This window comes from Mesohalobacter halotolerans (assembly GCF_006120725.1).
In the GTDB taxonomy this organism is placed as follows: domain Bacteria; phylum Bacteroidota; class Bacteroidia; order Flavobacteriales; family Flavobacteriaceae; genus Psychroflexus; species Psychroflexus halotolerans.
On the sequence record NZ_SWMU01000005.1, the window covers coordinates 1 to 115343 of the forward strand.

The 115343-nt window shown below is 35.2% G+C and carries 106 protein-coding genes and 1 pseudogene (1 of these 107 running past the window's edge); 56 read left to right on the forward strand and 51 right to left on the reverse strand.

Going from position 1 to position 115343, the window contains the following annotated elements:
• Positions 1-224 (forward strand): T9SS type B sorting domain-containing protein (locus FCN74_RS11010; RefSeq protein WP_138932659.1); only part of this gene is annotated, 224 nt, incomplete at its 5' end.
• Between the two features lie 73 nt (positions 225-297).
• On the opposite strand, the gene typA is transcribed toward FCN74_RS11010, so the two are convergent.
• The 4 genes from typA to queA all read right to left on the reverse strand — a co-directional run bounded on the left by typA (position 298) and on the right by queA (position 6078).
• Positions 298-2094 carry a translational GTPase TypA gene (gene typA, locus FCN74_RS11015; protein ID WP_138932660.1) on the reverse strand — a complete coding sequence of 599 codons (1797 nt, stop codon included), beginning with the start codon at positions 2092-2094 and terminating at the stop codon, positions 298-300.
• An 88-nt stretch (positions 2095-2182) separates the two neighbouring features.
• Positions 2183-3616 carry an MltF family protein gene (locus FCN74_RS11020; protein WP_138932661.1) on the reverse strand — a complete coding sequence of 478 codons (1434 nt, stop codon included), beginning with the start codon at positions 3614-3616 and terminating at the stop codon, positions 2183-2185.
• Positions 3617-3631: 15 nt separating this feature from the next.
• Positions 3632-4804, reverse strand: coding sequence for a hypothetical protein (locus FCN74_RS11025; RefSeq protein WP_138932662.1), 1173 nt, complete (start codon positions 4802-4804; stop codon positions 3632-3634).
• Positions 4805-5028: 224 nt separating this feature from the next.
• On the reverse strand, positions 5029-6078 hold the full coding sequence (queA, locus tag FCN74_RS11030; protein WP_138932663.1) for a tRNA preQ1(34) S-adenosylmethionine ribosyltransferase-isomerase QueA: 1050 nt from the start codon (positions 6076-6078) through the stop codon (positions 5029-5031).
• A 176-nt stretch (positions 6079-6254) separates the two neighbouring features.
• Between queA and rpmB the strand changes: the two genes are divergently transcribed.
• From rpmB to FCN74_RS11070, 8 genes are all read left to right on the forward strand, one after another.
• Positions 6255-6494 (forward strand): 50S ribosomal protein L28, encoded by a 240-nt coding sequence (gene rpmB / locus FCN74_RS11035; protein ID WP_138932664.1) that lies wholly within the window; start codon positions 6255-6257, stop codon positions 6492-6494.
• A gap of 12 nt (positions 6495-6506) precedes the next feature.
• Positions 6507-6689, forward strand: coding sequence for a 50S ribosomal protein L33 (gene rpmG / locus FCN74_RS11040; RefSeq protein WP_138932665.1), 183 nt, complete (start codon positions 6507-6509; stop codon positions 6687-6689).
• A 6-nt stretch (positions 6690-6695) separates the two neighbouring features.
• A complete protein-coding gene (locus FCN74_RS11045) occupies positions 6696-6848 on the forward strand; it encodes a DUF4295 domain-containing protein (protein ID WP_138932666.1) in 153 nt (50 codons plus the stop codon).
• Between the two features lie 110 nt (positions 6849-6958).
• On the forward strand, positions 6959-7903 hold the full coding sequence (ftsY, locus tag FCN74_RS11050) for a signal recognition particle-docking protein FtsY (RefSeq protein WP_138932667.1): 945 nt from the start codon (positions 6959-6961) through the stop codon (positions 7901-7903).
• 1 nt (position 7904) lies between these two features.
• Complete coding sequence (locus FCN74_RS11055; protein ID WP_138932668.1) at positions 7905-8204, forward strand: hypothetical protein; 300 nt, start codon at positions 7905-7907, stop codon at positions 8202-8204.
• Positions 8205-8206: 2 nt separating this feature from the next.
• The gene (gene rimO, locus FCN74_RS11060; protein WP_138932669.1) at positions 8207-9508 is read left to right on the forward strand and encodes a 30S ribosomal protein S12 methylthiotransferase RimO; all 1302 of its coding nucleotides are present in this window, start codon (positions 8207-8209) and stop codon (positions 9506-9508) included.
• 69 nt (positions 9509-9577) lie between these two features.
• Positions 9578-11218, forward strand: coding sequence for a bacillithiol biosynthesis cysteine-adding enzyme BshC (gene bshC / locus FCN74_RS11065; RefSeq protein ID WP_138932670.1), 1641 nt, complete (start codon positions 9578-9580; stop codon positions 11216-11218).
• A 73-nt stretch (positions 11219-11291) separates the two neighbouring features.
• Positions 11292-12659, forward strand: coding sequence for a pyridoxal phosphate-dependent decarboxylase family protein (locus FCN74_RS11070; protein WP_171047168.1), 1368 nt, complete (start codon positions 11292-11294; stop codon positions 12657-12659).
• A 1-nt stretch (position 12660) separates the two neighbouring features.
• Here the strand turns inward: FCN74_RS11070 and FCN74_RS11075 are convergent, their stop codons facing one another.
• Positions 12661-13188: a DUF2911 domain-containing protein gene (locus FCN74_RS11075; protein WP_138932672.1), complete on the reverse strand. Its 528-nt coding sequence runs from the start codon at positions 13186-13188 to the stop codon at positions 12661-12663.
• A gap of 173 nt (positions 13189-13361) precedes the next feature.
• Between FCN74_RS11075 and gyrB the strand changes: the two genes are divergently transcribed.
• From gyrB to FCN74_RS11090, 3 genes are all read left to right on the forward strand, one after another.
• Positions 13362-15302: a DNA topoisomerase (ATP-hydrolyzing) subunit B gene (gyrB, locus tag FCN74_RS11080; RefSeq protein WP_138932673.1), complete on the forward strand. Its 1941-nt coding sequence runs from the start codon at positions 13362-13364 to the stop codon at positions 15300-15302.
• Between the two features lie 93 nt (positions 15303-15395).
• Complete coding sequence (locus FCN74_RS11085; RefSeq protein WP_138932674.1) at positions 15396-16418, forward strand: DUF6588 family protein; 1023 nt, start codon at positions 15396-15398, stop codon at positions 16416-16418.
• Between the two features lie 18 nt (positions 16419-16436).
• Positions 16437-17357 (forward strand): malate dehydrogenase, encoded by a 921-nt coding sequence (locus FCN74_RS11090; RefSeq protein WP_138932675.1) that lies wholly within the window; start codon positions 16437-16439, stop codon positions 17355-17357.
• 131 nt (positions 17358-17488) lie between these two features.
• Here the strand turns inward: FCN74_RS11090 and FCN74_RS11095 are convergent, their stop codons facing one another.
• The 3 genes from FCN74_RS11095 to FCN74_RS11105 all read right to left on the reverse strand — a co-directional run bounded on the left by FCN74_RS11095 (position 17489) and on the right by FCN74_RS11105 (position 22729).
• Complete coding sequence (locus FCN74_RS11095; protein WP_138932676.1) at positions 17489-18460, reverse strand: Gfo/Idh/MocA family protein; 972 nt, start codon at positions 18458-18460, stop codon at positions 17489-17491.
• Positions 18457-20136, reverse strand: coding sequence for a sodium:solute symporter (locus FCN74_RS11100; protein WP_138932677.1), 1680 nt, complete (start codon positions 20134-20136; stop codon positions 18457-18459). The genes FCN74_RS11095 and FCN74_RS11100 overlap by 4 nt, the downstream gene beginning before the upstream one ends.
• Before the next feature lie 103 nt (positions 20137-20239).
• Positions 20240-22729 (reverse strand): PIG-L family deacetylase, encoded by a 2490-nt coding sequence (locus FCN74_RS11105; RefSeq protein ID WP_138932678.1) that lies wholly within the window; start codon positions 22727-22729, stop codon positions 20240-20242.
• Positions 22730-22903: 174 nt separating this feature from the next.
• Here FCN74_RS11105 and pyrR point away from each other — a divergent pair, with 174 nt between their 5' ends.
• Genes pyrR through FCN74_RS11125 form a run of 4 tightly spaced genes read left to right on the forward strand, consistent with a single transcriptional unit; the run spans position 22904 to position 25648 of the window.
• Positions 22904-23452, forward strand: a complete 549-nt coding sequence (pyrR, locus tag FCN74_RS11110) for a bifunctional pyr operon transcriptional regulator/uracil phosphoribosyltransferase PyrR (RefSeq protein WP_138932679.1) — start codon at positions 22904-22906, stop codon at positions 23450-23452.
• Entirely contained in the window at positions 23445-24392 is a 948-nt protein-coding gene (locus FCN74_RS11115) for an aspartate carbamoyltransferase catalytic subunit (protein ID WP_138932680.1), read from the forward strand. The genes pyrR and FCN74_RS11115 overlap by 8 nt, the downstream gene beginning before the upstream one ends.
• 5 nt (positions 24393-24397) lie before the next feature.
• Complete coding sequence (locus tag FCN74_RS11120) at positions 24398-24730, forward strand: ribonuclease Z (protein ID WP_138932681.1); 333 nt, start codon at positions 24398-24400, stop codon at positions 24728-24730.
• Positions 24731-25648 (forward strand): ribonuclease Z, encoded by a 918-nt coding sequence (locus tag FCN74_RS11125; RefSeq protein WP_138932682.1) that lies wholly within the window; start codon positions 24731-24733, stop codon positions 25646-25648.
• Here the strand turns inward: FCN74_RS11125 and FCN74_RS11130 are convergent.
• From FCN74_RS11130 to rsfS, 9 genes are all read right to left on the reverse strand, one after another.
• Positions 25645-26391: a C40 family peptidase gene (locus FCN74_RS11130; protein ID WP_138932683.1), complete on the reverse strand. Its 747-nt coding sequence runs from the start codon at positions 26389-26391 to the stop codon at positions 25645-25647. The two genes, FCN74_RS11125 and FCN74_RS11130, sit on opposite strands and share 4 nt — an antisense overlap.
• Before the next feature lie 14 nt (positions 26392-26405).
• Complete coding sequence (locus FCN74_RS11135; protein ID WP_138932684.1) at positions 26406-27578, reverse strand: acetyl-CoA C-acyltransferase; 1173 nt, start codon at positions 27576-27578, stop codon at positions 26406-26408.
• Positions 27579-27697: 119 nt separating this feature from the next.
• Entirely contained in the window at positions 27698-28267 is a 570-nt protein-coding gene (locus tag FCN74_RS11140; RefSeq protein WP_138932685.1) for a non-canonical purine NTP diphosphatase, read from the reverse strand.
• A 2-nt stretch (positions 28268-28269) separates the two neighbouring features.
• Positions 28270-28575, reverse strand: a complete 306-nt coding sequence (locus FCN74_RS11145; protein ID WP_138932686.1) for an acyl-CoA-binding protein — start codon at positions 28573-28575, stop codon at positions 28270-28272.
• A gap of 1 nt (position 28576) precedes the next feature.
• Positions 28577-29230, reverse strand: a complete 654-nt coding sequence (locus FCN74_RS11150; protein ID WP_138932687.1) for a phosphatidylserine decarboxylase family protein — start codon at positions 29228-29230, stop codon at positions 28577-28579.
• Positions 29220-30023 (reverse strand): phosphatidate cytidylyltransferase, encoded by an 804-nt coding sequence (locus FCN74_RS11155; RefSeq protein ID WP_138932688.1) that lies wholly within the window; start codon positions 30021-30023, stop codon positions 29220-29222. The genes FCN74_RS11150 and FCN74_RS11155 overlap by 11 nt, the downstream gene beginning before the upstream one ends.
• Before the next feature lie 4 nt (positions 30024-30027).
• Positions 30028-30630 carry an LUD domain-containing protein gene (locus tag FCN74_RS11160; protein ID WP_138932689.1) on the reverse strand — a complete coding sequence of 201 codons (603 nt, stop codon included), beginning with the start codon at positions 30628-30630 and terminating at the stop codon, positions 30028-30030.
• 16 nt (positions 30631-30646) lie between these two features.
• Positions 30647-32794 (reverse strand): ATP-dependent zinc metalloprotease FtsH, encoded by a 2148-nt coding sequence (gene ftsH / locus FCN74_RS11165; protein ID WP_138932690.1) that lies wholly within the window; start codon positions 32792-32794, stop codon positions 30647-30649.
• Positions 32795-32812: 18 nt separating this feature from the next.
• Positions 32813-33175, reverse strand: a complete 363-nt coding sequence (gene rsfS, locus FCN74_RS11170) for a ribosome silencing factor (RefSeq protein WP_246062621.1) — start codon at positions 33173-33175, stop codon at positions 32813-32815.
• A gap of 128 nt (positions 33176-33303) precedes the next feature.
• Between rsfS and FCN74_RS11175 the strand changes: the two genes are divergently transcribed.
• Positions 33304-34032: a biotin--[acetyl-CoA-carboxylase] ligase gene (locus FCN74_RS11175; RefSeq protein ID WP_138932692.1), complete on the forward strand. Its 729-nt coding sequence runs from the start codon at positions 33304-33306 to the stop codon at positions 34030-34032.
• Between the two features lie 127 nt (positions 34033-34159).
• Here the strand turns inward: FCN74_RS11175 and FCN74_RS11180 are convergent, their stop codons facing one another.
• The gene (locus FCN74_RS11180) at positions 34160-34558 is read right to left on the reverse strand and encodes an SRPBCC family protein (protein WP_138932693.1); all 399 of its coding nucleotides are present in this window, start codon (positions 34556-34558) and stop codon (positions 34160-34162) included.
• Positions 34559-34572: 14 nt separating this feature from the next.
• Entirely contained in the window at positions 34573-35223 is a 651-nt protein-coding gene (gene pyrE / locus FCN74_RS11185; RefSeq protein ID WP_138932694.1) for an orotate phosphoribosyltransferase, read from the reverse strand.
• Between the two features lie 8 nt (positions 35224-35231).
• Between pyrE and FCN74_RS11190 the strand changes: the two genes are divergently transcribed.
• A complete protein-coding gene (locus FCN74_RS11190; protein ID WP_138932695.1) occupies positions 35232-35855 on the forward strand; it encodes an NUDIX hydrolase in 624 nt (207 codons plus the stop codon).
• On the opposite strand, the gene FCN74_RS11195 is transcribed toward FCN74_RS11190, so the two are convergent.
• The gene (locus FCN74_RS11195; protein ID WP_138932696.1) at positions 35823-37556 is read right to left on the reverse strand and encodes a M14 family metallopeptidase; all 1734 of its coding nucleotides are present in this window, start codon (positions 37554-37556) and stop codon (positions 35823-35825) included. The genes FCN74_RS11190 and FCN74_RS11195 overlap by 33 nt on opposite strands.
• Positions 37557-37590: 34 nt before the next feature.
• On the opposite strand from FCN74_RS11195, the gene FCN74_RS11200 reads away from it, so the two are divergent.
• From FCN74_RS11200 to FCN74_RS11230, 7 genes are all read left to right on the forward strand, one after another.
• Entirely contained in the window at positions 37591-39642 is a 2052-nt protein-coding gene (locus FCN74_RS11200) for a TonB-dependent receptor (protein WP_171047166.1), read from the forward strand.
• Between the two features lie 82 nt (positions 39643-39724).
• On the forward strand, positions 39725-39952 hold the full coding sequence (locus FCN74_RS11205; protein WP_138932698.1) for a hypothetical protein: 228 nt from the start codon (positions 39725-39727) through the stop codon (positions 39950-39952).
• A gap of 3 nt (positions 39953-39955) precedes the next feature.
• A complete protein-coding gene (locus FCN74_RS11210) occupies positions 39956-40267 on the forward strand; it encodes a type II toxin-antitoxin system RelE/ParE family toxin (protein ID WP_138932699.1) in 312 nt (103 codons plus the stop codon).
• A gap of 45 nt (positions 40268-40312) precedes the next feature.
• The gene (gene pdxH, locus FCN74_RS11215) at positions 40313-40957 is read left to right on the forward strand and encodes a pyridoxamine 5'-phosphate oxidase (RefSeq protein ID WP_138932700.1); all 645 of its coding nucleotides are present in this window, start codon (positions 40313-40315) and stop codon (positions 40955-40957) included.
• A 3-nt stretch (positions 40958-40960) separates the two neighbouring features.
• The gene (locus FCN74_RS11220; protein WP_138932701.1) at positions 40961-41449 is read left to right on the forward strand and encodes a SixA phosphatase family protein; all 489 of its coding nucleotides are present in this window, start codon (positions 40961-40963) and stop codon (positions 41447-41449) included.
• Entirely contained in the window at positions 41449-43521 is a 2073-nt protein-coding gene (ppk1, locus tag FCN74_RS11225; protein WP_138932702.1) for a polyphosphate kinase 1, read from the forward strand. Before FCN74_RS11220 ends, ppk1 begins: the two co-directional genes overlap by 1 nt.
• On the forward strand, positions 43521-44411 hold the full coding sequence (locus FCN74_RS11230; RefSeq protein WP_138932703.1) for a Ppx/GppA phosphatase family protein: 891 nt from the start codon (positions 43521-43523) through the stop codon (positions 44409-44411). Before ppk1 ends, FCN74_RS11230 begins: the two co-directional genes overlap by 1 nt.
• A 55-nt stretch (positions 44412-44466) precedes the next feature.
• Here FCN74_RS11230 and FCN74_RS11235 read toward each other — a convergent pair whose 3' ends face one another.
• Positions 44467-46989: an outer membrane beta-barrel protein gene (locus tag FCN74_RS11235; protein ID WP_138932704.1), complete on the reverse strand. Its 2523-nt coding sequence runs from the start codon at positions 46987-46989 to the stop codon at positions 44467-44469.
• 290 nt (positions 46990-47279) lie between these two features.
• On the opposite strand from FCN74_RS11235, the gene FCN74_RS11240 reads away from it, so the two are divergent.
• From FCN74_RS11240 to trpA, 7 genes are all read left to right on the forward strand, one after another.
• Positions 47280-48683 (forward strand): anthranilate synthase component I family protein, encoded by a 1404-nt coding sequence (locus tag FCN74_RS11240; RefSeq protein WP_138932705.1) that lies wholly within the window; start codon positions 47280-47282, stop codon positions 48681-48683.
• 16 nt (positions 48684-48699) lie between these two features.
• Complete coding sequence (locus FCN74_RS11245) at positions 48700-49266, forward strand: anthranilate synthase component II (protein ID WP_138932706.1); 567 nt, start codon at positions 48700-48702, stop codon at positions 49264-49266.
• A 2-nt stretch (positions 49267-49268) separates the two neighbouring features.
• The gene (gene trpD, locus FCN74_RS11250) at positions 49269-50267 is read left to right on the forward strand and encodes an anthranilate phosphoribosyltransferase (protein WP_138932707.1); all 999 of its coding nucleotides are present in this window, start codon (positions 49269-49271) and stop codon (positions 50265-50267) included.
• 2 nt (positions 50268-50269) lie between these two features.
• The gene (gene trpC / locus FCN74_RS11255) at positions 50270-51058 is read left to right on the forward strand and encodes an indole-3-glycerol phosphate synthase TrpC (RefSeq protein ID WP_138932708.1); all 789 of its coding nucleotides are present in this window, start codon (positions 50270-50272) and stop codon (positions 51056-51058) included.
• A gap of 4 nt (positions 51059-51062) precedes the next feature.
• Positions 51063-51686, forward strand: a complete 624-nt coding sequence (locus tag FCN74_RS11260; RefSeq protein WP_138932709.1) for a phosphoribosylanthranilate isomerase — start codon at positions 51063-51065, stop codon at positions 51684-51686.
• Positions 51683-52876 carry a tryptophan synthase subunit beta gene (trpB, locus tag FCN74_RS11265; protein ID WP_138932710.1) on the forward strand — a complete coding sequence of 398 codons (1194 nt, stop codon included), beginning with the start codon at positions 51683-51685 and terminating at the stop codon, positions 52874-52876. The genes FCN74_RS11260 and trpB overlap by 4 nt, the downstream gene beginning before the upstream one ends.
• Before the next feature lie 326 nt (positions 52877-53202).
• A complete protein-coding gene (gene trpA / locus FCN74_RS11270; protein WP_138932711.1) occupies positions 53203-53970 on the forward strand; it encodes a tryptophan synthase subunit alpha in 768 nt (255 codons plus the stop codon).
• On the opposite strand, the gene FCN74_RS11275 is transcribed toward trpA, so the two are convergent.
• The 15 genes from FCN74_RS11275 to galE all read right to left on the reverse strand — a co-directional run bounded on the left by FCN74_RS11275 (position 53960) and on the right by galE (position 71702).
• The gene (locus tag FCN74_RS11275) at positions 53960-54529 is read right to left on the reverse strand and encodes a pseudouridine synthase (RefSeq protein ID WP_138932712.1); all 570 of its coding nucleotides are present in this window, start codon (positions 54527-54529) and stop codon (positions 53960-53962) included. The two genes, trpA and FCN74_RS11275, sit on opposite strands and share 11 nt — an antisense overlap.
• A gap of 100 nt (positions 54530-54629) precedes the next feature.
• Complete coding sequence (locus FCN74_RS11280) at positions 54630-55394, reverse strand: TIGR02757 family protein (protein WP_138932713.1); 765 nt, start codon at positions 55392-55394, stop codon at positions 54630-54632.
• 3 nt (positions 55395-55397) lie between these two features.
• The gene (locus FCN74_RS11285) at positions 55398-56060 is read right to left on the reverse strand and encodes an ABC transporter ATP-binding protein (RefSeq protein WP_138932714.1); all 663 of its coding nucleotides are present in this window, start codon (positions 56058-56060) and stop codon (positions 55398-55400) included.
• A gap of 225 nt (positions 56061-56285) precedes the next feature.
• The gene (locus FCN74_RS11290; protein WP_138932715.1) at positions 56286-57740 is read right to left on the reverse strand and encodes a glutamate synthase subunit beta; all 1455 of its coding nucleotides are present in this window, start codon (positions 57738-57740) and stop codon (positions 56286-56288) included.
• Positions 57740-62254, reverse strand: a complete 4515-nt coding sequence (gltB, locus tag FCN74_RS11295; protein ID WP_138932716.1) for a glutamate synthase large subunit — start codon at positions 62252-62254, stop codon at positions 57740-57742. Before gltB ends, FCN74_RS11290 begins: the two co-directional genes overlap by 1 nt.
• Positions 62255-62686: 432 nt before the next feature.
• Complete coding sequence (locus tag FCN74_RS11300) at positions 62687-63217, reverse strand: nuclear transport factor 2 family protein (protein WP_138932717.1); 531 nt, start codon at positions 63215-63217, stop codon at positions 62687-62689.
• 61 nt (positions 63218-63278) lie between these two features.
• Positions 63279-65597 (reverse strand): DUF2309 domain-containing protein, encoded by a 2319-nt coding sequence (locus tag FCN74_RS11305; RefSeq protein WP_138932718.1) that lies wholly within the window; start codon positions 65595-65597, stop codon positions 63279-63281.
• 5 nt (positions 65598-65602) lie between these two features.
• Positions 65603-67075, reverse strand: coding sequence for a proton-conducting transporter transmembrane domain-containing protein (locus FCN74_RS11310; RefSeq protein ID WP_138932719.1), 1473 nt, complete (start codon positions 67073-67075; stop codon positions 65603-65605).
• 34 nt (positions 67076-67109) lie between these two features.
• On the reverse strand, positions 67110-67397 hold the full coding sequence (locus FCN74_RS11315) for a hypothetical protein (RefSeq protein ID WP_138932720.1): 288 nt from the start codon (positions 67395-67397) through the stop codon (positions 67110-67112).
• A gap of 326 nt (positions 67398-67723) precedes the next feature.
• Positions 67724-68443 carry a DUF2490 domain-containing protein gene (locus FCN74_RS11320; protein ID WP_138932721.1) on the reverse strand — a complete coding sequence of 240 codons (720 nt, stop codon included), beginning with the start codon at positions 68441-68443 and terminating at the stop codon, positions 67724-67726.
• Between the two features lie 31 nt (positions 68444-68474).
• Positions 68475-69203, reverse strand: coding sequence for a M15 family metallopeptidase (locus FCN74_RS11325; protein ID WP_246062622.1), 729 nt, complete (start codon positions 69201-69203; stop codon positions 68475-68477).
• Positions 69200-69643: a GNAT family N-acetyltransferase gene (locus FCN74_RS11330; protein ID WP_138932722.1), complete on the reverse strand. Its 444-nt coding sequence runs from the start codon at positions 69641-69643 to the stop codon at positions 69200-69202. The genes FCN74_RS11325 and FCN74_RS11330 overlap by 4 nt, the downstream gene beginning before the upstream one ends.
• A 3-nt stretch (positions 69644-69646) precedes the next feature.
• Positions 69647-70195, reverse strand: a complete 549-nt coding sequence (locus FCN74_RS11335) for a ClpP family protease (RefSeq protein WP_138932723.1) — start codon at positions 70193-70195, stop codon at positions 69647-69649.
• A gap of 65 nt (positions 70196-70260) precedes the next feature.
• Positions 70261-70677 (reverse strand): RidA family protein, encoded by a 417-nt coding sequence (locus tag FCN74_RS11340; protein WP_138932724.1) that lies wholly within the window; start codon positions 70675-70677, stop codon positions 70261-70263.
• A 2-nt stretch (positions 70678-70679) separates the two neighbouring features.
• Positions 70680-71702, reverse strand: a complete 1023-nt coding sequence (galE, locus tag FCN74_RS11345) for a UDP-glucose 4-epimerase GalE (protein ID WP_138932725.1) — start codon at positions 71700-71702, stop codon at positions 70680-70682.
• Between the two features lie 105 nt (positions 71703-71807).
• Between galE and FCN74_RS11350 the strand changes: the two genes are divergently transcribed.
• Positions 71808-72368 (forward strand): thioredoxin family protein, encoded by a 561-nt coding sequence (locus tag FCN74_RS11350; RefSeq protein WP_138932726.1) that lies wholly within the window; start codon positions 71808-71810, stop codon positions 72366-72368.
• A gap of 24 nt (positions 72369-72392) precedes the next feature.
• Here the strand turns inward: FCN74_RS11350 and FCN74_RS11355 are convergent, their stop codons facing one another.
• Complete coding sequence (locus tag FCN74_RS11355; protein ID WP_246062623.1) at positions 72393-73868, reverse strand: BCCT family transporter; 1476 nt, start codon at positions 73866-73868, stop codon at positions 72393-72395.
• Positions 73869-73871: 3 nt separating this feature from the next.
• Entirely contained in the window at positions 73872-75296 is a 1425-nt protein-coding gene (locus FCN74_RS11360) for an SDR family oxidoreductase (RefSeq protein ID WP_138932727.1), read from the reverse strand.
• A gap of 149 nt (positions 75297-75445) precedes the next feature.
• Between FCN74_RS11360 and FCN74_RS11365 the strand changes: the two genes are divergently transcribed.
• The gene (locus FCN74_RS11365) at positions 75446-75820 is read left to right on the forward strand and encodes a hypothetical protein (RefSeq protein ID WP_138932728.1); all 375 of its coding nucleotides are present in this window, start codon (positions 75446-75448) and stop codon (positions 75818-75820) included.
• Positions 75821-75951: 131 nt separating this feature from the next.
• Here the strand turns inward: FCN74_RS11365 and FCN74_RS11370 are convergent, their stop codons facing one another.
• Entirely contained in the window at positions 75952-76380 is a 429-nt protein-coding gene (locus FCN74_RS11370) for a hypothetical protein (RefSeq protein ID WP_138932729.1), read from the reverse strand.
• Positions 76381-76472: 92 nt separating this feature from the next.
• On the opposite strand from FCN74_RS11370, the gene argS reads away from it, so the two are divergent.
• Positions 76473-78242, forward strand: coding sequence for an arginine--tRNA ligase (argS, locus tag FCN74_RS11375; protein ID WP_138932730.1), 1770 nt, complete (start codon positions 76473-76475; stop codon positions 78240-78242).
• 2 nt (positions 78243-78244) lie between these two features.
• Here argS and FCN74_RS11380 read toward each other — a convergent pair whose 3' ends face one another.
• From FCN74_RS11380 to FCN74_RS11405, 6 genes are all read right to left on the reverse strand, one after another.
• Positions 78245-79738, reverse strand: a complete 1494-nt coding sequence (locus FCN74_RS11380) for a PH domain-containing protein (protein ID WP_138932731.1) — start codon at positions 79736-79738, stop codon at positions 78245-78247.
• Positions 79728-80246, reverse strand: a complete 519-nt coding sequence (locus tag FCN74_RS11385) for a PH domain-containing protein (RefSeq protein WP_138932732.1) — start codon at positions 80244-80246, stop codon at positions 79728-79730. Before FCN74_RS11385 ends, FCN74_RS11380 begins: the two co-directional genes overlap by 11 nt.
• A 108-nt stretch (positions 80247-80354) precedes the next feature.
• On the reverse strand, positions 80355-81188 hold the full coding sequence (locus tag FCN74_RS11390; RefSeq protein WP_138932733.1) for a 1,4-dihydroxy-2-naphthoyl-CoA synthase: 834 nt from the start codon (positions 81186-81188) through the stop codon (positions 80355-80357).
• Complete coding sequence (locus FCN74_RS11395; RefSeq protein WP_138932734.1) at positions 81185-82567, reverse strand: tetratricopeptide repeat protein; 1383 nt, start codon at positions 82565-82567, stop codon at positions 81185-81187. Before FCN74_RS11395 ends, FCN74_RS11390 begins: the two co-directional genes overlap by 4 nt.
• 144 nt (positions 82568-82711) lie before the next feature.
• Entirely contained in the window at positions 82712-83896 is a 1185-nt protein-coding gene (locus FCN74_RS11400; protein ID WP_138932735.1) for an aspartate aminotransferase family protein, read from the reverse strand.
• A complete protein-coding gene (locus FCN74_RS11405; protein ID WP_246062624.1) occupies positions 83889-85592 on the reverse strand; it encodes an OstA-like protein in 1704 nt (567 codons plus the stop codon). Before FCN74_RS11405 ends, FCN74_RS11400 begins: the two co-directional genes overlap by 8 nt.
• A 188-nt stretch (positions 85593-85780) precedes the next feature.
• Here FCN74_RS11405 and FCN74_RS12105 point away from each other — a divergent pair, with 188 nt between their 5' ends.
• The 16 genes and pseudogenes from FCN74_RS12105 to FCN74_RS11480 all read left to right on the forward strand — a co-directional run bounded on the left by FCN74_RS12105 (position 85781) and on the right by FCN74_RS11480 (position 101947).
• Complete coding sequence (locus FCN74_RS12105; protein WP_171047167.1) at positions 85781-85927, forward strand: hypothetical protein; 147 nt, start codon at positions 85781-85783, stop codon at positions 85925-85927.
• A 192-nt stretch (positions 85928-86119) separates the two neighbouring features.
• Positions 86120-86323 (forward strand): annotated as a pseudogene (locus FCN74_RS11410) (PIN domain-containing protein); the annotation flags it as partial.
• A gap of 138 nt (positions 86324-86461) precedes the next feature.
• Complete coding sequence (locus FCN74_RS11415; protein WP_138932737.1) at positions 86462-86854, forward strand: hypothetical protein; 393 nt, start codon at positions 86462-86464, stop codon at positions 86852-86854.
• Between the two features lie 30 nt (positions 86855-86884).
• A complete protein-coding gene (locus tag FCN74_RS11420) occupies positions 86885-91210 on the forward strand; it encodes a CusA/CzcA family heavy metal efflux RND transporter (protein ID WP_138932738.1) in 4326 nt (1441 codons plus the stop codon).
• Positions 91211-91214: 4 nt separating this feature from the next.
• Positions 91215-92342, forward strand: coding sequence for an efflux RND transporter periplasmic adaptor subunit (locus FCN74_RS11425; protein WP_138932739.1), 1128 nt, complete (start codon positions 91215-91217; stop codon positions 92340-92342).
• 144 nt (positions 92343-92486) lie between these two features.
• On the forward strand, positions 92487-92906 hold the full coding sequence (locus FCN74_RS11430) for a virulence RhuM family protein (protein WP_138932740.1): 420 nt from the start codon (positions 92487-92489) through the stop codon (positions 92904-92906).
• A gap of 102 nt (positions 92907-93008) precedes the next feature.
• Entirely contained in the window at positions 93009-93689 is a 681-nt protein-coding gene (locus tag FCN74_RS11435) for a response regulator transcription factor (RefSeq protein ID WP_138932741.1), read from the forward strand.
• Entirely contained in the window at positions 93686-95062 is a 1377-nt protein-coding gene (locus FCN74_RS11440; RefSeq protein ID WP_138932742.1) for a sensor histidine kinase, read from the forward strand. Before FCN74_RS11435 ends, FCN74_RS11440 begins: the two co-directional genes overlap by 4 nt.
• Before the next feature lie 74 nt (positions 95063-95136).
• Positions 95137-95565: a thioredoxin family protein gene (locus FCN74_RS11445; protein ID WP_138932743.1), complete on the forward strand. Its 429-nt coding sequence runs from the start codon at positions 95137-95139 to the stop codon at positions 95563-95565.
• The gene (locus FCN74_RS11450; RefSeq protein ID WP_138932744.1) at positions 95555-96541 is read left to right on the forward strand and encodes an FAD:protein FMN transferase; all 987 of its coding nucleotides are present in this window, start codon (positions 95555-95557) and stop codon (positions 96539-96541) included. Before FCN74_RS11445 ends, FCN74_RS11450 begins: the two co-directional genes overlap by 11 nt.
• A complete protein-coding gene (locus FCN74_RS11455; protein WP_138932745.1) occupies positions 96538-96750 on the forward strand; it encodes a DUF4266 domain-containing protein in 213 nt (70 codons plus the stop codon). The genes FCN74_RS11450 and FCN74_RS11455 overlap by 4 nt, the downstream gene beginning before the upstream one ends.
• 16 nt (positions 96751-96766) lie before the next feature.
• On the forward strand, positions 96767-98059 hold the full coding sequence (locus FCN74_RS11460; protein WP_138932746.1) for a DUF3570 domain-containing protein: 1293 nt from the start codon (positions 96767-96769) through the stop codon (positions 98057-98059).
• A gap of 7 nt (positions 98060-98066) precedes the next feature.
• Positions 98067-99017 (forward strand): NAD-dependent epimerase/dehydratase family protein, encoded by a 951-nt coding sequence (locus FCN74_RS11465; RefSeq protein WP_138932747.1) that lies wholly within the window; start codon positions 98067-98069, stop codon positions 99015-99017.
• Complete coding sequence (locus tag FCN74_RS11470) at positions 99014-99733, forward strand: glycosyltransferase (protein ID WP_138932778.1); 720 nt, start codon at positions 99014-99016, stop codon at positions 99731-99733. Before FCN74_RS11465 ends, FCN74_RS11470 begins: the two co-directional genes overlap by 4 nt.
• The gene (locus FCN74_RS11475; protein WP_138932779.1) at positions 99733-100359 is read left to right on the forward strand and encodes a lipid-A-disaccharide synthase N-terminal domain-containing protein; all 627 of its coding nucleotides are present in this window, start codon (positions 99733-99735) and stop codon (positions 100357-100359) included. Before FCN74_RS11470 ends, FCN74_RS11475 begins: the two co-directional genes overlap by 1 nt.
• Positions 100343-101947 (forward strand): ArnT family glycosyltransferase, encoded by a 1605-nt coding sequence (locus FCN74_RS11480; protein ID WP_138932748.1) that lies wholly within the window; start codon positions 100343-100345, stop codon positions 101945-101947. The genes FCN74_RS11475 and FCN74_RS11480 overlap by 17 nt, the downstream gene beginning before the upstream one ends.
• Positions 101948-101950: 3 nt before the next feature.
• On the opposite strand, the gene FCN74_RS11485 is transcribed toward FCN74_RS11480, so the two are convergent.
• Genes FCN74_RS11485 through FCN74_RS11495 form a run of 3 tightly spaced genes read right to left on the reverse strand, consistent with a single transcriptional unit; the run spans position 101951 to position 105923 of the window.
• Positions 101951-103222, reverse strand: coding sequence for an adenylosuccinate synthase (locus tag FCN74_RS11485; protein ID WP_138932749.1), 1272 nt, complete (start codon positions 103220-103222; stop codon positions 101951-101953).
• Entirely contained in the window at positions 103222-103689 is a 468-nt protein-coding gene (locus FCN74_RS11490) for a Fur family transcriptional regulator (protein ID WP_138932750.1), read from the reverse strand. The genes FCN74_RS11485 and FCN74_RS11490 overlap by 1 nt, the downstream gene beginning before the upstream one ends.
• Before the next feature lie 17 nt (positions 103690-103706).
• Positions 103707-105923 carry a RelA/SpoT family protein gene (locus tag FCN74_RS11495; protein ID WP_138932751.1) on the reverse strand — a complete coding sequence of 739 codons (2217 nt, stop codon included), beginning with the start codon at positions 105921-105923 and terminating at the stop codon, positions 103707-103709.
• A gap of 143 nt (positions 105924-106066) precedes the next feature.
• Between FCN74_RS11495 and FCN74_RS11500 the strand changes: the two genes are divergently transcribed.
• The 3 genes from FCN74_RS11500 (at position 106067) to FCN74_RS11510 (ending at position 108760) form a co-directional block, all read left to right on the forward strand.
• Positions 106067-106804: a Bax inhibitor-1/YccA family protein gene (locus FCN74_RS11500; protein WP_138932752.1), complete on the forward strand. Its 738-nt coding sequence runs from the start codon at positions 106067-106069 to the stop codon at positions 106802-106804.
• A 107-nt stretch (positions 106805-106911) separates the two neighbouring features.
• Complete coding sequence (locus FCN74_RS11505) at positions 106912-107349, forward strand: LexA family protein (protein ID WP_138932753.1); 438 nt, start codon at positions 106912-106914, stop codon at positions 107347-107349.
• 145 nt (positions 107350-107494) lie between these two features.
• Complete coding sequence (locus FCN74_RS11510) at positions 107495-108760, forward strand: Y-family DNA polymerase (RefSeq protein WP_138932754.1); 1266 nt, start codon at positions 107495-107497, stop codon at positions 108758-108760.
• Between the two features lie 148 nt (positions 108761-108908).
• Here the strand turns inward: FCN74_RS11510 and FCN74_RS11515 are convergent, their stop codons facing one another.
• Positions 108909-110957: a BspA family leucine-rich repeat surface protein gene (locus FCN74_RS11515; RefSeq protein WP_138932755.1), complete on the reverse strand. Its 2049-nt coding sequence runs from the start codon at positions 110955-110957 to the stop codon at positions 108909-108911.
• Positions 110958-111418: 461 nt separating this feature from the next.
• Positions 111419-111751 carry a single-stranded DNA-binding protein gene (locus FCN74_RS11520; protein WP_138932756.1) on the reverse strand — a complete coding sequence of 111 codons (333 nt, stop codon included), beginning with the start codon at positions 111749-111751 and terminating at the stop codon, positions 111419-111421.
• Between the two features lie 534 nt (positions 111752-112285).
• Here FCN74_RS11520 and FCN74_RS11525 point away from each other — a divergent pair.
• A complete protein-coding gene (locus FCN74_RS11525) occupies positions 112286-113512 on the forward strand; it encodes a BaiN/RdsA family NAD(P)/FAD-dependent oxidoreductase (protein WP_138932757.1) in 1227 nt (408 codons plus the stop codon).
• Positions 113513-113555: 43 nt separating this feature from the next.
• Here the strand turns inward: FCN74_RS11525 and FCN74_RS11530 are convergent, their stop codons facing one another.
• Positions 113556-114047, reverse strand: coding sequence for a DUF6646 family protein (locus FCN74_RS11530; RefSeq protein ID WP_138932758.1), 492 nt, complete (start codon positions 114045-114047; stop codon positions 113556-113558).
• 200 nt (positions 114048-114247) lie between these two features.
• Between FCN74_RS11530 and FCN74_RS11535 the strand changes: the two genes are divergently transcribed.
• Positions 114248-115343 carry the 5' portion of a PLP-dependent aminotransferase family protein gene (locus FCN74_RS11535; protein WP_138932759.1) on the forward strand. 758 nt of this gene lie beyond the right edge of the window, so only the first 1096 of its 1854 coding nucleotides appear in the window; its start codon is at positions 114248-114250; its stop codon lies beyond the right edge, outside the window.

Here is a 115343-nt window from a genome sequence, read left to right on the forward strand (position 1 = left end):
CTTGGAATATCACGGGATTATCCAATCAACCTAACGCAAAAATTTATATCTTTGACCGTTATGGTAAATTACTGAAACAACTCAGTCCGACAGGCGAAGGTTGGGACGGTACCTTTAACGGGAGTAACATGCCATCACAGGATTACTGGTTTAGGGTGGAGTTTATAGAACCCACAACCGGGAATCCAAGTACTTTTAAATCACATTTTACGTTGAAACGGTAGAACACATAAAAACATAAACCCATAAAAAAACCAGCTTCTTTAAGCTGGTTTTTTGTTTGAGTCATAATTGACATTAGACGATTTTATTTCGTTTTCTTTCGGTTTCTTTGAGATAGATTTTTCTCAATCTTAAATGATTGGGCGTGACTTCTACATATTCGTCTTTTTGAATATATTCCAAAGCTTCTTCTAAAGAGAATTTTTTAGCGGGTACTATTTTAGCCTTATCATCAGCACCGGAAGAACGCACGTTAGACAACTTTTTAGTTTTGGTCACATTGACGGTTAAGTCATCTTGTCTAGAATTTTCACCAATGACCTGTCCTTCATAAATATCTTCTCCGGGATCGACAAAAAACTTACCTCTGTCCTGAAGTTTATCGATAGAATAAGGAATAGCTTTACCTTTCTCCATAGAAATTAAAGAGCCATTCAGTCGTTGAGGGATATCTCCTTTAAGTGGTTGAAATTCTTTAAAGCGATGGGCCATGATAGCCTCTCCGGCTGTTGCTGTAAGCAGTTGATTTCTTAAACCAATGATACCTCGAGATGGTATCATAAATTCAATGACCATACGTTCCCCTTTGGTGACCATGCTTAACATTTCACCTTTTCTTTGGGTGACCATCTCAACAGCTTTACCTGAAAGATGCTCCGGTAGGTCGATGGTTAATTCTTCAATTGGTTCACAGGGTTCTCCGTCGATTGTTTTGATAATGACTTGAGGTTGACCAATTTGAAGCTCATAGCCTTCTCTACGCATGGTTTCTATGAGAACGGATAAATGCATCACGCCACGTCCATATACAATAAACTTATCAGCATTATCGGTTTCTTCAACTCGTAAAGCTAGGTTTTTCTCAAGTTCTTTAATCAGGCGTTCTTTGATGTGTCTAGAGGTTACAAACTTACCATCTTTTCCAAAAAAAGGTGAATCATTAATCGTGAACAACATACTCATGGTCGGCTCATCGATTTTAATTTTTGATAAAGCTTCAGGGTTTTCAACATCTGCAATGGTGTCTCCAATTTCAAAATTTTCTAAACCGACTATGGCACATATATCTCCAGCTTGTACTTCATCAACTTTTCGTTTTCCTAGACCTTCAAAGACATAAAGTTCTTTAATCTTAGTTTTTTGAATAGAATCGTCTCTTTTGACTAAAACAACAGGCATTCCAGTTTTGAGTTGTCCGCGTTGTAGTCTACCAATAGCGATTCTACCTGTATAAGATGAAAAATCTAAAGATGTAATCAGCATTTGAAGGTTGCCCTCTTTGACTCTAGGCGGTTCAATATGCTCGACAACCATATCTAATAATGGTTCTATAGAATCGGTTTTTACTTCAGGGTCTTCACTCATCCAGTTGTTGAGTGCCGAACCGTACACAGTGGGAAAATCGAGTTGCCACTCTTCAGCGCCAAGCTCAAACATCAGGTCAAAAACCTTCTCATGAACCTCTTCAGGGGTACAGTTGGGTTTATCCACTTTATTGATCACCACACAGGGTTTCAAACCTAAATCGATGGCTTTTTGTAATACAAAACGCGTTTGTGGCATAGGGCCTTCGAAGGCATCTACAAGTAGCAAAACACCATCTGCCATATTAAGTACTCGTTCTACTTCTCCACCAAAATCGGCGTGACCAGGAGTGTCTATAATATTAATTTTGGTGTCTTTATACATTACAGACACATTTTTGGAAATGATAGTAATGCCGCGTTCCCGTTCTTGATCATTACTGTCTAAAATAAGCTCACCTGTATCTTGGTTATCTCTAAAGAGTTTACAATGATGCATAATTTTGTCAACAAGTGTAGTTTTACCGTGGTCGACGTGAGCAATAATAGCAATGTTTCTTAAGTTCATAACTCAGTTTTAAAAAGTTGCAAATGTACTTCATTAAATCTGAATAGAAACCTTTTTGCAATTTATATAATTAATACTAAGCTAATGCTTATTTACCAGGAGGTGTTTTATCGATGAAAGTCTTATATTGTTCGTACCGCTTAAAAATCTCTTTCACATATTTGTAGGGCTCTTTTGCTCTGACATATCCATATTTTATAAAATCCTTTTTGTAATATTCTGGCTTGTTGAGTTTAAGAAGGGCGTCTTCTGCATTTTTATCCCATTTTAAGGGGTCTAAATCTAAGTGAGCAGCTAAACGTTGTGCATCTTTAATATGATAAAGACCAGCATTATAAGAGGCGAGCGTAAATTTTATGCGCTGTATAGAATCTGGAATGGTTTCATGGGCTTGCCACATTTGAGATAAATAACGTGTTCCACCTCGGAGACTTTGTTCAGGGTCGGTTGGATTTGTTATTTTGAGTTCTTCAGCAGTTTTAGGCATAATTTGCATCAGACCTGAAGCACCGGCCCAAGACTTGTTTGAAGGCCTAAACTGTGATTCTTGATAAACGATTGAGGCAATAAGCCGCCAATCCCAACCAATTTCAGTTGCATATTTTTGTATTAGATCATCGTAAGGACTTATTTTTTGTTCGTTTAAACTATAAAACTCACTTTTTACCCGTTTTCTAAATGACCTTCTATTTTTAAAATATTTATTGTAGATGACATGGTAATCGACTGTTTTTTTGGCTCTTTTTAGCCAATGGTTCAAGGTGTCTTTTAGTTGCTCAGAATTTTTTCTAAGCCCCCAAGCTATTCTTTGGGAGAAGCTCATTTTGGTTGAAATATCTAAAATTGGGTAGTCTGAAGCGTATATAGAAGCGACATTTTGATCGACGATACTGTATTTTATTTTGCCTTCTGCTACATTTTTAAAAATTTCGTCTGTAGTCATTTGACCCGGAATAGTGTCTATGTAAATTTTCCCACCTATTTCTTCTGATAAGTTAAGTAATCTCTGCGCATATGATGAGTTTCGTTTTACTGAGACAGTATCTCCTATTAATTCTACTGGATTTGTGATGAGTTGCTCTTTTATGTTGTGTAGCTTCATTCTTCTCCAGTTTTCTGGTTTTTTTTGAATGAGCACTTGATGGGATAGGTACAAAGGGATACTAAAGTCAATTTTCTTTTGTCGTTCTTCTGTTATAGTATAACCATAAGCAATAATATCGCCTTCATTTTTATTGAGCATTTTAATGAGGTCGTTTTCATCTTTTGCAATTACTATTTCGAGCTCAAGGTTTAAATCTTCGGCAAATTTTTTAAGGATTTCATACTCAAATCCCATTGGTCTTCCTCTGTATAAGAAATAGGTAGTACCACTATATGTGGTAATAGCCCTTATTCTTCCACTTTCAACAATATCTTTAAACTTTCGATTCTTACTGAGTTCAGTTCCATTGAAAGTATTATCATCGTTGCAGGATAACAAGATTAAAAGTATAAGGCTAAAAAAAATCTTAAGTCTCATATTGCTGTCATTGATTTATCTTATAGGATGTCTTTTTAATATAGACTTTAGTTTTATTTTGACATCCTCTGAGGCATCAAAAAGCATCTGCTCATGACTTGGAAATGGAACAGCTTTATTGTTTAGTAATAATTTTTGTTCCTCGCTTAAAGCTCTTTCGTCTCCATTAAAACTAGCAAAAGTATTCTCAAACACAAACTGGCTATCGAGCTTAAAATCATTTATTTTTTGCCCCGTATTCATATTGATGTAATCGACTTGTGCAGCTATAGAAACAGTTTTGTTTTGAGAAACTGTCGTTAAAAGACCACTAGCTTTTATGTTTTTCTCTATTGTTAGTTCATTGCCAAGGCTATCTGTTTTTATTTCACCATTTCTGTTGGTTTGAATTTCTGTGATTTTAACTGTCTTTTCTATACTTTTTTCTCTTTCTATGATACGTTCTGGAGAAAATAAAATGTTTTCAAAAATTAAATTAATTTGAAACTGGTACGGATTACCATCTTTTTTGTTGGCATGGTATACTGTCCACTGGTCATCCAGTCCATAGGTGTTAAAGTCTAAAATATCAGACTCTAAACTTTCAGGAATACTCACATCTGTGTCGTTGTAGGCTTTAACAAAAACAAAGTTTTTTCCTAAAAAACTGGCTTCATCCAATAATTGATTTGTGTTTTTGTAATCAGGTGCTATTTGATTGAGTTGATTAAGGATATCAAAAGCTGTTCTGTAAGATTGTTTTTCTCCTTTTTGCATGTAGGATTGCCCCTGTTTATATAAATACTCAGCATACTTTTTTTTGGCTAAGATTAATTCAGAGGAGATATCTTTAAATTTAAACTTTACTTTTTTGTCATTCTTATAAAGTGGTAAAAAAGGCTTTATAGACCTTTGTGTCCTGTAAAGATCTAAATAATTCTCATATACTTTTTTTTCAACTTGAGCGGTTGGGTCTTTCTGTAAGAGTTTGATGTTTTTGAGTTTATCGTCTTGGTATTTTTTGAAGGCTTGTTCTAAAATTACGATTTGCTCTGCTGTTTTTTTATTGTCTTTTCCTTTTTGTATCTGTTTGATAGCTAGATTTATAGCCTTATCATATTCTCCGGAAAGCATGGCTTTTTTAACTCTCTTGGTAGAGTTACAACTTACCATTATTGTAAGTAGAATGAGCAAGAAAAGTTTTTTCATTATTTGGTTTTATTCAAACATACATATTTTAATTGAACATAAAAAAACTAAAAGCGTTATCACCTATTCTGAATTTACATTTACAAATGATATGTGTTTATAATAAGACATAATTTTGGCTTAACTGATGGTTTTACATATTGTAAATTCTTACGCTCTATTATAAGGAATAAAAAAAGGCCAGCATTAAGCTGGCCTATAGAATTTTTGGATAGGAGATGGTTTTATAAAATTAACATCGCATCACCGTAAGAATAAAACCTGTATTTTTCTTTTACAGCTTCTTTATAAGCTTTTTCCATAAGTTCATGCCCCATAAATGCAGATACCATCATTAATAGTGTTGATTTTGGCATGTGAAAATTAGTGACCATACAATTGGCAATTCTAAAATCGTAAGGTGGGAAGATATATTTGTTTGTCCAACCTTCAAAATCGTTTAAAGTATTATCTGAATTTACAGCGCTTTCTATAGTTCTCATCACTGTTGTGCCTACTGCACATACTTTTTTTCTTTCCTTTTTAGCTTTGTTAACAATCTTTGTAGCTTCAAGTTCTATCTTTACTTTTTCGCTATCCATTTTGTGCTTGGATAAATCTTCAACTTCAACAGGGTTAAATGTGCCTAAACCAATATGAAGCGTCACTTCGGCAAAATTTATACCTTTAATTTCTAAACGCTTCATTAGATGTTTAGAAAAGTGCAACCCCGCTGTAGGTGCTGCAACAGCGCCTTCTTCTTTGGCATAAATGGTTTGATACCGCTCTTCGTCTTCTGGTTCAACCGGTCTGCTGATATATTTCGGTATTGGGGTTTCGCCGAGTTCGAATAATTTTTTTCTGAATTCTTCATAGGAACCATCAAAGAGAAAACGCAAAGTTCTTCCTCTAGAGGTTGTATTGTCAATAACTTCCGCAACAAGATCGTCATCATCTCCAAAGTAAAGTTTATTACCTATTCTGATTTTTCTCGCCGGATCAACCAGGACATCCCAAAGCCTGGTATCTGGATTAAGCTCTCTGAGTAAAAACACTTCAATTCTAGCACCTGTTTTTTCCTTGTTTCCGTAAAGTCTCGCTGGAAATACTTTGGTGTTGTTGAAAATAAGGACATCATCATCATCAAAATAGTTGATAAGGTCTTTAAAAATTTTATGTTCTATTTTTCCTGTATCGCGATGTACAACCATCAGTCGAGACTCATCTCTGTGATCTGCCGGATGTTCTGCTAAAAGTTCTTTAGGAAGTTCAAAGTCAAATTGAGATAATTTCATGCCCATAGTGAAGTGATTTTAAAAGTTGCAAATATAATCTTATCACTATACCGTTGTCAAGTGTTTTAGCGTTTAATTTTATAAATTGCATAAATAAGTATAAAATATATTTCGAAACGTTTGTAATTTGTTTTAAAAGGTCTTAATTTTGCACTCCGTTTTAAAATAATAAAATCATGTCTAGAGTTTGTGAACTTACCGGTAAAAGAGCAATGACAGGAAATAATGTTTCTCATGCTATGAACAGGAGAAAACGTAAATTTAACGTCAATCTCATTAAAAAGCGTTTTTACATTCCGGAAGAAGACAAATGGATCACTTTAAAAGTATCTACGTCGGCGCTTAAAAATATTAACAAAAAGGGAATTTCTGCTGTTTTAAAAGAGGCAAGACAAAAAGGATTTTTAAAGAAGTAAAAATTAATAATCATGGCAAAAAGAGGGAACAGAGTTCAGGTAATTTTAGAATGTACCGAACATAAAAATTCTGGTAAACCAGGAACTTCACGATATATCACAACTAAGAATAAGCGTAATACACCAGATAGAATTGAGCTCAAAAAGTACAATCCTATCTTGAGAAAAATGACAGTTCATAAAGAAATTAAATAAAAAGTTATGGCTAAGAAATCAGTAGCAAGTATACAAACTGGAAGCAAAAGGCTCACTAAAGCAGTTAAAATGGTCAAGTCCGAAAAAACAGGAGCTTATACTTTTGTTGAACAAATTATGACACCTGAAGATGTTAATAATTTTTTAAATAAAAAATAATTTGTAAAACATACCACAACAAGCCGTTATCATCATAACGGCTTTTTTTGTTTCAAGTCATGGTAAGAACTAAATAATTATCTTTACCTGTTGCTTTAATATAAATACACATGGGAATTTTTAAAAAAATATTCAACAAGGATAAAAAAGAAGACTTAGATGAAGGTCTTGAAAAAACAAAATCTAGTTTTTTAAACAAATTGTCTAAAGCTGTTGCCGGTAAATCTAAAGTAGATGCAGCTGTCTTAGACGATTTAGAAGAAGTATTGATATCCAGCGATGTCGGTGTTGCTACCACTATAAAAATTATTGACAGAATAGAAGACAGAGTTGCCAAAGATAAATACCTCGGCACGGAAGAACTCAATAAAATACTAAGAGAAGAAATTGCCAGCCTGTTAGCAGAAAATGAACATAAACTAGATGATGATGATGAAAAAAAACCCTATGTCATTATGGTTGTCGGGGTCAATGGTGTCGGTAAAACTACAACCATTGGTAAACTCGCTACTTTATTTAAAAATCAAGGACTTTCTGTAGTATTAGGCGCTGCAGATACGTTTAGAGCAGCTGCTGTGGAACAATTAGATATTTGGTCAAAACGTGTAGAAGTTCCAATAGTAAAACAAAAAATGGGTAGTGATCCCGCATCAGTAGCTTATGATACTGTACAAAGTGCGGTTAAGAAAAATGTTGATGTTGTTTTAATAGATACAGCAGGGCGTTTACACAACAAAGTCAATTTGATGAATGAATTGACAAAAATTAAGCGCGTCATGCAGAAAGTCGTCAAGCATGCACCCAATGAAGTTTTACTAGTTTTAGATGGTTCCACCGGGCAAAATGCCTTTGAGCAAGCCAAACAGTTTACTGCAGCTACAGAAGTGACTTCGCTAGCGGTGACCAAGTTAGATGGTACTGCAAAAGGCGGTGTGGTTATTGGTATAAGCGATCAATTTAAAGTCCCAGTTAAATATATTGGGATAGGGGAAAAAGCGACCGACCTTCAATTGTTTGATAAACAAGTTTTTGTAGACTCATTTTTTAGTCAATAATATGTCAGATAAACCAGCACCATTTACAGATTCAAGAAATAAACTTACCATTTATAAAATTACTGTGATTTACGCCGCGTTTTATGTATTAATGAAAGTATATTCTATTGTAGTCGAAAGTCTTTGGGTTTTACCTAATCTCATTATAAGCTTACCGGTAGTCATTGTAGGAATTGTAGCTTGGTGGCATTTGAAGAAAAACAAGACGTTTTGGTGGTTTATTATAATATCCATAATTGTCGTGAGCGCAGTTCGATATTTTGAAGCGGATTGGGTAGTGTGGTTAAATCAAAATTTATAAGTATGCGAACAAAATCGCTTAAAAAAAATAAAATCAATTTAGTGACTTTAGGTTGTAGTAAAAACATCTACGATTCTGAAGTGATTATGGGGCAACTTAAAGCCAACGGGAAAGATGTTGCTCACGAGCAGGAAGGCAATATTGTGGTAATCAATACTTGTGGCTTTATAAATAATGCTAAAGAGCAATCTGTCAATACAATTTTAAATTACGTCGATCTTAAGCAAGAAGGAAAAATCGATAAAGTTTTTGTCACAGGCTGCTTATCTGAACGTTACAAGCCAGATTTACAAAAAGAAATCCCAGACGTTGATGATTATTTTGGTACGACCGATTTGCCATTACTACTAAAAGCTTTAGGCGCAGATTATAAGCATGAACTAGTTGGAGAACGCTTAACGACTACACCCAAAAATTTTGCTTACTTAAAAATAGCAGAAGGCTGTGACAGGCCTTGTTCTTTTTGTGCTATACCTTTAATGCGAGGCAAGCATAAGTCTAAACCGATCGAGCAGTTAGTCCAGGAGGCAACAAAGTTGGCGGCCAATGGTGTAAAAGAACTGATATTGATTGCTCAAGATTTAACCTATTATGGACTAGATCTTTATAAAAAACGCAACTTGGCTGAATTACTCACTGCCCTAACCAAAATTGAAGGCATAGAGTGGATCAGGCTGCATTACGCATTCCCGACAGGTTTTCCGAAAGATGTTTTGGACGTAATCCGTGAAGAACCTAAAGTATGCAATTATATTGATATTCCACTTCAGCATATTTCTGATGATATTTTAAAATCAATGCGTCGTGGAACAACACATAAAAAAACCACTAAGCTGTTAAATTTATTTAGAGAAAAAGTCCCCGGTATTTGTATAAGAACGACGCTTATTGTAGGCTATCCCGGTGAAACTGAAGCGCAGTTTGAAGAACTTAAAACCTGGGTAAAAGCCATGCGATTTGAGCGCCTTGGCGTATTTACTTATTCGCACGAAGAAGATACACATGCCTACAATCTTGAGGACGATGTGCCTGAAGATGTAAAAATGAAACGCGCTAATGAAATCATGGAAATCCAATCTCAAATTTCCTGGGAACAAAATCAAGATAAAATTGGCAAAACCTTCAAATGTGTGATTGATAGAAAAGAAGGGAATTACTTTGTAGGTCGAACAGAATTTGACTCACCCGATGTAGACAATGAAGTTTTAATTGATGCCGAAAAACACTATGTAAAAATAGGAGACTTTTGTCAAATCAAAATTGAAGAGGCTCATGATTTTGACTTATATGGACACCCTGTTTGAGATGTTACAAAATCCTTAACAAGTGTTTTCAATATTACCTATAAGCCTATATTTGTTTAAAAAATTGAAATGGATGACTGTTTAAATTATGAGCAAACCCAAAGGTTTTCAAATTTAATTTTAGATTACATCAATCAAAAGTCATCCCTTTCTTCCTTTTATCATCGATTTCCGGATACCCAGAATTTTAAATCTCAAATCTTAGAAAAACAAGCTCAATATAATAATGAACACAGAGCTGTTTTAGTCGATGTTTTAAACCGACAATACCAAGGATTTAAAGTATCTGATTCTACCCAAAATCATATAGATACCCTTCATCAAGAGAATACATTTACAATCACAACTGGTCATCAATTGAATTTGTTCACCGGGCCTTTATATACATTTTACAAGATAATCACTGTGCTGAAAACTTGTGAGCAAATGAAAAGCCGTTATCCTCAATATAATTTTGTACCTATATTTTGGTTAGCCTCTGAAGATCATGATTTTGAAGAAATCAATCATTTTTATTTTGAAAACCAAAAAATTAATTGGTCTAAAAAAGCTTCTGGCGCTGTCGGAGAATTAGAAACCGATGGCTTAAAATCTGTCTTAGAAATTTTTGACAAAGCCTTACCTCAAACTGAGTTAGCAAATCAACTCAAAGGCTTGTTTAGAGAGGCTTACTTAAACCACAAAAGCTTATCTCAAGCGAGTATTTATTTATACAACAATCTCTTTGGTTCAAAAGGTTTAGTAGTTTTAGAGCCGAACCAAAAGCCATTAAAATCTTGCTTTAAACATCAAATTAAAGCTGAGTTGTTACAGCAGATAACTTTTAAAAAAGTCAATTCGACATCTAAAGCTCTAAAAGCACAAAATTATCACGAGCAAGTTACGCCTAGAGAAGTCAATTTATTTTATAAAGATAAAAATTTAAGAGAGCGACTTATATTAAAAAATGGGACGTACTTTGTAAATTCAACTCAATTAGCATTTTCAAAAGAACAAATCTTAAAAGAAGTCAAAAACAATCCAGAAAAATTTTCGCCTAACGCCTTGATGCGACCCTTGTATCAAGAAGTTTTGTTGCCAAACCTGTCTTATGTTGGCGGTGCTGGTGAGCTAGCTTACTGGTTGCAACTAAAGTCTACATTTAACTCGTTTGATGTCCCTTTTCCTATGCTTCAAATGCGCAATTCAGCCTTGCTTTTATCAGGAAAAACTAAAGGAAAGCTCGAAAGGCTCAATTTAGATATCAACGATTTATTTCAATCTAAAATAGAATTAAAAAATCAACAGACTAGAAAGATATCTGAAATTGATATCGATTTTTCATCACAAAAAACTCATCTTTCAAAACAGTTTGAAGCACTTTACAAAATAGCAGAACAAACAGATAAAAGTTTTTTAAATGCCGTTGCAGCACAGGAGCAAAAGCAACACAACGGTTTAGATAAACTTGAAAAACGACTGCTCAAAGCCCAACGACGAAAGCTAGCCGATGGAATTGATCGTTCTGTTCGATTACAAGACAAATTATTTCCAAAAGGTCAACTTCAAGAAAGAATTATTAATTTCTCTGAATTGTACCTGACTTATGGAAAACAATTTATATCGCTATTATACACAGAATTTGAACCTTTAGAGTTTAAGTTTTCTATTATAAAACTTGAGACCAAACTAAGTTCAATTAATCATAAGTTTGTTTCAAATTGTATTTAAAATTAGATTTAAGCAGGTTCTTCTCACTTTCTATCTCTAAATTTGTAATCTAAATAATTTTATAATGAAAAGCATGCACGCGCTGGATATTGAGCTGGTCGAAATGACGCTTGATATCATGAAATATGCTGTCAATCGCATATCAAATACCAATCCTGAATTAGGATCTCCAAAAAAAGAAGAGCTGCTCGATAAACTTGTTGGTACGACCATAACCGAAGATGGAATTGGTGGCGAAAAAGCCTTTCATTTGTTTAAAGATATTTTGGTAAAAGCAGCTGTACCAGTAGATCACCCTAGACATTTGGCTTTTGTGCCAGCAGCACCAACACGGGCAGCAACCTTATTTGATTTGGTAACTTCAGCTTCAAGTATTCACGGCGCTTATTGGATGACCGGAGCAGGTGGTATTTATTGCGAAAACCAAGCTATGAAATGGTTAGTTTCCCTTACAGGTTTACCAAGGACCTCTTTTGGTGTTTTTACAAGTGGTGGCACCGCTGCAAACTTATCAGCAATGATTGCCGGGAGAGAATATTGGCGCAGTTTAAATGAAGAAAATAAAGCTTACAAAGCTTTATTGATCACCTCAGCTGGTGCTCATTCTTCTATTAAATCAATGGCTCAAGTGATAGATGCTGACATTATTTTAGTAGATGATGGAGAAGATGGTAGACTGACTGGCGACTTATTACACAATAAAATAAAAAGTTTAAGTAAAGTTGACCGTAAACGCCTTTTTGCTGTAATCGCTACAGGCGGGACGACCAATGCTGGAATTATAGACGAGCTTGACACTATAGCTGAAGTTTGCGAAAAAGAGCATCTTTGGTTTCACGTTGACGCGGCATATGGTGGTGGAGCTCTAGCAGCACCCTCAGTTCGCCACTTGTTTAATGGTATCGAAAAAGCCGATAGTATTACTATTGATCCACATAAATGGTTGTTTTCCCCTTACGATTGTGGTGCAGTAATTTATAAAAACTTGAATCTTGCTAAAAAAGCCCATTCTCAAAAAGGGGCTTATCTCGATATTTTTAAAGATGAAGGTGCTCAAGGCTTTAATCCCGCAGATTATCAAATTCAATTAACCCGAAGACTTCGCGGTCTTCCTCTTTGGTTTTCATTGGCTACACACGGCACAAAACGCTATCAAGATGCTATTGAAAGAGGATTAGAACTAGCACAGTATGCTGCAAAAACCATCGATTCTATGTCGCATGTCAGCATGATTAGACCACTCGGATTGTCTTGTGTGTTATTTGAAAGAAACAATTGGTCTGCAGATGATTATAAAAACTGGACTTACGATAACCACAAAAAAGGCTTTGCTTTGGTTACACCTACCAAATGGAAAGGCCAAACCATATCCAGATTTTGTTTTATCAATCCAGACACTACAGAAGAAGATATCCTCAAAATATTAGAAAGTATGAAATAAATTAGTAGACAGGAACTTCAACATAAGTGTCGTCCCAACCTAATAATAGATGATATCCTTTGTCTGCTTTTTTGCTTGTAATCGAAAAGGTTTCTACAGTCGCTGCTGTAGTTTTGGGGTTAACTTCTACGCGCACAACATCCTTGGAGCTATCATATTGATATGCTCCCCATAAATTGACATCTTCATTGATGATGACTGTCCATTTATCTTTATTTGGGATAGTAAACAGAGAGTAAGTTCCAGCTTCTAAAGTTTTGCCGCCAAACTCTACATCCTTGTAAAATGTAATTTCGGTAGCCTCATTGGCTCCTGTTCTCCATACTTTACCATATGGAACCAAATCTCCAAAAATATTTCTACCTTTTTTTTGAGGTCTACTATAAATTACCCTCATGAAAGATTGATTGTTGTCAGTTCTAACGATTACCGCATCCATAGGACTAACGTCGACTTTAGGGAATTCTTGGGCTTGCAAAGAATTAAAGCCAAAAGCAACCACAAATAATAAAAGAAATTTAATTTTCATAAGTTTTTTTTCAATGATAACTCAAAATAAAATCGCACAGCGTTTAGGAGATGTTAAATTGTGAATATTTAACATTTTTTTGTTGATAAATACTTGTTTAAAGTGGCTTGATTTTTCCCTGTAAACAATGGGTTTGCTTATATTTGTCTGTTATGAACAAATATTAAAATTTTATGAGCGAAGACATCAAAAAAAACAATTACTCGGCTGATAGTATTCAAGCTTTAGAAGGGATTGAACACGTAAGAATGCGTCCTTCAATGTATATTGGTGACGTGGGCACCAGAGGTTTACACCATCTGGTCAGTGAAGTTGTTGACAACTCTATCGATGAGGCCATGGCTGGTCATTGTGATAAGATATCAGTCGTGATAGAAGAAGGTGGTTCGATAAGTATTGAAGATAATGGTCGAGGAATACCTGTTGACCTTCATAAAAAAGAAGGCGTTTCTGCACTTGAAGTGGTCATGACCAAGATAGGGGCCGGTGGTAAATTTGATAAAGATTCTTATAAAGTTTCCGGCGGATTACACGGTGTCGGTGTTTCTGTTGTAAATGCATTGTCTAAGCAATTAAAAGCGACCGTCTATAGAGATGGCAAAATATATGAGCAAGAATATGAAATAGGAAAGTCTTTATATCCCGTTAAACAAGTAGGGACTACAGAACTGCAAGGAACGAAAGTGACATTCATGCCTGATTCTGATATTTTTAAAGATAGTGTTGAATTCAAATTTGAAACTTTAGCAAAACGCTTAAGGGAATTAGCATTTCTCAATAAAGGGATCAAGATTAGTATAACTGATAAGCGTTCAAAAAATGAAGATGGAGAATTCTTAAATGAATCTTATTATTCTGAAGAAGGTTTAAAAGAATTTGTTAGATTTTTAGACGGTACAAGAGAACCTTTAATTACCGATGTGATTAGTATGGAAGGTGAGAAAAATGATATTCCTGTTGAGGTCGCTATGATTTACAACAATTCATACGCAGAGAACCTTCATTCATATGTCAACAATATCAATACGCACGAAGGTGGAACACACTTGTCTGGTTTTAGAAGAGGCCTAACCAATACTTTAAAAAAATATGCTGATGCTTCAGGTATGCTAGACAAACTTAAATTTGAGATTACTGGTGACGATTTTAGAGAAGGGCTCACAGCTATAGTCTCAGTAAAGGTTGCACATCCTCAATTTGAAGGGCAAACCAAGACTAAATTGGGTAATCGCGAAGTGACTTCTGCCGTTTCTCAATCGGTTTCTGAAATGCTAGAGATTTATTTGGAAGAAAACCCCAATGATGCAAAAACTATCGTTCAAAAAGTTATTCTAGCCGCTCAAGCAAGACACGCTGCAAAGAAAGCCCGCGAAATGGTACAGCGCAAAACTGTGATGAGTGGAGCGGGTTTGCCTGGAAAACTTTCAGATTGTTCAGAACAAAATCCGGAAGATTGTGAAGTGTTTTTGGTTGAGGGTGATTCTGCGGGTGGAACAGCTAAACAAGGTCGCGATCGAAAATTTCAAGCCATTTTACCCCTAAGAGGTAAAATTCTCAACGTTGAAAAGGCCATGCAACACAAAGTTTTTGAAAACGAAGAAATTAGAAATATTTATACCGCATTAGGAATTACAATTGGAACTGAAGAAGATTCTAAAGCGCTCAATATTTCAAAACTCAGATATCACAAAATTGTCATTATGTGTGATGCTGATGTTGATGGAAGCCATATTGCCACACTGATTCTGACTTTTTTCTTTAGATATATGAAAGAGTTAATAGAAGCTGGGCATGTCTACATTGCCACACCGCCTTTGTATTTAATTAAAAAGGGCAACAAAAAACGTTATGCTTGGAGTGAAAAAGAACGCGATGAAATTTTAAGCGAATACAAAACTAATGCAAGCGTTCAGCGTTATAAAGGTCTTGGTGAAATGAACGCCAACCAACTTTGGGATACGACTATGAACCCGGACTTTAGAATTCTAAGAAAAGTGACCATTGACAGCACTAGTGAAGCTGATCGAATATTCTCAATGTTGATGGGTGATGAAGTCCCTCCAAGAAGAGAATTTATAGAAAAAAATGCGGTTTATGCAAATATTGATGTCTAATATTAATTAGGGAAAAATATAAATTAATTGTTTTTAGGATAAATTAACTCTGGCTTAATCATAAAATATTTTAAAACAATTAAATTTAAATTGATGAAACAATTAGCTACAATTTTATTTTTGGTTTCAACTATAATCTGTTCTGCGCAAAATAGTATTGAAGACCTTTTAGTCGCTGGGGTGGAAGATGGACAACAATTTAGCCAAAGCTATTTTTCTCCAGCTACAGATGCCATTGTGTATGGCATGAGTTCTGGTTGGTTTAACACTGCAAAGAGTAAAAAGTTTTTACGATTTGAGATTTCTGCTATCGGAAACCTATCTTTTACAGATAGTAATAGTCAATCTTTCCAACTCAATACTGCTGATTATAATAATTTATCTTTTTCAACCGGACCAAACTCTCAGTCTGTTGCCACAGCATTAGGAGAAAACAATCCAGATATTGAAATGATTGTCAATGTGCAAGACCCAAACTCAAACCAATCAATACAAATACCAATAACTTTACCACAAGGTATAGGCTCTGAGGGAATAAATTTTGTGCCTACAGGCTTTATTCAAGCTAGTATTGGATTGATTAAAGGGTTTGAGTTAAAAGCGAGATATCTCCCAGAGGTCAATAATAGAGATGTTGAATCTCAGTTTTACGGTTTTGGATTGCAAAATGAGTTAACTGAGTTAATTCCTTTTGATAAAGTTTTACCAATTAGAATCGCTGCTTTAGCAGGTTACACTAAATATAAAGGAAAATATAAGTTTAATGAAGACTCAAGTATTGTGTCAGGTGTAAATAGACGCGTCGAATCTGAAGCGGAATCCTGGTTGTTTGGTGCTATAGTTTCCACCAAACTACCAGTCATAAATTTTTATGGCAGTGTTGGCTACATTACAGGCGATGCTAAGACGAGTTTACTTGGACAGTACAATTTAGATACTGGAATCAATTCGGTAGATAACGAAGTATTGGTAGACCCTTTCAGTGTATCCTCTGATGTCAGTGGCGCAAGAGCAACTTTAGGCTTTAAGTTGAAATTAGCATTTTTTAGACTACATGCAGATTATTCGTTTCAAGAATTTAATACTGCATGTGTAGGTATAAGTTTAGGAATATAAATTTTAAAAATAGAAATTATGAAAATTACAGTTGTAGGTGCAGGAGCAGTTGGTGCAAGCTGTGCTGAGTACATTGCGATTAAAAATTTTGCATCGGAAGTTGTTGTGTTAGACATCAAGGAAGGTTATGCAGAAGGTAAAGCTATGGACCTCATGCAAACAGCTTCACTTAATGGTTTTGATACTAAAATTACAGGGTCTACAAACGACTATTCTAAAACTGCAAATTCTGATGTAGCAGTCATTACCAGTGGTGTTCCCCGTAAACCAGGTATGACCCGAGAAGAATTAATCGGTATTAATGCTGGGATTGTCAAAGAGGTTTCATCAAACCTTGTAAAACATTCACCGGATGTGACTTTAATTGTGGTCAGTAATCCTATGGATACGATGACGTATTTAGCTCATCAAAGTTCAGGCTTGCCTAAACATAAAATAATTGGTATGGGAGGTGCTTTAGACTCTGCGAGATTTAAATACCGATTAGCAGAAGCATTAGAATGTCCAGCATCTGACGTTGACGGAATGGTAATTGGCGGCCATAGTGACACCGGAATGTTACCATTAACCCGTTTAGCCACCCGTAATAGTGTAAGAGTGACTGAATTCTTACCTGAAGATAGATTAGAACAAGTGAAAGAAGATACCAAAGTAGGTGGTGCTACATTAACAAAATTATTAGGTACAAGTGCCTGGTACGCACCAGGTGCTGCTGTGTCATCTATTGTCCAAGCTATTGCTTGTGACCAGAAAAAAATGTTCCCATGTTCCACTTTACTTGATGGTGAGTATGGACTTAAAGATCTCTGTATCGGTGTTCCAGTGATTATTGGTAAAAATGGTATTGAAGTAGTTGTTGAAATTGATTTAAATGATGCTGAAAAAGCAAAACTTCACGAAAGTGCCGAAGGCGTTAAAAAAACTAATGGTTTGCTTTAAGCAATAAATCAACCCTTTATAATAAAATCCGCTACCTGTTATCAGTAGCGGATTTTTTTGTATTTAAAATTAAAAATAACCTACTTAGTGCGGAATCGTGTTCATTGAGCGGAGTCTAAATGAACACTCACTTACCCATATTTCAAACCAATAATGTGTCTAATCTTATCTAAATGTGAAATCAGATCTTTTGAAAATTCAAAAGACATTTCGGGGCTTTCGGTTAATCCCTTGTCTAAACACTCTTGTACATGAGCAATTTCAAAATGATAACCTTTGGCCTGATAATTAAAATCTTTTGCCGTTGTTTTATCGGGTTTGTTTATAATGAGCTTATCTGTTTCGTGAAAACGCGGTCCTAGTTTTATATTGGCTTTTTCAAATTTGATAAATGCATAATTGTCTCTGGTCTGTTCAAAACTGCAAAATAAGTCAGCTTCTACATTATTATCATATTTAAAATAAATTTGCGTTTCTAGATCGACACCTGTTGACGACATTTTACTTTTAGCTTTAATATGATTAGGATGTCCTAAAAGTTTTAATGCCAAATAAACTGGATAAATGCCTATATCTAAAAGCGCACCACCACCTAATTCTGGGTTAAATAAGCGTTTGTCCGGATCGAAAGGCGCTTTAAAACAAAACTCAGCTTGTAGACTTTTAATTTTACCAAACGTATTATTATTTTGATATTGTTTAAGAGTTTTAATCGTTGGCATAAAATTAGTCCACAAGGCTTCCATCAAAAAAACATTGTTTTGTTGAGCAACCTCAATCATTTCCTCAACTTCAGACAAATTCATACCGAAAGCTTTTTCGCACAATACGGCTTTGCCGGACTTAAGTACTGCAATTGTATTCGCTTTATGAAAAACGTGTGGTGTAGCCACATAAATAACATCAACATTTTCATCTTGTATTAAGGTGTCATAACTCCCATAAGCTTTTGGGGCTTGGTACTTTTGAGCAAATTCATCAGCTTTATTTTGAGTACGTGAACCTACGGCGTAGAGTTTAGCATTCGGTACAGTTTGAAGGTCTTTGGCAAACTGATGAGCAATTTTACCGAGCCCTAAAATTCCCCAATGATAAGTTTTCATGATTTTTGGTTTAAAGTTTGAATGAGTAGAGCAATGCTAATGACTAGCGCACAGCCAAATAGATTTAACCACAAATACGGCATGATGTCAAAATAATAGCCAAAAATCACAATAATTTGGGTTATGACAGCTGCCCAGAATGTAGCTGAAGATTTTACAAATTTAATGAAAAATGCCAAAAGGAAAATCCCTAAAACATTACCGTAAAATATTGAACCAATAATATTGACCAGTTCAATTAAATTGTCAAACAATGGTGCTAAGCAAGCCACAGTTATGGCAACTACACCCCAGAGTAGCGTAAATAGTTTTGAGATGTTCACAAAATGAATATCCGTTTTGGTAGTTTTCACGTTTCTCCTATACAGGTCAATAGCTGTGGTAGACGCTAACGCATTTAATTCTGATGCCGTTGAGGACATCGCAGCAGAAAGTATAGCAGCAAGAAGTAACCCAATCAAACCTCGAGGTAAATTATGGAGTATAAAATGGATAAACACATAATCGGTATCATTGGTCTCTACGGTGTCATCGGCTAGATTTATAAGGGTTTTGGCTTCTTCCCTAAGTTCTTTTTCCTTAAAATTTGCATTGGCAAGTTGAACTTTAAGGTTTTCAAATTTAGTTTCTGAAATCCCTTTAGTGTTCATCTGGCTAAACAATGTTTTTTTATGCTCAAAATTGTGTTCTAGTCTCTGGTTGATATCCTGATAATCAGTTTTGTACTCACTCTGGTTAACTGCGATTTCAGCAGCGGGATTAAAGTTAAGTGGAGCAGTATTAAATTGGTAAAACACAAAAACCATAATACCTACAAGCAGAATAAAAAACTGCATTGGTACTTTAAGTAGTCCATTAAAAAGCATTCCAACCTGACTTTGCTTTACTGATTTGGCTGTTAAATACCGCTGAACTTGACTTTGGTCTGTACCGAAATACGAGAGTGCTAAAAATGTCCCACCAATTAATCCACTCCAAACCGTATAGCGTTGATTAAAGTCAAAGTCAAAATTTAAAATTTCCATTTTACCACTAGAAGCAGCGATCTCTAGTGCATTATTAAAGTTAATATTTTCGGGCAAATAACTTAGAATCACAAAAAAAGCGATTACCATACCAGAGAAAATAATTGCCATTTGTTGTTTTTGTGTCACACTTACAGCTCGAGTACCGCCGGAAACCGTATAGACAATCACCAAAATTCCAATGATGATATTAAGCGTAAATAAGTCCCAGCCTAAAACAGCTGAAAGTATAATTGCCGGCGCAAAAATGGTAATGCCAGCGGATAGTCCACGTTGCGTTAGAAAGAGCAGAGCTGTAAGTGTTCGGGTTTTTTTGTCAAAACGGCTTTCAAGATATTCATAAGCGGTATAAACTTTTAAGCGATGATAAATAGGAATAAAAACCATGCAAATAATGACCATTGCAATGGGTAAGCCAAAGTAAAATTGAACAAAACCCATACCGTCATCATAAGCTTGACCTGGTGTAGATAAAAACGTAATAGCACTGGCCTGAGTAGCCATTACAGAAATCCCAACGGTCCACCATCTTGCATCATTTCCACTTTTGATATAGTCTTGTACGTTTTGACTTTTTTTGGTTTTATAGGTGCCATATATCACTATAAAAGCAATGCTGACAACCATAACAATGATATCAATATAATGCATAGTCTAGTTTAATGCAGTCATTAACCAATACATCAATGCAATGTAGATGAGGTTTGCTACCAAAACAATGGTATAAAAACGTTTCCACCGATATGACTTTGTTTTACTCATTTGAATTGATTGAAAGCATGTTGGACAATAATCTGAACGCGCCAGGAACACCGGCAGGTATTTGTCTAAAAAGACTCAAGCCAGTGTAAATATAGTAACCATCACCGTATGGTGCAACAAGTAAACTGCCTTTTGTTGGTTTATCGTCATAGTCTTGAATTTTTAAGATAGGCTGAAAGGCTTTGTCCCATTGGTCTGGAAAATATAGTCCGCGCTCTTGTACCCAACCCTTAAAGTCTTCTGAAGTAATTTGATTTGGGTAATTCAGCAATTTATGGGTTTTATCTATAAATTGAACTTCTGCTGTTTCGTCGGTTACTCTGTTACGATATAAATTTAATTTTAAAGGAGAAATTTCATCAGTAAGCAATCCATAGGTTGTGGTATATTGTGTAATTAATGTTCCACCTTGCTTGACATAATCAAACAAAATTTCATTTTTTGAAATGAGCTGTTCTTCTGTATTAAATGCTCTGATGCCTAAGATAATAGCATCAAATTGCTTTAAAATTTTAGGACTATAAGTATTTTTTAGATCTATAAATTCAACATTGTACCCCAGGCTTTTTAAATTGTCCGGTATTTTATCGCCTGCGCCCTTAATGTAACCAACATTCTTTACACCTTTATCAACTTTAATATTTACCAAAGTGCTTTTGGCATCTTGCGTAAAAACTTGTTTGGGAATGTGTTTATAATCTAAAGTATTTATCTGTTTAGAAAATATTTTATTTGCTGAATGAACTTCAATTTTAACATCGATTTTTTCAGTGTTTTCAGGAGGTTTAATTTTAAAATCAAAAGTTTTTGTTTCTGCGATTTCAGATAAATTGACGTCAAAATATTGGGGTTCCACTTTCCAGGATTCCGGTAAGTCTAAAGTGAGTTGACCATTAAAGGATTTGGTGTAAGATTTTATTTGAACTCTAAAATTATTTGGATTCCCATTTTTAAAAACAGCAACATCTTTTAGTGGCTTGATAGAAATCTTTGGAAGAATTTCAAAATCTTCAAAAACTTCACCATCTACAGGGTCATTGTATTTATAAACCAAGTCAGAATAGAAAGTAATTCTTGTATTTTCAATTTTTAAACTAAAACCTAATTGATAAGGGTTCGGCGTTTCAGGCAAACCTAATAGGTCTCTTTCTTCAACTTGGTAAAGTCCTTTTTTAGGCGGTAAGTTTAACCAATAGGGTAAAGTATTTTTAGAGTGAATATCAACATTAAAGGTATTATAAACTGCTTGATTATTTTTTAAACTTGTTTTATGAGTAAGTAAACTTTTCGAATTCATTTCAATACCTAAGAGGTTAACATCAATTGGACTTCTATTGATGATTTCTGTATTAATTTTCAAATTTTGATTGGCATTTGCATAGGGCGATTCACTTACACTTTCAATATACAAACCTAGACAAGCTTTGATAATGGCTTTAACTTGTTGTGTTTTAACGCGTTTCCAGTGTAGGTTATCTAAATTTTGAATCAGTTTATAAACCTGGAGCAAATCAGGGATGCTGTGATAGGGTTTAGAAAAATTGTAATCAGCAATAATCTTATCAACAAGTTGTTGTATGGATTGCCCACCTTTCACACGATTCCAAGACGTGTCAATACCTTCAAAAATATTTTGATTTTGCGGTAAATCACCCTTGATGATTTCAAGATATTCTAATTGTTCGCCGCGTTTTGGCGTGTTACCAAAGGCTTGAGACTTATGTTGACTTCGGCTAAGAGAGGCAATTTCTGAATTGGATAGGCCTAAATCAGGGTAATATTGACCAATATCAAAGGCAATAAGATTTGATTTATCAGCATCCTTAAAAGCTTTTCGACTACCATAAAACCACCAAGAAGTATTAAAAAACAAGCGCTTAGGTTGCCAAGTTGAAGTAGATTTCAATTGGCTTTTAAATTGTTCTGGATCTGGAGCTAAATCAAAAGCCTCTACACTTAGCATAGCAGAAGCTGTGTGATGACCGTGAGTGGTGCCAGGTGTGCGGTGATCGAAACGGTTGATAATCACATCAGGTTTGAGGTGACGTATTGTCCAAACCATATCGTTAATTATACTGTCTTTGTTCCAGATATTTAAGGTTTCTTCAGGCGATTTGGAATAGCCAAAGTCAATGGCACGTGTAAAGCGTTGATGACCACCATCAATAGAACGTGCTTTAAGTAGCTCTTGCGTTCGAATGAGTCCTAAGGCTTCTTTTAAATCTGAGCCTAAAAGATTTTGACCACCGTCACCTCTTGTAAGAGCTAGGTAATACGTTTGTGCATGAGTTTGGTTTGAAAAATAAGATATCAAACGTGTATTTTCATCATCAGGATGAGCAGCAATATAAAGAACAGTGCCGAGAAAGTTTAATTTTTTTAAATCTCTAAAAATCTCAACAGCATTGGGTTTAGAAGGCGTTTGGCCAGATAAAAACGTAAAATAACAACATGATAAAAGAAGCCAAAACCTTGATTTCATAAATTTTTAATCCCAAATATAATAGCTTTAATTGAGTTGGATTAAACTTAAGTTTTCTTTAACTTAATTCAGCAACAGGTCTAATTAAAACTGTATTTAATAATATATGTGATAATAAAATAGTCGTCTCAATAAATTATTTACTTTTGTAAAACACTGACGCACCAGATATACATGGGTAAGAAAAAGTTACTAAATCAAAAAGAAATCGATATTATTTTAAATCGATTGGCTTGCCAACTGATAGAGAATCACGATGATTTTAAAGAAACTGTTGTCATAGGATTACAGCCACGAGGTGTGTTTTTAAGCCAAAGACTACAACAATTACTTTATACAGTATATCAGATTGAGCATATCGACTTTGGAAAACTCGATATTACTTTTTATAGGGATGATTTTATGCGTGGAAATAAGGTATTACAAGCCAATAAAACAGATATCGATTTTATCGTAGAAAACAAAAAGGTCGTTTTTGTAGATGACGTGCTCTACACCGGTAGAAGTATCCGTTCTGCATTAACAGCCATTCAATCGTTTGGACGCCCACAATCGATAGAACTATTAACCTTAATTGATCGTCGTTTTAGTCGTCATTTGCCCATTCAACCAGATTATAAAGGTAGACAGGTTGATGCTATAAACCGTGAACGGGTCATTGTATCTTGGGAAGAGAACGATGGTGAAGACGCCGTATATTTAACACAAGATCGTAATGAGTGAATTAAGTGTAAATCATTTATTAGGCATAAAACATATCAGCGCTGCTGATATTCAACTTATTTTTGAAACAGCAGACCATTTTAAAGAAGTCATTAATCGACCTATAAGGAAAGTTCCATCGCTCAGAGATGTTACTATAGCTAATTTATTTTTTGAAAATAGTACACGAACGCGATTATCTTTTGAATTAGCAGAAAAACGTTTAAGTGCTGATGTTGTTAATTTTTCTGCCTCTTCTTCATCTGTAAATAAAGGAGAAACACTCATTGATACCGTAAATAATATACTAGCGATGAAAGTAGACATGGTGGTGATGAGGCATCCCAATCCCGGTGCAGGTGTATTCCTCTCTAAACATGTTGACGCTTCAATTGTTAATGCTGGAGATGGTACACACGAACACCCAACTCAAGCCCTTTTAGACACCTATTCTATACGTGAAAAATTAGGTGAAGTCAAGGGCAAAAAAATTGTGATTGTAGGCGATATATTGCATTCAAGAGTCGCTTTGAGTAATATTTTTTGTCTTCAGAAACTCGGTGCAGAAGTAAAGGTTTGTGGACCGAACACTCTAATTCCACAGCATATTAAAAGCCTTGGTGTTGAGGTTGAACACAATCTTGACCAAGCTTTACAGTGGTGTGATGTGGCCAACATGTTGAGAGTGCAAAATGAAAGGATGAGCACACGTTATTTTCCCTCTACTCGTGAATATGTAGCTCAGTTTGGTTTAGACAAACAGCGTTTAGAACAAATAAATAAATCTATCGTGATAATGCACCCTGGACCAATAAATCGAGGTGTTGAAATATCAAGTGATATTGCAGATTCTCATCATGCTATCATTTTAAATCAAGTTGAAAATGGTGTAGCCATTCGAATGGCAATTTTATACCTATTGGCTTCGAAGCTTAAGCATTATTCAGCTGAAACTTTATAGGACTTATGCAAAGTATTAAAAAAGAAAACTACATCATACTAAAAGACGATAAAGACGATGCAAAGGATTTTGCTAAGTTTATTTATGGTTTATTAGATCAATTTAAATCAGACAACTTGGTCATTGATATTTTAAAATATGGTAAGCTAACTTTAGACGAACTGCTAGCTTATTTAAAACCTTCCTTAAAGCATTACAAAAACAACAAATCGTTTATTATTGTAAACGATACCATTGTCATAGACGATGTCCCTGAAGAACTAAGAGTTGTACCCACACTTCAAGAAGCTGAAGACATGATCCAAATGGAAGAAATAGAACGAGATTTAGGTTTTTAGATGAGCTCGCCATTAAAAATCCATATTCTAGGATGTCATTCTGCAACACCAAAAGCCAATGCCTTTCCAACTGCTCAAGTGGTAGAGATAAGAAGTCAGTTGATACTCGTAGATTGCGGTGAAGGCACACAAGTTAGACTTCGTCAAAACCGCATCAAGTTTAACCAGATTAAACACATCTTAATTTCGCATTTACACGGTGATCATTTTTATGGTTTGATTGGGTTTTTATCGACTTTAAGTTTGCTCAACCGTCAAGCACCACTTCAAATATTTGCACCAAAAGGTGCAGAAGAGATTATCAGGCTTCAACTTAAGCTTTCAAAATCTTATCTCAGCTATCCTTTAAAAATTCAAGCCTTAGAATCTTCAGCATCAGAAACTATTATTGATAATTCTAAATTTACAGTAAAAACTATCCCTTTAGATCATCGGGTTTACACCAATGGTTTTTTGATTATTGAGAAAGCAGGAGACAGAAAACTTAATATCGATAAAGCTGAACAATATCCTATTGATAAAGCATATTATAAAAAAATTGTAAAAGGCGCAGATATCGTTTTAGATGATGGTAGAAGAATCCCCAACGAAGAGTTAACTTTTCCTGCAGAACTCCCCAAGTCTTATGCCTATTGTAGCGATACAGCTTTTAAACTTGACATCGTGCCAATTATAAGAAAAGCTACAGCTTTGTATCACGAATCCACATTTTTAGAAATTAACGAAGATCTCTGTGCTAAAACAAAACACTCTACAGCCAAACAGGCTGGTATTATTGCTTCAAAAGCAGAAGTAGGCCACTTAATACTCGGTCACTATTCAGCGCGATATAAAAATCTAAATGCATTTAAAACAGAAGCAGAATCAGTTTTTAATCCGGTTTCATTGGCTGAAAGTGGTAAAACATTTGTATTTTAAATATGCTTTATCACTCGAAGTTGGTGTGAATAATTTTTGGTTTCAGCATTAAAAATTCCTGTATGGTCTAAACGGTCTATGCGGACTTTCCCGTGGGCATGAATGATATAGTTGTTTTTCATCAAAATTCCAACGTGAATAATTTTTCCTTCTTCATTATCAAAAAATGCTAAATCACCAGGTTGAGCCTCTTCTATAAAACTTAAATTTTCACCTTGTTGTGCTTGTTGAGAAGAATCTCGACGCAGTTGAATCCCACATGATTTATAAACCATCTGTGTAAAACCACTGCAATCTATACCAAACGGACTCATGCCACCCCATATATATGGCGCATTAAGGTAGAGTAGTGCTGTAGGGACGAGTTTGTCGCGATGTATTTTACCATTGCTCAGGTTGACATCAAAATCGTAGTTTAGCTCCAGTAAGCCATTTACAGATGAACCCAAAACTACCGGTATAAGTTGCTTATCAGGGCTTTGGACATATTCAACAAGATCTGTGGAGCATTTTAAAAGTTGAGATTTGATTTTTTTAAATTGCTGTAAATTAATAACTAGACATTGTTTAGAATCTATCCAACCTTCATAAGCATCAAAAGCATTTCTGATTTTAGTCCATTTTTTGGTCTGTTCTAAAATTTCAAACACATCCCCAAATAAGAGCTGTGTCACCATTTCTGAGGCATCATTTGCATCTGCTCTAACGGGAACGAGACTAAGGTGACAACAACCGTAAGCCATGGGCTAAAATTAATTTAACGTTCAAATACCATAGCTGAAGCACCACCACCACCATTACAAATAGCTGCTGCACCATACTTGGCATCATTTTGTTTTAAAATGTGCAATAAAGTTATAATAATTCTCACGCCCGAGCAACCCAACGGATGACCGAGTGAAACGGCACCACCATTAACGTTTACATTGGCATCAGAAAGGCCTAATAATTTCATATTGGCTAAGCCCACAACAGAAAAGGCTTCGTTAAATTCAAAATAATTAATGTCTTTTAAATCGAGTTTAGCTTTTTTGAGGGCTAGTGGTAAAGCTTTAGCTGGTGCAGTTGTAAAATGCTCAGGTTTTTGTGCAGCATCGGCATAACTTCTTATCGTCGCGAGTGACTTTAAATTGAGATCGTCTGCTTTTTCTCTACTCATTAAAACTACAGCACCGGCACCATCATTGATAGTTGAAGAGTTGGCCGCAGTGGCAGTGCCATCTTTACTAAAAGCCGGTCTTAACTTATTGACCTTGTCAAATTTGATATTTTTAAATTCTTCGTCTTCACTAACTACAATGGGTTCGCCTCGGCGTTGTGGGACTTCTACAGGAACAACTTCTTCATCAAATTTTCCAGATTCCCATGCTTGGGCTGAACGCTTATACGATTGAATGGCAAAAGCATCTTGGTCTTCTCGAGAAAAATTGTGATCTGCGGCACACAAATCTGCGCATGTTCCCATGGCTTGATTGTCATAAGCGTCAGACAATCCATCTCTCTGCATACCGTCAACTATTTTGGTAGGGCCAAATTTATGACCATTTCTTAAATGCAGGTAATGCGGAATCTGGCTCATGCTTTCCATGCCGCCTGCCACTATAATGTCAGTATCTCCGAGTGCAATACTTTGAGCCGCTTGCATCACAGATTTCATGCCACTGGCACAAACTTTATTGACGGTCGTGCAGGGCACTGTGTCTGGAATTCCGGCTCCAAGAGCAGCTTGACGTGCAGGAGCCTGACCATTGTTGGCTTGAACCACATTACCCATTAAGACCTCCTGTACGAGTTTTGCATCTAAATTTACTTTATCTAAAGCGCCTTTGATGGCTGCTGAACCTAATTGAGTTGCTGGAACTGTAGATAAACTTCCAAGAAAACTCCCAATAGGAGTCCTAGCTGCACTAACGATAACAACTTCTTTCATTTTAAAACTTTTTATAAAAATTCAATAGTTGTAAAATTAAATAAAATATAATTATTGAACTCATATATGGGCTGAGATTAAGGATTTTTTAAAGTTTAAGAGTAAAAATTTTCAATTGCTTAATTGAGATAATCAATAAATTTTTGCAGCGCCAGACCTCGATGACTGATTTTGTTTTTAGTTTTAGGCTGTAAGTCGGCGAAAGTTTGTGTATAACCTTGGGGTTTAAAAATGGGATCGTAACCAAAACCGGCACTGCCACTGGCTGTTTTGGTGATTTTGCCTTTACATAGGCCTGTAAACAATATATTGTCATTTTTAGTTTTTAAGGCGATGACGGTTTTAAAATAGGCACTACGGTCTTCGACATTTAGGAGGTTTTTCAAAAGCTTTTGAATATTGGCTTGAGCATCTTTTTGTTGACCAGCATAACGGGCAGAGTAGACACCAGGCTCGCCATTAAGTTGGTTGACAAATAAACCGGTATCGTCTGCAAAGCATGGTAGATTATAGTTTTTAAACACATATTCAGCTTTGAGTTGAGCGTTGCCTTCTATGGTGTTGGCAGTTTCTGCTATGTCTTCGTGACAGTTAATGTCGTTTAGTGAAAGTAGCTCGATAGATTGAGGTAATATGGCTTGAACTTCATTAAATTTGTTTTGATTATGGGTAGCAAAGACCAGTTGCATAGTTATGCTTTTAAGAAATCATCACCGAGATACTTTACGGCAAGCTTGACGTATTTAATTTTTGCTTGTTTAACAGAAAGATGTCTTACTTGAAATAAGGCATTCATTTTAAAGGCACTTACCAATTGTGCACCATTGTGTGGATGATGTTTGAGTTCTATATTAAATTCTTTAGTCGCATGCTTGTAATAGGCATAAAAGTAAAGCAATGTATCTTGTTTAAATCTATGCTGAGTTTCACTCACCGCCTTGTATGCCTTGTGAAAGGCAAGTTCTACTTCTTTTCCTTTTAACTTACTCAAATCCATATTAATTGATTGAGGCGATTGGCGTTAAACCCCCTTTGACTGTTTGATTAATTTCAACTTCAATTGTTGATGTTAGAGGCAAAAAGAGATCAACTCGGGATCCAAATTTTATAAAACCAGAGTCTTCACATTGAATGGCTTTACCACCGGTTTTGGCATAGTTTACGATTCTTCTGGCAACAGCACCTGCAATTTGGCGATAGGCGATATCACCAAATTTTTCTGTTTTTAGTGCCACAGTCGTTCTTTCATTTTCGGTACTAGATTTCGGATGCCAAGCGACCAAATATTTTCCTTTGTGGTATTTGCTATAATAAATTTCGCCAGTCAATGGATACCTTGTCACATGGACGTTGAGTGGTGACATAAAAATAGAAACTTGAATACATTTAGCATTTAAGATTTCATCTTCAAATACTTCCTCTATCACCACCACTTTGCCATCGACCGGGGCAAAAGCTTTGTTGCTTTTACGGTCAAAATTCCGTTTAGGATTTCTAAAAAATTGAGCAATTAATATGAAAATGATAAGCGTAACACCAAAAATAATGTATTGTAAAACATTGATTTTGATAAAGTTAACGCTGAGTAAATTAATGGCTATAATTGAGATTAAAGCGATGACTAAAATTTGTTGACCTTCTCTATGAAACATGATTAATTACAAATAAAAAACCAAATACAAATGTACTTGAAAAAATGATACTATCCATACGATCAAAAACACCGCCGTGACCAGGCATGATTTTTCCACTGTCTTTTACCAAGGCTTTTCGTTTAAATTTCGACTGTACTAAATCGCCTAAATTCCCAAAGACAGAAACTAATATGCCAACGACAACCCAGTTGTAAAAGCTTAGGGTTTGATTAAAATAACTTATCAAAATACCGCCAATGATTGTAAATGTAAAACCTGCCAAAAATCCCTCAACTGTTTTTTTGGGAGATATTTTTGCAAATAATTTTTGTTTTCCAAAGTGTTTACCAATTAAAAATGCGAATGAGTCATTTATCCACATTAATATAAAAACATATAGTAAAATATAAGTATTGTAGTCAGGATACAACTTTGGTATAAGGGTCAAAAACACCATTGAAGGTACAATATACATTAAAGTAATCAAATGTTTTTTCTGTCTAAACGCATTTCTTCCCTTAAGCGAAAATAAATCTCTAAGGAGTAACAATTTCACAAATAAACAGGCGATGATAAACAAAAAAGTAATTTCATCATTAACATTAAAATAATTAAAAAAAATCAAGGCTATTGGAAAGACAAAATATGAAACATAATTTTTAAAATTGAGTAAATTTTGAAGCTCAAAAAGACAAATCAATCCAAAAATTATAAATAAAATATTTGTAGCTAATTTACCAGACCATAAAGCTAAAATGATAGCAGCGGCATAAATAACCCCGGATACAATTCTGGTAAAAAGTTCATTCATTAAGTTACAAATCTTCTAAGAGCAACAAATATAAGTTTTTTTGTGTGCTCCCGTAACTTAAGAAGTCAGAATCGGTTTTTTCTTCAAATGTTTTTAAAGTTGTGATGCTTGCCGGAATTCCAGACAGGTGTTTTTTCTTAATCGATTGAAGCCCTTCACCAAGACTTTCCAAAAGTTGGCTTGTGGTAGCATATACAATAAAATTATGGGGTAAATAGACAAGCTTACCTTCTCCAATTTGTTTAGCACAAACCATTATTGCTCCGGTATTAGCTATCAAATATTCACAATTGCTTACTAAGATTTCCGCATTTTTCTCAGAAGTAAATTCAAGGTCAAGATCTTTTAAGTAGGTTTGATCTTGATCAATTTGATGAGAGTAAACCGATTGGGCTAGCCAATCATTTTCTTTTAAAATGGCATTAAAGTTATCCAGTAGTTCTGACTTGTTTTCACAATAGATAAATTTTCCGCCATTTTTTTTAAAGTTAATCATGAATAGTTCGTCTATAGGTGGTTTTGTGTTAGGCATAAACTTATTATTATCAGCTTCTTTGTCGGCTGATGCTTTTGGTTTAAGCCCTAATAGACGTTTTAAAAAGTTCATAAATCTTTTACTTCAATCAATTCTTTTTGGGTATTTCTTTGTCTTTTGGTTTATCAGAATTATCATCAGACTTTACAACAGAATTTTCATCGGTATTTGCAGATGATTTTTTGGGGTCCGAATTATTTTCTGAATGATTGTCTAAAGATTTTTTATTTTCAGATTTATCTTGACCGTTTTGTTTATGCTTTGGCGTTATCATTTCAGGTTTTTTGAAAGGTCTTTTGCCAAAAATATCTTCCATATCGTCCTTGAAAATTACTTCTTTTTCAAAGAGTAAATTGGCCAATTTTTCTAATTTATCTTTATTTTTTTGAAGGATATATAAGGCTCTCTGGTATTGTTTTTCAATCATTTTAGAGATTTCCTTATCAATAATTTCAGAGGTTTTTTCACTGTATGGTTTTGTAAAATTATAGTCGGCCTGACCAGAAGAATCGTAATAAGTTAAATTTCCAACTTTATCGTTTAGGCCATAAATAGTCACCATTGCTTTAGCTTGTTTGGTCACTTTTTCCAGGTCGCTTAAAGCACCAGTTGAAATTTTGTTAAAAATGATTTTTTCAGCTGCACGACCACCCATGGCTGCACACATCTCGTCTAGCATTTGTTCGGTTCTTACGATTAGTCTTTCTTCAGGTAAGTACCAAGCAGCACCAAGCGACTGCCCTCTTGGGACAATAGTCACCTTAACAAGGGGCGCGGCATGTTCAAGTAGCCAACTCACAGTAGCATGACCCGCCTCGTGGTAGGCAATAGCTTTCTTTTCTTCGAGGGTCATGATTTTATTTTTCTTTTCGAGCCCACCTATTATTCGGTCTACGGCATCTAGGAAGTCTTGTCGGGTAACTTGTTTATTTCCTTTTCTTGCAGCAATTAAAGCTGATTCATTACACACATTGGCTATATCGGCTCCGGAAAATCCTGGAGTTTGTTTCGCTAAAAATTCAGTATCTATGTCGCTACCTATTTTCTTTAGCGGTCTTAAGTGAACTTCAAAAATTTCTTTTCGCTCTCTGATATCAGGTAAGTCTACATAAATTTGTCGGTCAAATCTTCCAGCTCTCATTAATGCTTTATCTAAAACATCGGCACGGTTGGTTGCAGCTAAAACAATGACATTAGCATTATTGCCAAAACCATCCATTTCTGTTAATAGCTGATTTAAAGTATTTTCACGTTCATCATTGGAACCCGAAAAGTTACTTTTTCCTCGAGATCGACCTATAGCGTCTATTTCATCTATAAAAATAATAGATGGGGATTTCTCTTTGGCTTGTTTAAATAAATCTCTTACACGAGAAGCACCAACACCGACAAACATTTCAACAAAATCAGAACCCGATAAGGAGAAAAATGGGACATTAGCTTCACCGGCGACTGCTCGTGCTAGTAAGGTTTTACCAGTTCCAGGAGGACCAACAAGTAAAGCCCCCTTAGGAATTTTACCACCGAGGTTGGTATATTTTTCAGGAAATTTCAAGAAATCTACAATTTCTTGAACTTCTTCTTTAGCGCCTTCAAGTCCAGCGACATCTTTAAATGAGGTTTTGATGTCTGTTTTTTCGTCAAATAATTTGGCTTTGGATTTACCAATATTAAAGATTTGCCCACCTGGACCACCACCAGCGCCACCACTCATTCTTCTCATAATAAAAATCCATATTCCTATAATGAGTACAAAAGGGAGTAGAGTTATCAATATATCGCTAAACAGGGTATCTTCTTTATCGAAGTTGACTTCGGTTTCTAAGTTGTATTCATCTTTAATGTCTTTGACATTTTTTTCAAAGAGTTGCAAGTCTCCGAATTCAAATTGATAATCCGGCGAATTGGCACCGGGAAAAACATTATCGTTGCTCTTACCTTTGTGTTCTGGTTGAGATTTTGCTTCATTAGAGAGATAAACTTCAGCTCTTCCGGCATTTTTTATAATGACCACTTTTTTAAAATCGCCATCTTTGAGGTAACTCTCAAATTGTGCAATACTGATATCTTTAGCGCCACTTCCAAAACCATTTCCTACAAAAAATTGGAGTCCAAAAAATAGGACGACAATACCAATAATGACATACAGATTGTATCCCGGTTTTTTAGGATTTGGTTTTTTCGAATTTTTTGGGGTCCTGTTCTTTGGGGGTGTATTTGATGTTTTATTAGCCATCTACTTCTTCATCTAAAATTAATAATTAGTCTCAATTTGGGTGATTTTTGCATCACCCCATAAACCTTCTAAATCGTAAAATTCTCTAGCTTGATGTTGAAAAACGTGAACGACAATATTAACGTAGTCCATCAAAACCCATTGAGAATTGCCATGACCTTCTATATGCCAGGGTTTGTCTTTCAGGTTTTTACTCACATGTTTTTGAACGGAATTAACTATGGCATCAACTTGTGTATTTGAACTACCTGTGCAAAGGACGAAATAATCACAAACATTATTGTCGATATCTCTCAAGTCTAATAACTGTATATCATCACCTTTTACATTCTCAATTCCTTCAATAATTAATGTTATGAGCTGGTTATTGTCGTTTGTCAATGCTATATTTTAAATTTTGTTGATACAAAAATAAGTTTTTTTAACGAAAATTGTCTTGACTTAACAAAACATTATTCAATGATGATTATGTAGCATTCTTGTTTAAATTTGCTCCTAAATCAATTTATATGAATATTGTCAAAGTTGATGCCACAACCTCTACAAATGCTTTAGCAAAGGTTTTAAATAAAGACAAAACAGAAAACGCTTTTTGTGTTTCTGCAGAATTTCAAACTGAAGGTCGTGGTCAGCTCAACAGCCAATGGCAAAGTTCAAGGTCTGAAAACCTTATGTTTACAGTCGTTTTTAACGACTTAGACCTTGAGATTGAAAATCAATTTGTTCTCAATGCTATGGTTTGCTTACGAATTTTAAAAGTATTGAAATCTAACAATATCCCAAATATAAGGTTTAAATGGCCTAACGACATTTTGTCAGACCAGTTTAAAATTTGTGGCATTTTAATCGAAAACACCTTAAACAAAAATTTGATTAAATCCAGTTATGTTGGAGTCGGGTTAAATGTCAATCAAAGTTATTTTGAAAATTTGCCACAAGCCTCTTCATTAAAAAATATAATCCAAGAGTCTGTTGATCGTCATCAATTGCTTCAAGCCCTTATTGAAGAATTGGAAACTATTCCCGAGGCATTAAAAACATATTCACCACAACATATTATCAATACTTACAAGCAAAATTTATATAACTTTGAGAGGGATTCAATATTTACACTAGCCAGTGGAGAGTCGCATACCGGTAAGATTACGGATGTTCAATTAGATGGTAAATTGTGTGTTGAATTCAAATCCCGAAAGCAATCTTACTTTAACCATAAAGAAATCAGCCAACAGTATTGATCATAACTTGAACATTTGTGTGGCTTTGAGTTTGAGGTGGGTGTTGAAAAATGAGTAGGGTATTCTATTCAAAAGATTGCTTCGTCGTTCCTCCTCGCAATGACGTATTTTGAGCTTTATTGTAAATTTAAGCCATGATCTTATTGAAATTTTCAGATAAAGCATGAATAAATTTGTTGATCGGCGATTTGATCATCATGGCCATCATGGCGTTAAATTCTCCTTCAAATTTCAATTGAAATGCAGTTTTATCGTCGCTTACGGCGTCAAAATGTGCCGTTAGGCTGAAAGGAAATTTGCCACCATCAGCCACTAAGACTATTCTACCAAATTCTTCTTTTTCCTTGAAGGCTAACTGAATAACCGGCATACCTTTGAGTTGAAATAAAAAGCTATCTTCGGTTAAAACCTCAAATTTTTCTACACCATCAGGCATGATGTTAAGATAGTTGTCAGCTTTAGACAGGTAAGTAAAAAGTTCTTTTTGAGATTTATTGATGGTGATTTTTGGAGTTTCTAAATTCATAAGTTTGTTTAAGATTAATTACTTGATTCCCATGCTTTGGGATTCAAATGCCATGTTTTTAAGAGGTTAAGTTCATCCCGATTTAAGTATCTGGTATCAAATGCTTTTTGAATCAAATGCTCATAATTACTTAAAGTATTCAATTGAATTTTAGCATCCTCAAAGTTTTTGACGGCTTCATCAAAGCCATATGAAAATATAGCAAGCAGTCCTTTGATATTGGCTTGAGCTTCATTTTTTAGGGCTTTTACAGCGTTTAAACTGCTTTGTCCTGTACTGATTAAATCTTCGATAACAACAACATTTTGATGGGGTTCGAGTTGGCCTTCAATTTGGTTTTGACGTCCGTGAGACTTAGGTTGAGGTCGCACATACACAAATGGTAAGCTCAAAGCATCTGCGACTAAAGCCCCAATGCCAATAGCACCTGTGGCCACACCGGCTATGATATCGGGTTTGCCGTAAAGTTGTTCAACTTGTTTAGCCATTTCACCCTTGATGTAGTTACGAATTGGCGGATAGGACAAAACGATTCGGTTGTCACAATAAATTGGAGACTTTATACCGCTAGACCATGTAAAGGGGTCTTGTGGTTTCAATTTTATTGCGTTTATTTGTAAAAGTAATTCTGCAGTTTCTTGGGCTGTATTGTCATCTAAAATCATAAGTGCAAATGTATAAAGTTTTTGTCAATGATGTGCCAATAATTTTGTCAACGCAAAAGAAAGTTGGCACAAAATATACTTCTTTTCCTATAAAACATGTTGACATTGAAAAACTTATTCAAGATATCGTCAATAAAAAAATCTACTACGTCAATCTGTATCACAAAAAAGAGGAAAAGTTATTGAAGCATTTGAAAAAAAAATTGAAATTGATCACAGCAGCTGGCGGAATGGTATTTAATCCTAAAAAAGAGATATTATTTATTTACAGGAAAGGCCGATGGGATTTACCAAAAGGGAAAGTGGACAAAGGCGAAAGCCTTGAGGATGCGGCCATAAGAGAAGTCTGGGAAGAAACTGGGGTTGAAAATTTAGAAATTAAGCGCTTTATTGATACCACATACCATATCTTAAAACGCAATGGTAAATACAAGCTCAAAGAAACCTATTGGTATGAGATGTTTTCAAACTATAATGGTGAATTAGTCCCTGAAACCTCAGAAGGCATCAAAAAAGTCAAATGGAAAAATTTTGAAAAATCTCAAAAAGCCCTGCATAAATCTTATGAAAACATCAAACTATTGTTCCCTTCAGAATATTTAATCAAACACCCGAAAGATCGGGTATCTTAAATGGGCTTTTTCATATAGTGGACTTTGTTGGTATAGCCAATTAAGTTGGGCATAAGCGTTATTTCTAAAATTTTCATCGCTTGCTTTTTTCATGATAAAATCCAGTTTGACATCAGGGTTATTTTTTAAAAATTCCTCAGCATAATCTTCAAATACATAAGCCGAAAAGCCTTCTTTACGTTGTAAAATCGAATCGAAGAAATTCCAATTGAAAAACGAGTCTTTTAATTCTGGTTCTAAAACTTCAATCACGTATTTTCTAGCGCTTTGATGAGTTGGAACTAGCCAGTCGCCTTTTTTTAAATCAACAGAATCTTTTACAGTTGTTACTTTGGTTTTGTAATGCAAATAATGGCCTTCATAAGGCGAATTGACAGTTTTATAATCTTTTATGCGGTAGCAATCAACCTTTATTAAAGTGTCTTTCTTAAGTTGTTGCATTTTTACTTGGTTGATGTTGAGTTTCTCAATAATTTTTGTCCATGCTGATTTGACTATGTAATAATCCGGAATTCGAATGGAATCTAGAGCTTTGTAGTGATTGAAATATTTAACGGGTTTTACAAAAGGCTGTGTCGTGTCGTATTTTAGACGTTTTTGATTCGTAATCTCACTGTTGATGTATTCGGCTTCAAAACCTTTAAAATCTAAAATTTCAAATTGCGTAGAATCGACTACATAATTAAATTTATAAAATTCATCTTTTTTGAAGTTTTTAAAATTGTTTTGCCTAGATAATTTGATGTTGTCTTCATGAATTGACGATAGTTCAATAATACTTTCCAACATTGATTTTGTTTTATAAACGCGTTCATCGTAAGGTTTAAGCATGTGAGTTTCTATCATCAATCCTAAAGTATTCCACAAACTCGTGTAACCTGTTGAGTATCGCGGTGAATCTAAAAACTGACTAAAACCCGCTTCAGGTGTTCGTCCAAATACATTGACATAGGGTGTAATAAGTAGTTTTTTATCGTTTAGATTTTGTTCTAAGTTTGGTTTAAAATCATTTTCAATAAAATTACCTAAGCTGTGCCCGAGTCGGTTGTGTTGCGTTAATAAGTGGGTTAAAGTATATTGATAATCAGCGCCATTGCTCACATGGGTTTCAACATACACATCGGGATTGATGGAATGATAAATTTTAGCAAAAGCTTCCATATTTTTAGTGTTCATTTTGATAAAATCCCGATTCAAATCATAATTTTTGGCATTCCCGCGAAAGCCATAAGCTTTTGGGCCGTTTTGATTGGCTCTCGTCGTGCTGTTGCGGTTGAGCATCCCACCGAGATTATAAGCTGGAATAAGGTGAAGAATTACGTTGTCAGAGAAATCATTTTTTTTATTGATGATATCCCGCAATAGCAACATACTGGCATCAATTCCATCGGGTTCACCGGGATGAATGCCGTTATTGATTAAAAGATGCAAAGCATTGTCATCAGCTTTTGGCGATTTATATGTGACCAAATATAGTGGTAAACCGATATCGGTTTGACCGAAGGTTTGTAGCTTGACATTAGCCGAATTTTCTTCTGCAGATTTGTAGAAGGCTATCATTTCATCGTAGGTAGCGGTTTCTTGACCTTTGGAATATTCAAACCGGATTTTATAATCAAACTTTTTTGATTTTGTGTTGTCACAAGAGTAGAGTAGTAATAATGTTGTAAGTAAAAGAAAAAGCCTAATTTTTACCATCATATAAAATCTTAGATTTGTGGAAAAATACAATATATTGAAATTATTTACTGGTTTTTTAGTCCTTTTATCGTTTTTTCATGCTTTTTCACAAGACAAGGTTTCTGATACTACACAACTTGAAACCGTGACCTTAAAAACAAAAACATCTCAACTTTCAAACTTTATCACGACTTCAGTGTCTTCAAAAGATATTCAGTCTAACAATTCAGTCATCATAACCCCCATTTTAAATCAAATCCCCGGCGTGTTGATGCAACAAGGGGCTTTAAATACCAATCGGATTACCATTCGTGGGATTGGAGCGCGATCACAATTTTCTACAAATAGGCTCAAACTTTACATCAACGATGTTCCTCTGACCAATGCCAATGGGATATCAGTAATTGACGATATTGATTTGAATAGTTTGGGACAGCTCAGCGTTATCAAGGGTCCAAAATCTTCAATTTTGGGCGCTAATTTGGGTGGCAATATCATTTTAAAAACCCAAAGCAAAGAAAACACTGTCGGCGCAATGACAGGAGTAGGAAGTTATGACCGTTATCAACTGGGTTTTAATATCGCTGAAAATTTAGGGCAAACGCAAATACAAGCTTATGCCAATCACATTCAGTCGCATGAATATAGAGATAATGCCGATTACGAAAGACAAAATTTTACGCTGTTATCTACTACAGATATAAATTCGTCCTGGCAATGGCAGAATTTGTTGCTATTTACTCGGCTTAAAGCCTTTATTCCAAGTTCTTTATCATTGACAGATTTTGAAAATAATCCTCAAAAAGCCGCAGATAACTGGAATGCCGCAGCTGGTTTTGAATCCTATGACAAATTGTTCTTAGCCTCAACTTTAAGTCATAAGTTTAACAATTCTAACCAATGGATAACTTCAATTGCATTTAATGTTCGCGATGCCTTCGAGCCAAGACCTTTTGATATATTGGATGAAAAAGAAATGGGGCTCAGTTTGCGAAGTCGATTGCAACACAATTTTCTATGGAATGCCAAACCCTTAGTAACTCAAATCGGATTTGAATGGCAAACCGATTGGTATGAAGCTCAAAATTTTGATAATCTTTTTCGAAATACTCCTGAGCGCAGAAGCATCCAAGGTGCTTTGGTCAATGCATTTGATCAAAACCGTATGCGCTTTAATGCTTTTATGACGGCCAGTTATAATTTTGATGAAACCTTTGAGGTTGCAGCAGGTTTAAATCTCAACTTTGCCCATTACAAAACCGATGATCAATTTCTTAACGATGGTTTAAACCAAAGTGGCGATTTGCAATACGAGCCTAAATTGCTGCCTAATCTCAATTTCTCTTATAATCTTAAGGAAAATTTTAATGTGTTTGCCAATTACAGTATGGGTACCGCCACGCCAAGCATTGATGAAAGCCTTGATGATGAAGGGTTTTTTAATGCAAACCTTCAACCTTCTTTTGGACATAATGTCGAGTTAGGAAGCCGATGGGTGTCTAACCAAAAAACTTTTGATATTCAATTGACTATTTTTAGAATGTATGTTGAAGATTTAATTGTGGCCAGACGTGTTGAAGAAGACCGTTTTGTGGGTATTAATGCCGGACAAACCCAGCATACAGGTATAGAATTTTCAGCGAATTTTAAAAAGCCTTTATCTGAAAATTTAATTTTCAAAGGCTTTGTTAATGTGGTTTTAAACGATTTTGAATTTACAGACTTTAAAGATAATGACAATGACTTTTCAGGCAACCAAATCCCGGCTATACCCGAATACGATTTGAATTTTGGGTTTCAGCTGATTTATCAAAACGATTGGTCGTTTAGGCTAGATACTGAGTGGGTTGGACGAATGCCGTTAGATGATGCCAATACACTTTACACCGAAAGCTATGAACTTTTAAATTTGAACTTGAGTCGCCGGGTCCAATGGTTTAATACGTCATCTCAAATGAGTTTTGGAGTTAATAATGCTCTAGATAAAGATTATGCTGCCAGTGTGTTGCCCAATGCCGTTGGATTTGGTGGTTCGGAACCCCGATATTTTTATCCGGGTATGCCACGTCAATTTTATTTCAAAGTTTTGGTTAATTATGGGTTGTAGAATTGATTTAAAAATACGCATTCCAAAATACTCAATAAAAATAAGCCGAAATTTTTTGTATATTTGATAAAAGTCTAAGACCATGAATTTAGAAGCTCGTAAAATTGAATTTATACAAGAGTTTTTGCAACTCCAAAGTGCTGAAACTATATCTAAGTTAGAAAAAATTCTACTAAATGAAAAAAGTGGCACTCCAGTTTTTGAGCCCATGACTCAAGAAGAGTTGGAAAGCAGAATAGCACAATCTGAATCAGATTTTAAAAATAATCGCTTCAAATACAGCTCTCAACTTCAAGCTAAATACGATTAAAAAATGAGAGTCGTATGGTCTGAGTTAGCTGAAAACGAACTTGATAAAATTTATGATTACTACGTAAAAGAAGCGAGTATTGAGATAGCCAAAAAAATAGCTATTGGCATTATCAAAGAAACAGAAAAACTCATTAAACTTCCACTTATCGGACAAGAAGAAGAATTACTTTCTCATAGAAAATTTAATTACAGATATTTAATTTATAAAAATTATAAGATCATTTATCATGTTGATTTAAATAATAAATTCATAAAAATAAGTGATGTATTTGATACTCGGCAAAATCCATCAAAACTTAATCGAAATCAATAAATTCAAAAACACTAATTTTAAGACTTTAGTTCAATTTTATAAAGTATGCCAAACAATTTAGAAAACTACCGAAAATCCTATAATAAATCAGCCTTGATTCGTTCTGAATTAGAACAGAACCCATTTCAACAATTCAGAAAGTGGTTTGTGGAAGTCGATGAAGCGGGAAATGTAGATGAAGCCAATGCGATGACCATCAGCACGATTGGTCAAGACGGTTTTCCAAAATCTAGAGTAGTTTTACTCAAATCTTATGATGAAAATGGCTTTGTGTTTTATACCAACTACGGAAGCGAAAAAGGGCGAGCCATTTTAAACAACCCTAATGTATGTTTGTCGTTTTTTTGGCCACATGCCGAACGTCAAATTATCATCAAAGGTAAAGCTGAAAAAATAACAGAAGAAGCCTCCATACGTTATTTTCAATCCCGTCCTAAAGGCAGTCAGTTAGGCGCCTTGGTTTCTCCACAAAGTCAAGAGATTGAAAATCGAAAAGTGTTAGAAGACAGACTCAAAAATTTAGAGCAAAAATACGCTGACAAATCTGTTGAAAAACCCAAAGACTGGGGTGGATTTTGTGTTGAGCCGGTATCTTTTGAATTTTGGCAAGGTCGTCCCAACCGTTTACACGATAGATTTCTTTACCAACTCGACAATTTAGACTGGAATATAAAACGATTAGCACCATAAATTATGTCCAAAACTTTAGTATTAATGCGACACGGAAAATCATCCTGGAAAGATAATTTGCCAGATGATGAACGGCTTTTAAAAAAGCGCGCTTATAAAGATATTGAGCATGTCGCTTCAGCTTTTAAACATTGTTTAGATAAAGATTTTGTCTTTAAATCCAGCTATGCAGAACGGGCAGAAAGCACCGCAAAGCACTTTTTAAAACAACTGGGAATTCCAGAAACACATCTGCATATAGAATCTGATTTATATACTTTTGATGAGTCGAGTTTAAAGGCATTCCTTTATACTGTAGATGATTCTTTAGATAACCTTATGTTGTTTGGTCATAATCCAGCGTTTACTAATCTTGCCAATGCACTTGGTGATCAGTATTTTGATAACTTACCGACTTCTGGTTTAGTCATGATGCATTTCAAAAATTCATCTTGGAAAGATTTGGCATCTGGTAAAACAATATTACATTTATTTCCTAAAAATTTACGGTAATGTCTCAAGACCAGTTTCACAATCGAGAACTAAGTTGGTTAGCTTTTAATGCCAGAGTTTTACAAGAGGCTTCAGACCCTAATGTACCATTACTCGAGCGATTGCGATTTCTCGGTATATTTTCTAACAATTTAGACGAGTTTTTCAGAGTGCGTTATGCTACCATTAAGCGTATAGATATGGCTGGTAAAGCGGGTAAGAAAGTACTCGGTGGTTATAAAGCTTCAAGATTACTCAAAGAAATCACCCAAATTGTGATTAAACACCAAACCGAAAGTCTTGAGATATTAAGTGAAATTCAAAACAAATTGCAAGATCATAATATCCATATTGTCGACGAAACCCAAGTTGGCGTTCAACACCAGGCTTTTTTAAAGCGGTATTTTTTAGAAAAAGTCAGTCCCGCTTTAGTGACAATAATGCTAAACGACATTGAGAAGGTGCCTAATCTTAAAGATTCTGCAGCATATCTAGCGGTAAAACTTGTCCAGAAACTTCCAGATGGCAGCCTTAAAAACCGATATACGTTGGTTCAAATCCCAACGAGTTTGAATCGTTTTGTGGTTTTACCAGCTGAGGGCGATAACCAATATGTGATATTGTTAGATGATTTAATTCGATACAACCTTGATGTTATTTTTAACATTTTTGAATACGAAAGCATTTCGGCTCATATGATTAAAATAACGCGAGATGCTGAATTGGATCTAGAAGGTGATTTAGGTAAAAGTTATATTGAAAAACTCATGAGCAGTGTTAAAGATCGTCGAGAAGGTGATCCAGTACGCTTTGTTTACGATAAAACGATAGATCAGGACACTTTAGATTTTTTGTTGCTCAAACTTGGCATAGACAATACAGACAGTTTAATTCCAGGTGGACGCTATCACAACCGAAGAGACTACATGAAATTTCCCGACTTGGGTGCTAAGCATTTGTTGTACGAAAAAATTGAACCTCTACCTGTACCTGGATTAAAGCTACAAGGGAGCTTGTTTAAAAAAATTGCTGAAAAAGATTACTTACAATTTGCCCCATACCAAACCTTTTCTTACACTGTAAAATTTTTGCGAGAAGCTGCTCTAGATCCCAATGTAAAATCTATAAAAATTACCATTTACAGATTAGCTGATGTTTCTCATATTGCCAGTTCACTAATCAATGCGGCTAAAAACGGGAAGCAAGTTACTGTTTCCATAGAATTACAAGCTCGATTTGACGAGGCCAACAATGTGAAATACTCAGAGAAAATGCAGCGTGAAGGTGTTAAAATTATCTTTGGAGTTACAGGCTTAAAAGTGCATGCTAAATCTTGCGTGATCGACCGTATAGAACATGGTAAAGTAAAACGATACGGCTTTATAAGTACCGGTAACTTTAATGAAAATACAGCTAAAATTTATACAGATTATACTTTATTTACCAGCCATAGCGGTATTTTAAAAGATATCAACAAAGTCTTTGACTTTTTTGAAGTCAATTATAAAATCAAGAATTACAAACACCTCATCGTTTCACCACATTACACAAGAAATTTTTTCTACAAGAAAATAGATGAACAAATCAAGTTAGTTAAAGCAGGAAAAGAATGTGGTATGATGTTGAAAATGAATAGTCTATCAGATTATTTAATGATAAGTAAACTTTACGAAGCCAGCCGTGCAGGTGTAAAAATCAAATTGATAGTGAGAGGAATTTGCTGCTTGATACCTGAGGTAAAAGGTATGAGTGAAAACATCAAGGCCATTAGTATCGTTGATAAATTTTTAGAGCATCCTCGACTGTATATTTTTAAAACACCCGACAAAACTGATGTTTACATTTCCTCAGCAGATTTAATGACCAGAAATCTTGATCACCGCGTTGAGATTACTTGCCCGATCTACGACGAAAATATTAAAACAGAATTGATAAATACGTTTAATATTTGTTGGAAAGATAATGTGAAAGCTCGTAACCTGGCGTCACATGATAAAAATGAATATGAAAGAAATGATAAAGAGGCCTACAGAAGTCAGTTTAAAATGTATGATTATTATAAAAATAAGCTTAATTCAAAACCAAATAATTAGTGCTCAGTATTAAAAAATACGCTGCCATAGATATCGGTTCGAACGCTGTGAGGTTATTGATCTCAACGATAACAGAACCAGACAACAAGCCAGTTACATTCAAAAAAACCTCGCTGGTGAGAGTGCCTATCCGTTTAGGACAGGATGTGTTTGTTAACGATTATATATCAGATTACAATTTGTCTAGAATGAAACAAACCCTGAAAGCCTTTCAATTGTTGATGAATTGTCATAAGGTTGAAAAATACCGGGCGTGCGCAACATCAGCTATGCGCGATGCCAAAAACTCCAGAACTTTAGTTGAAGACATCAAAAAAGACACCGATATAGATATAGAAATTATAGATGGAAACGACGAGGCTGCTATCATTGCGGCTACCGATCTTCACGAACTGATTCAGACCGAAAAATCTTATATTTATGTTGATGTCGGTGGTGGCTCTACAGAAATTACCATCTATTCTAATGGACATACCGTTATCTCTAAATCTTTTAATCTCGGAACGGTGAGATTACTTAATAATCTTGTGTCAGAAAATGATTGGGAAGAATTTAGAAATTGGATTAAACAAAGCACAAAACAGTTTCCTAAAATAGAAATGATAGGATCCGGCGGAAATATTAATCACATATTTAAAGCCAGTGCAAAAAAGACAGGTAAGCCTTTATCCTTTTTCTATTTGAGTTCTTATTTTCAACTGCTTAATTCTTTAACTTATGAAGAACGTATAGCTCAGTTAAATATGAATCAAGATAGAGCAGATGTGATTGTGCCGGCAACAGAGATTTATCTTACGGCTATGAAATACAGTAAAGCTAGAAACGTTCACGTCCCTAAAATTGGCTTATCAGATGGAATTATTAAATCAATGTATAACGGCAATAATTAATTTTATAAAATTATTATTTTATTTTATCGATTTACATAAAATAACATAAGCTAGACTAATATCCACCATCACCACCGTAATCTCCGTCTCTTTGCCCTTCATTACGTTCTTTATTTTGGTTAAAGCGGTATATAAAAGTAGCTGAAATTTGTCGCTCTCGCCACTGAAAATTACTCTCACGAGTAAATGTAGGAGCTGTTGTAATACGATCTCTAATTCTACTATTAAATAAATCCCTAACATTAACAGATATTGTCGCATTATCATTTAAAATATCTTTACTCAAGGCCAGGTTAACACTCGTAATAGATTTTGTTTTGGTTTGGGCATTTTCAAATGGCCCTTGATAATTGACATTAGTTTGCCATTGGATTTTATAAGGTAATTCCACCTTTGCGCTAAATCTGGAAGTAATACTGTTATTGGTAACGCCAAAATCTTGTCCGTTAAAAAATCCGTCCGTTTCAAACCTGAATCCATTCACACTCCAATTGATATTTAACCATTCTGTTGCATTATAAAGCGCACCAACTTCAAATCCCATTCTTTGATTAGTAGAGAGGTTTATAGGTATAGATCTAATAATCACAAGACCATCTGCTGTTGTGCCAACCTCTTCATCTATCCGCTCAAAGGCATCGGTTTCTCTCTGATAATAGACTGAGGTAGTTAGTGTAAATTTTTCATCCCATCGTTTTAAATATCCTAAATCTACTGCGTTTGCAAAAGCGGGTCTCAGACTAGGGTTGCCTTGAAAAATATTGGTTCTACTGGATAATGATGGAGTAGGATTGAGATACCAACCTCTTGGTCTATTAATTCTTCTATTGTAACCTAGCGTAAAATTTTCATCTTCGCCTAGTTCATAAATTAAATTTAAAGTAGGAAATAAACCATCAAACTTATTGTCAAAATTTAAATCGACATCTTCCCCTAATAATTCTTCAAAAACACTCAAATCAAAGTCTGAAGTCGTTTTACCCTGAAGTTGTGTATATTCATACCTTAGTCCTAACAGAAAGGAAAAATCCCCAAACTTATCGCCGTATTGAGCGTATACAGCATAAACATTTTCATCAAATTCAAAATCGTTAGTTAATACTGTATCAACTTGAACCTCGTTTTCTTCGGTTTCAAATTCTCTAAAAAACGGCTCTTTGTTGTTTTCAAGATTAATTCTGAATCCAGCTTCAAATTGAGATTCGCCCATAGGTCTTACATAATCTGCTTGAAGTAAATATTCAGTTTGATCTTCCCTTTCTATGACGGATTCATCAGGAATAAATTGATCTTCACCGTTAATAACATCTTCAGTAATAATAGTAGGAGCGTATTCACTGTCTTCAGAGTATTGAAATTCCGTATCCAATTCATGCCCGTCATTATCAAATTTTTTATTGAAGTTAAGAGAAACTTGATAAGATTCTTCATCTTCAATTTCTTTTTCTTGCCTTAACCTCTCATTGATAAATTCCCCTTCATTAAATGTCGATGTAAAATTATTGGTCAGATCGTCGTCTTCTCCGGTTCTTCCAAAATAACTTGCTGTGATTGAAGTATTATAATCAAAAAAATATGTCGCACCTATATTGAAATTAAAGTCTTTTCTATTTCTATTATATGAACGGTCTTCAATTACTCGGTCAAACTCTCTATCTGGATTATCGTTGCTAAAATTACTTTCAAATGATGCATTACCAGGCGGTTTTCTATGTGAGTAGCCGATATTGCCAAAGAAATTAAATTGTTCTGTTCTCCAGTTAAGATTTGCTGCGGCGCGATTGTTTAACGGTGTTCCAGTTTGAAGTCTTACAGAACCATTAAAGCCTAAAGTTTTATCACGTTTAAGCACAATGTTTATAATACCGGCTGTACCTTGAGCATCATAACGTGCAGAAGGGCTTGTAATCACTTCTACTTTTTCTATGGCATCTGCGGGAAGTTGCTGTAAGACATCTGTATTTCCAAAGCCAGCCAGAGCAGATGGCTTTCCATTAATTAATATTCTAACATTTTCATTACCTCTTAAACTAATTCCGCCCTCGATATCAACACTTACTGAGGGCACATTTTCAAGTGCTTCTGTGACGGTTCCACCAGCAACCGTAAGATCTTTACCCAAGGTATATATTTTTTTGTCAAGCCTGACATCTAATTTTGTTGTTTCGGAAATCACATTGACTTCGTCTAATTCACTTGCCTTAAACTTTAAGCTTATTTCACCTAAATCTTTATCAGCGTTTACTTTAATTTTCTTGAATGTTTTGGTCTCATATGAAATATATTCAAACCTGATATCATAAATACCTTCTATGATTTTTACAGAAAATTTGCCATCAAAATCTGTAACAGTACTTTTGACTAATGTTTCAGTACCTGGTTTAAATATTCCAACTGTAGCATACTCAAGAGGTTGTTTTTGTTCCTGGTCGATTAACCTTCCGGTAATTTTATATTTATCAAGCTCAAAGCTATTATTAATTTCATTTTTATTTAAAATATCAGCTTTAGACTTGTAATTCTGAGCAATAAGATTAATATTTAAAAAAATCAGTAAACAGCCTGTTAAATACTTCATGTTTTCGTTTTGTATTTGGACTGTATCAATTCTCTTTGGTAAAATGAAGTCTAGTTAAAGTTGAGTTAAGAGGTTTTTGAACATCATAAATAAATTAACATTATTTATTTTAAAAAAAAATAGTTCTGATGGCCTACAATTCAAAATCATAATTATATTTGTGGTATGATTTTTAATAATAAAACAAACTGGTGGTGGTCACACACATTTTTTATGTCGTGAGATGCTACTTTTATTATAAATATTAAGCCTGTCCTCACGACAGGCTTTTTTTTTGAATTTTATTGACAATGAAATATACTTTAAAAACCTCTTATCAACAACAACTAGCTGATGTTCTAACGCCAGTGAGTGTTTATTTGAAACTGCGCGATGAATTTCCTAACAGTATTTTACTAGAAAGTAGCGACTATCATGCCAGTGATAACAGTTTTTCTTATATCTGCTGTAATCCTATAGCTTTAATCAAATTGCAAAATAATGTATTGACAACATCTTATCCTGACGGACATACGCAAGAGATTCAATTAAACGCAAACGAAAACCTGACCTCGCATATCAGTGATTTTAAGGCGAGTTTTATAACAGATAATTTGGATTTTAAATTTATTTATAACGGTCTTTTTGGTTTTACGGCTTATGACGCCGTTTCTCACTTTGAAGAAATAGATATCACCAAAAAAGAGGGCGATTTAGATATTCCGGATTTGTACTATGCGGTATATCAAAACATTATTGCTATCAACCACTTTAATAATGAAGTCTACATTTTTGAACACCTTAGCCCACATTGTAAAAGTCAAAAGCAAAATATTTTACAATTACTTCAAAATCAAAGTTTAGCGACATATCATTTTTCAAAAGTTTCAGAACCAATTTCCAGTCTTGAAGATGATGAATACATCGATATGGTTAAGAAAGCCAAAGCGCATTGTCAACGTGGAGATGTGTTTCAATTGGTCTTGTCACGTCGGTTTGAACAAGCGTTTGAAGGCGATGAATTTGAAGTCTATCGCAGTTTAAGGCATATCAATCCATCGCCTTACCTGTTTTATTTTGATTATGGAAACTTCAAAATATTTGGCAGTTCTCCGGAAGCTCAATTGGTTATTGATAAGCAAATGGCTGAAATTCATCCCATCGCCGGTACTTTTAAACGTACCGGAAACGACGAGAAAGATCGAAAAATTGCTGAAGAACTCGCCGCAGACCCTAAAGAAAATGCCGAACACGTCATGCTGGTCGATTTAGCCAGAAATGATTTGAGTAGACATGGTAAAGAGGTAAGCGTACAAACCTATAAAGACATTCAGTTTTTTTCTCATGTGATTCATTTGGTCAGTAAAGTGACCGCTCAATTGGACGATACTGTCCAAAGTTTTGATTTAGTGGCCGACACTTTTCCCGCAGGAACTTTAAGTGGTGCCCCAAAACCTATGGCGCTAAAACTCATAGAAAAATATGAAACCGTCAATAGAAATGCTTACGGTGGAGCTATTGGCTTTATGGACTTTAAGGGGAATTATAATCACGCTATTATCATTCGCTCTTTTGTGAGTAAAAACCATCACTTGTTTTACCAAGCTGGCGCTGGGATTGTAGCCGACTCAAAACCTAAAAATGAATTACAAGAAGTGTATAATAAGTTAAAAGCACTCACAAAAGCCATAAACCATGCAGAAAATCAATCTTAATAAAAGGTCAATATAAATGAAAAAAATATTAGTTATAGACAATTACGATTCTTTTGTATACAATCTCGTGCATTATCTCGAAGCCTTTGATGCACAAGTTGACGTTGTCAGAAATAAAAGTATCAATTTAGAAGCCGTCAAGAATTACGATAAAATTTTATTGTCACCAGGCCCTGGCATTCCGGATGAAGCCGGACAGCTTAAATCTATTATTAAGACTTATTACAAGACGAAACCTATTTTAGGCGTTTGTTTAGGTCAACAAGCCATCACGGAAGTTTTTGGTGGACAACTTGAGAATTTGAAAACGGTTTACCACGGCATTGCAACGGCCATTAAAATTACAGTAAAAGATGAAGTATTATATCAAAACCTTCCAGAGGAAATAGAAGTTGGTCGTTATCATTCTTGGGTAGTTCAAAATGCTTTACCTGAGGTTTTAGAAGCCACATCTGTAGATGATAAAGGAAATATTATGTCACTTCGACATAAACATTACAATGTTAAAGCTGTTCAATATCATCCGGAGTCGGTGTTGACCCCACATGGTAAAACCATAATTCAAAACTGGTTAAATTCTTAAATATGAAAACCATTCTCAATAGACTTATCGCTCATGAAACTTTGTCTAAAGACGAAGCCAAACAAATTTTAAAACAAATCTCTACCGAAGATTTTTCAGAAGTTCAAATCGCGGCTTTTCTCACGGTTTTCATGATGCGAAACATCACTTTAGATGAGCTAACAGGCTTTAGACAAGCTTTATTGGAACTGTGTCATGCTTTAGACTTTTCAGAATTTGACCCCATCGATTTGTGTGGCACCGGAGGTGACTCTAAAAACACTTTTAACATTTCCACTTTAGCTGCATTTGTAACGGCAGGTGCTGGTGTTCATGTAGCCAAACACGGTAATTATGGGGTTTCATCTGTAAGTGGCTCTTCTAATGTGCTTGTGCTTTTGGGTTTAAAATTTCAGCAAGAGGAGTCGATTCATAAACATTGTTTGGACAAAGCCAATATCTGTATTTTGCATGCGCCTTTGTTTCATCCGGCGATGAAAACTGTGGCACCGGTGAGAAAATCCCTCGCCTTAAAAACCTTTTTTAATATGCTTGGGCCGATGGTCAATCCTTGTCAGCCACAAAAACAATTGGTCGGGGTTTACAGTTTGCAATTGTTGCGTTTGTATTCCTACCTCTACCAGAAAAACCATAAGGCGTATGCGATTGTACATGCTTTAGATGGCTATGATGAAATTTCATTGACCCAATCGGCAAAAGTGGTCACCCATCAAGAAGATCGGGTTTTAGAGCCTGAAGATTTTGGGCTCAAACGTCATTCACCGGAAGCAATTTTTGGTGGTAATTCCGTTAGGGAAGCCGCTGATATTTTTATGAATGTTTTACAAAATAAATCCACACCTGAACAGCAACATGTGGTATGTGCAAATGCGGCTTTAGCCATTTCTGTATCAAAAGATATAGATTTAAAAACCGCTTTTGCTGAAGCCCGAGAATCATTAAAATCCGGCCGGGCTTTAAAATCATTTAACCGATTAATTGAATTGAGTCAATCTATTTAACCATGCATATTTTAGATGAAATATCAGCTTTTAAAAAGCGACTTTTAGACCACAAAAAACAGGCGGTGAGTATCAAAGATTTAGAGGCTATGCCCAACTTTAAGCGCCATTGTTTTGCTTTGACTGAACGGCTTAAAAACTCAGATTTTGGCATCATCGCCGAACACAAAAGACGTTCACCGAGCAAACCGCATCTCAACTTTAAAACCGATGTTTTTGATGTGGCTAAAACCTACGAAGTCGCCGGTGTCTCCGGAATGTCAGTATTAACCGAACAAAAGTATTTTGGGGGATCATTAGAGGATTTATTACTCTGCCGCTCTGCTTGTAATTTACCTTTATTGCGCAAAGATTTTATGGTTGATGAATACCAAATCATCGAAAGTAAAGCCTATGGCGCTGATGTCATTTTGCTCATCGCAGCTTGCTTAAACCCGGCAGAAGTACAGCAATTTTCAAGCCTTGCCAAGCAACTCGGCATGCAAAGTATTTTAGAAGTGCACAATTTGGAAGAACTACAACAGTTTTTCTGTGAAAGCATTGACATCGTTGGTGTCAACAACCGTAACCTCAAAACTTTTGAAGTGGATTTACAAATCAGTAAAGCCTTAATCGAGCACATTCCTGAAAATGTTGTGAAAATATCAGAAAGCGGACTCAAACATCCTCAGGATATTTTAGATTTATCACAAATTGGCTATGATGGCTTTTTGTTGGGAGAACATTTTATGACAACGGATAATCCTGGTCTTGCAGCTCAGAAATTCATCCAAACTTTAAAACAAAACTGAAATTATGGTTGTAAAAGTTTGCGGGATGACAGCAATTAAAAATTTAGAGGCTATTCAAACGGCTCAGCCAGATTATTTTGGTTTTATCTTTTATGATCAATCTCCAAGAGCAGTTCAACTGACTGACATGCCCAATTTTCAACACATCAAAAAAATCGGCGTATTTGTCGATGAAGACATAGAATTTATTCTTGAAAACCATAAACAATTCAGGCTTGATGGTATTCAATTGCATGGTAATGAAAATTCGGTTTATATTGAAAAATTAAAAGCTAAATTGCCGACATCCATCGAAATATTCAAAGCCGTTTCCATCAAAAGTAAGTCTGATTTTGAAGTTATCAAGACCTTTGAAGGCGTCGTCGATAAAATTATTTTAGACACCAAAACCCATTTAAAAGGTGGAAGCGGACAACAATTCGATTGGGCATTGTTAGAAAACTACACTTTTGATATGCCGTTTTTATTAAGTGGTGGTATTGGACCAAATGATGCTGAACAAGTTCTAAAACTTTTTCATAAATATCCTGTAATGGCTGGTGTAGATATCAATTCAAAATTTGAAATTGAACCAGGAATAAAAAATATTAAACACATTAAAAAATTTATAAAGACCATAAAATCATGATTAAGCACAAAACTTATCACGCTGATGCAAAAGGTTTCTACGGCCAATTTGGTGGTGCATTTATCCCGGAAATGTTGATGCCCAATGTTGATGAACTTCGGGAGAATTATTTAAAAATCATGGGACAAGATGATTTTCAAAAGGAATTTGATAGTTTGTTGAAAGATTATGTGGGTCGACCAACGCCTTTGTATTTTTCCAAACGATTAAGCGAGAAATATGAAACTCAAATCTATCTGAAACGTGAAGACTTGTGTCATACCGGTGCGCATAAAATCAATAATACCATCGGCCAAATTTTATTGGCGAAGCGATTGGGTAAAAAACGTATCATCGCCGAAACCGGTGCTGGTCAGCATGGTGTGGCGACGGCTACGGTTTGTGCCTTGATGGGAATGCCCTGCGTAATTTATATGGGAGCGATTGATATAAAACGCCAAGCGCCAAACGTCGCTCGAATGAAAATGCTAGGTGCAGAAGTTGTGCCGGCGAGGTCTGGGAGTAAAACCCTAAAAGATGCCACCAATGAAGCCATTAGAGATTGGATAAACAATCCCACTGACACCCATTACATCATCGGTTCGGTGGTAGGACCGCATCCTTTTCCGGATATGGTAGCACGATTTCAATCAGTGATCGCTAAAGAAGTTAAAAGCCAACTCAAAACCCAAAGCCATAAAGACAAACCGGATTATGTGATGGCTTGCGTTGGCGGTGGCAGTAATGCCGCCGGTATTTATTATGATTTTCTGGATGATAAAGATGTGGGTATCATTGCCGTAGAAGCAGCTGGAAAAGGGGTTTCTACAGGTGAGTCTGCAGCGACTTCTCAGCTGGGTAAGCAAGGCATTATTCATGGCAGTAAAACTTTGTTGATGCAAAGTGAAGATGGACAAATCACCGAACCTTATTCTATTTCGGCTGGTTTAGATTACCCTGGAATTGGTCCGATGCATGCGCATTTATATGAATCAAAACGTGCAGAATTTATCAGCATCACCGACGATGAAGCCATGCAAGCCGGCTGGGAATTGAGCCAGTTGGAAGGCATCATCCCTGCTATAGAAACTGCTCATGCCTTTGCTGTATTTAAGCATCGGCAATTTCAACCTGATGATGTGGTAGTCGTGAATTTATCTGGTCGTGGTGATAAAGATTTAAAGACGTATATGGATTATTTTAAGTTATAGGTATTAATAATGTTACCGTCACTGCGAGACCGACTTCATGAGGTCGCGGTAGTCTTGTGATTTTAAATGAGATTTGTTTTTAATACCAAGTTTAACTTAATTTCAAGAGACTGCTTCGTCATAAAATCCTCGCAGTGACGAAAAAAACATATAATATCGCAAATTACACCGTCACTGCGAGACCGAGTTTAGGAGGTCGCGGCAGTCTTTTAATAATTAGTTAGATTTGTTTTAATTATTGAAATATAAATCATGAGACTGCACGCCTGACGGCATAGGCAGGCTTAGTCTCTCACTCCTTGCAGTGACGATTAAAAATATATAAAATGAACAGAATAACATCAAAATTAAGAGAATCCAAAAAGCTGCTTTCAATTTACTTTACCGCAGGTTTTCCAAAACTTGAAGATACCGTTGAAATCATCAAACGTTTGGAAGATGCCGGTGTCGATATGGTTGAAATCGGATTGCCTTACAGCGATCCACTTGCAGATGGACCGACTATACAACAAAGCTCAACTCAAGCTTTAAAAAATGGGATGTCATCTGTAAAACTTTTTGAGCAAATTCAAGATATTAGACAAGATGTGGAAATACCACTGATTGTTATGGGGTATTTTAACCCGATGTTGCAATATGGCGTGCGACAATTTTGTCAGGATGCTTCAGAGATTGGGATTGATGGGTTTATCATGCCGGATTTGCCTTATGAGTATTGGGCAGAACATCATCAAAAAGATTATCAGGATTTTGACCTCAAGCATATTCAGCTCATCACGCCACAAACCTCTAAAGAACGCATTCATCAAATCGATAAACAAAGTAAAGATGCTTTTATCTATATGGTCAGTTCATCGGCGACTACCGGTAGCCAAAGCGGATTTGCAGATGAACAACTCAATTATTTTGAACGCATTGCCGATTACAACTTGACAACTCCTCAGGTTGTGGGGTTTGGGATTAAGGATAACGCCACTTTTCAGCAAGCTACCACACATGCTAAAGGTGCTATTATTGGTAGTGCGTTTATCAAAATGTTGGAAAAGGATGGCGTGAACGGGATTGATGGGTTTGTAAAGTCGATTAGATCTTAAACTTGTCTCTGCATTCAACTTCACCAGGAGTCAAATTTCCTAAATATTCTAGGCCAATTCTTACTCTAACCAATCTAAGTGTCGGAAATCCTACTTTTGCTGTCATTTTTCTCACTTGTCTAAACTTACCTTCGGTCAGCGTAATGGAAAGCCACGAGGTTTCTTGACCACCTTGAGGTTTAATAGGATGTTGAGGTTCAGGAAGCTTAGGAGTTTTAATTTTATACGCTTTACAAGGTTTTGTTTTGTAATGTTTTCCATTGATACTTATATCTATGCCTGATTTTATGCTAAGTATTGCTTTTTCTGTAATAAGACCATTGACTTGCACCCAATATTCTTTTTCAACACCACCTTTTAAAATTTTATACGATAATTTCCCATCGGTTGTTAAAAGCAGTAAACCTTCAGAGTTTTGATCTAATCTGCCAATTGGCATTGTGTCTGGATGAAAATTAAAGAGCTCACCCAGCAGTTTCTTATTTTTTCGTCGGGTTTGATTATTGATAAACTGACTTAAATAGCCTGAAGGTTTGTATAACTTATAATGAAAATGCATAACAGAGTTAAAACTTAAAAATTAATGTTTTTCATTCAAGTTTAATTGAAATATTAAATTATAAACCAAAAACCAAAAACCAAAAACCAAAAACTAGAAATTAAAACCCTTCATAAACCCCAAGTCCAAACAAGGCAAAATCGTATTTTACAGGGTCTTTAGGGTCTAATTTTCGTAGGTTTTTATCCAATTCTTGAACGGCTTTAGCATCGTTTTGTTTACGCTTCAAAAGGCCTAATTGTCGAGCAACTCTTGCCGTGTGAACATCTAAGGGACAAGACAATAGAGCAGGAGACAGGTTTTGCCAAATACCAAAGTCCACATCGTTTTGATCTTGACGTACAAACCAACGCAACATCATGTTGAGTCGTTTTGCAGCCGAATTCTTTAAAGGATCGCTGATGTGTTTTTGAGTGCGTTTTGGGCAACCAAAAGCCATAAATTCTTGTTTGAAATGATGAATAGCAATTTGCAAGCCATCCTTATTTTGATGCTTGACAAATATCTCCTCTAAACTATTATAATTTTGATACAAAGCTTTTAGCGCAGTAAAGAAATACTTTAAATCTTCAGCATTAAATGTTCGATGCACAAAACCTTCACATGTTGTAAGATCTTTGTAGGTGTGATGCAGTATAAAATCATGTGGTGCATAATTCATGATTTGCAACAATTTTTCTCCACTATTCAAAATGCTTTTTCGGTTGCCCCAAGCGATGGTCGCGATTAAAAAACCACTGATTTCTATATCTGCTTTTTTCTGAAATTGATGTGGAATAGAAATCGGGTCGTCTTCTATGAAATCTGAGGTGTTATAAAAATCAGCTTTATAGTCTAAAAATGCTTTGAGTTTTTTTTTATTCATAAATCAACCGATAATCTTGCCGTCTTTCATCTCTAATTTTCTATCGGCCATATCCGCAAGGCCTTTGTTGTGTGTTACAATCACAAAGGTTTGATTAAATTCTTTGCGCAAATCAAAAAAGAGTTTATGCAATTGCTCGGCAGTAACCGAGTCAAGATTCCCAGAAGGCTCATCTGCAAGGATTACCGCAGGATTGTTGATGAGTGCGCGAGCAACAGCAACACGTTGTTGTTCACCGCCACTAAGCTCACTAGGTTTGTGATGCATACGATCTTTAAGGTTCAAAAATTCTAGAAGTTCTTGGGCTTTTTGTTCTGCATCTTTTTTTGAAGTTTTATTGATAAATGCTGGAATACAAACATTTTCAATGGCAGTAAATTCCGGTAACAATTGATGAAATTGAAAAATAAAACCAATATTTTGATTTCTGAATTTGGCCAAAGCTTTGTTTTTAAGTTGAGCCACATCCACATCGTTAATTTCTATGCTAGTGTTTGGGTTGTTATCAGCTTTTTCTAAAGTGCCAATAATTTGCAAAAGCGTTGTTTTTCCCGCACCGGAAGACCCCACAATAGACACGATTTCACCTTTTTTAATATGAATTGACACATCATTGAGCACTTTTAGGTCGCCATAATGTTTATCAATGTGTTGCGCTTTTATCATAAGTTTTGTCTAATGAAAAGCGAAAATACAATTTTTGAAAGTAAAATTTTGGATGTCTCTAAAAATAAACGTTTAGAATGAAAGCCTGAGATATTGGAGATAATTCAACTGCAGATTTTATAGTCATTCTACAGCCACGAATGCTGGAATAAATTTGTTGTGAAACTCGCTTTAATGTTTGTGGTATTTGAAAATCAAATGATTTATAAAACCTTGGCTAATCTCCTATACTTCCAAACTCACATAAGAATCATTTTTTGAGGGTAGTTCAGTTTGACCCATCAAATATTTGTCTACTTCTCTTGCAGCTTCTCGACCTTCTGAAATGGCCCAAACCACAAGAGATTGTCCGCGACGAGCATCTCCTGCAGCAAAAATCGAAGGATTTGAGGTTTGATAAGAATTGGCTTTAACCGTGCCAGCTTGGGTTTGCTCAATATTTAAACTTTTTAAAAGTTGGTTTTCTGGTTGTGTAAAACCTATCGCTAATAAAGCCAATTCACAAGGAATTAAACGTTCAGTGCCTTCAATCTCTTGCATTTTTTGTCGACCACTTTGGTTTACCCATTCTATATCTACAAGTTTGATATGGGTGAGTTTTCCATTTTTACCTATAAACTCTTTGGTTAAAACACTCCATTGGCGCTCACCACCTTCTTCGTGTGAGGAAGAAGTTCTAAGTGTCATCGGCCAATTGGGCCATGGATCTTGTTCTGTTCGGCTGTTTGGAGGTTTGGGCATAAGTTCTAATTGTAAAACGGTAGCTGCAGATTGTCGATGCGATGTGCCAATACAATCTGAACCGGTGTCGCCACCACCAATAACCACAACATTCTTATCTTGAGCAGTGATTTGATTTTCAATGTCTTGACCAGAAACTTTTTTGTTTTGTTGGGTTAAGAAATCCATCGCAAAATGGATACCATCTAAATCTCTTCCTTGAACAGGCAAGTCTCTAGGCACAGTTGAGCCCGTGCAAATGACAATGGCATCAAAATCTTCTTTGAGTTCGTCTGGATTGATGTTTTTGCCCACTTCGGCATTGACCTTAAAACGCACGCCTTCTTCATCCATGATGTTGATGCGGCGTTCAACCACCCATTTTTCCATTTTAAAATCCGGAATACCATAACTGAGTAAACCGCCAATTTTATCATCACGTTCAAAAACGGTTACCCAATGGCCAGCTTTGTTGAGCTGGTCAGCAGCAGCTAATCCGGCTGGACCTGAGCCGATGACTGCGATTTTTTTATCGGTGCGATCTTCAGGCGGATCAGCTTTAATAAACCCTAATTCGTGTGCTTTTTCAGCTATGGTTTTTTCAATATGTTCAATGGCAACTGGCGGTTTGTTAATGCCAAGCACGCAACTGGCTTCACATGGCGCCGGACAAATCCGACCTGTAAATTCCGGAAAATTGTTTGTAGAGTAGAGAATTGAAGTCGCTTCTTCCCAATTTTCTTCGTGCACGGCTTCATTAAATTCGGGTATGATATTGCCAAGCGGACAACCCGAATGGCAAAACGGAACACCACAATCCATACATCTTGCGGCCTGAGTTTTGGTTTTTTCTTCAGGAAATTCTTCGTAAATTTCCTTAAAATCACCAACACGCACTTTTGGTGGTCTTGTTTCGGGTAATTCTCTATCGTATTTTAAAAATCCGTCTTGTTCTTTCATTAGGCTACTATTTTTTCCTGTGTCTTTTCATTTTTAGATTCTAAAATTCTTTTGAAGTCATGTGGTATGACTTTAATAAATTTTAATTGATATTCATCAAAACGCTCTAAGATATGTTTTGCTTTTTTACTTTTAGTATAATAGTAATGATTTTCTATTAAGTGTTGTAGTTCTTCAATATCATTACTATTTGGCTGTTCTAAGCCTACCAAACCTTGATTACATTTATTTTCAAAACTATTATCTTCGTCTAAAATATAAGCGATTCCACCACTCATTCCTGCGGCAAAGTTTTGTCCAGTTTGTCCTAAAACTACTATACGACCGCCAGTCATATATTCACAAGCGTGGTCGCCAACACCTTCAACAACGGCTTTTACACCGGAGTTTCTCACCCCAAAACGTTCTCCAGCCATCCCATTGATGTAGGCTTCACCAGAAGTCGCCCCGTAGAATGCTACATTGCCAATTAAAATATTGTCATCAGCTTTAAAGCTTGAATTTTGAGGTGGATAAATGATGAGTTTACCACCTGAAAGCCCTTTTCCTAAATAGTCATTAGATTCTCCAGACACTTCAAAAGTAATACCTTTAGCAAGGAAAGCTCCAAAACTTTGGCCAGCAGAACCTTTAAATTTATAATGAAGTGTATCTTCTTTGAGGCCTTCTGCTTTAAATTTTTTGCTGACTTCGTGTGACAAAATAGCACCAACTGATCGGTTAATATTTTGAATTTTAAATTCAGCCTGAAGTGGTTTAAGGTTTTCAAAAACAGGTTTAGCTTGTTCTAAAAGTTTCCAATCTAATACCTCGTCCATTTCATAGTCTTGCTCAATTTGTTTGTATACTCCAATTTGTTCTGCAATATGTTCTTGATATAAAATTGGACTCAAGTCTAAATCTTTAAGTTTCCAAAATGGCACGTCTTTTCTTACCTTCATGACCTCTGAATGACCAACCATGTCATTTACCGTTTTAAAGCCTAGTTGAGCCATAATTTCTCTTAAATCTTCAGCTAAAAATTTAAAGTAATTGACTACGTGGTCAGGATTGCCTTTAAAGAGTTTGCGCAGTTCAGGATTTTGAGTTGCGACGCCTACAGGACAAGTGTTGGTATGACATTTCCGCATCATGATACAACCCTCTACTACCAATGCTGCAGTAGAAATACCCCATTCTTCAGCTCCAAGTAAGGTCGCTATGGCAAGGTCTCGGCCAGTTCTAATTTGTCCATCAGCTTGAACGGTAATACGACTTCTCAAGTTATTTTTAACCAAAGTTTGATGTGCTTCTGCTAAACCGAGTTCCCAGGGCAATCCTGCATGCCTAATTGACGTGAGTGGCGAAGCTCCTGTGCCACCGTCTGCGCCAGAGATTAAAACAACGTCAGCATTGGCTTTGGAAACGCCAGCAGCAACGGTGCCAACACCAGCTTGTGAAACCAGTTTAACATTTACACGAGCATGACGGTTGGCATTTTTTAAATCGAAAATGAGTTGCGCTAAATCTTCAATGGAATAGATATCGTGATGAGGCGGTGGTGATATTAAACCCACACCTGGCGTTGAATGTCTTACACGACCAATCCACTCATCGACTTTGTGGCCCGGTAATTGACCGCCTTCGCCTGGTTTTGCCCCTTGTGCCATTTTAATTTGCAATTCATCAGCGTTGGCGAGATAATAACTGGTTACGCCAAAGCGTCCTGAGGCGACTTGTTTGATGGCGGAACGTTCCCAATCGCCGTTGGGCTTGACTTCAAATCGGGCTTCATCTTCGCCACCTTCGCCGCTATTGCTTTTGGCGCCAATACGGTTCATAGCAATGGCTAAAGTAGAATGCGCTTCATGTGAAATAGAGCCAAAAGACATAGCGCCTGTAGCAAATCGCTTCATGATATGTTCAGCAGGTTCAACTTCAGCAATCGGTATAGGTGTTCTTTTTTTAAATTCAAATAAACCTCGTAAAGTCAAATTGTCCTTGAGTTGGTCATTGATTTTATGAGCAAATTTTTTGTAAAGAGAAAAATCATCTGTTCGTGTAGAATGTTGGAGCAGATGAATGGTCTCCGGATTAAACAGGTGTTTTTCTCCGCGTTGTTTCCATTGATAAACGCCGCCAACTTCCAACTTTTGATTGGTTTGTTTATGCGTTGGAAAAGCATGTCGGTGTCTAATTAAAACCTCTTTAGCTAAACCATCAAAATCAATCCCGTCTATTCTCGAAATGGTGCCTGTAAAACATTTTTCAATAACGGTTGAATGTAAGCCGAGGGCTTCAAAAATCTGTGCACTTTGGTAAGATTGTAAGGTGCTAATGCCCATTTTAGATAAAATCTTCAAAAGTCCATAGCCAATGGCTTTTTGATAATTTTTAATAGCGTTTTCTTTTGACAAACCTGGATTGAGTTTTCCTTTGTCGTGAAGGTGTTCAATAGATCGTATAGCTAGATACGGGTTGACTGCACTGGCGCCATAACCGATAAGTGTGGCAAAATGATGGGTTTCCCGTGTATCGCCAGATTCTACGATAAGACCTGTTCGCGTTCTTAGGTTTTTGCGAACCAAATGTTGATGAATTGCACCTGTAGCCAATAAAGATGGAATAGGTGCGGTGTTTTTATCAATACCTTTATCAGAAATAATTAAGACTTTTTTGCCTTCAAGCGCTGCTTTTTCAGCCTCAATACAAATGGCATCTAAACCTTGTTTCAATCGTCCAGGCTGATTGTCTGCTTGAAATACAGCTTTAATAAAGGCGTAATCAAAACCTTTAGATTTCAGATGTTTAAATTTTTCAATATCAGCGTCAGTTAGGACGGGTTGAGAGATATGTATTTGTTTGGTATGCGCTTCGGTTTCTTCAAGAATATTTAGACTTTCGCCAACTCTAGTAAAGAGTGACATCACCATGCGTTCTCGTATTGGGTCAATAGGCGGATTGCTTACCTGAGCAAAAAGCTGTTTGAAATAATTTGCGATATGTTGACTTTGTTTGCTTAATATAGCCAAAGGTGTATCTGCGCCCATAGAACCAATCGGTTCGGTGCCACGTTCAGCCATATCTGATAAAATAACTTTAAGTTCTTCTGAAGTATAACCGTAAGCCCGTTGACGCTTTAAAAGCGACTTTTCAGAGAGACGCTTTCTTTCAAATTTTGGTTCGGGTTGTAATCTGAGTTTTATTCTTTGATTAATGATCCATTGATAATAGGGTTTATCTTTTACGATGTTATTTTTAATCTCATCATCGTATAAAATTTTATTTTGATTGAGGTCTGCTAAAATCATCCTGCCGGGTTGAAGTCTCCCTTTTTTAATAATATTTTCTGATTTTACGGGAAGCGCCCCAGCTTCTGAAGATAAAATCAATCGATTATCTGATGTTACACAATACCGTGCGGGTCTAAGTCCATTTCGGTCTAGCGTGGCGCCGAGGCGTTTGCCGTCGGTAAAAATAAGAGCCGCTGGACCATCCCAAGGCTCCATGAGCGAAGCGTGATATTTGTAAAAGGCTTTTCGTTCTTTGTCAATTGATTTATTGTCTTGCCAAGCTTCAGGAACAATCATCATCATCACATGCTCAAGCGGTCGACCTTCTAGCACTAACATTTCTATAATAGCGTCAAGGTTGGCCGAATCTGAATGTTCCGGGTTGGTTACAGGTAATAATTTTTGAAGTTCCTCATCGCTAAAGACTTTAGATTTAAAGTTGGCTTCTTTAGATTTCATTTTAGTGACATTACCACGAATAGTATTGATTTCGCCATTATGGGCAATAAAATGAAAGGGTTGGGCTAACTTCCAGTTTGGAAAAGTATTGGTTGAAAACCGAGAATGCACGATAGCAAAACCGGTTTTGAATTTTTTATTTTGCAGGTCTTTATAGTAGTATCTTAATTGATTGGTTCTGAGTTGGCCTTTATAAACAAGACTACGACAAGACATACTACAAACGTAGAAGGCTTTGTTATTGGCTTTTATTTTTTTGCCTATGATATGAGACGTAAAATTTCTCAACACAAAGAGTTTACGCTCAAGTTCAATTTCTGTTAAGTTGTCTTTGGGCTGAATAAAAATTTGCTTTATTAAAGGCTCAACTGGTTTTGCTCCTGTGCCAGGTATTTTATGATCAACGGGCACATCGCGATAGCCTAATACATTAAGGTTTAATTCTTTAGCGTTTTTTTCTAATAATTCAAGACTTTCATTGGCTACAGTTTTATGCTTAGATAAAAACAACATGCCTACACCAACAAATTTATTTTCATCAGCTTTGATGTCAGCATCCTTTAATAATAGCGTTAGTAAAGTTTTGTTTAATTGAAAAGAAATTCCAGCACCATCTCCTGTTTCAGGATCTGCGCCAGTGCCGCCGCGATGCTCCATATTTTCTAGCATGGTCAGGGCATCATCTAAGGTTTGGTGATTTTGGACACCATTTATGTTAACTATTGCCCCTATACCACAGCTGTCGTGCTCAAACGCAGTATTGTATAATGTTTTTTTAGTCATGTATGTCTATTTCAATTAAATAGTTAAAATTAAATAACAATACTAATAAATACTACATTTTTCTTGCGTTTATGTCTTGTTAAATATTCAATTTTTGACATAAATATAATTATGCTTCCAAAAACTCAAAATATCCTAAAGAACATGATCTAAACTGAGAAATATTCAATTAAAAAATCGCTTGTCCGATAAAATTGTTGATCAGTTTCAAAATATTTAGTGATTTTTCATTATACTCTTACACATCTAGCATTGAGGCTTATTGTAGTTTAAAGGTGTTTATATGCAATATTTTAGGAGTAATCAACATTCTCATGTTGTTGTAAACCAAATATTATTACAGATATTCAGTATTTACCCATTTGAGTTACCATAAAAAAACACCATATCTCAAATGAAATATGGTGTCGTATGTTTGTATAAATATATGGTCTACATGCTCTCTTCAACCATCGTAGAATCGGTTTCTGGCATCATGATTTCCTGTTCAGCAGACTCATGAGTATAGACGAGCTTCCATTGATTATCTATATTTCTAAAAACCATAGAAGCATTAAAATTGTTGAGATTCATTTTTACACCATCTTTGGATTCTCCTTTGGCCTTACCTTCAAATAAAGCGACAACAGTTTTATCATCAAACACAACTATGGAAAGTTGGTCTTCCACAAAATTTATGCTTTTCATGCTAGCATACATTTCGTCAGTTTCTTTCATGTATTCATCATAACTATGGGCTCCAGTCAAGTCAACACCGATAAATTCTTCATTATTCCAATAGATTTTTTTAAAGTAATCGGTTCTTAATTCATTGGCAGATGTAGCAATGCTATCGACAATAGCCGTGATTTCACTTTTAATTTCGGCTTTGTCTTCATGGGTAAGTGCTTTATCTTTTGGAGGTGCAGTGCACGCAACGATTGATAAGGCAACAATTAATAGACAGATAATTTTATTTTTCATAATGTTTAAATTGATTAGAATCAATAAATATACATAAATATTTCATAATCAATTAAATATGTTATAGTTTTTTCGTTGACGCTGTTTCCCAATCTAATGATTTTTTATATCTGTATATCGTATTTTCTTCATAGGGGTCTATACACAATAAGTATATCCATTCATTATCTAAAAGTTGTTTTAAATTTTCATTTTTACTTAATATGTTCTCAATTCTATTTTTTGGAGCGTGTATATAAACTGAAAGTCTTAAAGGTTGATGGTACAATTTATCGTCTGTTTCTTTGACCGATTGAAGTGGTAGGCCTATTTTAAGATCGCTACCATTGCCCATAACTACACCAAATTTCCCAGTTATATTATGGAATATTTTAGAACCACCACCGTAATTTTCATTGTCTACTGAAGAGAAGTAATAATGATTGTTAATCCATTGAGTAACTACCATTGGACCCTGCATAATGCCTTCAAGAGCGCTTCCATTGCTGTCCAGTTGCCATTCGTAAGAATGTAAGAAGCTATCTCCATTTAAGTTGAAATTTTTGGTTAGCTCTCTTGAACCAATTACAAACGCTTTGTTTTTTGCTAAGCCCCATTCTGGTCTTGTTTCAGACCAATCGTTTGTTTTTTGACGAGCAGTCATTATACTGTTTTGTTGAACAGACAAACGCTCTTTAGTCGCTGTAGTTTGTGCAGATTTTAAGTCTGTCTTTAATTTTTTCAATTTTTTTGCATGACTTTCAGGAACGTGTGAATCAAATAAAACAATTTCGTCGGTTGTAGTATTATGCTCTGCACCTATAAAAATAGTTTCTTCTGGTATATCAATACCTTCATGTTTAAGTTGCTGTCTTACATCTTTTTCATTAGCTAATTTAGCAAGCATTCTAGCATTGTGTCTTCCCGGACTTGCTGCGCAAGCTCCACAATCTAAACTCGATGCAAAAGGATTATTTTTGGAATGGCTACCATGACCCGCAAACACAATGATATCTGCAAAGGTAGTCCATCCTAATAATGAAAATGCAGATTTTACAATACTTGTTTTCTCTTTGATGCTCAATTGAGTGTCTGTTGAATTAATTTGACCTAAATTAGGGTCACAGATTGATTCATAAGATTGACTTTCTTTCTTTTTTGGATTATAGAGTCGTTCTGGAAATAGTGTTCTAGCTAACATTAAAAAACCATAAAACACACCTGAGCCCTCAACAAATCCAAAAGCAGAGGGAAGCATGTTTTTAATGCGTTTTAAAAAATAATCTCTAAATTGTTTTTTCTCTTGCTTGAGGAGATATTCGTTCAGCTTTTGTTTTTTGTCAGATTTATTAATTTCTCTTGCTTTATATGCTGAGTCTAAAATTGGGGGGCAAGATTTTAAATTTTGACCTGTATTCAAGTTTTCATAATCCATCGCTATACCAAAAAAACCTGCGTAACCAAAGGTTTCATAGTTTCCTTTGCTTTCTACATTTCTCCTGATAAGCTCTGATCTTGTGTCGATACAAAAAACCAGTTGTGCCTCAGGTTTTGTTTGAGGTTTATCAGAACTTTTGGTGTTGACTTTAAGTTGACTAGAGAATCTGTTTTGAAAACTTTCTTCCCAAGCTTTTAGCCAAAAATATTTAAGGTTGTTAATTTCTGTTTTTACTTGATTTGTATTGTCTTCTTTAAAAATTTTAAACCCAATACATTTTGCAATAGATAACCTTACAGCTAAATAATCGACCAACGTCAAGTTAAATTTTTCTTGCCATTGAGATTTTTCATCTAAACGATATTTAACATAACCAGCCCATCCTGGTAATGCGGCAATATGGTGTTTTATAATATCTTGGTGCTCATTTTCAGGAAAGTCATTTAAAACCCAATTGATAGCATCTATAGAATGGTTTGGCACCGTCAGTAATATGTTTTTGTCTATTTCTTTATCGTATTTTGCAACAATTTGCCAAGCCTTGAAGAACCCTTTTTCTTTAGCAGGCATTTGCCACTCTGCTAGTCCTTCGTCTAAAAATGCCATAAGCCATTTGACAAAAATTCTATCTAAATCTTTGTTGTAGACTTTATCATTTTGTCTTTCATCTGTTTTTAATATTTCCAAGCATTCAGATGGATCGTATTGGACTTGATTTTCTGTTAATGTAGTTTTTAAAACTTCGTGATTAATCTGACCAGTTTGCCAGGCGCTTTCCAGGGTTGCAACATCAGGATACAAATTACCACCAACAAGGTTTTCAGCATTGTTTACAGCTTTTGTAAAATGTAATTTTTCGTAACCACTCAATGGGTTTGAGGTGACAAATGCATAAAGCGGCCAAGTCTTGCCTATGACACTCGAAGCTTCTTCGATTATTTTTGAAATGTTTTGGGTTGTCATAAGGTTTATTTTTTAGATGAAAAGATAGTTTGTTTGTAGGGTTGGGATAGGTTGAGCAATTTTACATAAAGCCAGGTTGAGTTTCTATAAACTCCAAGTTTCATAATAAAAAAACCAATGAGAAATATTACACCAAAGGTAATTTGAAGTGCGCTTAGAGATTGTGGAGACTCGATCATAGGCATTTCACTCATAACATTTGTCACAGCATTGTAAAATATTGCATATACTATTATACCAACAGTAAATAATAGGGCAGAAATGCCTAATTTTTCAGTGTAAGTTAATATGGATTGCTTGACGATATTATAAGTAGCCTGGCCTACTGTGATGGCCACAATTAAAGTTAAAAAAATACTACTATCAACCATGGAGGTTTTATCAGTAAGAAATGAAAATAAGAACGCTCCTGCAAGCCCAAAAAGTAAAACAACGATGGCTTGTAGCGGTTTAATTTTAATCACAGGTGGGTCTTGCGGCGTGTTTCTGGAAATTTCTTCACCAGAAGATAAAAATAAATACGCTTTGTAGAAACCGTGAAGAATCAGGTGTGCAATGGCGGCATTAAAAAACCCCAAACCACATTGCATAATCATAAAACCCATCTGTGCAATAGTCGAGCAAGCTAGTTTTTGTTTGACATTGACTTGAAGTAGTTTGGTAAACTGGGCTAGAATAGCAGTGAGACCACCTATAATAAAAATTAATGTCAATGTGTCAGTTGCGATGAGTAAGACTGCAAAAAGGCTTAATAAAATACCAGATGCGTTTACAAATCCGGCATGCATTAACGCAGAAGCTGGAGTCGGTGCGGTCATTGCAGAAAGTAACCATCGGTGAAAAGGGTATATCGCAGATTGTATCAAAGCTGCTACAATAATCAATAATGCAGAAATCAACACTAAATAATCTGGTGCATGATCTAATTTTTCTAAGATACCGTACAATGTATAACTTTGAACCTGCACGGCTAATAGTATCACACCAATACTAAAAAGAACACCACCAAACCAAAAATACTTGAGACTAAAAAAGCCCGCAGACCTGGCTTCTGCCCAATCTGAATTTACACCAATCAACTTGGCCATGAAAAAACTGGTGAGAAACCAAGAAAATAAGAGTGGAAATATATGATTAGACATAACAAATATCATCACTGATAAAGCAAAGCCTAAACTTAAGAGCGTAAATTTTTGGTGGTATTTAAAACCTTTTAGATAATTTTTTGAATACGAACTCAAAATAGCATTAAAAAACAAAACTGTAGTCCAAATAAGTAATGTAAATCCATTTATTCTAAAGATATTTTTATAGCTCCAACTAGGGTTTTCTAATTGATAAAAAATTAAAGCCGCAGAACTCAATAAAAACAAAGTCCATAAAAGGCTGGAAGCAATTTTTGAAATAAATGGAGTTTGCGAGTTTTCTATAGGATTAGTGTTAATGTCAAGTGGGTTGTGTATAGATTTTGATTCCATAAAATGTAATAGTTAAAATATTATTGAAAGATTATTATTCATCAACAATACTGATTTTAAGTTCACCTTTAATTTTTATGTTTTTACCACTGTTTTTCATTGCTTTTATAAACGCTTTGGCTTCTTTTTTTGCTTCTTCAAGTTCCTTGATTCTATCGATGATAGGTTGAGGGTCTGAGCTGTGATCTCTTTCCCAATTTTGTAGATTTTCGACTTTGTGAAAATTTATTTTTTTATCAATAAGTGAAGAAATTACATCTGAAGCTTGGACAGGCGAAAAAGTACCGTCGACAAGTTTTACATTTTGCTTTTCTTGTGTCATAGAAGGTTTATTTAATTTTTTGCAAATATTAAATTTTTAAATAGATAATATTTATTTATATTTAATATACTAAACATAAAAATAATAAATAATGAAGTGTAATTGATCTTTTTAAATTTTGTTGAGCAAAATGATTACAATTAATTCAATTAAAAATATTTTAGAGTTTTTTATGCGAATAGTATATATTAATTTAAAATAGACATAAACAGGATATGATATGTCACACTTTATGTCATGTAGGGCTTTTAAAATATTAAAGCAGACATTTGTGAGAATTAATAAGATATATTAAGTTTAGAGTAGCATGTAGTGTAGACGTGATTTCAATAAAATTTCAAATTCTGTCTCAAGGTAAAATAAACAATATTTCTGCTAAAGAAATCATCTCCAGTGAAGCGTTGCTGAAACCAATACATATAACCTGTTTCAATGCTAAAGTTAGAATTGAACTTATAATTTAAACCGGCAGATAGGCGATTTTGATCAAATACATTTCTGACAATATTTTTACCTACATTAAAATGGATTTCTTCCAGTACTTTAGTGCTCCATCTTTCATTGATTTTGAATTTCAATCCCATGCGCATTCTAAACCGATAATTTCTGAATACATATTCAGATTGATCAGGTGTTTTGATGTAACGCCACTCTATTTTAAACCTGCTCAAGAAGGACCAGCGTTCATTAATACCATAATTAAAGTTTATAGAGGCTTGCGGTCGTAATTCTTTTTGAATTTCTTTAAAATTTGCCTTGGGGTCTTGAGGCAAAGTCAATTCAAAATACATCATACTTGCTCTTAAAGAAAAATGCTTGTCTAACTTATAATTTGCACCAATGCCTGGAAGTAAATGATGTTGTCTAAAAGGGAACATGTACATTCGTTCTTCAATATCAAAGAAAGGTGTCCATTTCTCACTGACTTTAAACTTTAATAAATAGCGTGTCCAAAGTAGGTTTTGAGTTTCTACATTTTTTTGTTGAGCTGATGTGGTGAGACTAGAAAATAGAAAAACGAAGAGGATACCATATTGTTTAAGCATGGCTAAAATTTAAGAGTACAAAACTACGTCTTTAGATTAATAATGCTGGATTTATTCCCAAAAGATGTGTTTCAAAATATGATTTTAAACAGTTTTGGTCCAAAAACATTTTCCCTTCAATTTCAATGTCTATAAATATATCTTTTAGATCAATTTTCTGGTAGTGGTGGAGGTATGTTTTTGATAAAGGTAAGTAAGAATAATGCCAGGGCTCATAATTGAATCCAGTTCGATGGTAATTGTCAGTATAGACTAAGTGAAACCCGAAATCCTGAGCGTAATTTTGCATCCATTCATTCAACTGGCAAAACACGCCATTACCGTGATAATTTGCCTCAGCCAAAAGATTGTTTTCCGGCACATTCACATTTTGGTCTATAATATCAATATCTGTTCCCCAATGGTGGCGCGAAGTACCTGGAATGGTAGAGTATGTCGTTATTTTTTTTATAATTAGATCATCAGAAAGACCTTGTGACCGATAGGTTCTGTATTTACTATTCCAAATCTGAAGTTGTCTGTCAAAACTTCTAAAACCCGAAACAATTTGAATATTAATTCCATCGTTAAGAGCACTTTCACGCATTTTGATAAATGAGCGGTAAGCAAGCTTATGAATTATGCCAGAGTCATCTAAGTAGGGGTTGTGTTTTCCTGTTAGAAAATCTACATCTGGTTTGTGTTGTAAGTTGTCAAAGGGCATTACGCCAAAACCTATCCCAGCTAGAGCATTTAACTTTATAAATTCCAGTCTTTTCATGCTAAAGCTTTGAACATTAAAACATGAGGACCAACCTCCGGTATATTAAACTCATCACCTAGTTGTTGATACTGATTGTTTTTGTAAAATGAAATAGCTTTTATTCTGACGTTACACCAAATGGTTTTCACTTGTTTTGAGCTCAGATGTTCTTCGGCATGCTCTAAAAGATTTTTACCAATTTTTTTACCTTGATATTTATTCAAAACGGCCATACCTCGAAGTTGATAAGCTTTACTGTCTTTTATTTTATCATGTGTTTTCTGCATTAAACTTACACAGCCAATGGCTTCACCTCGGTAAATGGCTGCAATATGATAAGTTGAAGAAGACTTGTCATTTAAAAAATGGCAAGTTGAAAGAGGCCGACCTTTTCTCAAAACTTGATGCCTGATATTTAAAACAGATTTGGCATCTACCAATTTATAAACAAGTTTCAAAACTTAGTTCATCACTTGATCTACAATACCATAGTCAATAGATTCTTGGGCATCCATCCAGTAATCTCTGCTGAAATCTTTCATCACCTTATCAAAAGATTGACCACAATTTTCGGCCAATATTTTTGCACTCAGTTCTTTAGTTTTTAAAATTTCTTTGGCTTGGATTTCAATATTAGAAGCTTGACCTTGAGCGCCACCTAAGGGCTGGTGGATCATAACTTTAGCATGTGGTTGTATGTAACGATGCCCTTTTTCACCAACAGATAATAGGATGGAACCCATAGAAGCTGCAAGTCCGGAACATATGGTATGAACAGGGCTTTTAAGACTTTTAATCGTATCGTAAATGGCAAATCCATCGGTGACGTAGCCACCTGGACTATTAATGAATAGTTGAATAGGTTCATGGCTTTCTAAATCTAAGTAAATTAATCGATCTATCAAGTGCTTGGCACTTTTACCATCAACCTGACCGTTTAGAAACACCTTACGGGTTTCTAAAAATTTCATATCAATTAAATCTTGAACTTTTGCCGTTTTCTTCGTCATATTGTCTTTTTTAAAAATGCTAAATTAACATTTATCCCTAAAATAGAATTCAGTTTAAGGGAGTTTTAATGTTCTTTTTTGTAGGCAATCGCTTTTATTTCTATCAACAAATGTGGATGAGGTAACTGATGCACGGCTACGGTTGTTCTTGTTGGACCGTTTTGGTAGTCAAAAAATTGTGCATAAACCTCATTATAACCCTTAAAGTCATTCATATTGACTAAAAACGAGGTGATATCCACAACATCTTTCAGGCTTGCACCTTCTTCTTTCAAAATTTCATCAATGTTTTTTAAGACCGCTTCAGTTTGCTTTTTAATGTCAAGGTTTGTGGTTCCCATTTCATCGACTTCAACACCTTCAAAGGAGTTATCGGGTCTTCTGGAACTGGTACCGGAAACATATATAAAATCACCTACGCGTTTTACGTGTGGAAACTTTCCTCGGGGTTTAGCTTTGCTTTTGATTACTTTTCCTGACATATTTACTGAGATTTATGTTGTTTTTGTTCCCATCGCCAGGCATCCTTTAGAGCTTCACCCATACTGCGTTTGGCTTTCCACTTCAGTTCTTTTTCAACTTTTGTAGTATCGGCATAAGCCGCGGTAACATCACCGGGACGACGATCTACGATTTTATAAGGCAGTTTTACATCATTGACCTTTTCAAACGTATTGACCACGTCTAACACAGAGTTACCTTTTCCGGTACCGACATTAAAGACGTCATATTTTTGGCTATTGTCTTTTTTCATCAATTTTTCTAAAGCGATAGCATGAATATCAGCCAAATCCATAACATGAATATAATCTCTGATGCAAGTACCGTCTTTAGTTGGATAATCATCGCCAAAGACAGAAAGCTCTTGTCTTTTGCCAGCAGCAGTTTGCGTTACATAAGGGACTAAATTTTGTGGTACACCAATTGGTAATTCACCAATAAGGGCTGAAGGATGTGCACCGATAGGGTTAAAATAACGCAGTGAAATCGCTTCTAAATCACCACCGCTACGGATGTAATCTTGAATAATTTCTTCGTCGATTTGTTTGGTGTTGCCATAAGGTGAGTTGGCTTTTTGAACGGGTGCATTTTCTGTGATTGGTAGTGTTTCAGCTTGACCATAAACTGTACAAGAAGAACTAAAGATAAATTTAGGTTGTTTGAGTTTACGGCTTTCTTTTAACAAATACACCAAAGCCGAGACATTATTCTCGTAATAATCGAGTGGTTTTTCTACACTTTCACCAACAGCTTTGAACGCTGCAAAATGGATGATACCCGAAATATCAGGGGTGTTATCAAAAAATTGAATCAATTCTGATTTGTTACGAATATCTATCTGATGAAAATCAGGGGTTTTGCCTGTAATTCTTGTAATACCTTCTAAAACATCTATGCTGGTGTTCGATAAATTGTCAACAATAACAACTTCATAGTTTTTTTCTAGTAAAGCAACAACAGTATGGGAACCAATAAAACCTAAACCACCTGTGACTAGTATTTTCATATTACAAAATTAAAAACTACAAATTAAGGGTTTTTCTTCGAAATTTAAGTCAGTTAAATGTAAAATATCAAATCAATTGATATCTTTGACTATAAAATTATTGATATGTCTCTCACACCATCCAACATGATAAAACTGGGTACTAAAGCACCTGATTTTCGTCTACTCAATGTTAAAAATAATCAGTTCTTGAGCTTGTCTGAGATTAAAGGTAAACATGGCACTGTTATCATGTTTATTTGTAATCATTGCCCATTTGTAAAACATGTTAATGAGGAGCTAGTAAGATTTGCCAATGATTATAAAATCACGGGATTTGGTTTTGTAGCTATCTCTAGTAATGATGTCAAAAATTATCCAGAAGATCATCCGGATAAAATGGCCGAGGTTGCTGAAACACAAAATTATCCATTCCCCTACTTATATGACGAAACACAAGAAGTTGCAAAAGCTTACAAGGCTGCTTGCACGCCAGATTTTTATGTGTTTGACGAAAACTTAGACTTATTTTATCGCGGTCAGCTCGATGATTCACGACCGAAAAACGGTTTACCATTAACGGGTCGAAACCTAAGAGAAGCTTTAGATGCTTTACTCAACAATAGACGACCGCCAAAGATTCAAAAACCGAGTATGGGTTGTAATATTAAATGGAAAAGTAATTAAAGGTTTTCAAATTGGGACTTAATTTTAAGATTTTAGATTTTGCTTTATAAAATTAAATATCATCACAATACTCAAAATAGCAAACGGTAAAGACACTATAACTAAAACTTTACTCACAGTAGATAAAACATTGTTTTCAGGTAAAATAAAACCTATATAAAGAAATCCTAAACTCAGTAATAGACAAAATATCGCCCATAAAATTTTATGAGAGTTTTGAGGGTTTTGTTTACCATGATCAGAAAATATACTCAACACAAAAATTCCAGAATCTAGCGAGGTTATTAAAAAACCAAATAATAATATTAAAACCACGATTTGAGATAAATTAGGCCATAAAAATTGTTGTAAAAAGACAGAGAGCGCATCAAAGGCAGAATTAAATTTTTCAGGTTCAACTATATCTTGATTTAACATATCTATTGCAGAAGACCCAAAAACAGAAAACCAAAAGAAACTTGCAATTGATGGAACTAACAAACTACCCCACACAATTTGCCTATAACTCCTGCCTCTAGAAATACGGGCTATAAACACACCTGTAAATGGCGCCCATGCCAGCCAGAATGCCCAGTAATAATATGTCCAATCGGTCAGAAAAGTTTTACCGGGATTGTATTTGCCTAATGCAAGACTCATGGGAATAAAATCTTTGATGTACTGCCAAAAAGAAGATATAAAGCGTTCCAATACTTCTAAAATATCACATTGAATTAATACAAAGATTAATAAAAGTGTTGTGAGCATGATATTGAAGTTTGAAACTTGTTTGATCCCTTTATCTAAGCCTAATACTGACGAGGCTGTAGAAAATGTAAATACTATCATGATTAACAAAATAGTCACATAAAAACTATCCGAAAAATCTATTAAAAGTTGAGCACTGTCCTCTATTTGTTTTACACCCAGAGCAATAGCTGAGACTATACCAATGACTGTAGCTAGAATGGTAAAACCATTTAAACTTACTTTTAATAAACCTGGTGAAGATTTTGAAATGAGCCCACTAAGCTGAACAGGTTGTTTAAGGTTAAAAATCAGATGACCAATGATTAATGCAAAAACAGTATAAAATCCCCATGCGGTAAATCCCCAATGAAAAAAAGTATATTCCAAAGCCATAATATCTGCTGAAGTTTGGGTCTTTAAAGGTGAATTAAGATACATAAATACGGGCTCTTGAACAGCTCTAAACAATATGCCAGCACCCATTCCAGCAGAATACAACATCGCAATCCAAGACCAAAAGCCATACACTGGTTTTGAGCTTCCAAGACGTTTTCGACCTATAGGTAAAAGTCCGACAACTAACATAAAAACGACAATCAAAAATCCTAAAATCAGATAAAATTGGCCAAAAATATCTCTTATCCAAACCGATACCTTTTCTATATATTGAAAAGTCAAATTAGGGTACAAAAAGGAGCAGCAAACACATAGCGTCAAAACCACAGATGCTATAAGTAGGCTTTTGTATGATTTGATAAGATTTTTATTCAAGAGTTAAGATTTGGCTAAGCGGTTAAGCATTCCAGCAAATATAAAATAATGAAAAGGAAGCATCGTGTACCAATATAGTCTACCTTTTAAACCTTTTGGTCTAAATGTGGCGTTTTGATGAAGTATGTCATTGTCATCAATATAAAATTCTAGCCAGGCTTCACCGGGAACTTTCATCTCTGCATATAAAAGAAGCCGTTTTTCTTGTTTGTCAGCTAAAATAACTCGCCAAAAATCCAAAGCATCCCCGGGATTAATGGAAGAAATATTAGTTCGTCCTCGCCTTAAACCGACGCCACCAAGAATTTTATCTATAAAACCTCTTATTTTCCATAATGCATCAGCATAATACCAACCTCTTTTTCCACCAATTTCCCATATTTTGTCCATGGTTTTTTGAGGGTCGTCTACTGTTTTACTTTGGTGATCTATAAGGCAGCCATATTTCGGCACTTTGACAAAACGATTGAGATCTTCTTTAGAAAATCTTCCACTTACTTTGGAGTCTTTCCAGCTGGAAATGACTTGATTTTGCTCTATTTTATCAAATGCCAATCGAATGGCATCTTTATATTTTATAGGTTGATGATTGAGCTTATTCTGAAGCCTAAAATCTGTAGTTGTGACATCGACTTTCATGCTATCCACTAAATTTTGAGCTAATTTGTAGGATGTTGCAGTTACAAAATATAACCAATAAGAGGATAACTTGGGCGTCATTACAGGAACATTGATAATGCTTAAAGGTAAGTCTCTCACCTCAGCATAGGCTTTCATCATATCTCTGTACGTCATCATATCCGGACCGGCGATATCAAAGGCTTTATTAAAACAATCTTTGCGATCTATAACATTTGTGAGGTAAAATAAAACATCTCGTATAGCAATTGGCTGACTTTTAGTATTGACCCATTTTGGTGTAATCATGACAGGAAGTTTTTCACACAAATCTCTAAGGATTTCAAATGAAGCGCTACCCGAACCTACAATAATTCCTGCTCTAATCACAGTTAAAGAAAATGGGGCATCAGTCAAAATTTGTTCTACCTGTTTTCTCGATTTGAGATGTTTTGATAATTCTTCTTGATTTACAATCCCACTTAAATAAATTACTTGTTTAACCTGAGTGGGTCTTAAGAGTTCGACAAATCGCTTAGCAGCCTTGGCTTCCAAGTCATCAAAATCTGTAGTAGAACTACTCATTGAATGAATTAAATAGTAAGCAACATCTATATCTTGTGGAATGTCAACTGGTTTATCTTCCAAAAAATCAATTTCAACGATGTCAATTTGAGATTTAATTTTATCATCAACAGAAAGTCTTTTTTCATCTCGGACTGCACAGACTATCTCGTGATTTTGTTTGAGTAATAAAGGTAATAATCGCATTCCAATATAACCATTGGCTCCCGTAAGTAATATTTTCATTGATGATATCTTAAAACTGTTGATAACATGTTAATAAAAGTAATTGAATTTAATTGAAATTCATTGTAACATAACATAATTTTTTCGAACAAATAAAAAAAGTGTGTGACATTAAAAATTTTTTACGTTTATTCGGTTGTTTATTGTTAATGGTGTTAGTATCATGTGGTAGTTTTTATAATAGTAATAATATAGAAACTAGGGATGGTAATTTGGGTTGTCCTGAAGGTTACGAATGCTATGCTAAAATAATTCAGGATAAGTCAATACAAATAGATCAATCCAATGAAAACATGCAATTAGTTGATGATGAAACTCAAAATGTCATCAATTATGTATATAAACATATTGGGGATAAAAATACTATTGATGATGATTTTGAAGAAAATGTGTATTTTCAAATACCAGTCGATCAAAAAGAGATTATTCAGCTAGACGAAGAATTGGTAGATAACAAAATGCTTTTTCAAAAATCTTGTCAAAATTGCACTATAAAAGATTTGGAAGTTTTGAAAAAGGGCTAACTTTATGTTAGTCAAGCCAATGATCAATATCAAATCTTTTTTGAAATAAATCCTTCTGAGCGATTTAATATTAAGAAAGTCAAAACTATAGTATTTGGAAATGCATACGGTTATAGTTATGGCGACTAACTTTATTCGTAATACTCATTTTTAAATTCACTTGAAGAAAGTTTATAATCTAAAACTTTTCTCATGTATTTGTGGATTCGTTTGTTATCAGCTTTAATTTTGATAAAATAATCATCCATATAAACTGAATATTCTTGCGATCTACCTTTATATATTTTTAATTTATGAAAAGGAATAACAAGGGCGTAGGTTTCAAGTAATGATCTAAAGCTTAAAATAATCCCTTGAGGTCTCATTTCAATACTGCAGACGTTTCTGTAACTATCTAAAATTAAGAGGTTATATATTTGTTTGCTTGAAGAATTTATAATGAGTTTACCAGAACCAATACCTCCCATTTTTACTCTATCTACAAAGGAGAAAGCCCGACCCACATTTTCATCAATCTGATTTTTAATTTTTGGTCTATTATATGAAACATTGAGTAGCATAATTTTTTTTTCTAAAGTTATATAAAATGAGTTTATGACCTCAGACTAGGCTCTAAATTTTAGATTATATTTGTCTTTGTAAATCAAAATCCATGCGTTTAGAGCAATTATTAACCCCACATCTTAAAGGTTTTTTTAAAAAAGATTATCAAAAAGAGATAAAAAAGTTTGAATTTCAACAAACAAGAAAAGAATTTAAAGGTGATATCACACTTGTCGTCTTTCCTTTATTAAAATACATCAAAACTAATCCTGCCCAACTGGCAAAAAACATAGGTGATTATTTAAAGTCAAATTTGTCAGAAATTAAAGATTATAATGTTATCAAAGGATTTTTAAACCTTGAATTGCAAGATGATTATCTTATCCAAGTGCTAGATGATATTTATAATGATGACAATTTTGGAAAAAAAGCCCCAAATGGTCAAAAACTGATGGTTGAATTTTCTTCACCAAATACTAACAAACCCTTACATCTTGGCCATATAAGAAACATAACACTCGGTTTTGCTGTTGCTCAAATCATGGAATACGCAGGATTTGAAGTTTTTAAAACTCAAATCATTAACGATCGCGGTATTCATATCTGCAAATCAATGCTGGCATGGCAAAAATTTGGTCATGGAGAAACCCCGGAATCTACAGGAATGAAGGGTGACCATCTCGTTGGAAAATATTACGTTAGGTTTGATTTGGCTTATAAAAAACAAATTCAAGAGCTTGTAGATAAAGGCATTACAAAAGATGAGGCTAAGGCTAAAGCACCAATTTTAAAGGAAGCTCAAGACATGCTCAAACGTTGGGAGAAAGGTGATGAGGAGGTTGTTGCTTTATGGGAAAAAATGAACCGTTGGGTATACAAAGGGTTTGATAAAACCTATAAAAGCTTAGGTGTCGACTTTGATAAAAATTATTACGAAAGCCAAACTTATTTGTTTGGAAAAGATACTATTCAAAATGGTTTAGATAAAGGTATTTTCTTTAAAAAACCAGATGGTAGTGTTTGGATTGACCTAAGTGATGAAGGCTTAGATGAAAAAATTGTTTTAAGAGCAGATGGAACCTCAGTTTATATGACACAAGATATCGGTACTGCGATCAAACGTATTGAAGATTTTGGTATTGACAAAATGGTTTACACCGTTGGAAATGAGCAGGATTATCACTTTAAAGTCTTATTCTTAATTCTCAAAAATTTGGGGTACGACTGGGCAGATAACCTCTATCACCTAAGTTATGGAATGGTCGATCTACCAAGTGGAAAAATGAAAAGTAGAGAAGGTACTGTCGTAGATGCTGACGATCTGATTCAAGATATGGCGCTCACTGCAAAGCAAATTTCGGAGGAACACGGTCGAATCGAAGAGTATGATGCTCAACAACAAGACTACCTATACCAAACCATCGGGTTGGGAGCTCTCAAGTATTTTATACTCAAAGTCGATCCTAAAAAGCGAATTGTGTTCGATCCCCAAAAATCGGTCGATTTTCAAGGTAATACAGGACCATTTATTCAATATACTTATGCTAGAATTCAATCCATATTAAGACAATATAAAAGCAATCCCAATCAAAAGTTAGAGACATATCGATTGGACGAAAAAGAAAGTGAGTTGATTAAAATACTTGACCAATTTCCTAATCTTATTCTTCAATCTGCAGAGCAATATAGTCCGGCATTATTAGCCAACTATACTTATGAACTGGTAAAATCTTTCAACTCTTTTTACCAAAACTTAAGTATTCTAGGTGCAGAGAGCGACAATCAAAAGTTATTTAGGGTAAAACTATCGGCCTCTACGGCCAAGGTGATAAAAATTGCTTTTAAATTGCTGGGAATAGATGTTCCGGATAAAATGTGATTTTAAATCCAACTTAATTGACTTGACTCTACTTTGTAGTTAAGATAATTGATCATCTTTAAAGCTTCATTGTATTTTAAGTAACTCACCCGTTCACTACCTGAGGCGGTATAAATGATTAAATCTGCATGTTGGTTGTGTTGTTGAAACCAATTGCGCTTTAAAGCTAGTGATTGAATTTTATGGGTTCCAATATACTTCATATTGGTATGAATAGAACCCGAATTAATTTTCATTAAACTCTCATTTACTCCAACATGGCTCTTCTTGACAGTTTTGAAAGCGACATAGCTAAAAATTGCTGTCAAAATTGAGAATACAATTATACTTACCACAAGATTTTGCCAGAAAAACAACCCCAAGCCAATACCGATACTCAGTATAGAATAACGCAACATCAACCGTATCATTAACCTTTTGCTACTCTTCACTACTACAAAATTTTGATCAAATGGTAAATTAAACAAAGACTGAAACATGATCTTGATTTCATCATCGGTCACACCTACTATACCTATTTTCTTTTTCTTGTTAAGTTCTTCAGATGAGGCTTGACTGATAAAGATGTTTTTAATACCAAAAAAATCTTTTATAGGATTTTGTTCAATTTCAAAGACTTGTGTTTTATTTTTTTTGATGACTTGATTTACGCGTTTAAAGAGACCGTAATCTACTTCAAATTCATTATTGCTTTTGGTGATTTTGAGTTCAAAATATTTGATTACAGATGTTGCTATCGTCACTAAAAAAGCGGCGGTGATTATAAAAATTATAAAACCGGCAACATAGCCTACCGTTTCTGGAATTTGGTTGAGGTAAGTTTCGTCGACATCAACGTCATAAAAATTTGAAAGAATATCTTCAATGTATTGATATAGTGTTGCAAAAAACGCGAACACAAGACCTAAGCCTTTTAGATAATTTGAGCTTATGCCTACTTTTAATAAACGTTTTAAATTGAGATGAAACAAAGTTTCAGGTTTTACTGATTGACTGGAAGCTGATTTTGTTTTTTCGTCTCCTTTAACCTGGTCTGCTTTATGTTTGAGTAAAATACGTTTTAACTCAACGGCATCTTCTCGACTTAAAGCTTTGATGGTAATTTCAGCCTTTCCCTGTCCTGCGGTCTCAATTTCAAAACCAACGACATTGAGCATTTGTTGAATGAGGTTTTGATTGATATTGATATTTTGTATTCTATCAAATGCGATGTCGACATCAGTAAATTTAAACACGCCGTGCCTTAAAAAAAATCGATCATTTTCAATATGAAATTTAAAGTTGAGATAACTTTTGTAGGAGTAGAGAAGTTGTAATATCAACAAAAGGACTAAACCTATGACAATAAATTGCCAATAATTTTCTCTAATATTACTACTCAGAAGCGGTAGAAATGCATAAATGTTTTGTTTAATGCGTTTGGCCAAATCCATTAAAAAAATGACCAAGATTCCCCTGAAATTTTGCCTTTGTGGTGTTGAAAAATCAGTTGTCATCGAGGTCAGCTACTTTTAGAATTTGAGCTTTTAATTTATCAGCATCATTGTGATTAAGTCCGGCAATGCTCAAATCACCTGTTGAGGAGCCAGCAGTGTAAACCTTTAAGGTATATATTTTAAATGCTTTAAATACCAAGCCTTGTTTGACTTCTACATGCTGGATACGTTTATACGGCACAATAGTTTGCCTAAATACAAAAAAACCTTTTTGAAAAATCAAGTCTTTGTCTCTAATGCCAAATTGCCGCCGGTGAAACCCTAATTCAATATCTAAAATGATTAATGAAAATAAAACTACAACAAAACCCAAAATAGGATAAAAGGCTAATGCCGGTAACCCAACAAAAAAGTCTAGCAAAAAAAGACCTGAAAAGATAAACAAAGCCCAAAAGGCATATAAAATCCTTAAAACTTTCAAATAAGCTTTATCGACAGGATAACCTTTTACATTTTCAAAACGTGGTAAATGAGAAATATTCAAAGTTTGGTTTTGAAAATCTAACATAAATTTGAATTCTAAATTACTTAATACTCAATATTAAAGTGTTCAAGGTTAAAGTTCAAAGTTCATAGTTTAAATTACTATCAAAAAAACTAATAACTATCAACTAAATTAAGGAATCCACTTAATATCCTTAAAGTTAGGCTTACGTTTCTCTAAAAATGCGTTGCGCCCTTCCTTGGCTTCATCTGTCATATAAGCAAGTCGTGTGGATTCACCGGCAAAAACTTGTTGCCCGACCATCCCGTCGTCTGTCAAATTAAAAGCAAATTTGAGCATTTTGATTGAAGTGGGCGATTTTTCTAAGATTTCTTGTGCCCATTGGTAGGCTTCGTCTTCCAATTTGTCGTGGTCAATAGCAGCGTTGACCATACCCATATCGACTGCTTCTTGAGCAGAATAATTTCTGCCTAGAAAAAATATTTCTCTAGCCTTTTTTTGACCAATCATTTTAGCTAAATACGCAGAACCATAACCACCATCAAAGCTGGTCACGTCAGCGTCGGTTTGTTTGAAAATGGCGTGTTCTTTACTTGCTAAAGTTAAATCGCAAACTACGTGTAGTGAATGTCCACCACCAACAGCCCAACCTGGTACAACAGCAATTACAACTTTAGGCATAAAGCGTATTAAGCGTTGTACTTCCAAAATATTAAGTCTTGGCATCCCGTCGTCATCTACATAACCTTGATGTCCACGTGACTTTTGATCTCCTCCACTACAAAAACTAAAGACACCATCTTTTGGAGATGGACCCTCTGCTGAAAATAAAACTACGCCAATAGAAGTATCTTCACGGGCATCGAGAAAAGCTTCGTAAAGCTCAGCAACAGTTTTCGGTCTAAAGGCGTTTCTTATTTCGGGTCTGTTAAAGGCAATACGTGCTACGCCTTTAGACTTTTTGTAAGTAATGTCGGTATATGTTTTAACAGTCTTCCAATTCATAATTTAAAATAAGATTTGTAATCGCTATGCATTGACATTTCTGGGAAAAGTTCAAACATTTCAAAAGCATAACCTTGATGTATTGCAAAGGCTTTTTGAAAAATTTCTTGAGCTCGAGTATATTCCTTGAGTTTGAAATATACACCTGACAAGCGATACAAGAATTCAGGATGATTTTCATAAAATTCTTGAGCGTAGTCTAAAGTATCTAACGCATCTTTCCATTTTTCTTCTTCAATACAAATATCGATTTGCATGACAAGATTTTCAAACTCATAGTTACCAAATTCCAATGCATGCTGTAGTCCTTTTTTGCTTTCATCTTCATAACCAAGCTCTGCATTTATAATACTAAAGTTTCTCCAGTGGTGTGGGTTTTCGCCGTCAATATTTAAAGCTTTGTTGACAAAAGATAGGGCAGTTTTATACTCTTTTTTATTCATGTAAAATTCGGTTAAAGCAGACCATGCTTTATCCATCATAGGGTCTTCGTGAACAGCTTTTTTAAAATATTTTACAGCTTCAACAGATTGATTGAGTTTGATATAGCATTTACCGATTCTCAAATAAGCGTAGGCTGTTGGATCGTCTAACTGGTTTGAGATTTTATAGTTTTCTATGGCCTCATGATACCGCTTTAGACGCTCAAGCACTTTTGCTTTCTCCAGATAAGCGCCGACAAAATAATCGTCGGAATAAATGGCAAAATCAAAGGCTTGTAAAGCTCGTTTGTCTTCGCCTATATCGTAATAAAGTTTTCCCAGTTGATGCCAAGCAATTTCGCAATACGGGTTTTTATTTAAAAACTGATTGAGATAAACAATAGCTTCTTCTTGTTGGTCTAAGAAGTCAAAGCAATAAATGATATTGTACAAGGCTGTAAAGTCTTTTTGATCTTGGTCTAAGCACTTCATATACGTTGCCTTTGCCTTTTCAAAATTTTCCATAAACAAGTATTCAATGCCTATCAGATTAAAAATCTCTGATGGTTGCACTGCAAAGTCCAAAGTATATTCTAAAGTCTCTATAGCTTCAAGATGTCTGTCTTGTTTGGAGTATATATTGGCTTGAAGCACATAAATTTCTTCATTTTGAGGGTCGACTTTTTGAAGGTAGTTTAGCAAGTTTTCTGCTTGAGCGTGTTTATCTTCAAAAATATAAATTTCAGCTTTTAGGAGTTTAAGGTCAGTATAATTGGGATGCTGGTGCAAGCCAAGTCTCATGGCTTTCTTTGCTAAAGCCAATTTTCCCATATCGATATAATGCTCAACAATTTCAACAAATTCGTCTGCGTCAAAAAATAAGACGTTGTTGGTTTTAAGCATATGTTCAAATTTTTCAATAGGGAAATCAAAGTCTTCGTTGGATTCAAATTTCATAGAATAGACTTTTAAGAAAATTTATAGGTTAAATTTAACAGGCTTTTCATTGGTTTTATTGTTTTTTCAAAGAGATTGTCAACAAATTAATTAACAATACTTTTATACTTAGGACTAAGGTTTTAATTTTCAAAGATTTTATCATTATTGGGTATTAAAATTGTTTAAGATATTAAGTATGATTTGACAGCCTTTGTCTATTTCTGTTTCAGATATTGTTAAGGGTGGCGTAATACGAACCGCTTTTTTTTCATAAAGCAACCAAAACAAAATCAAGTTATGATCCTTGGCTTTTAAGACCAGTTGATTAGCTAAAGTTTCTGTTTTCATTATTAAAGCGAGCATCAGTCCTTTTCCTCTGATTTCTTGTATTAAAGGATGTTTTAATCGAGTTCTAATTTGCTGTTCTTTTGCACTAATTTGATTGATGATATCTGTTTTTTCTAAAACCTCGAGCGTTTTTAAAGCAGCTGCTGCAATTAGGGGATGACCGCCAAATGTGGTGATGTGTCCCAACTTAGGCTTATCACTTAGTAATGTCATGAGTTGTTTAGAAGCTGTAAAAGCACCAATTGGCAATCCTGATGCCATGGCTTTGCCCATGACTAAAATGTCTGGAACAATACCAAAATGTTCAAACCCAAAAAGTTTACCCGTTCGGCCAAACCCTGGTTGAATATCATCTAAAATCAAAAGCGCGCCAACTTTTTCGCAGCGTTGCTTAACTTTCTTTAGATAGTCATTTTCGGGCATAATAAAACCTGCACCACCTTGAATGGTCTCTAAAACGACGGCCGCAGTTTTGTCTGTAATTAAGTTTAAACAATTCTCATTGTTGAATTCTATATGGGTGATATGAGGTAAAAGTGGAGCAAAAGCTTGGGTGCGTTCTTGATAGTCCATCAGGCTTAATGCCCCATACGAATTACCGTGATAACAGTGTTTTGCAGCGATTATTTGGGTGCGACCGGTTGCTCGACGAGCTAATTTTATTGAACCATCAATTGCTTCTGTGCCACTGTTTACTAAATAAGTTTGCTGTAAGGGTTGAGGTAAAAGTCGAGCTAAAGTCTTAGAGACTTCCAAAGCGGGCTTTAATACATATTCCCCATAAACCATAACGTGAAGATATTGCTCAGCTTGTGTTTTAATCGCTTTGACAATTTCAGGATGACAATGCCCCAAATTGCAAGCCGAAACGCCTGCTACAAAATCAAGGTGAGCTTTACCATCGGTTGTGTAAATGTAAATCCCTTGAGCAGATTTTACTTCAAGTCCAAGTGGATGTGGCGTAGTTTGTGCTTGATATTTTTGAAAAGCCTTATTCATCAATTTTGTTTGGCAGTTTCTTTAATTTTTGCTTTAACGCTTTCGGCTTTTTGGGTTGGTTAGGTTTTGTTATGGTATCTATATTCTTAAGCTTAGATTGTTTGTTGAGGTCTTTCTGGAGATAAAAAGGTTTAACGACTGAATCATTTTCATCTATATCTTTTAAACCTTTAATTATAGGCAGCTCATATTGCGGTCTATCAGTGAGCAAATCTGCTTTAGATTTTATCTTTTCTTCACCACGCCATTCCATTCCTCTAAAAGTTCGAGCGTTAGGTGGTAATTCTTTTTCTGGATAAGTGTTGCCCGAGACATTATCATAATAATACATGTCTGCAACTTCTCTATTTTGAAATTCAATCTTTATGCTGGATGCTACAGTTTTATCAATACCTATAAGCTCGTTGTCTTCATTTCTAGAATAATAGATGGTTTCAGCATTCTTGATAAAATGGGCTTCGGTTAATTCATTATTTTCAAATAAGCCATTAAGTTTTTTACCCTTAATTTGGTTAAAACCCTCAATACTGTCTTTTTGAACCATAAAACTGTTGTTGAAGACTTTTAAGGAGTATAACTTTTCGGTTTCCATATTTGAAATGAGTATTATGGTGTCACCATTTACTTGGCTATTAGCCGACCATAAAATGGGTTTTGTGATTAACTTGGTATAACCCGTTACTTGAGATGAATGTATAGAATCAGCTTTACCACTTAAATCCGATTTAAACAATCTGGCATCAGGATACGCTCTAACAATACGTTTATCCGGCACACCTGTTATCATCATTGTATCACTTGCAATATGGATAGAATCGTTTTCTTGATAAGTCGAGGCTATCGGGTTTTTGGTAATAATCACTGAATCTTTGTCTTTGTAAACTTCGGCATAATGACCTTTGACTCGGGTTCGATTGATGGTATCAATGATTTCAATATGATTAGTTGCCGAGGCAAAATTGCGTTTTTGATCAAAAAATATACTGTCGCCATAAAGGGTCCGTTGTTCATAATCGACTTTAGAGTTTTTGACAAAATACCCAAAATCTTCTCTCGTATTAAAAAAACCCCGCTCACAATAGACTTTACCACTGTCTGTTGTGGCGACTGATGGTCCATAAAGATAGGCATAACCGTTATTGGTATAAAAATCTAAAATGTTAGTGTTGATAATATAATCTGGACTCGTAACTTTTACATTTTGACGAAAAGCGTATTTATCATTTTTCAATTCGTAAGTCCCACGAATACTGGTAATAGTACTTGCTGTGTCTTTAACGGTGCCACCACTTCGGTAAAAGGCTTTTTGCACCACGCGATCAAAAAATAATGAATCAGTAGTCAACCGATTGCTCGGCGTTGTTAAAACCACATTTTCACTGGCAAATGCAAATTGAGTTTTACCGTTGTATTCCGCATAGGCACTGCGCATGTTAATGGTATCGTCCTGTATCATTTTGACGTTACCATAGGCTTTAAAAAAATTTTCGCTTTGGTAAAATATAGCTTTATCACACCAAACTTTAATGCCTTCGTGTTTAAAAAAGACTTGCTTATTCACTTTATTAAAGATAAAAGCCCCAGGGTAGAGTTTTTCATTAATGTTAGTACGTTCACTTTCATACTCAATTTGGCTATTTTGAGAATATGCAAAGCCAAAAGACAGTAAAAAGATTAAAAAGAAAAATTTATACAAATTCAAATAGTTTATGCAAAATTACACAAAAGCGATTTCAAAGTGATTGATATATGAATAGAAAATGTTAAAAGCCTGATAATTAACGTTTATTTGATGCCATGTAGCCATAATATTAGCTTGAAGAAAGATAAAGTTATGCCTAACTGAACACAATTTTTGTGTTTTTATATGTAAAATTAAACGCAATGTCTACAGAAACTGAGAAATCAAAAGAGAAGAAATCTAAAAGGAATAGGGATACTAATTCTAAAAAAGTATCTAAGACTTGGTTGGCGATAGAAAAATTAAAAGGAACAGGCGAAATACTAGTCATGAAGGCGGTACTCAAATAAAGATCTATGCGAAGCTACCTATTAGATACTAATATTTTAGTTTTTGCAATATCTGGCGAAACCCAAAATCTTTCAAACGAGACGAAATATTTTAAACGACTTTAGCAATAATCTTCATACCAGTTCTGTCTCTGTTTTAGAATTACTGCAGTTGTATAGAAAAGAAAAAATAAAAATTTTAAAACAACCCAAGAATTGATTGATGCTATTGAAAATTTATTATACATCAAAATTCTCCCAATCACCAAATTTCATATCGAAACGGTTTCAGAACTTAAGGTATCACAAAATCACAACGACCCATTTGACCATGCCGTTATTGCTCATGCCATAACTGAAATATTAAATATGGTGTCTTCTGATCGAAAATTTAAGAATACACTGCACAAGGCTTAGGTTTTGTTTTTCATAAGCGGTGATTTAAAGCTATTAGATTTTATAAAATCAAAGATTAATTATCTAAAACCATTCCAAATTTTATCAGCTTAAGCCAATCTTAAGTTGATGTATTAAATTCTGTTGTATATTTGTTATATGCTCAAAATTGGTTCTTATATATTATCAGTAATTATTTTTACACAAGCTTTAGGTCTTAGTCCAAAGACTTTTGTAAACCTAGATGATATATGGTCGCATTACCAAATGCATCAAGAAGAATATGGCGATGATTTTATGACATTTATTGATTTGCATTACGGTAGTGGAAAAGCTGAACACCAAGATGAACATCAAGAACATGAACAATTGCCTTGCTTAAACTGTAATTTGTTCCAAAATCAGATTCTAATCTTAACAGTTTTAGATTTTAATTTAATTGAGGTTGAAACCCCTACTTATAAAAACCTCAATTCCTTTTACAGTGATAATTATTTTTCTACAGTTATAATAGAAGTCTTTCAACCGCCTAAAAGTTTTGATTGGTCTTAAACACTTTTTCTTCAATCAAAATTATTATTCATGTTATCAAAACTCATTGAATTTAGTTTAAAATCTAAATTCTTTATTATCCTTTTCGTCATCTCTATCTGTGGTTTTGGCATTTACAGCCTTAACCATATCAGCATTGGTGCTGTGCCCGATATTACCAATAATCAGGTGCAAGTCATAACAACATCACGTAATCTTTCTACGGCAGATGTTGAACAATTTATTACTTATCCTGTTGAGGTACAAATGTCTAATTTACCTGGGGTTAAAGAAATTCGTTCGGTTTCAAAATTTGGGCTATCTGTTGTTACCATCGTTTTTGAAGATGATATGGGAGCTTATTTACCTCGCCAACTGATTGCCGAAAAAATCAAAGCTGCAGAAGATAAGATTCCTACGCAATTTGGCAAACCCTTTATGGGACCTATTTCTACAGGTCTTGGCGAGATTTATCAATATACTCTCGAGGTCGAAGATGAGTTTAAAGGGACATACACTGCAATGGAACTTCGTAGCATCCAAGATTGGATAGTTAAGCGACAAATGGCGGGAATTCCCGGTGTCGTCGAAATCAATACTTGGGGCGGTTTTTTAAAACAATATGAAGTGGCATTTTCTACTGAAAAATTGCAAGCCCAAAACATTAGTATTTCAAAAGTTTTTAAAGCCTTAGAACAAAACAATAGTGTAGCTGGTGGAAGTTATATTGAAAAAAATGGCCAAGCTTATTTTATAAGAGGCGAAGGATTGCTGAAAAATCTTAAAAATATCAATAATATTGTGGTTGAAAACCGAGACGGCCAGCCTATTTATATTGAAGATATCGCTAAAGTGAGCTTTGGCCACGCTCCACGATTTGGCGCCATTACCGGTAACGGCGAAGGCGAGAAAGTCTTAGGTCAAGTGATGATGCTTAAAGGTGCAGATTCAAACAAAACCATTCAAAATGTCAAAGAACGTTTAGAAGAAATTCAAAGTTCACTACCTGAAGGTGTTTATATCAACGGATTCCTAGACCGTAGTGAACTCATCGCAAGAACCACTTCAACCATATTTGAAAACCTCTCATTGGGGTTTTTAGTGGTGGTGTTTATAGTGATTTTACTCATTGGCGATTGGCGTTCGGGTCTGGTTATTGCTTCGGTAATTCCTTTGAGTTTTTTAACGGCTATTAGCTTGATGTATATTTTTGATATCGATGCCAACTTGATGAGTCTTGGTGCGCTGGATTTTGGAATTATCATTGACGGTGCGGTGATTATTGTGGAGTTTGTGGCGTTTAAAATGTTACAAAAATCAGGTAAATTCAGCTTTTCATCCTCTGATAAAATTCAAAGCTTAAAGGATAAAATCACATTTAATGGGGCTTCAAAAATGATGAACTCAGCCATATTTGGTCAGTTAATCATATTGATTGTATTTATCCCAATCTTGGCACTCACCGGTGTGGAAGGCAAAATGTTTAGGCCTATGGCATTGACCTTCTGTTTTGCGCTTATCGGCGCTATTATCATGTGTTTCACTTGGATTCCGGTAGCCTGTTCTTGGTTTTTAAAACCTTCAAAATTGCAACACAAAAACTTTTCCACACGTCTAATCAACACCATTAAACGACTTTATTTGCCAAGTGTCAGATGGGCTTTAAAACATGCTAAAACCGTTTTGGTTTCATCCATTTTAGTCTTAGCATTGGCTGTCTTTACGTTTGCCAATATGGGTGGTGAGTTTGTGCCAACTTTAGATGAAGGCGATTTTGTGATTCAACCCATTTTAAAAACGGGCAAATCTTTAGAAAGCACAGTCAAACGCACCACAAAAATTGAACAAATATTGCTTGATGAGATTCCTGAAGTCAAACAAGTGGTCTCTCGTATTGGTGCTGCAGAAGTGCCTACTGACCCGATGTCAATGCAAGATTCTGATGTGATTGTCCGGCTAAAACCCAAAAGTGAATGGTCCTCAGTTGAAACTAAAGAAGAACTCGCCGAGCTCATTAAAGAGAAACTTAGCGTTATTCCTAATATGGAGATGGAATTTACCCAACCTATCGAAATGCGTTTTAATGAACTCATCACCGGCGTGCGCTCTGATATTGCCATCAAAATATATGGTGAAGATTTAGATATTCTAGCCCAAAAGGGCAAGGAGGTTAAATCTTTGGTTGAAAACGTCGAAGGCGTTGGCGATATATCGGTTGAAAAAATTGTCGGACTCCCACAAATGGCTGTCAAGTTTGATCGTCAAAAAATTGCGCGTTATGGATTGAATATTCAAGATATAAACGATGTGATTTCTGCTGGATTTTCTGGAAAAACAACAGGTGTTGTTTTTGAAGGTGAACGACGCTACGATTTGGTCGTGCGTTTGCAAAAACAAAAGCGGTCAGACTTATCAGATTTGCAAAATTTAATGATTGACACGCCTAAAAATGGAAAAATACCTTTAAGCGAAGTCGCTCAAATTACTTATGATAAAGGACCAGCTAAAATCTCCAGAGATCAGACGCGACGCCGCATAGTGGTTGGAATTAATGTAAGAAACAGAGATTTACAGTCTGTCGTAGAAGATTGCCAAGCCATTGTCGATAAAAATTTAGAATTACCCACAGGATATAATTTGACTTATGGCGGTCAGTTTGAAAATTTACAGAGTGCTTTAAAACGCCTTAAAATTGTGGTGCCTATCGCTTTAGTTTTGATTTTTATTTTGCTGTATTTCGCCCTTAAAACCTTAAAAGATACTTTGTTGATTTTTACAGCGATTCCCTTTTCTGCAGTTGGTGGTGTCTTTCTATTGTGGCTGCGAGATATGCCATTTAGTATTTCAGCAGGAGTTGGTTTTATCGCCTTGTTTGGTATTGCGGTTTTAAATGGTATTATTTTGGTAGAATATTTTAAAGGTCTACAAAATGAAGGTAAATCTTTAACTAAAGATAGTATTATTCTCGCTACTCAAGAGCGACTTCGTGCCGTTTTGCTTACTGCAAGTTCCACAGCTTTAGGCTTTCTGCCTATGGCGATTTCTACAGGTGCTGGCGCAGAGGTGCAAAGACCATTGGCTACAGTTGTTATTGGTGGTCTTTTGAGCTCAACCTTGTTGACCTTAATTATTTTACCCGTTCTGTATTACAGTATAGAAAACAAAACTTTTAATATGAAATTTATCAAGATAAAATCCCATATATGGTTAATTGTCCTTGGTTTAGGCTGTGTATTTTCTTCGCCAGCTCAAAGTCTGGATAGTTTAAAAAATTTGATGATAGAAAATAACAAAGGACTAAAAGCTTTAGAGTTAAACATAAAAAGTCAAAAAGCGGCAGAAGGTCAAGCGTTTACTTTTCAAAAAGCTCAGATTTATCAAAATTACGATGAGTCTGAACTTGATCCTATTGCCAACCGACCTTTTTATCAATGGGGTGCCATTCAGAATTTTGAGTTTCCTACGGTTTATGCCAAACGTCTAAAACGTAATAAAACCCAAACCAAAATCAGCGAATTGCGTTATGATTTAAATACGCAAACCCAATTCAAAAATTTGGAGTTGACTTATCAAAACCATCTTGTTTTACTGGAAAAACTTGGAATATACCAGTATTTAGATAGTATTTATAGTGATTTTTACGGAATGGCTAAACGCAGATTTGAAGAAGGAGAGTCGACCTATTTAGAAAAAATTACAGCACAATCTAAACAAAGTCAAATTCAAAACCAATTGCTGGCTTTACAAAATCAACTTCAGTCTAACCATATTGCTCTGCAAAACCTGGTGCAAACTGACGATAAAATTGTGATTGCTAATCAAAACCCACAACGCTTAGATATTGTGTTAAGCGAAATTGAAAACCAACCGCATCTCAACCTCAGTGAGGCGCAAATAGAATTAGCTAAAAACGAATGGAAATTAGCCAAAAACGAATTACTACCAGGCATAAGTGGGAGTTATTTTATAAGAAGTAATTCATCGATTGATAAAAACTTCAATGGCTATCAAATTGGGGTAAATATTCCCTTGCTATTTTTTGGCGACAAGTCTAAAATTAAATCCAAAAATATTCAACGACAAGCAGCTCAATACGATTTTGAGCAGACCAAGTTGGACATAAAAGCTCGGCAAAACCAACTCATACAAACCTTAGCCACACAATCAGAAAATTTAAATCGGTTTGAAGAAACTCAACTTAAAGTGGCTGAAGAAATTATAAAAGCCTCCGAAAGCAGTTTTAAAAATGGTGAAATCAATTTTTTTCAATACGTGCAAAGTATAGACAATGCCATGCAAATTAAGCTTGATTATATGAACTTACTGTCCAATTACAATACTACAGTTATCCAACTTAATTATTTACTTTTAAATTAAAATCATGAAAACTCTCAATATTCTTTTACTCATAGCACTAGTAAGTGTAGCTTGTAGCAAATCAAAACCGGAGGCTGGCAATACTGAAGAGACGCTAGCCAATCAAAATGAAATTGTTTTGTCCAAAACGCAATTTAATACCGGGGAATTCAAAATAGAAAACCCTGATTCAACAGAGTTTGCTGAACAATTTAAAGTCACAGGAATGATCGATGTGCCACCGGAAAATAGGGCAGAGGTGAGTTCGTTTTTTAGTGGATTTGTCAGCGAAACCCATTTGTTGGTTGGTGATGTCGTTCAAAAAGGCGATTTGCTCATAAAATTGACTAATCCTGATTTTATTCAGCAGCAGCAAAATTTTGTAGAAAACTACAATCAACTCAACTTTTTGGAGTCCGAATATCAACGTAAACAGAATCTGTATAATGATAAAGTGGTGTCTGAAAAAGTGTATCAAAAAGCTAAAAGTGACTATTTAAGTTTATCGGCAAAAGTCAAAGGGCAACGCCGCACTTTAGAATTGATGAACGTCAATATCAACAGCGTTTTAAACGGTAATTTTTCAGAAAATATTAATATTTATGCACCCATTTCGGGCAAAATTTCTAAAGTTAATATTTCTAAAGGCATGTATATTCAACCTTCAACAATGATGATGGAAATTTTGGATACTGACCATATTCATTTAGAACTAAATGTGTTTGAAAAAGATATTATGAAAGTTAATGTTGACGACACTTTAGAATTTAAAATTCCTGAAATATCTAAAGAAAGCTTCAAAGCCTATGTGCGTCTAGTTGGAGCAGAAATTAATACGAATAGAAGTGTTCGTGTGCACGCGCATCCTATTAACGCGTCTCATAATTTCTCTGTTGGAATGTTTGTAGAAGCCTATTTTAAAAACAACCCTAAAACACAATTGAGTTTACCGGCATCAGCTTTTGTTGAAACAGAAAACACTTTAAAAGTATTACGACTAAAAAAAGAAACCCAAGAAGCTTATATTTTTGAGTTTATCAATGTAGAAAACTCGTCAGAACAAGAAAACAGACGAGCTTTAAAAAGTGAAAAACCCATCAAAATCACCGACCAATTTTTAACTCAAGGTGTGTTTGATTTGGTTAAGTCTTAATTATGAGAGTTGTCTGAAATGCCGAATAAGATAATAGGATTATGAATCTTCAGAAGAATTTCAGTAAGTTAAACCTAAAATTGAAAAATAATTACTAATTTAAAACCAGTAAATTGATATGCAAAACCATTACAGCTCATCTTTATGAATCTACCTAAGATAAAAAATAGCGAATTTGTTGTATTTAAACCTAAAGATGATCATACTGAATTTCAAGTTATATTGGATGGTGAAAATGACACAGTGTGGGCAACCGAAAAGCAAATAATGGAGTTATTTGGTAAAGCCAGAATGACAATCGAATATCACATAAAAAATATATACGATGAAGGCGAGCTAGACAGAGCGTCAACTTGGCGAGATTTTCGCCAGGTTCAAAAAGAAGGGAAACGGGAAGTTTCTAGAAAAATCTCTGTATATAATTTAGATGTAATTATTTCTCTCGGATATCGTGTTAAATCTAAAGTAGGGATAGAGTTCAGAAAATGGGCAACTCGAAGACTTAAAGAATACCTTCTTAGGGGTTATTCAGTCAATAAAGAGTTTCAAAAGGTCTTTAGTTAAAGTTTCATAATACAATAAATATTTCACCAAAAATCATTTCAACTCAAGGTGTTTTTGATTTGGTGGATAAGTAGTTTAAGCTAAAAAGAATTATATTTAAAAATGCAAAAATCAAGTTTTAAAATTCTCATTGCAGAAGACCAAGCTGAAATTGTAAAATTTTTAAAACAAGGCTTGACCGAAGAAGGCTACAATTGTGTTTGTGCCAAAAATGGTATCGAAGCCATTGATATCGTTAACAAAGAGACTATTAGTTTGATTTTACTCGACTGGATGATGCCAAAACTAAAAGGCATTGAAGTTTGCAAAGCACTTAGGTCTAAAAATTTTAAAGCGCCCATCATTTTTTTAACTGCCAAAGACACCGTTGAAGACACCATAGAAGGCTTAAAAAGCGGGGCAAATGATTATGTCAAAAAACCATTTAACTTTGAAGAGCTTTTAGCGCGCATTGAAACGCACCTTCGAATTTACCATAATATAGACGATGTTTTGGAGTTAGGTCATATCAAAATAAACGATAGTAAACATCAAGTGTTTAGTAGTAAAATTGAAATAAATTTAACCGAAAAAGAGTATAATTTTTTAAAATATTTAATGCAAAATAAAGGTCAGGTTTGTGAGCGTAACGCCATTTTAGAGCATGTTTGGGATATTAATTTTGACTACGACTCCAGTGTTTTAGACGTGTTTATGAATGCCATTAGAAAAAAATTAAATCTTCAAAAAGACGAACTAATTAAAACCGTAAGAGGTGTTGGGTTTATAGCGGACGAACAATGAAAATATCTATTAAAAACCGTATAGCTTTATATTCTGTTTTAGGCATTGCGACTCTATCTCTTGGGGTCTTTATTGCTATTTATTTTAGCGTTAAAAACCACAGTTATTCACAGATTGATAAAAAATTAGAGTTTGAAGCCGAAAAACATATTCACGAAGTGATTACCGAACCAGACACAGTTTATTTTGTCTATAAAGATGAATGGTTAGAACGTGAACACATCGAAATTGAAGTTTATCCTTTATTTGTAGAATTGGTGGATAAAAAAGGCCAGTCTTTAGATAAATCTCCAAATTTACTCAATCGTCACTTAGATTTTGACTTATCTCGAAAAGATACTTTTATACAAAACGATAAACTAAATAATAATTCGATTAGGCAAATTCAAATTCCTTTACAACATTCTGGTCAAATTGCTGGTTATATTGGTATTGCAGCATCTTTTGGAGACACTGAGTTGGTTCTAGATGCTTTACTGGATATGCTTTTAATCATTTATCCTATTTTATTGTTTGTCACTTTTTTTACATCTAAATTGATTTCAAATATTACTATTAAACCCATTTCAAAAATTGCTAATCGTGTCAGCGAAATCCATACTGGTAACCTCGATAAACGAATAAAGGTGGTAGAAAACGGAGATGAGCTACAAACCCTTTCCGTAGCCATAAACGATTTTCTTGACCGTATTGACGAAGGCTTAAAGCGCGAAAAACAGTTTACAGCTGATGCTTCTCATCAATTAAGAACACCACTTTCAGTTATTAAAGGTAATTTAGAAATTTTATTGCGAAAACCTAGAAATGAACAAGAATACAAACGTGAAGCCAAAAAAGCGATAAGTAAAATTGACGAAATGACCAATGCAGTTGAAAAATTACTCATTCTCGCAAGACTCAATAAATCAAACATACATTTAAACTTTGAAAATATAAATATGTATTTGCTTTTAGAGCAGATATTTATAGATTATAAGCGTCATATTCTTTCAAAAGAATTGGTTATAAATATTGATAAAAAATTAAAGAATAAAACGGTTTATCTTAAAAAAAGTTTCTTGAGTTTGATTTTTGATAATTTAATTTCCAATGCCGTAAAATATGCGGATAACAAATCTAAAATTAGTGTGTTTTCAAAAGATACTGAAAATGGATTTTATCTTATTATTCAAAACTCTGGTCCAGAAATATCTCGAGAAGATTTAGAAGAAATATTTATACCGTTCTACCGAAATAAAAATCACGAAATTTCTGAAAAGGGTTATGGCTTAGGTCTGGCTATTGTTAAAAAAGCAGCTGAGGCTCTCGACATATCCATAAGGGTAACTTCTGAAAAAGGAATCACGAGTTTTAGCTTATTTTTTGAAACTTAAGATTCGCTTAAGATACACAATACCACACATTAAGACCCTATATGCTACGTTATCTTTGTATAAAATACAAGATAATGAAACTTATTTTTCAAACATTACTTTTGTTCATCAGCCTGACCTTGAGTGCTCAAAACTGGGAACTAAACTTAGAACAATCTAAAGAAATTGCCCAAAATGAAAGCAAACATATTTTACTCGTGTTTTCTGGTTCAGATTGGTGTGCACCCTGTATAAAACTTGAAAAGAAAATCTGGAACTCTCAAGATTTTCAAGATTACGCAAAAGACAATTTAGTGCTTTTAAGAGCCGACTTTCCGAGACTTAAAAAAAATCAACCTTCAAAAGAACAACAAAAACACAATAATAGGCTTGCCGAAAATTACAACCCAAAAGGCTATTTTCCTTTTGTGGTTTTAATGGATGCTCATGGAGAAGTCCTTAATCAACTCGGTTACAAAAATATTGACCCTAAATCTTATATAAAAGCCATAAATGATTACTAAAGTATACATCTTAATGTTTTGTATTGGCTTTCAGTTTAGCATTGAAGCTCAAGAAATCCATAAGCGTTCTTTAGGCTTAATGGGAAGCAATTTTGATATTACTGTTGTTGCCCAAAACCAAACCCAAGCACAAGCCTATATCGATACAGCTGTAAATGAAATTTACCGCATAGAAAAACTTATCTCTTCATGGAAGCCTGAATCACAAACTTCTGCCATCAATCGCAATGCAGGAATTCAGCCTGTCAAAGTCGATAAGGAATTATTTGATCTAATCAAGCGTTCAAAAGGCATTTCTCAACTCACCGATGGTGCTTTTGACATCAGCTTTGCCGCTATAGAGCATATTTTTTCTTTTAAAGGTCAGCAAACCACTTGGCCGAGTCAAGATGTAATTGATGCCTCAGTAAAAAATATTAGTTACCAAAATATTGTTCTCGACGAAAAAAATCAAACTGTATTTTTAAAATACAAAGGCATGCGCATCGGTTTTGGCGCTATTGGCAAAGGTTATGCTGCAGATAAAGCCAAAGCTTTATTGGTAGAAAAAGGTGTAAGCGGAGGTATTATCAACGCTTCTGGCGATATGAATACTTGGGGAACTCAACCTGATGGTTCAGCTTGGAAGGTCGCCATCACCAACCCGATGGATAAAACTAAAAACTTCGGTTTGTTTGATTTGAACCGTGAAGCGGTTGTGACTTCAGGAAATTACGAAAAATTTATAATGGTTGACGGCCAGCGTTATGCCCATATTATTGATCCGAGAACAGGCATGCCAACTCAAGGGATTATCAGTGCCACCGTTTTTGCTCCTAAGGCCGAACTCGCTGACGCCTTGGCAACTTCAATATTTGTTATGGGCAGTGAAGTGGGCATAAACCTTATCAATCAACTTCCTGGTGTAGAAGCTATAATTGTTAAAGACGATGGAACATTGGTGCTTTCAAATAAAATAAAAATTAAATCAAAATGATAAAGAAAATCAGTTTAATCACGCTTGTTTTTTTATTGCTGACCTCTTGTGTTGCGGTAAAAGAATACGAAAAAGTCAAACTCAACGACCCTGATATGCAGCTGTCACAAAGCGATGCCACCAAGATGAAATCTACATTTCAATCTTACAGAGAAGCTTCAGCTGGAGCTAATGGCGGAAAGACAGGTGGTGGCTGTGGATGTAATTAATATTATAAAATTAAATATGAAATATCAACTTTTGTTTGTGAGTCTTTTAGTCTTTGGAGTTTCAATGAAATCCATTGCACAAGATAGTATTGAATATAAAAAACGGGTTTTAGACCAGATGGAAATCAAAGTCTTATCCAGTTATTATTCACAAGATGGCGACAATGCAGCAGTCACCGGTGGTCGTGGCACAGAAGAGCTTACAGATTTAGCCCCAATTATCAATGTGGCTATCCCGCTTAACGATGATGATGTTTTAACCATAGATGCATCTGTATCTGCTTATACATCGGCTTCATCAAGTAATATTGATCCTTTTGATGGTAATGGTCGAGCCAATGCATTTGTAGAATCTACAGGCGATTCTCGAAAAGACACATGGTTTGGGCTTTCTGCCAACTACAGTCATTCTTCAGATGATAGGAATACCATTTGGACAGCCAATTCTTCATTTGCCATTGAATATGACTATACTTCAATTGGTTTTGGAGGAAGTTATACGCGATTATTCAATGAAAAAAATACAGAGGTTCAATTGCGTGGTAATGTGTTTATAGATTTTTGGAATCCACAATACCCGATTGAGTTTAGAGATGGTTTTAATCCGAATAATTTTGAATTTACAGGCACTACAAATTTTGCTCCTAACTTTGAAGAATTTGCTGATACTAACAGAAACTCCTATAATTTGGGTATAAATTTCTCTCAAATTTTATCAAAAACTATTCAAACCTCATTTATTTCAGATGTTGTTTTGCAAGATGGATTATTGTCTACACCACATCAAAGAGTAATGTTTGCCGATATTGAAGATACTGTGGTTGAAGATTTTACGTTAGGAAATGATGTAGAAAAATTACCCGATTCAAGGTTAAAAATTGCCTTGGCAAATCGAACTAATTTTTACCTCACTGAAAACTTTATTTTGAGAAGCTATTACCGATTTTATACGGATGATTGGGGTATAAATTCTCACACATTTGAACTTGAACTTCCTATAAAATTAGGAATGAACTACACTTTATATCCCTCATATCGATATTATACACAAACCGAAGCGGATTACTTTAACGGATTTAATCAAGCTTTGTCAACAGATGAATATTACACTTCAGATTTTGATTTAGCAGATTATGATGCGCATCAATACGGCATAGGTTTTAAATATTACGACCCATTAAATAAATTTAGAGTTGGAGGCTTTGGGTTAAAAAGTATCAATATAGAATTTAATCAATACTCTAGAACTTCGCAGAATTTTGATGCGTTTTTTACATCAATTGGTTTGAGCTTTTCAGCATTAAAATAGATATACAATGAAAGTTTTAGTTACTGGTGCAGCGGGTTTTATAGGTTCTCATACAGCTGAATATTTGGCTTTAAAAGATTACAAGGTTTATGGTTTAGACAACTTATCAAACTATTATGATGTTAGTTTAAAACAACATAATGCGGAATCCATAACTGATACTGGTGTAAAATTTATAAAAGCTGATTTACGTTTTCCTGAACAATATCAAGATTTAGACAAAGATTTTGATTTTATTATCCATTTTGCTGCCCAACCAGGTCTTTCAAAGGATTCAACCTTTCAAAGTTATGTAGATAACAATATTTTAGCAACCTATCAACTTATTCAATTTGCAAAACAGCAAAAACATTTAAAGCACTTTTTTAACATCAGCACATCTTCAGTTTATGGAAAATATGCTAGAGTTTCAGAAACGGTTGCACCTCAACCTATTTCAAGTTATGGTGTTACAAAATTAGCAGCAGAGCAGATGGTTTTGTCAGAAAGTCGTCAACAGAATTTAAAGGCCTCTTCGTTTCGATTGTATTCGGTTTATGGACCGCGTGAAAGGCCTGATAAGTTATTTACGAAGCTTATTGAATGTGCTTTAAATGATAAAAAATTTCCGCTCTATGAAGGAAGTCTAAAACATTTTAGAAGTTACACTTATGTTGGTGATATTGTCAAGGGAATTTATAACGCATTAAAAGTTCATAATGCTATAGACGGTGAAATTATTAATTTGGGTCATTTTGAAAAGCACAGCACACAGGAAGGCATATTAAATGTTGAAAAGATATTAAAAAAACATATTCAACTTGATAACTTACCTGCTCGACCTGGTGACCAACAAGAGACTCAAGCTATTATAGATAAAGCTAAACTATTATTAAATTATCAGCCTAAAACCTCTTTTAAAGAAGGCATATCAAAACAAGTTGATTGGATACAGTCTCAAAAGAAATCATCGGTATGAGTAATGAACAACTGACAATTATTGTTCCAATTTATAATGAAAGCGAAAACATACAGCGTTTAAAAGATGCGCTATCACAATATTTTCAAAAGGCTTCTGTGGCTGTAAAAGCCTTATTTGTAAATGACGGCTCGTCTGATGGAAGTTTAGAAAAACTAAAGTCAATATGTAAAAACTCACATTGTTTTGATTATATCAGTTTTACTCAGAATAAAGGCTTAAGCGCCGCAATAAAGGCAGGCTTTGACCACGTCAATTCTTCTTTAACCGGTTATATCGATGCTGATTTACAAACCGATCCTGAAGACTTTGAATTGTTATTAGAATATATAGATGACTATGATTTGGTTACGGGTAATAGAAATCACAGCAGGAAAGACAGTTTTACTAAAAATATGAGTTCAAAAATTGCTAATGGCATAAGACGAGCCTTTACTCACGATGGTATGGACGACACTGGATGTCCTTTAAAAATTATTAAAACGGAATACGCCAAACGAATACCAATGTTCAAAGGTTTACACCGATTCCTGACAGCGATGATAATGCTTCAAAATGGCAAAGTCAAACAAGTTGATATTCAAAATTATCCAAGATTGGCAGGTCAATCTAAATTTGGACTATGGAATCGTTTACTTGGACCACTATTAGATTGTTTTGTGTATTTGTGGATGAAGAAAAAATACATTAATTATCAAATTCAAGAAAAATCTTGATGTCAAGTTTAATGATATACAGTGTTGGATTTTTAGCGCAACTTTTATTTTCGAGTCGCACCTTCTACCAATGGATAGCCTCGGAAAAACAAAAGCAAGTCGTTGCTCCCCGATTTTTTTGGCAGATGAGTTTGCTGGCATCTATTTTGTTATTTGTATACGGTTACTTGAGACACGATTTTGCTATAATGCTTGGCCAATCTCTAACTTATTTTATCTATATTAGAAATATTCAGCTCGAAGGTCACTGGCATAAATTTCCTAAGATAAGTCGAGTGTTTTTATGGTTGTTTCCTGCATTGATAATTGTTTACTATTACAATAACAACACCATGGATATTCAAAATTTATTCAATACCAAAAACATTCCGCTTTATCTTTTAATTCTTGGTATTGTTGCGCAACTCTTATTTACCTTCAGGTTTATTTATCAATGGATTTATTCAGAAAAGAAAAAATTTTCAAGTCTTCCCAAGGGGTTTTGGCTTATTAGTCTTTTAGGGTCATTATTGATTTTAACTTATGGTATTTTAAGATTAGATCCAGTGTTGATAATTGGTCACTCTACCGGTATTTTTATTTATACAAGAAATTTAAAACTGATAAAAGGTGAAGAAACCCATTGACAAATATCCGGTAGCCTTACTCATTTTAATCGGATTAGGGCTTTATGCTTTCAATTTGGTTGATTTGCAAGTGTCTATCATGGAAGCTCGTAACTTCACCGTTGCTCGAGATATGCTGACGGAAGGGAACTGGATTTTAACCACCATGAACGATTTACCTCGATATGAAAAGCCCCCATTTCCGGCATGGTTTACAACGCCTTTTGCGTATATTTTTGGATTGAATAATGTTTGGGCTTATCGTATTCCAACCAGTATTGTTTCTATTTTAGGCATGGTTTATTTTTTTAAACTCATCAGAATTTGGAGTTCTACAAAAATAGCGTTTTACGCTGCTGTCATTTTAGCCACTTCATTTTATTATATCGTTATTCGGTTTGAAGCACCATCAGATGTTTATACACATGTTACTATGTTGATGGGCTTGTTTTATGTGTTTAAGAACTTTCCGAGTATCAATTGGCAGAATGTTTTAGTCGGTAGTGTGTTTTTAGGTTTATCCATTTTATCTAAAGGACCGGTAAGTCTTTACGCCTTGTTTTTGCCCTTTATATTGGCTTATTTTTTAAGTTTTAAAGTCAACTTCAAAAATAATATTTTAAAAATATTCGTTTTTTTAATATTAGGTTTTATCATCGGCGGCTCCTGGTATGCCTTTGTGCGTTTGGCAGACCCGGAGGTCTTTACAGAAATTGCTAAAACCGAAACCAAAAATTGGACAAGTTATAATGTTAAACCGTTTTATTACTACTGGAGTTTCTTTATCCAATCAGGCATTTGGACTATTCCGGCTTTGTTGAGTTTGGCTTATCCGTATTTTATAAATAAACTTAAAAACACTAAAGTTTATAAATTTTCCTTTTTGTGGACCATTGTCGCTTTAGTTTTGTTGTCTGTGATTCCTGAAAAGAAGCCACGCTATCTCGTTCCGGTGTTGATTCCTTTAGCTTTAAATACCGCTTTGGTTCTACAGTATTTAATGGCTCATAAGCGCGACAAACTCTCGCAAATTTTTCACCTTGTTCACTACTGCATCATTATGTTGGTAGGTTTAGGTGTCTTGGTTGCACCTTTTGTTGTAGGTATCCAACTTCAGGATTATCTCTATATTTATATCATAATGGGTGTCATTAGCCTTTTTATAGTCTCTTACACCTTTATTAATTTAAAGCGAAGACATTTTTCAAAGCTTATTTGGTCTAATATTCTATTGATATTGATGATAACTTTAATTGGTCAAAGCGGCGTATCGTTATTTAAGCAAAATCCAAATTACAATCCGATAAACGCTGAAAAGCTTATAAATAAAGATATCCCGACTTTTTATTTCAAAAAATTAGAGCCGGAAATCTTCTGGGAATATGGTGAGGTTATTCCACTATTAAATCAAGATCAAGATTATAAAAATCCCATTAGAGTTATTGTTTCTCATAATTTTATCGAGAAGTTTAAATCTCAATATCCTGAAATCATAAAACAGGCTGAAGTCAAAACCTTTGATAGAAATTATTACAGGAAAGGCGATAGAAGGCGTAAACGCTTTATTATAAATGTATATGAATTTAAACCTCTATCCAAAACTCAATAAGGTCTACCGCAATATCGTCTCTTTCCGATCTGGCCCTACGGAGACGATTTTGACCTTGACTTCTACAAAATCTTCTATAAAAGCAATATAATCTTTTAAATTCTGGGGAAGTTTATCAAATTCGGTAATTTTTGAAATGTCTTCAGACCATCCTTTAAAACTTTTATAAATCGGCTTAAGGTCATCAGCGCTGAGGTTATAAGGTAAATGCGAAATTTCTTTACCGTTGTAGTGATAACCCGTGCACACTTTTAGGGTTTTAAAACCGCTCAATACATCAGCTTTCATCATCATTAAGTCGGTGACACCATTGACTTCTACAGCGTATTTTAAAGCAATTAAGTCGAGCCAACCGCAACGCCGAGGTCTGCCCGTAGTTGCGCCAAACTCATGTCCAACCTTAGCCATTTGTTTACCGTTTTTGTCAAACAATTCTGTAGGAAATGGGCCGCTACCCACGCGTGTGGTGTAAGCTTTAAAAATGCCAAATACTTTTTGAATTCTATTTGGCGCTAAGCCAAGTCCTGTGCACGCTCCGGCAGCAGTAGTGTTGGATGACGTGACATAAGGATAAGTCCCAAAATCAATGTCTAAAAGTGAACCTTGAGCGCCTTCAGCTAAAATACTTTTGTTGTTTTTGATAGCTTGAAAAAGATATTCTTCAGAATCGATAAATTGAAGGGTTTTGATTTTTTTGACGGCTTCAAAAAATTCATTTTCAAGTTCGTTTAAGTCATATTGCACATCGACGTTGTAAAATTTGATCATGGCCTGATGCTTATCGGCCAATTGGCGGTATTTATCTTTCCAGTCATCAAACTCTAAATCGCCAACACGAATGCCATTTCGCCCGGTTTTATCCATATAGGTTGGGCCAATCCCTTTTAAGGTAGAGCCAATTTTGGCTTTGCCTTTAGCGGTTTCAGAAGCCGCATCTAATAAACGGTGTGTTGGAAGGATAAGATGCGCTTTTCTTGAAATTAACAAAGATTTCGTGTAATCTACATCGTATTTGTCAAGACCTTCAAGTTCTTTTTTGAAAATTACTGGATCAATCACTACGCCGTTGCCCACAACATTGGTCGCTTTAGGGTGAAAAATTCCCGATGGAATGGTGTGTAAAACGTGCTTGATGCCGTTAAACTCTAAGGTATGCCCGGCATTCGGACCGCCTTGAAATCGTGCAATGATGTCGTATTGTTTAGTGAGGTAATCAACGATTTTACCTTTACCTTCATCGCCCCATTGTAGGCCAAGTAGTAAGTCTATTGTCATTATGAATTGTCCTTTGGTTGGTTGCGTTTGCCATAAAAGTATAGCGTATGTTTATCTATACTGATGTCAAACACTTCTTCAATTGTTTTTTTAATGGATTCTATGCGGGGATCACAAAATTCTATCACTTCGTTAGTATCTGAAAGAATAACGTGGTCGTGTTGTTTGTCAAAATAAGATTTCTCGTATTGGGCTTGTGCATTGCCAAATTGGTGTTTTCTTACCAAGCCACAGTCTAACAATAAATCAATGGTGTTGTAAAGCGTTGCTCGACTCACTCGATAATTTTTGTTTTTCATCGTGATATACAACGACTCAATATCAAAATGCTCTTGATTTTCATATATTTCTTTTAAAATCGCAAAACGTTCTGGGGTTTTGCGGTGTTTGTTTTCTTCTAAATATGTGCTAAACACATTTTTTACAATAGCCTGATTGTTTTGTTCTACATTTTTCAAATTTTCCATAATTGCAAATTTAAGCTTTATTCACGGCTTACTTTATTAATTCCGTCTATTTTTTTCAATTTGTCAATCAATTGATTGAGGATTTTTTTGTTTTTAATGGTCACGGTGATTTCGCCATTAAAGATGCCATGCTTGCTTGAAAAATTGAGGTTTTTCATGTTCACATTTAAACTTTTTGAAATGAGATTGGTGACTTGACTGACAAGGCCTAAGTTATCAATACCCGATAGTTTAAGCTTAGCATTAAAGTCTTCTTCGGTAGAATCTATCCATTTGGCTTTTTGTATGCGGTAGGCATAATTGCTCTGTAATTGAATGGCATTGGGGCAATCTTTTTTATGCACTTTGATGCCATCATTGACCGTTAAAAAGCCAAACACATCATCGCCGGGAATAGGGTTACAACATTTGGCAAGGGTATAATCAAAAGTCTCTTCATCATCGCCAAAAACTAGCTGGTCGTAGTTGGATGAAATTTCGTCTTCGTCAATATTTTTGTTTTGCGGCGTTGAAGTTCGTCTGATTTTCGACTTAAAAAAAGAAACTAGGGCATTGTTTTTTTGAGACGCAAAATTTTTAAGTTCTTTATTGTCTATAGTGCCTTTGCCTACACGGTAAAACAAGTCTAAACTGGTTTTAAGTTTAAAGTGGTTCACCAACTCGTTGACCGTTTTTTCATTCAGCTGAATTTTTTGTGAGCGCAATTTTCGTTTAAGGATTTCCTTGCCTTCTTCTGCGATTTGTTTTTTGGTTTCTTTTAAGGCCGTTTTAATTTTTGAGCGTGCACGAGCTGTGGTCACAAAATCTAGCCAGTTAGCTGTGGGTTTAGCATTAGCTGAAGTAATGACTTCAACTTGATCACCACTTTTTAGTTCGTGACTCAAGGGCGTGAGTTTGCCGTTAACCTTTGTGCCTCGCGTGGTTAAACCGACATCCGTGTGGATATGGAAAGCAAAATCTAAAGCTGTCGCTCCTTTAGGTAAAGACTTTAACTCCCCTTGTGGTGTAAATACAAATATTTCTTTGGCGTAAAGGTTGAGTTTAAATTGCTCAACAAAATCTACGGCGTTGGTCGCATTGTTTTCTAAAGCTTCTTGCAGTCTTGATAACCATTGGTCTAAGCCATAGTCGTTATTTTTGTCTCCGTGTTTGTATTTGTAATGTGCGGCATAGCCTTTTTCGGCGATTTCGTTCATGCGTTCGCTGCGAATTTGCACTTCAACCCATTGGCCTTTTGGACCCATGACGGTAATGTGCAAGGCTTCGTAACCTGTTGATTTAGGCGAAGAAATCCAGTCGCGTAAGCGTGTTGGATTAGGTCTAAAAAAGTCGGTAACGATAGAATAAATTTTCCAGGCCAAAAACTTTTCGTTTTCCACATCAGATTTGTAGATAATCCTAATCGCAAATTTGTCATAAACTTCATCAAAGCTGATGTTTTGAGCCTGTATTTTTTTGCGAATAGAGTAGATGGATTTGGGTCGGCCTTTGATTTCATAATTCAGTTTTTCTTTGTCTAAGGCCTCTGATATGACGCTACTAAAGTCTTTAATATATTGATCTTGTTCTTCTTTACTTTCCTTTATCTTGTCAGCTATGTCCTGATAAACCTCAGGTTCAGTGTATTTTAAACTTAAATCTTCAAGTTCTGTTTTAATGTTGTAAAGCCCAATTCGATGGGCGAGCGGCGCATAAATATATAAAGTTTCAGAAGCGATTTTGACTTGTTTATCCGGGCGCATGGCATCCATGGTTTGCATGTTGTGCAAACGATCAGCTATTTTTATAATGATCACGCGGATATCATCATTTAAAGTCAGCAACATTTTTCTGAAATTCTCTGCTTGAAGTGAGATGTCGCCTTCTTTCTTTAGACTAGAAATTTTGGTGAGACCGTCTACAATTTTTGCTACAGTTTCACCAAACAGCTGTTCGATATCGGTCAATGAATATTCGGTGTCTTCAACCACATCGTGGAGGAGAGCTGCGGTAATAGAAGTGGCATCAAGACCAATTTCTGAAGCTACGATTTGGGCTACAGCAATCGGATGAAAAATATAAGCTTCGCCAGATTTGCGCCTTTGGTCTTTATGGGCTTCTAAGGCAATTTCAAAAGCTTTTCTGATTTGCGCTTTATCGTCTTTACTTAACGACCGATAACTGATGCGCAATAGTTTTTTATACTGCTTGGCAATCTCTTTATTCTCCTTATCGATATATTCTTCAGTAAGCATAAAACTAATTTAGAAAATTTTAATTATACGCCAATCATTTCAAGGTTTTTTTATGGTTTTGTTTAGTTTAGAGTTTTTACAGAGTTATGAATTTTAAAAAAATGACTATTTTAGTCAACTTTTTAATTTTATGATATCAAACCATGGCCATTATCAAATCTGGAAATCCCGCACTATCCGACAAAAGATTAAAAGTAGAACGTTTATCAACCGATACTCCTATGACCGCCAAAGGCGCAGTACAGAAAACACTGTTGCTCTTAGCTATTGTTGTTTTAACAGGAAGCGTGAGTTGGTCTATGGCTGCATCAAATCCTTCATTAGCCCAAGCGTTGACCATAGGAGGCGCTATTGCCGGGTTTATCACGGCTTTAATTATTATTTTTAAGCAAACTATGGCGCCGGTGTTATCTCCACTGTATGCGGTTTTTCAAGGCGTTTGTTTAGGCGCTATATCCATGCTTTATGAAAATTTGTACGATGGCATTGTTCTACAAGCTATACTGATCACGCTATGTATTCTTTTAGTCATGCTCAGTTTGTACCAATACAAAATCATAAAAGTCACTGAAAAGTTTCGAATGGGCGTTATTGCTGCTACAGGTGGTGTCGCTTTGGTGTATGTTTTGAGTTTTGTACTAGGGTTCTTTGGTGTGCAAATTCCATATATCCATGGCGGTGGCATCATGAGTATAGGATTTAGCGTTGTGGTGGTTGTTATCGCCTCTTTAAACCTAGTTCTAGACTTTGATTTTTTCGATAAAGGTGAAGAAAAACAATTGCCCAAATACATGGAGTGGTACGGTGCTTTTGGCTTAATGGTCACGCTGATCTGGCTTTACCTTGAGATCTTACGCCTGTTGGGAAAATCCAGACGGTAATTTTTTGACCAGGTTAGCATTTGACTTCAAACAGATGTTAAACTGTATTGGAATATATCCAAATAAACGGAATATTTCCTAAATTTGTCTTCAAAAAGACGAAGACAATGCAAGACCGTTTATCAGCCATACAATTATATCAACCGGATTATAATCATTTGGTCAATCTCCCTTTAGCCGACCAAGGTATTAGCGCCGGTTTTCCTAGTCCGGCCGACGATTTTCTAGACCTGAGCATCGACCTGAATAAAGAACTGATTAAACATCCTTATGCGACGTTTTATGGTCGTGTACGTGGTGATAGCATGACCGGTGCAGGTCTGGATGACGGAGATTTGCTTATCATCGATAAATCGCTCCAACCTCAGGACGGCAAGATTGCCGTGTGCTTTATCGATGGCGAGTTTACGGTAAAACGCATTAAGCTTGAGACCAACAGCTTGTGGCTGATGCCCGAAAACAAAAAATACAAGCCCCTAAAAGTTACCGAAGATAATGAATTTATTATTTGGGGCGTGGTCACCTGTGTGATTAAGAATATGTAGTGGTAGTGAGTAGTGAGTAGTGAGTGGTGAGTAGTGTGTAGTGAATAGTGCGTAGTGAATGATGAATAGAATACTGTAAGCCAATAACCACCAACAAACAACCACCAACTAAAAACGAACAAAAAAGACAAACAACGAAAAAACCATGGAACTTTTTGCGCTTGTGGATTGCAATAATTTTTACGCCTCTTGTGAGCGAGTATTCAACCCGAGTCTCAATGGCAAGCCTGTTGCCGTTTTATCCAATAACGATGGCTGTGTAATCGCACGAAGTAACGAAGTGAAAGCACTTGGCGTACCGATGGGCGCGCCGGCCTTTAAGTATCAGCCAACGTTTGAAAAGTATAACATCCACGTGTTTTCATCCAATTATGCCTTGTACGGCGATATGAGTCAGCGGGTGATGAACACGCTCTCACAATTCACGCCCGATGTCGAGGTTTACAGTATAGATGAGGCTTTTTTGAAGTTTAGCGGATTTGATTATTACGATTTTGAAGCTTACGTCCGACACATTAAAGCCACTGTGGACAAGCACACGGGCATTCCGGTGAGTATTGGTGTGGCGCCAACCAAAGCGTTGAGTAAAATTGCCAATAAGATCGCCAAGAAATTTGCAGACAGAACCGGAGGTGTGTACGTGATGCAAACTGAGGCCCAACGGCTTAAAGCTTTGAAATGGCTCGACATTGATGATGTTTGGGGTATTGGTCGCCAGCACGCCAATCGGCTTAAGGCCAAATCTATTTTTAAGGCTTATGATTTTACACAACTGTCGGACAGCTGGGTGCGCAAACAGATGAGCGTGGTGGGACTTCGGCTTAAAAAAGAACTGGAAGGCAAACCCACGTTAGACTTAGAAGACGTGGCGACCAAAAAGGCCATTGCGACCACACGCTCATTCGATAAGCAGTACAGCGATTACGATATCATCCGTGAGCGGGTGAGTAGTTTTGCCATCAGTTGTGCTGAAAAACTCAGGCGGCAACACAGCTACTGCCGAATGGTGCACGTCTTTTTGCGGACCAACAAGTTCCGGCAAGACCTAGCACAATACCACCGCAGTACCGTCATTAAAACCGAATACCCAACCCATTCCAGTATTGATTTGGTGAAGTACGCCATAAAAGCCCTTGACCGTCTCTACAAACCCGAATACCACTACAAAAAAGCAGGTGTCATCGTGATGGAATTACAGCCTGAGGATACCGAGCAACTCAATTTATTTTCTAAAAAGAACCCCAAACATCATCAGCTCATGCAGCACATTGATCATTTAAACCAAAACATCGGCCGACATAAGGTCAAGTTTGGCAGTCAGGATTTAGGCCGGGTATGGAAAATGCGCCAGGAACGCCTCTCGCAACGTTACAGTACGACGATTAAGGAAAGTATTGTGGTAAAGGTGTAAAATGTTTTGGGGTGTTCACGCCTATGGGCGTGACCGGGCTTTCGGCAAGAATATTTATAGAATACATTCTACGGGTTGATGAGCTTGCCGAATCACAATCCCTACGCCGATGAGGAGCCACTGTAAAATTTGAATTTAAATTTTCGGCTTACTGTTTTATAATTTTAAATTGGGTAGACTGCCCATCTGTTTTAATCTTAGCGATGTAAGTTGACTGAGGGAGCGTGTTTAAATCTAAATTAATCTCAGTATCATTAAATGATTTTTTAATTAAAAGTTGTCCTGAAATATTATAAATAAGGACTTGTTTTAAAGGTAAATTATTAGAAATATGTAGTGTTGAACCTACAGGATTTGGATAATAATTTAAATTTTTAAAATCTTTACTTTCTACACTCAAAGTAATGGTCACAGTTACAGCAAATGGCTGACTTCTGCATTGGCCATTATCATTGACCGCATAATAGGTTTCACCATCTTCAAGGATAAAATTTGAAGCTAATGCATTAACGTTGTCTAAAGCATCTTGTAAAGTCGCATACCAAATTACGGTTGACGGAATCACGACTAAATCTGAAATCGTAGAACCGGAGGAAACTGTTTGTTGGCTATTCCCTGTTGGTGTGTCAATACCATCGAGGACTGTCACCGTTAATGTTGTACTCAAAGCGCATTCATTAGGATTTGGGGTAAAGGTGTAAGTTGTTGTTTGATTGGGGTCAAAAGCCGGTGACCAGCTTCCATTAATACCATCATTAGACACACTGGGAAAGTTGGGCGATGGTTCACCTTCACAATAAATTGTGTCAATATTAAATTCAGGTATGGTACTGACAATATCATGACCAGAGATGCCCCAACCTTTATTAAACAAAAGATTGTTGATGGACGGTAAAGCGTCAGAGGTGTATTTTAATAAAGATGCGCCAAGGATTAAATTATCTGGTGTACTGGAATTGTTACTCCAACCCATTAAGGTTGAAGAATATTGATTACAATCTAAACCCGATTGATCTAACATACCCGTTAGGTCTTGGGCTTGAGCGAGCGACCAACTCCCTAAGTCATAATTAAAGTTTTCAGCTTTAAAAAACATATTGGAGAAATTTACGACGTTTGTAGTATCCCAATTTTCAATCAATGGACTACCACCATTATTGAATGATAATGGTTCTTCATTTAAGGAACTCGGATTATTAAAGAACATTTGTGACATGTCGGTTACGCTTGAAGTGTCCCAGTTGCCAATATTCTGATTAAATGACGTTGCTGTATTAAACATTTCGGACATGTCGGTTACATTAGAAGTATCCCAAAACCCAATATTTTGGTTAAATAGAGTGGCACCCTTAAACATGGCAGACATATCAGTGACATTTGCGGTATTCCAGGCAGAAATATTTTTGTTGAATTGATATTCAAACCCGCTGTTTAATCCACCATTAAACATTTCAGACATATTGGTTACATTAGCGGTATTCCAATTACCAATATTATTATCAAAACTGCTGGCTTCTTTAAACATTTTACTCATATCGGTGACATTTGACGTGTCCCAAGTCCCAATATTTTGATTAAAACTTCGGGCTTCTTCAAACATGCTTGACATATCAGTCACATTTGAGGTGTCCCATTGGCTTAAGGCTTGATTAAAATTATCACAGTTAAAAAACATGCCTGATAGATTTGTTACATTTAAAATGTCCCAAAAATTGAGGTTAAAAGGCGAGTTAAGCGATTGGCTATTTGCAAACATATTTTTCATACTGGTCACATTAGACAAATCTGGTATATCACTAGCTGAGACGAGGAACACCCCACCAAAAGCATCTTCCATACTACTCCAGGCGACATCGCCCCATTGGTTGATTTCTAAAAATAAGAAAGAAAAAGGGGCTGGATTACCACCTCCGATGAGAAAGCGTTTAAAATTTTGTGGTTCAATTTCTAAACGAAAATCAACATTTGCCGGTAAACCTGAAATTGTTACAACCGGACCTTGAAAAGTACCGGACCCGGAAGCGGGTGCAGCTGGTGGTAAAGTTTCCCATGTGTAGGATACTGTGCCTGTTGTCTCTACACCAAAACTGATGGAAGTCTGACCATTAATGGTTTGCCAAGTCGTTATAAAGTCTTGAGCTTCAGAAAACGTGGTAAATACAATAAAAAATAAAAAAAGAATGAGATTGTTTTTCATAATTTAATATTTAATGCCAACTTATGTTTTATGGTGTTGATTCAAAAAAAATAGAACTCTTAAGTTTGTGTTTTTTCATCTTATGTTTAAGAATATTAGCAAACTTTGCTAAGGCTTAAATGTATTTTAAGAGATGATTTTTATAGTTTTATTCTATTAATTTGACAATGTACTGTGCAAAATTCCTACTCATAAATTATATTTTAACATATTTAGCTAAAATGAATTACTCCCACTTCAGGTAATTACAGGACACGAAATAAAGTTTCATTAAAATATAAAATAAAATGATTATAAATAGATATATAAATAAAATTTCAATATAATAAATGAACACTAGCTTGAGTAACTATACTATAAAAATTATTGAAGACCATTAGAAAAAATAAACCACCGGTTTAAAGCTATTCCAAAAATGATATGCCAAACCAATGGTTTATTTATAAAAGTAAATCTTGAGTTTACTTCTGCGTCATCACCAAATTGTTGCACACCACTTCGGTGATGTAGCGCTTTTCACCCTCTTTAGTTTCATAAGAGCGCGTAGTCAGTTTACCACCAACGAGGATTTCTTGACCTTTGGTCACGTGGTTTTCAATGATGTCTGCAGTTTTTCCCCAGGCCACAACATTGTGCCAGTCGGTGTGCTCGACCTTTTCACCTTTAGCAGAGGTGTAGTAATCATTAGTGGCTAAGCTGAATTTAGCCAGTTTTTTACCGGAGTCGAGGTTGATGATTTCCGGATCTTGTCCTAATCTTCCCATTAATTGTACTTGATTTCTTAAATTACTCATGATTAAAAATTTTTAAGGTTAAACAAATTTTGTTGAAAATGCCGTTGAGTAAAAACGACAGAACAAAGATGAGAAGAGGTGCAAGTTGTATTCGGTAAATAAATTTTTACTTTCGTTTATTGTTGTTTGTAAACGATTGTAAACGGATAATATGTTAATATACAGAGTATAATTATGAAATTTAGTTGATATTTTTTATATACGAATTTATTTTTATAGTAGTTTAATATGAAATCTTTTAGATGTTAAACTCATTAATTTTATAAATGATTAGTTTAAAATGAATTATAACAATACGAAAATATTGTTATTGACACATTAAACGTTGATTATTTTTATCTCTATTCAGTTAGTTTTGTATCTACATTCAGCTCGGTAATGTCAATACATAATAATTTAAATTAGCTTAATTTGGTCACTTTACGAAGAATACCTTTCTAGGCTGTTTTAAAATACTTGGTAAAAAACCATTGTCTCAATTTTCACCTACTTGATTATTGTATTTAACTTTGTTTATAATTTTTTTAATTATTTATGCATAAATTCTTAGATTGTATTGTGGTTGGAGGAGGAGCAAGTGGGTATTTTTTTGCGATAAATTATGCTGAAAATCATCCACAGCACTCAGTGATGATTCTGGAAAAATCTAAACATGTTTTGCAAAAAGTAAAAATCTCTGGTGGTGGACGTTGTAATGTGACCCATGCTGAATTTTTACCCAAACTTTTAACAACCCATTATCCCCGAGGGGAAAAAGAAATGATTGGACCTTTTCATACCTTTATGACTGGTGATATGATGACCTGGTTAGAAGAAAAGGGAGTAGAACTTAAAATAGAAGCAGATGGACGAGTGTTTCCTATCTCCGATAGTTCTCAGACCATTATCGATTGTTTTGTTGGTGAAGCCAATGCTTTGAAGGTTCAGCTCAGAACCTCAGAAAATGTATTGGCGTTTGAATATCAGGATGAGGTATGGCGAGTCAAGACTAAAACGAATGTATACCAGGCCAGACAATTGGTCATTTCTACAGGAAGCAGTAAAAAAATTTGGGAACAACTCGCTCAACTGGGTCACAATATTATTCCGCCAGTTCCATCTTTATTTACCTTTAATATTGATTATCCCAATCTTACCAAATTACAAGGATTAAGTTTAAATACTCACATTAAATTATACAAAGACAATACACTCAATAAACCACTCTTAGAATCGGAAGGAGCCACACTCATCACGCATTGGGGATTGAGTGGACCCTGTGTTTTAAAGTTATCAGCTTGGGGTGCAAGATTGCTTAAAGAGCTTAAGTATATCTTTGTTATATCAGTCAACTGGCTTAACGGCATGAATACAGATCAAGCTCTAGAAAACCTTTTGTCCCAAAAGCAGCAAACTTCTAAAAAGAATATCGGGAATCAAAGTTGTTTTAACTTACCAAAACGGTTTTGGCGTTTCATCATCGATGAAGCCCGGATCAATCTAGCCAAAAACTGGGCTGATTTATCTAAGCAGGAATTATATCAATTAGCAGAGCATTTGACTGCGTTTAGATTTAAAGTCAATGGTAAAAGTACTTTTAAAGACGAATTTGTCACTGCCGGTAGGGTAGACTTAAAAGATGTTGACTTTAAAACCTTTAGTAGCAAAAAACAGCCACAGCTTAAAATCCTTGGTGAAGCCTTAAACATTGATGCCATTACTGGGGGCTTTAATTTTCAAAGTGCATGGACCAGTGCTTATGTGGCTGCAAATGCTGATTAAATAACGCTTTAGACTTAAGTTGATTTATAATATAGTAGAAGAATTACAAATTAAATACAGCTCCAAAGCTGACCGTAAATTGATTGTAAATATCTTCAGCAGGACTTAAATCGCCAGTATCATATTTAGCAATAGGAGTATCTAGTTCAGTAAAAAGACCAAATCCATCGGAAAAGAAATAGCGGAATCCAATATGACCACCAAAGTTTTTTAAACTCAAATTAATTCCGGGATACACATCAAAATTTTCATCAATATTTAAAACACTTCCAATATTAGCGTTAAACCTCGCTTTGATATCTAATCTTTCGCCGAAATCTGCATCTAAATCATTGTTTAAGCCCAAGGCATAACCACCAACAACCCCAACCGATATATTTTGGCCTAATCCATAGTCATAACTCACCCGAACACCTATTACATTATCCTGAAAGTTTGCTCCAATTTGTAATTTTTGATCACCCTTACCTTCAAAATTTTGAGAGTAAATACAACAGCTAAAGGCTAAAAATGCAATAGTTATAATATGTTTCATATTTTTAATTTTTTAAAAATTCAAATTTACTGCAAATAAATATTTTAGCAATCAATTTGCACAAATTATGTCATACTATGTAAGTTTAAATAAAATGACTTTTCCTTTAAATGATAAAAATTGACATATTTTAAGAGAACATAAACATAACTCCTTTTATTAATCTCCTCAATTCATTTATATTTCGAAAAAAGTTTAAAATGCAAAATTCAAACCTTGTAGATTACCTTAAGAACGTCCTAGATAACTTACCTCAAGACTGGATAAAATTGACTACACATCGGTTAGATATTTATAATGAAGAGCTTGCCAAAACTGAATTTTTAGAGCACTTTGAAAAGCTATTTAAAGATAATGAGTTTAGTAGAAGCGCACTAGAAAGTTTGCCTACTGCATACGATTACATTCGATTAGGGCATCCATTGTCATCTATTTTAGAATGGGCAATCGCAAAACAAAACAATTTAAAACCCGAACAGGTGATAGGCTTCTCCTCAAAAACCATGGCGATCCTAGCTGTGTTGAGAAAAAATCACTTCGAAAATAAAAAAACACAATTGCTTTACAAGGATAACTTCCCGCGATACATTGATGCCGGAATTATAAGAGAAGTATACGGTTACGATTTCGATATAACCCATATTGACGACAAAGACGCGATATTAAATTTTAAAGGGAGCAACGTATTCATTAATGAAAATCAAGAGCTTGGCCAACTGGACTGGCAAAACAATATCGATTTTTTTGTCAGCATTCACGATGATTTTGGAAGTCTCATTCATATTCATAATAAAAATGCAGATTATGTTTCTGATATTCAACACGTCAGACGTCGAGAAACTGTAGCGATTACACCCGGTGATAGTTTAAAAGCCTTACAAATTTTGGTAGGTCGACCTGATGAAGAATCTACAACTTATTCTACAAAAGACAATAAAGCTAAAGTTATTGATAACATCAAAAGGATTACCGATACCACGGCTAAACCACTTTTGGGCTCATGCGGCTTATCTGTGCAATACGCTATTATGATGGGTTTAATTCATGAAGCGCAAACCAATTACCCCAATAAGGCTATAAAAATCATTGTTCCTCCAAATTGTTATGGTGGAACCAACGATCAAGCTAGGCGAGTAGCGGCATGTTTAAAGAATGTGGACATTATGGATTTACCCGTAGATGGTGACAATGACATGGTCAGCAGCACCGATATGGTTCTAAATCACGTAGCCAAATTGGATGCAGTGCCTTTAATTATTGCTGAAATACCAACCAATCCTCGCGTTGAAGTGCCTA

Excerpts from the sequence above, each read along its gene's own strand:
- pdxH (WP_138932700.1), top strand. The coding sequence starts at position 40,313 with ATGCCAAACAATTTAGAAAACTACCGAAAATCCTATAATAAATCAGCC.
- FCN74_RS11075 (WP_138932672.1), bottom strand. The coding sequence starts at position 13,188 with ATGAAAATTAAATTTCTTTTATTATTTGTGGTTGCTTTTGGCTTTAAT.
- FCN74_RS11515 (WP_138932755.1), bottom strand. The coding sequence starts at position 110,957 with ATGAAAAACAATCTCATTCTTTTTTTATTTTTTATTGTATTTACCACG.
- pyrR (WP_138932679.1), top strand. The coding sequence starts at position 22,904 with ATGGGTAAGAAAAAGTTACTAAATCAAAAAGAAATCGATATTATTTTA.
- FCN74_RS11400 (WP_138932735.1), bottom strand. The coding sequence starts at position 83,896 with ATGAATAAGGCTTTTCAAAAATATCAAGCACAAACTACGCCACATCCA.
- galE (WP_138932725.1), bottom strand. The coding sequence starts at position 71,702 with ATGAAAATACTAGTCACAGGTGGTTTAGGTTTTATTGGTTCCCATACT.
- FCN74_RS11120 (WP_138932681.1), top strand. The coding sequence starts at position 24,398 with ATGCAAAGTATTAAAAAAGAAAACTACATCATACTAAAAGACGATAAA.
- trpB (WP_138932710.1), top strand. The coding sequence starts at position 51,683 with ATGATTAAGCACAAAACTTATCACGCTGATGCAAAAGGTTTCTACGGC.
- FCN74_RS11135 (WP_138932684.1), bottom strand. The coding sequence starts at position 27,578 with ATGAAAGAAGTTGTTATCGTTAGTGCAGCTAGGACTCCTATTGGGAGT.
- FCN74_RS11520 (WP_138932756.1), bottom strand. The coding sequence starts at position 111,751 with ATGAGTAATTTAAGAAATCAAGTACAATTAATGGGAAGATTAGGACAA.
- FCN74_RS11150 (WP_138932687.1), bottom strand. The coding sequence starts at position 29,230 with ATGTTTCATAGAGAAGGTCAACAAATTTTAGTCATCGCTTTAATCTCA.
- FCN74_RS11335 (WP_138932723.1), bottom strand. The coding sequence starts at position 70,195 with ATGACGAAGAAAACGGCAAAAGTTCAAGATTTAATTGATATGAAATTT.
- FCN74_RS11525 (WP_138932757.1), top strand. The coding sequence starts at position 112,286 with ATGCATAAATTCTTAGATTGTATTGTGGTTGGAGGAGGAGCAAGTGGG.
- trpA (WP_138932711.1), top strand. The coding sequence starts at position 53,203 with ATGAACAGAATAACATCAAAATTAAGAGAATCCAAAAAGCTGCTTTCA.
- FCN74_RS11325 (WP_246062622.1), bottom strand. The coding sequence starts at position 69,203 with ATGAAAAGACTGGAATTTATAAAGTTAAATGCTCTAGCTGGGATAGGT.
- pyrE (WP_138932694.1), bottom strand. The coding sequence starts at position 35,223 with ATGATTTTAGATGACAATACAGCCCAAGAAACTGCAGAATTACTTTTA.
- FCN74_RS11105 (WP_138932678.1), bottom strand. The coding sequence starts at position 22,729 with ATGAAATCAAGGTTTTGGCTTCTTTTATCATGTTGTTATTTTACGTTT.
- FCN74_RS11360 (WP_138932727.1), bottom strand. The coding sequence starts at position 75,296 with ATGAAAATATTACTTACGGGAGCCAATGGTTATATTGGAATGCGATTA.
- trpD (WP_138932707.1), top strand. The coding sequence starts at position 49,269 with ATGAAAACCATTCTCAATAGACTTATCGCTCATGAAACTTTGTCTAAA.
- FCN74_RS11100 (WP_138932677.1), bottom strand. The coding sequence starts at position 20,136 with ATGCATTATATTGATATCATTGTTATGGTTGTCAGCATTGCTTTTATA.
- FCN74_RS11465 (WP_138932747.1), top strand. The coding sequence starts at position 98,067 with ATGAAAGTTTTAGTTACTGGTGCAGCGGGTTTTATAGGTTCTCATACA.
- FCN74_RS11070 (WP_171047168.1), top strand. The coding sequence starts at position 11,292 with ATGCACGCGCTGGATATTGAGCTGGTCGAAATGACGCTTGATATCATG.
- FCN74_RS11020 (WP_138932661.1), bottom strand. The coding sequence starts at position 3,616 with ATGAGACTTAAGATTTTTTTTAGCCTTATACTTTTAATCTTGTTATCC.
- FCN74_RS11115 (WP_138932680.1), top strand. The coding sequence starts at position 23,445 with ATGAGTGAATTAAGTGTAAATCATTTATTAGGCATAAAACATATCAGC.
- FCN74_RS11285 (WP_138932714.1), bottom strand. The coding sequence starts at position 56,060 with ATGATAAAAGCGCAACACATTGATAAACATTATGGCGACCTAAAAGTG.
- gyrB (WP_138932673.1), top strand. The coding sequence starts at position 13,362 with ATGAGCGAAGACATCAAAAAAAACAATTACTCGGCTGATAGTATTCAA.
- FCN74_RS11180 (WP_138932693.1), bottom strand. The coding sequence starts at position 34,558 with ATGAATTTAGAAACTCCAAAAATCACCATCAATAAATCTCAAAAAGAA.
- FCN74_RS11380 (WP_138932731.1), bottom strand. The coding sequence starts at position 79,738 with ATGACAACTGATTTTTCAACACCACAAAGGCAAAATTTCAGGGGAATC.
- argS (WP_138932730.1), top strand. The coding sequence starts at position 76,473 with ATGCGTTTAGAGCAATTATTAACCCCACATCTTAAAGGTTTTTTTAAA.
- FCN74_RS11025 (WP_138932662.1), bottom strand. The coding sequence starts at position 4,804 with ATGAAAAAACTTTTCTTGCTCATTCTACTTACAATAATGGTAAGTTGT.
- FCN74_RS11460 (WP_138932746.1), top strand. The coding sequence starts at position 96,767 with ATGAAATATCAACTTTTGTTTGTGAGTCTTTTAGTCTTTGGAGTTTCA.
- rimO (WP_138932669.1), top strand. The coding sequence starts at position 8,207 with ATGCGAACAAAATCGCTTAAAAAAAATAAAATCAATTTAGTGACTTTA.
- FCN74_RS11175 (WP_138932692.1), top strand. The coding sequence starts at position 33,304 with ATGAATATTGTCAAAGTTGATGCCACAACCTCTACAAATGCTTTAGCA.
- trpC (WP_138932708.1), top strand. The coding sequence starts at position 50,270 with ATGCATATTTTAGATGAAATATCAGCTTTTAAAAAGCGACTTTTAGAC.
- FCN74_RS11505 (WP_138932753.1), top strand. The coding sequence starts at position 106,912 with ATGCAAGACCGTTTATCAGCCATACAATTATATCAACCGGATTATAAT.
- rpmG (WP_138932665.1), top strand. The coding sequence starts at position 6,507 with ATGGCAAAAAGAGGGAACAGAGTTCAGGTAATTTTAGAATGTACCGAA.
- FCN74_RS11350 (WP_138932726.1), top strand. The coding sequence starts at position 71,808 with ATGTCTCTCACACCATCCAACATGATAAAACTGGGTACTAAAGCACCT.
- FCN74_RS11190 (WP_138932695.1), top strand. The coding sequence starts at position 35,232 with ATGTATAAAGTTTTTGTCAATGATGTGCCAATAATTTTGTCAACGCAA.
- FCN74_RS11055 (WP_138932668.1), top strand. The coding sequence starts at position 7,905 with ATGTCAGATAAACCAGCACCATTTACAGATTCAAGAAATAAACTTACC.
- FCN74_RS11145 (WP_138932686.1), bottom strand. The coding sequence starts at position 28,575 with ATGGATTTGAGTAAGTTAAAAGGAAAAGAAGTAGAACTTGCCTTTCAC.
- FCN74_RS11455 (WP_138932745.1), top strand. The coding sequence starts at position 96,538 with ATGATAAAGAAAATCAGTTTAATCACGCTTGTTTTTTTATTGCTGACC.
- FCN74_RS11125 (WP_138932682.1), top strand. The coding sequence starts at position 24,731 with ATGAGCTCGCCATTAAAAATCCATATTCTAGGATGTCATTCTGCAACA.
- FCN74_RS11470 (WP_138932778.1), top strand. The coding sequence starts at position 99,014 with ATGAGTAATGAACAACTGACAATTATTGTTCCAATTTATAATGAAAGC.
- FCN74_RS11420 (WP_138932738.1), top strand. The coding sequence starts at position 86,885 with ATGTTATCAAAACTCATTGAATTTAGTTTAAAATCTAAATTCTTTATT.
- FCN74_RS11090 (WP_138932675.1), top strand. The coding sequence starts at position 16,437 with ATGAAAATTACAGTTGTAGGTGCAGGAGCAGTTGGTGCAAGCTGTGCT.
- rpmB (WP_138932664.1), top strand. The coding sequence starts at position 6,255 with ATGTCTAGAGTTTGTGAACTTACCGGTAAAAGAGCAATGACAGGAAAT.
- FCN74_RS11305 (WP_138932718.1), bottom strand. The coding sequence starts at position 65,597 with ATGACAACCCAAAACATTTCAAAAATAATCGAAGAAGCTTCGAGTGTC.
- ftsY (WP_138932667.1), top strand. The coding sequence starts at position 6,959 with ATGGGAATTTTTAAAAAAATATTCAACAAGGATAAAAAAGAAGACTTA.
- FCN74_RS11450 (WP_138932744.1), top strand. The coding sequence starts at position 95,555 with ATGATTACTAAAGTATACATCTTAATGTTTTGTATTGGCTTTCAGTTT.
- FCN74_RS11245 (WP_138932706.1), top strand. The coding sequence starts at position 48,700 with ATGAAAAAAATATTAGTTATAGACAATTACGATTCTTTTGTATACAAT.
- ppk1 (WP_138932702.1), top strand. The coding sequence starts at position 41,449 with ATGTCTCAAGACCAGTTTCACAATCGAGAACTAAGTTGGTTAGCTTTT.
- FCN74_RS11475 (WP_138932779.1), top strand. The coding sequence starts at position 99,733 with ATGTCAAGTTTAATGATATACAGTGTTGGATTTTTAGCGCAACTTTTA.
- FCN74_RS11440 (WP_138932742.1), top strand. The coding sequence starts at position 93,686 with ATGAAAATATCTATTAAAAACCGTATAGCTTTATATTCTGTTTTAGGC.
- FCN74_RS11290 (WP_138932715.1), bottom strand. The coding sequence starts at position 57,740 with ATGAAAGAACAAGACGGATTTTTAAAATACGATAGAGAATTACCCGAA.
- FCN74_RS11260 (WP_138932709.1), top strand. The coding sequence starts at position 51,063 with ATGGTTGTAAAAGTTTGCGGGATGACAGCAATTAAAAATTTAGAGGCT.
- FCN74_RS11275 (WP_138932712.1), bottom strand. The coding sequence starts at position 54,529 with ATGCATTTTCATTATAAGTTATACAAACCTTCAGGCTATTTAAGTCAG.
- FCN74_RS11205 (WP_138932698.1), top strand. The coding sequence starts at position 39,725 with ATGAATTTAGAAGCTCGTAAAATTGAATTTATACAAGAGTTTTTGCAA.
- FCN74_RS11365 (WP_138932728.1), top strand. The coding sequence starts at position 75,446 with ATGGTGTTAGTATCATGTGGTAGTTTTTATAATAGTAATAATATAGAA.
- FCN74_RS11390 (WP_138932733.1), bottom strand. The coding sequence starts at position 81,188 with ATGAATTGGAAGACTGTTAAAACATATACCGACATTACTTACAAAAAG.
- FCN74_RS11085 (WP_138932674.1), top strand. The coding sequence starts at position 15,396 with ATGAAACAATTAGCTACAATTTTATTTTTGGTTTCAACTATAATCTGT.
- FCN74_RS11160 (WP_138932689.1), bottom strand. The coding sequence starts at position 30,630 with ATGAACTTTTTAAAACGTCTATTAGGGCTTAAACCAAAAGCATCAGCC.
- FCN74_RS11195 (WP_138932696.1), bottom strand. The coding sequence starts at position 37,556 with ATGATGGTAAAAATTAGGCTTTTTCTTTTACTTACAACATTATTACTA.
- FCN74_RS12105 (WP_171047167.1), top strand. The coding sequence starts at position 85,781 with ATGTCTACAGAAACTGAGAAATCAAAAGAGAAGAAATCTAAAAGGAAT.
- FCN74_RS11210 (WP_138932699.1), top strand. The coding sequence starts at position 39,956 with ATGAGAGTCGTATGGTCTGAGTTAGCTGAAAACGAACTTGATAAAATT.
- FCN74_RS11530 (WP_138932758.1), bottom strand. The coding sequence starts at position 114,047 with ATGAAACATATTATAACTATTGCATTTTTAGCCTTTAGCTGTTGTATT.
- FCN74_RS11370 (WP_138932729.1), bottom strand. The coding sequence starts at position 76,380 with ATGCTACTCAATGTTTCATATAATAGACCAAAAATTAAAAATCAGATT.
- FCN74_RS11485 (WP_138932749.1), bottom strand. The coding sequence starts at position 103,222 with ATGACAATAGACTTACTACTTGGCCTACAATGGGGCGATGAAGGTAAA.
- FCN74_RS11280 (WP_138932713.1), bottom strand. The coding sequence starts at position 55,394 with ATGAATAAAAAAAAACTCAAAGCATTTTTAGACTATAAAGCTGATTTT.
- FCN74_RS11445 (WP_138932743.1), top strand. The coding sequence starts at position 95,137 with ATGAAACTTATTTTTCAAACATTACTTTTGTTCATCAGCCTGACCTTG.
- FCN74_RS11220 (WP_138932701.1), top strand. The coding sequence starts at position 40,961 with ATGTCCAAAACTTTAGTATTAATGCGACACGGAAAATCATCCTGGAAA.
- FCN74_RS11095 (WP_138932676.1), bottom strand. The coding sequence starts at position 18,460 with ATGAAAACTTATCATTGGGGAATTTTAGGGCTCGGTAAAATTGCTCAT.
- FCN74_RS11435 (WP_138932741.1), top strand. The coding sequence starts at position 93,009 with ATGCAAAAATCAAGTTTTAAAATTCTCATTGCAGAAGACCAAGCTGAA.
- FCN74_RS11045 (WP_138932666.1), top strand. The coding sequence starts at position 6,696 with ATGGCTAAGAAATCAGTAGCAAGTATACAAACTGGAAGCAAAAGGCTC.
- FCN74_RS11300 (WP_138932717.1), bottom strand. The coding sequence starts at position 63,217 with ATGAAAAATAAAATTATCTGTCTATTAATTGTTGCCTTATCAATCGTT.
- FCN74_RS11315 (WP_138932720.1), bottom strand. The coding sequence starts at position 67,397 with ATGACACAAGAAAAGCAAAATGTAAAACTTGTCGACGGTACTTTTTCG.
- FCN74_RS11320 (WP_138932721.1), bottom strand. The coding sequence starts at position 68,443 with ATGCTTAAACAATATGGTATCCTCTTCGTTTTTCTATTTTCTAGTCTC.
- FCN74_RS11240 (WP_138932705.1), top strand. The coding sequence starts at position 47,280 with ATGAAATATACTTTAAAAACCTCTTATCAACAACAACTAGCTGATGTT.
- FCN74_RS11395 (WP_138932734.1), bottom strand. The coding sequence starts at position 82,567 with ATGAAATTTGAATCCAACGAAGACTTTGATTTCCCTATTGAAAAATTT.
- FCN74_RS11130 (WP_138932683.1), bottom strand. The coding sequence starts at position 26,391 with ATGGCTTACGGTTGTTGTCACCTTAGTCTCGTTCCCGTTAGAGCAGAT.
- queA (WP_138932663.1), bottom strand. The coding sequence starts at position 6,078 with ATGAAATTATCTCAATTTGACTTTGAACTTCCTAAAGAACTTTTAGCA.
- FCN74_RS11430 (WP_138932740.1), top strand. The coding sequence starts at position 92,487 with ATGAATCTACCTAAGATAAAAAATAGCGAATTTGTTGTATTTAAACCT.
- gltB (WP_138932716.1), bottom strand. The coding sequence starts at position 62,254 with ATGACTAAAAAAACATTATACAATACTGCGTTTGAGCACGACAGCTGT.
- FCN74_RS11340 (WP_138932724.1), bottom strand. The coding sequence starts at position 70,677 with ATGTCAGGAAAAGTAATCAAAAGCAAAGCTAAACCCCGAGGAAAGTTT.
- ftsH (WP_138932690.1), bottom strand. The coding sequence starts at position 32,794 with ATGGCTAATAAAACATCAAATACACCCCCAAAGAACAGGACCCCAAAA.
- FCN74_RS11510 (WP_138932754.1), top strand. The coding sequence starts at position 107,495 with ATGGAACTTTTTGCGCTTGTGGATTGCAATAATTTTTACGCCTCTTGT.
- FCN74_RS11155 (WP_138932688.1), bottom strand. The coding sequence starts at position 30,023 with ATGAATGAACTTTTTACCAGAATTGTATCCGGGGTTATTTATGCCGCT.
- FCN74_RS11140 (WP_138932685.1), bottom strand. The coding sequence starts at position 28,267 with ATGCAACTGGTCTTTGCTACCCATAATCAAAACAAATTTAATGAAGTT.
- FCN74_RS11495 (WP_138932751.1), bottom strand. The coding sequence starts at position 105,923 with ATGCTTACTGAAGAATATATCGATAAGGAGAATAAAGAGATTGCCAAG.
- FCN74_RS11235 (WP_138932704.1), bottom strand. The coding sequence starts at position 46,989 with ATGAAGTATTTAACAGGCTGTTTACTGATTTTTTTAAATATTAATCTT.
- FCN74_RS11490 (WP_138932750.1), bottom strand. The coding sequence starts at position 103,689 with ATGGAAAATTTGAAAAATGTAGAACAAAACAATCAGGCTATTGTAAAA.
- bshC (WP_138932670.1), top strand. The coding sequence starts at position 9,578 with ATGGATGACTGTTTAAATTATGAGCAAACCCAAAGGTTTTCAAATTTA.
- FCN74_RS11415 (WP_138932737.1), top strand. The coding sequence starts at position 86,462 with ATGCTCAAAATTGGTTCTTATATATTATCAGTAATTATTTTTACACAA.
- FCN74_RS11385 (WP_138932732.1), bottom strand. The coding sequence starts at position 80,246 with ATGTTAGATTTTCAAAACCAAACTTTGAATATTTCTCATTTACCACGT.
- FCN74_RS11500 (WP_138932752.1), top strand. The coding sequence starts at position 106,067 with ATGGCCATTATCAAATCTGGAAATCCCGCACTATCCGACAAAAGATTA.
- FCN74_RS11310 (WP_138932719.1), bottom strand. The coding sequence starts at position 67,075 with ATGGAATCAAAATCTATACACAACCCACTTGACATTAACACTAATCCT.
- typA (WP_138932660.1), bottom strand. The coding sequence starts at position 2,094 with ATGAACTTAAGAAACATTGCTATTATTGCTCACGTCGACCACGGTAAA.
- FCN74_RS11425 (WP_138932739.1), top strand. The coding sequence starts at position 91,215 with ATGAAAACTCTCAATATTCTTTTACTCATAGCACTAGTAAGTGTAGCT.